Here is a 115343-nt window from a genome sequence, read left to right as displayed (position 1 = left end):
GGGCGACGGCTCCGCCCTGGGTCCGGGGCTTGTTGCTCTCGGTGAGCGGCGGGAGGCCCTTGGCGAGGATGTCCTCTTCGGCGGCCTCGACGATGCGGGCCATCGTCCTGACCGTCTCGACGGGGTAGTTGCCGACGCTGGTCTCGCCGGAGAGCATGACGGCGTCGGTACCGTCGATCACCGCGTTCGCGACGTCGGAGGCCTCCGCCCTGGTGGGGCGGGAGTTCTCGATCATCGAGTCGAGCATCTGGGTGGCGACGATGACCGGCTTGGCGTTGCGCTTGGCGAGCTTGATCGCGCGCTTCTGGACGATCGGGACCTGCTCGAGGGGCATTTCCACGCCGAGGTCGCCGCGGGCGACCATGATGCCGTCGAAGGCGGCGACGATCTCGTCGATGTTCTCGACGGCCTGCGGTTTCTCGACCTTGGCGATCACGGGAAGGCGGCGGCCTTCCTCGTCCATGATGCGGTGGACGTCCCTGATGTCCCTGCCGCTGCGGACGAAGGAGAGTGCGATGACGTCGCAGCCGGTGCGCAGCGCCCAGCGCAGGTCGTCCTCGTCCTTCTTGGAGAGTGCGGGGACGGAGACGGCGACGCCGGGGAGATTGAGGCCCTTGTGGTCGGAGACCATGCCGCCTTCGACGACGACGGTGTGGACCCGGGGGCCGTCGACGGCCGTGACCTCGAGGCACACCTTGCCGTCGTCGACGAGGATGCGCTCACCGGTGGTGACGTCGCCGGCCAGTCCGGCGTAGGTGGTTCCGCAGGTCTGGCGGTCACCCTCGACGCCGTCCTCGACGGTGATCGTGAAGACGTCGCCGCGTTCAAGGAGTACGGGACCTTCGACGAATCGTCCGAGTCTGATCTTCGGGCCCTGAAGGTCGGCGAGGATTCCGACGCTGCGACCGGTCTCGTCGGCGGCCTTTCGCACGCGCTGGTAGCGCTCCTCGTGTTCGGCGTAGGTGCCGTGGCTGAGGTTGAAGCGGGCGACGTCCATTCCGGCGTCGACCAGGGCCTTGATCTGGTCGTACGAGTCGGTGGCGGGGCCCAATGTACAGACGATCTTTGCTCGGCGCATGGTTCGAGCCTAGGCCTTACCCGCCGGTAGAGAATTGGTCCGGCGTGACTACTCAACAACCTTTAAGTGAAGCGCTATTGACAAGTGTTGAATTGTGCGGTGCTGCGCTCCGATGAGCATCCCGGAGAGAAATGCAGGGGCCGAATTCGGGCAGGCCGGGAATTCTCGTCACTTCTCGTCACTGCGGGTGACGAGGATTGTCCACCGTCGCGGTGGCGCCATCGTGAACCGGGCGTCGATACGGGCGTGGATGCGCCGGCGCCCGGATTCGAGCGCGAGGGGGTCGGGGCCGCCCGCGGCTTCCGTGCCGTCAGGAGCCGGGCGGCTCGTGGACCGGGCGGCGGGTGCGGCCGTGTTGCGGCGGGTGGGGTCGTCGAGGGCGGTGGGCCGGCCGGTGCCGCGGGCCGTGACGACCTCAGCCGCCCGCCGTCCCCTACGACACCCCCGATGCCGGGCTTCTCCGCGGACGGCGATGCGCGGGGTTCCACTCCGTCACCGCACGGTTTCCACGGGAGGCATGTACCGGTCATCAGATCGCAACCTGCGGGGTCTGTTGCGACGCGTCATGCCCAAGTCAGAATCTACGCGCGTCGTTGACCGATTCCGAAGGAGAGCGAGACATGCCGTTGAACCGCCGGAAGTTCCTGAAGAGATCCGCCGTGACGGGGGCGGGCGTGGCTCTGTCCGGGGCCGCGGCGGCTCCGGCGGCTCAGGCCGCGCCGGCGGCGAAGGGCCCCAAGCGGTACTCGCTGACGGTGATGGGCACCACCGATCTGCACGGGCATGTCTTCAACTGGGACTACTTCAAGGACGCGGAGTACTCCGACAAGGCGGGCAACTCGCAGGGCCTGGCCCGGATCTCGACCCTGGTCGACCAGGTCCGCGAGGAGAAGGGCCGCTGCAACACGCTGCTGCTCGACGCCGGTGACACGATCCAGGGCACCCCGCTGACGTACTACTACGCGAAGGTCGACCCGATCACGGCCAAGCACGGTCCGGTGCACCCGATGGCGCAGGCCATGAACGCGATCGGGTACGACGCGGTGGCGCTCGGGAACCACGAGTTCAACTACGGCATCGAGACGCTGCGGAAGTTCGAGTCGCAGTGCCGCTTCCCGCTGCTCGGCGCCAACGCGCTGGACGCCAGGACGCAGAAGCCGGCCTTCCCTCCGTACTTCATGAAGAAGTTCCATGTGCCGGGCGCGCCGCCGGTGAAGGTCGCGGTCCTCGGTCTGACCAACCCCGGCATCGCGATCTGGGACAAGGCCTATGTGCAGGGCAAGCTGACCTTCCCGGGCCTGGAGGAGCAGGCGGCCAAGTGGGTGCCGAAGCTGAGGTCGATGGGCGCGGACGTGGTCGTCGTGTCGGCGCACTCCGGCACCTCGGGCACGTCGTCGTACGGTGACCAGCTGCCCTATGTGGAGGACGCGGCCGCCAATGTGGCCCGGCAGGTGCCGGGTATCGACGCGATCCTCGTGGGGCACGCGCACCAGGAGATCCCGGAGCTGAAGGTCACCAACGAACGGACGGGCAGGACGGTCGTGCTGTCGGAGCCGCTGTGCTTCGCCGAGCGGCTGACGCTGTTCGACATCGCGCTGGTCTTCGAGAAGGGGAAGTGGCAGGTCGAGTCGGTTTCCGCGTCGCTGCGGAACTCCAGCACGGTCGCCGACGACCCGAAGATCACGAGGCTGCTCGCCGACGAGCACACGAAGGTCGTCGCGTACGTCAACCAGGTCGTCGGCAAGGCGACCGAGACGTTGACGACGGTGGAGGCCCGTTACAAGGACGCCCCGATCATCGACCTGATCAACAAGGTCCAGGAGGACGTGGTCAAGGCGGCGCTCGCGGGCACGGAGTACGCCGCCCTGCCGGTGATCTCGCAGGCGTCGCCGTTCTCGCGCACCTCGCAGATCCCGGCCGGCAATGTGACGATCCGGGACCTGTCGGGCCTGTACGTGTACGACAACACGCTGGTCGCCAAGTTGATGACGGGTGCCCAGGTCAGGGCGTACCTGGAGTACTCGGCGGAGTACTTCGTTCAGACGGCCGCCGGCGCGCCGGTGGACGTGGAGAAGCTGACCAACGCGAACGGCCGTCCGGACTACAACTACGACTATGTGTCGGGGCTGCAGTACGAGATCGACATCGCCCAGGCCGCGGGTTCACGCATCAAGAACGTGACGTACGGCGGTGCCGCGCTGGACGACGCACAGCAGTTCGTGTTCGCCGTGAACAACTACCGTGCCAACGGCGGGGGTGCCTTCCCGCACGTGGCCTCGGCCAAGGAGCTGTGGTCGGAGTCGACGGAGATCCGGACCCGGATCGCGGAGTGGGCGACCACGAAGGGTGTTCTGGACCCGAAGGACTTCGCTTCGGCGGACTGGCGGCTCACCCGTGACGGAGTGCCGCTCTTCTGACACTTCGGCAGTGGCGGCGCGACGGCGCCGGGGCGGTCCGTGCCCCGGCGCCGTCGGCGTGCGTGCGGGCCCTCGCCGGCCGCCCTAGCGTCCGTCGCCCAGCGGGGTGAGGTCCATGGGGCGCCGGGTCGGCGGGATCAGGCCCGGCTGCCGGAGTCCGAAGGTGGTGAAGGCGGTGCGCCGGGGCAGGGGGTAGGGCTCCTTGCCGGTCAGGGAGTTGAGGATGGTGGCGCTGCGCCACGCGGCGAGGCCGAGGTCGGGGGTGCCGACTCCGTGGGTGTGGAGTTCGGCGTTCTGTACGTACACGGAGCCGGTGACGGCGCGGTCGAGGACCAGGCGGAACCGGTCGTCGATGCGAGGGCGTCCGCTGCCGTCGCGGCTGAGGCGGTGTTCCAGTCCGGCGAGGATGCGGCCGAGGGGCCGTTCGCGGTAGCCGGTGGCGAGGACCACGGCGTCGGTGGCGAGCCGCGAGCGGGTGTTCTGCTGGACGTGCTCGAGATGAAGTTCGATCCCGCTGGTGGCGGCGCGCCCGGCGGTGCGGACGTGGACGCCGGGTGTGAGGACGGCGTCGGGCCAGCCGCCCTGGAGGGTGCGGCGGTAGAGCTCGTCGTGGATGGCGGCGATGGTGTCGGCGTCGATGCCCTTGTGCAGCTGCCATTGGGCGGAGACGAGACCGTCGCGCACGGGTTCGGCGAGCGCGTGGAAGTAGCGCGTGTAGTCGGGGGTGAAGTGCTCCAGGCCGAGTTTGGAGTACTCCATGGGGGCGAAGGCCTCGGTCCGGGCGAGCCAGTGGATCCGCTCCCGGCCGACGGGGCGGTGGCGCAGGAGGTCGAGGAAGACCTCGGCGCCGGACTGGCCCGCTCCGACGACGGTGATGTGGCCGGCGGCCAGGAAGGCGGTGCGGTGCCGCAGGTACTCCGCGGCGTGGATGACGGGTGTCCCGGGGGCTTCGACGAGGGGTCGCAGGGGTTCGGGCACATACGGTTCGGTGCCGACGCCGAGGACGATGTTGCGCGTGCGGGTACGGCCGAGGGCTTCGCCCGCGCCGTCCTTGCCGAGCCGGGTGTAGTCGACCTCGAAGACCTGGTCGGCGGCGTTCCAGCGGACGGCGTCGACCTGGTGGCCGAAGTGCAGTTCGGGGAGGTTGCCGGAGACCCAGCGGCAGTAGGCGTCGTACTCGGCGCGCTGGATGTGGAAGCGTTCGGCGAAGTAGAAGGGGAAGAGCCGGTCGCAGCTCTTGAGGTAGTTGAGGAAGGACCAGGGGCTGGCGGGGTCGGCGAGGGTCACCAGGTCGGCCAGGAAGGGCACCTGGAGGGTGGCACCGTCGATGAGGAGACCCGGGTGCCAGTCGAAGCCGGGGCGCTGCTCGTAGAACGCGGTGTCGAGTTCGGCGAGCGGGTGGGCGAGGGCGGCGAGGGAGAGGTTGAACGGGCCGATGCCGATGCCGACCAGGTCGCGGGGCGCTGGGGGCTCGTGGTGTGGGGGGGTGGTCATCGGGGCGTGCTTCCTTCCACCAGGTTCAGGAGTGCGGCGAGATCGCCGGGCCGGGTGTGGGGGTTGAGGAGGGTGGCCTTGAGCCAGAGTCGGCCGCCCAGCCGGGCGCGGCCGAGGACGGCACGGCCGTCGTGAAGGAGGGTGCGGCGCACGGCGGCGACGGTGTCGTCGGGGGCCGCCGCGGGCCTGAACAGGACGGTGCTGATGGTGGGCGGGGCGTAGAGCTCGAAGGCGGGGTGCGCCCGGACGAGGCCGGCGAATTCCTGTGCGTGGGCGCAGACGTGGTCGACGAGGGTGCCCAGTCCGCTGCGACCGAGGCTCTTGAGGGTGACGGCGATCTTGAGGATGTCCGGGCGCCGGGTGGTGCGCAGGGAGCGGCCGAGCAGGTCGGGCAGTCCGGCGTCGGTGTCGTCGTCGGCGTTGAGGTAGTCGGCGCGATGCCGCAGGGTGTGCAGGTCGCCGGGGTCGCGGACGGCGAGGAGCCCGGCGGCGACGGGCTGCCAGCCGAGTTTGTGCAGGTCGAGGGTGAGGGTGTCGGCCCGCTCGAGGCCGGCGAGGCGGGTGCGGTGGAGGTCGCTGAAGAGCAGTCCGCCTCCGTAGGCGGCGTCGATGTGCAGGCGGGCGCCGTGCGCGGCGCACACGTCGGCGATCTCCGGCAGCGGGTCGATGAGCCCGGCGTCGGTGGTGCCCGCGGTGGCGGCGACGAGCAGGGGCCCGGAGAGGCCGGTGAGGGCGGCGTCGAGGGCCTTCGCGTGCAGGATGCCGTCGGGGGCGGGGACGACGACGGGTTCGGGCAGCCCGAGGAGCCAGGTGGCCCGCCTCAGGGAGTGGTGGGCGCCGGCGCCGCAGACGAGCCGGACTCTGCCGAGGATCTCCCGGGCGAGGAGCAGGGCCAGTTGGTTGGACTCGGTGCCGCCGGTGGTGACCAGGGAGTCGGCGGCGCCCGCCTCCTGGGCGAGGGCCCGCGTCACCAGTGCTTCCAGGGCGGAGGCGGCGGGTGCCTGGTCCCAGGAGTCGAGCGAGGGGTTGAGCGCGCTGGCGGCCAGGTCGGCGGCGGCGGCGACCGCCAGGGGCGGGCAGTGCAGGTGGGCGGCGCACAGGGGGTCGGCGGGGTCGGCGGCGCCTTCGGCGAGGGCGCGTACGACTGTTCGGACGGCGTCCGGGGCCCCCTTGGCCGGCAGTACGTCCCCGACGGCGTCGCGCAGTCGGGCGGCGACCGCTTCGGGACCACCCGCGGGCAGGGGTCCGCCCCGGGCCCGGGCGCCGTCCTCGAGGGCGTCGAGGACGGTACCGAGCAGTGGCCGCAGGGCGTGCGGACCATCTGGTCCTGAGGCGAGGGGCGGCAGGCTCATGGGAAGTCCTCCAGGCGCGGGGGTTGCCCAAGCCTGCACGCGCAAAGGCTGGTCCGGCCCGAAGAGCACAACGATCCGACCCGAAAGGGGGTACTGCCCTGGCCGGGAAGTGCCCGGCGATGGCATATGCGCCGCGGCCGGCATCCGTCGGTGGGACGGGCGCCGGCCCGCGGCGCGGCCCGGTCACACCTCGCGGATGCGCAACGCCCTGGCCAGGTCGTCCAGTTCATCGGCGATCTTGCGGTGCAGGGCCGGGACGAGATCTGCCTCGCGCAGGCACTGCTCGCCCCGGCGGAGGGTGTCCGCGTCGACCGCGAAGCGGGGGAAGGCCCAGCGGCCCGCCGCGGTGGCGATGGCCGGTCCCCGGCGGGCGGCGACGGCGGGTGCGTCGGTCCAGTAGCGGTCGACGTACTCCTCGACGAGGTCGGCCTGCTCGGGCTGCCAGAAGCCCTGTGCGGTGGCGGTGAACAGGTAGTTGGACAGCTCGTCGGTGGCGAACATCGCCTCCCAGGCCCGCCGCTTGGTGTCGGCGTCGGGCAGGGCGGCGCGGCAGCGGGCCGCGCCCTCCCGTCCGGTGGCGCTGGGGTCGTGGGCGAGCTCGGCGGCGATCGCCGTCTCGTCCACGGCGCCGAGGACGGCGAGGCGGGCGAGGATGCGCCAGCGCAGTTCGGGGTCGAGTTCGGGTCCGCCGGGTACGGTGCCCTCGGCCAGCCAGGCGGCGATGGTGTCGGGGTGGGCGGCGGAGTCGATGAAGTGCCGTACGGCGATCAGGCGCAGCCCGGAGTGGGAGCCGTCCTCGGTGCGGCGGATGAGGTCGCGGCACAGCGCGCTGAGGGTGGCGAGGGCGGCGGCCCGGTCCAGAACGGTGCCCGCCTGCTCGCCCGGGGCCGGTGTGGAGGCGGGCAGGTAGCGGTCGGTGACGTGGCCGGCGGCGAAGGCGAGGACGCCTTCGACGAGGGCCAGGTCGGTTTCGTGGGGCAGGTGGGCGCGGGCGGTCTCCAGGTAGGCACCGGCGGGCAGGTCCCCGTCGCGCACGGCGTCGCGCAGGGCGTTCCACACGACCGCGCGGGTGAGCGGGTCGGGCAGCCCGGACAGGGCGTCCCGGACGGTCTCGAAGGACTCGGAATCGAAGCGGACCTTGGCGTAGGTGAGGTCGCCGTCGTTGACCAGGATCAGGGCGGGGCGCTTGCCGAGGGGCTGCGGCGCCGTCTGCGGGATGTCCAGGGCGAGCCGCTCGCGCAGGGCGAGGCCGTCGCCGTCACCGTCGCGGACGGTCTGGTCGTACAGGCCGACCGCGATGTGGTGCGGCCGGCTGCCGTCGTGGTCGACGGTGAGGGAGCAGGTGCCGTCGTCGCTCCGGGTGAGGTGCGGGGTCAGGGTGTCGACGCCGGTGGTGCGCAGCCAGGCGTCGGCCCAGGCGTGCACGTCGCGGTCGGTCGCGTCGGCGAGGGAGTCGATGAAGTCGGCGAGGGTGGCGTTGCCGAAGCGGTGGCGGGCGAAGTGGTTGTTGATGCCCGCGAGGAAGTCCTTCTCGCCGAGCCAGGCCACCAGCTGGCGCAGGGCGGAGGCGCCCTTGGCGTAGGAGATGCCGTCGAAGTTGAGGAGCGCGGAGGCGGTGTCGTCGACCGCTTCGGGGGCCACCGGGTGGGTGGAGGGGCGCTGGTCGGCGTCGTAGCCCCAGGCCTTGCGGGTGACGCCGAAGTCGGTCCAGGTGTCGGTGAAGCGGGTGGCTTCGGTGAGGGTCTGGTAGCCCATGTACTCGGCGAAGGACTCGTTCAGCCAGATGTCGTCCCACCAGCGCAGGGTGACGAGGTCGCCGAACCACATGTGGGCCATCTCGTGGGCGACGACCATGGCGCGGGTCTGGCGCTGGGTGTCGGTGACGGCGGAGCGGTAGACGAACTCGTCGCGGAAGGTGACGAGTCCGGGGTTCTCCATGGCGCCGGCGTTGAATTCGGGGACGAACGCCTGGTCGTAGGAGTCGAAGGGGTACGGCTCGTCGAACTTCTCGTGGTAGCGGTCGAAGCACTGGCGGGTGATCTCGAAGAGCTCGTCCGCGTCGGTGTCGAGATGGGGGGCGAGGGAGCGGCGGCAGTGGATGCCGAAGGGCAGTCCGCGGTGCTCGGTGTGCACGGAGTGCCAGGGTCCGGCGGCGACCGCGACCAGGTAGGTGGAGATCAGCGGCGTCGCGGCGGCGCGCCAGGTGCCGTCGTCCTGCCGGGTGGTGACCCCGTTGGCGAGGACGCTCCAGCCCTCGGGTGCCCTGACGGTGAGGTGGAAGACGGCCTTGAGGTCGGGCTGGTCGAAGGCGGCGAACACCCGCTGGACGTCGTCCATGAACAGCTGGGTGTAGACGTAGGTCTCGCCGTCGGTGGGGTCGGTGAAGCGGTGCATGCCCTCGCCGGTGCGCGAGTAGCGCATGGAGGCGTCGATGCGCAGTTCGTGCTCGCCCGCGGTGAGGCCGTTCAGGGGCAGCCGGTTCTCGGCGAGCGTCTCGGGGTCGAGGGGGTGTCCGTCCAGCGTCGCGGAGCGCAGTTCGGCGGGCTTGAGCTCGACGAAGGTGTCCGCGGCCTTCTGGTCCCCGCCCACCGAGAAGCGGATGACGGTACGGGAGTCGAAGGTCTCGTCGCCGCGGGTCAGATCGAGTGCGATCTCGTAGCGGTGGACGTCGAGGAGCCGGGCACGGGTCTGCGCTTCGTCGCGCGTCAGTACGGACATGGGGGACATGCTGCCCGATGCCGCCGACGGGGCACAGGGGCGGTCCGGCACCGTCGTCATGTCCGCCGCTCGTACCGCTCCTCCGGGGTGCCGGGGTCCGGTTCGCCCGCGGGGTCCTCCCGCTGGCCCGGGAGGCGTGAGCCCGGGTGGGACAGGGCGGTAGCCCGGGGCGCGACACACTCCTCGAGCCGGGCCCGCAGGACGCGCACCTCCTGTTCCAGGCTCTGGAAGCGCTGGTGGCTGTCGTAGAGGTAGCGGACCTTGGTCCGCAGGGTCCAGGGGTCGACGGGTTTCATCATCAAGTCGGCGACGCCGAGCCCGAAGGCGGCGGAGGCGAGTTCGGTGTCGGGGCCGAAGCCGGTCAGCAGGATGATCGGGATGTGCTGGGTCTGTGCCACGCGCCGCATGTAGCGCACGACGTCCAGGCCGCTGACCTTGGGCATGTGCACATCGAGAAGGAGCAGTCCGACCCTGCCGCGCAGGACCTCCTTGAGGGCGTCGTCGCCGCTGGTGGCGCGGGCCAGCCGGTAGCCCAGCGGGGCGAGGGTGCTCTCCAGCGCGTAGAGCGTGTCCTCATGGTCGTCGACAATGAGAATCCTGGCATCAGACGGCATGGCCCGACGTCCCCTCGCTTGGACAACCAGCATATGCCCGAACCGTCTTACCCCGCGTACCTTTGACCTGACAAAGAGTCACCCGACCGACCGGCCACGATACGCCCGGTTGGCCCACAAGGGGGGCCATTCGGCACCAAGTGCCCGGTGGGACGCCTGACGTCACTCGCCCGAGGAGCCGGTGGGGTCGGTGGTGACGCCGGCGTCGTCCGCGATGCGCTCATGGTGCCTGATCACTTCAGCGATGATGAAGTTGAGGAGCTTCTCGGCGAACGCGGGGTCGAGCTTGGCGTTCTCCGCGAGCCTGCGCAGCCGGGCGATCTGGGCGGCCTCGCGGGCCGGGTCGGCGGGCGGCAGCTGGTGGGCGGCCTTGAGATGGCCGACCTGCTGGGTGCACTTGAAGCGCTCGGCGAGCATGTACACGACGGCGGCGTCGATGTTGTCGATGCTGTCGCGCAGCCGGACGAGCTCGGCGCGGACGGCCGGGGCGACGTCGGCGGCGGTGTGGCGGGTGTTCATGGCCGACCACCCTACGTGGCGGGCGCCCGCCGGACCGTTCCCGTCCGCAGTGCGGATCGCCGCGGCGGCGCGGTCTCCGCGTCCGGACATGTCCGCAGGTGGGGCGCCCGCGGCCGGGACCGGCCGCGGGCGCCTTCGTGTCCGCCGGGGGCGGTCACGGGGTTCGGTTCACAGGCCGGACGCGGCCCGCGCTATGTCCGCGGCGAACGTCGAGACCTCGGTGTAGACGCCGGGGTAGCCGGCCCGTGCGCAGCCTTCGCCCCAGCTGACGATCCCGACCTGGAGGTACGCGCCGGTGTCGTCCTTGCGGAACATGGGCCCGCCGGAGTCGCCCTGGCAGGTGTCGACGCCGCCCTGCGGGAATCCGGCGCAGATCTCCTCACCGGGCACGAGATCACTGCCGTAGGCCTGCCGGCAGGTGGCGTCGTCGACGAAGGGGACCGTGGCCTTGAGCAGATAGCGCTGCTGGCCGCCGCCTTCCCGGGCCGCGCCCCAGCCGGCGACGGTGAAGTCACCGCGGTTGTGGGCGGTGGTCGTGGCGATCTTGAGGGTGGGCAGGTCGACGGGCCGGGCGAGTTTGATCAGCGCCCAGTCCCTGCCCTTGCCGTTGTAGCCGGGGGCCTGCAGCACCTTGGTCGATCTCACCTTGACCGCGCTGCCGCTCTGCAGGTCGACGACGCCGGCGGTGGCGGTGATGGAAGTGGTGTTGCCCGAGCCGTCCACGCAGTGCGCGGCGGTCAGGACCACGTTCTTGGCGTACAGGGCGCCGCCGCAGCCCATGGAGAGCCGCACCATGAACGGGAACTCGCCCTGGGCGGCACGGGTGCCGCCGACGACGGGCCGGGGAGCCGCCTGCGCGGCCGACGGCTGGAGCGAGAGGGCGGCCAGCACGACGGTGAGGGCCGCGAGTGCTCTTGTGAGGCCGCCTGTCTTCTTCAGGAACTTCAACGTGTTTCCTTCCGTGGGGGGTTGGCCGCAGGACGGCAGCACGCCAGTTTCTGACATGCTCCCGCCAAAGCCTGACGCCATGGTCGGAGAGCCGGGCAGGCGGGACAAGAACCGGTTTCCGGCCACCGCGCGGCGCGGCACGGGTGTCGTCGGCGCGCACACGGCCACCCCCGGGAGGAGGCACGCCTACAGTGGAGTCAGTGCTGGCGCCTTCAGGGGGTACGGACGTGGCGAACGGCGGCCCGGTCGAGCACGGATTTCCGCATCTGGACACGGTGCGGGCGGCGATCACCGCGTTGTACAAGCGGCTCTCGTACGACTCCGTCCGCAGCTTCGCGGCCAGCGTGCCCCCCGCCGACGTGGCGTTCTCCGACCAGGACGACCTGCACCTGGGCGCTCAGCGCGTGGCACACGAACTGGTGCGGCACTACGGACTGCCGGACGCACGTATGATCATCAGCTTTCGCGAGATGACCCATGCCGCGAACGTGGAACTGGCCGCCGGCCCGGAGTACTTCATCGAGCTGAACGACCGGTTCCGCACCCACCGCAGGGACATCGGCGCCGCCCTCGCGCACGAGGTGATGCACGTCTTTCTGCACCGCCTCGATCTGGCCTTCCACGGCACGCGCGACAACGAGATCCTCACCGACACAGCGGCGGCCTACCTGGGTGCGGGCTGGCTGCTCCTCGACGCCTACCGGGAGGACGCGGCCTCGTCGCAGAAGCTCGGCTATCTGACCCCGGAGGAGTTCGGCTACGTCCTCGCCAAGCGCGCGCTGCTGTTCGGGGAGGACCCGGCGATCTGGTTCACCAGCCCGCAGGCGTACACGGCGTACACCAAGGGCCTGACCCAGGCCCGTCGCGACGAGCAGCAGCCGCCGCTCACGGCGGCCGGCTGGGCGGGCCGCCGCCGCTACGCCAAGGACCGCCGCTACGCCCAGGACCACTGCGACCCCGGGGCGCATCCGGGCGCGCCGTACTCCTTCAGCACGGCCGGCCGGGGCCCGCTGAGCGTCTCCTTCCCCTGCCCGACCTGCCACCAGCGCATCAGAGTGCCCGTGCAGGGGCGGGTGCGGGCGCGGTGCGGGCTGTGCCGGACGGTGCTGGAGTGCGACACCTGAGACGCGGCGAGCGCCCCTCGGCACCCACGAGACGGCTTCGAGGTGGCGCGGAACACCTCAAATGTCTTTGCCCGGGGCGCCGTGGACAGGCGAGGGTCGATACATGGACACGCACGAACCGCCGGAGCTGATCACGGCGGTGCACGAAGGAGACGAGGACACGGTCGTACGGCTGCTGCGCTCGGGCGCGAGCCCGGAGTCGGCGGACGCGGAGGGCCAGACCGCCCTGTACCTGGCGTCGGTGGGCGACGCACCGGGCATCGTACGGCTGCTGCTGGCGGCCGGCGCCGATCCCGACCGCCTCAGCGCGGACGCCGACGCACCGCTGTGCGGCGCGGCCTGCGGGGGCCACACCGAGGTCGTACAGGCACTGCTGGCGGCCGGGGCGACGGCGGATCTGGAGGAGGAGTACGGGTTCCGGGCGCTGACGTGGGCGGTGCAACTGGGGCATGCCGACATCGTCCGGGCGCTGCTCGCCGCGGGCGCGGACCCCGACCTTCCCGGCCCCGGGGGCCGGCCGCCGCTGGTGGCGGCCGCCCGGCGCGGCTCCCCGGGCTGCGTGCAGGCGCTGCTGACCCACGGGGCGCGGGCCCGGCGGGAGGCACTCGCCGAGGCGCGGCGCTGGTTGCGGCTGGACGTCGCGGCGGAGCTCCGTGCGGGCCTCGAGGCGACGCACGGACCCGGCCACGCGTACGACACGCGCCGCTTCGAACAGGAGCCCGGCACGGTGACCGTCGAGGTCACGCTCCTGCGTGACGGGCGGCCCGCTGCGGGGAACGACCAGCAGACCGGACACGCCGTCATAGTGGGCCTCCTGGTCGCAGGCGGGCCCGGCACGACCGAGGGGTGACGGGCAGCGCCTCCGCGCGGAATCGGCCGCGAAACCCCACGGCACACCGGTCCGTCCACCGGGGGTGCCGTCAGGAACGCGCCCCTCGGATGCGCTGTCCCGCCCCGTACACGGCCGTCGGCACCTCGGCGTCCTTCAGCAGTTCCCGCGCCGTCCGCCCCGCCTCCGCCGGGGTCCGGCGCACTCCCCCGTCGGCGCTCGGACCCCGTCGCCACCCCTGCATGACGGTGATCCGCCCGCCCTCGACCTCGAAGACCCGGCCGGTGACCCCGGCACTCGCGGCGCAGCCGAGCCAGACGACCAGGGGCGAGACGTTCTCGGGGGCCATCGCGTCGAAGCCCGTGCCGGGCGTGGCCATCGTCCGGGCGAACGTGCGCTCGGTCATCCGGGTGCGTGCGGCGGGCGCGATGGCGTTGACCTGCACGCCGTACGGCCCGAGTTCCTCCGCCGCGACCAGCGTCAGAGCGAGGACGCCCGCCTTGGCCGCGCTGTAGTTCCCCTGTCCGACCGCACCCAGCAGCCCGGCGCCGCTGCTGGTGTTGACGACACGGGCGATCGGGGTGCGCCCGGCCTTGGCCTCGGCCCGCCAGTGCGCCGCCGCGTGCCTCAACGGCAGGAAGTGGCCCTTGAGATGGACCCGCACGACCGTGTCCCAGTCGTCCTCACCGAGGTTGACCAGCATCCGGTCGCGCAGGAACCCGGCGTTGTTGACGAGGGCGTCGAGTCGCCCGTAGGTCTCCAGCGCCGTCGTCACCAGCGACGCGGCACCCTCGTCGGTCGCGATGTCGCCGTGGTGCGCGACGGCCTCGCCCCCTGCCCGACGGATCTCGTCGACCACCCGCCCGGCCTTGCTGCCGGCACCGGGCGCGCCGTCGAGCCCGACTCCCAGGTCGCTGACGACGACCTTCGCGCCCTCGGCGGCGAACGCGAGGGCGTGGGCACGGCCCAGACCACGGCCCGCACCGGTGACGATCACTGCTCGGCCGTCGGCGATACCCCGCACGTCGTGTCCCCTCGTCCGTGTGTTCCGTTCGTGCCGCTCTTGTTGATGGATCGACTTGTCGTCAAGTCATCGCTGTCCGGTCGGCCCCGAGCCGGTCCTCCACGGCGGCCGGGTCCACTCCCGCGCGCGCCACCAGCGCCTTCAGCACATGCGCGCCCAGGTCGGCCGATGGACCCCGCTCAGCCCGCCCCGGCGCCGCCCGACGGGCGTGCGGACCGCTTCGACGATGTAGGCCTCGGCCATGTCGACTCCCTCGCGATGGACGGTGGTTCACATACGGCTACTCACGGACGGCGATCCCGTCGAGCACCATCGACAGGTACTGCCGGGCGATCTCCTCGGGGCTGTGGTGTCCGCCGGGGCGGTACCAGGACGCGGCGACCCACACCGTGTCGCGCACGAACCGGTAGGTCAGCCGGACGTCGAGGTCGCTGCGGAACGTCCGGGCGGCGACCCCCCGCTCCAGCGTCGACAGCCATGCCTTCTCGAACTTGCGCTGCGACTCCGCGAGGAACGTGAACCGTTCCTGCGCCACGAGTTGCCGGGACTCCTTCTGGTAGATCGCGACGGCCGCGCGATGCCGGTCGATCTCCCGGAAGGACTCGGTCACCAGCGCCTCCAGCGTCTCACGCGGACCGAGTGCGGCGGCGAGGACGCCGTCGTAGCCGTCCCAGAGCTCGTCGAGGAACGTGCGCAGGATCTCCTCCAGCATCGACTCCTTGGAGTCGAAGTGGTAGTAGAGGCTCCCCGCGAGCATCTCGGCATGGTCCGCGATCTTGCGTACGGTGGTGGCGTTGTAGCCCTGCTCGGCGAAGACCTCGGCGGCGGTGTCGAGGAGTTCGCGGCGGCGGGCGGGCGCGGCGGTCACCTGGGGCTTCTTCTTGGTCGGCACGGACCCATTGTGATCCCGGCGGCAGGCGGGCACTGCAGCCCTCCGGGGTCTGTCGTTCGGATCAGGTCGGCTGGGAGGGACCGCGCCTCCCGGCCGATGCCCGCATGGTCCGAACGACGGGTCCTAGGCATGCCGGCTGCTGACGGCGACGATCTCGCCGGTCATGTATGAGGAGTAGCCGGAGGCCAGGAACACGATCACATTGGCGACCTCCCACGGCTCCGCGTACCGTCCGAAGGCCTCCCGCGCGGTCAGTTCCTCGAGCAGTGCGGGCGTGGCCACCTTCGCCAGGTGCGGATGCATGGCGAGGCTCGGCGAGACCGCGTTGACCCGCCGACGACCCCGCTCCCCTCCCTGGAGACCGAGGAGGGGTTCGCCGCCCACCGCGCCTGGGAGGCCGAACTGGCCGCCGACCGCTGGTCGGTGGTCTCATGGCCGACCGCGTACGGCGGACGGGACGCGGGGCTCGTACGCTGGCTGATCTTCGAGGAGGAGTACTACGCGGCGGGCGCGCCGGGCCGGGTCGGCCAGAACGGCATCAACCTGCTGGCGCCGACCCTGTTCGACCACGGCACCGAGGAACAGCGCGCCCGTGTGCTCCCCGCGATGGCCACCGGCGAGGTGATCTGGGCGCAGGCGTGGTCGGAGCCGGAGGCTGGATCGGACCTGGCCTCCCTGACCTCCGGGGCCGTGCGCACGGAGGGGGGCTGGCTGCTGCGCGGCCGGAAGACATGGTCGTCGCGGGCGGCCTTCGCCGACCGTGCTTTCGGGCTGTTCCGCAGCGATCCGCGGCCCGCGACGCCCCATCAGGGTCTCATCCACCTCATGTTCGACCTGCGCGCACCGGGGGTGACGGTACGGCCGATCGGCCGTCTCGACGGCCGACCCGCCTTCGCCGAGCTCTTCCTGGACGACGTTTTCGTGCCCGACCGGGACGTGATCGGTGAGCCGGGCCAGGGCTGGCGGGTCGCCATGGCCACGACGGGAAACGAGCGCGGGCTCACCCTGCGCTCGCCCGGCCGCTTCCTCGCCGCCGCCGACCGGCTGCTGGACCTGTGGCGGGCCAAGGGCAGCCCGGCGTGGGCCCGCGACCGGGTCGCCGACGCCCTGATCGGTGCCCGCGCCTACCAGTTGTTCACCTGTGCGGGGGCCTCCCGGGCGCTGGAGGGCGAGCCGATGGGCCCGGAGTCCAGCCTGAACAAGGTCTTCTGGTCCGAGTACGACATCGCCCTGCACGAGACGGCGCTCGATCTGCTGGGCGCGGAGGGCGAGTCGGCGCACGGCGACTGGGCCGAGGGCTATGTCTTCTCGCTCGCGGGCCCCGTCTACGCCGGCACGAACGAGATCCAGCGCGACATCATCGCCGAGCGCCTGCTCGGCCTCCCGAAGGGCCGCTGATGCGCTTTCTGCCCACCGCCGAGCAGCGTGCCTTCGCCCTTTCCCTGGACGCGCTGCTCACCGCCTCCGGCACCCCGTCGGTCGTACGCTCCTGGAGCGCCGGGGACCACGCACCGGGGCGGGCGCTGTGGTCCCGGATCGCGCAGACGGGGGTCTTCGCGCTGGCCGTTCCGGAGGCGTACGAAGGCGTGGGCCCGCTGCCCGTCGAACTGGCCATGGCCTTCGTGGAGCTGGGGCGCCATGCGGTGCCGGGCCCCGTGGTGGAGACGGTGCTGGCGGCGGCGCTGCTCGCGGATGTGCCCGAGCAGGCACGGCGGTTGCTGCCGGGGCTGTGCTCGGGCAGGACCATGGCCACGGTGGGCGCGCCGTACGCACTGGACGGGGACGTCGCGGACGTCGTGCTCGCACTCCGGGGCCCGCAGGTGTGGCTCGCCTCCGGCTGCCGGACGGGGACCCGGACATCGCTGGACCCCGCCCGCCGGCTCGCCACCCCACTGCCCGGTGGCGAACCGCTGACCGGCGCGGCTCCCGCGCGGGCCCTTGCCTGGGCGCGGCTCGCCACGGCCGCGCAGTCCCTCGGGGTGGGCCTCTCGCTCCTGGCCCGAACGGTCGCGTATGTCGGGCAACGAGTTCAGTTCGGCGTGCCCATAGGCGCGTTCCAGGCGGTCAAGCACCGGCTGGCGGACACGAAAATCGCCCTGGAGTTCGCACGGCCGCTGGTCTTCGGGGCGGCCCTGACGATGGCTCCGGCGGACGTCGCCGCCGCCAAGGTCGCGGCGGGCGAGGCCGCGTACGCGGCCGCCCGGACCGCACTGCAACTACACGGCGCGATCGGCTACACCGCCGAGTACGACCTCTCCCTGTGGCTGACCAAGGCGCGCGCGCTGCGCACGGCGTGGGGCACCCCGGCCGAGTGCCGAGCCGTCGTCCTCAGCGGGGCCCGCCCCCGCCGCTGAGAACCGGCCCGGTCCGTGCGGTCACCTCACGATTCCCTTGGCCCGCGCCTCGGTCAGCCACTTGGGGAACTCGCCCACCAGACGGTCGTACAGCTCCGCGTCGGACACCTTCCGCGGATCCTGACCGGCGTGGAAGAAGCCCGCGTTGTCGACGATGCGCCTGTCCGGCACCGGCAGTTCGTCGAGCCTGCGCAGGAAGTCGAACTGCTTGCCGTCCGCGTCGCCGAACCCGATGAACTGCCAGAACATCGGCAGCCGGGCCGCCTTGCACAGATACCGTTCCGCGGCGGGCCTGCTGGCGGGGCCGCCGTCGGTCTGGAAGACGACGAAGGCGGGGTCCGTGGTGCCGCTGTCGAGGTAGTGGTCGACGACGGCGTCCATCGCCAGGTGGTAAGCCGTCCTGCCCATGTGCCCGAGCCCGGCCACGATCCGGTCGATCCGGCCCTGGTGGTCGTCGAGGGAGACATGGGTGACCGCGTCGATGTCCGTCGAGAAGAACACGACCGGCACCACCCCGTCGTCGTCGAGGTGCGCGGAGAGGCCGAGGACCCGGTCGGCGAGCGCCTGCACGCTGCCGTCCTCGTAGTACGGCTTCATGGATCCCGAGTAGTCGACGACGAGGTAGACGGCGGCCCGCTGCCCGCCGAGACCGTGTCCGGCGAGGGCGACCCCGGCGCTCTTGTACAGGCTGACCAGCGCGGGCGCCGTCTCCTCCATCTTGCGGAGGCTGATGGCGGCCATACGGGCTCCCTGGTGCTGCGGGGACGGGAGCCCGACATTACGGCAAGGATCGCCCTCGCCGATCGCGGTCCGCGCAAGTTCGCTATTTTGTTCGCCGCCGTCCCCACCGGCTCACCATCATCCATTTCTGTTCGAGGAGCCGGCCGTGGCGTCCGAATCGACCGTGACCACCTGCTACCGCCATCCCAAGGTGGAGTCCCACGTCCGCTGCACCCGCTGCGACCGCTACATCTGCCCGGACTGCATGCGCGAGGCGGCCGTCGGCCACCAGTGCGTGGAGTGCGTGAGGGAGGGCGCGCGGTCGATACGCCAGGCGCGCACGGTGTTCGGCGGGCGGGTCACCACGGCTCCCGTGCTGACGTACGTCCTGATCGCACTCAACGTCCTCGTCTATCTGGGCGAGTTGGTGCGCCCGGCGATCGTGGACCGGTTCGCGATGCTGGGGGCCGTACTTCGGGGACCGGACGGCGGGCACTATCTGTGGCAGTACCCGTATCCCCCGGAAATGCACGCCGAGGGCGTCGTCGGCGGGCAGTGGGAGCGGCTGCTGACCGGCGCCTTCCTGCATCTGCCGCCCACCCAGGGGACCTTCGGGATCCTCCACATCGTGATGAACATGGTGTCGCTGTGGAACATCGGCCGGGTGGTGGAGGCCCAGCTGGGCCGCGTCCGCTATCTCGCGCTCTACCTGCTGTCCGCCCTCGGCGGTTCGGTGCTCGTCCTGCTGCTCGCACCCGGCTCCCCGACGGTCGGCGCGTCCGGCGCGATCTTCGGTCTGGGCGCCGCGTACTACGTCATGGCCCGGCGCCTCGGCGCCGACATGAGCACCGTCAACCGCTTCATGGCGGGCCTGCTGCTGTGGCTCCTGATCTCCGCCGGTCTCACCTCTTGGCAGGGGCACCTCGGCGGTCTGCTGGCGGGCGCGGTGGTGACGCTGGTGTACGCGTACGTGCCCCGGGGCCCGCGCCGCGGCGCGGTCCAGGCGGCCGCGTGTGCCGGGCTGCTGATCCTGCTGGTGCTCCTGACCGTCGGAAAGGTCACCGCGCTGACCGGAGGCTGAGCGGGGACTGCGGCCCCGGACGCGCCGCGGCGCCTGCCCTGAGTCCGGTCGGGGACAGGGGGCAGGCGCCGTGCTCAGTTCCGTACGCCTTTGTACGGGACGCTTCATGGGTGACCGTCAGGTCGGACCTGAGGATGCCTCAGACCATCAGCGAGCGATCCGTCGGGCGGATCGGGGCCGGGAGGTCACTGGCGCCCGTCAGGAAGCGGTCGACGCCACGGGCCGCCGAGCGGCCCTCGGCGATCGCCCACACGATCAGGGACTGGCCGCGGCCGGCGTCACCCGCCACGAACACGCCCGGCACGTTCGTCCGGAAGTCGGCGTCACGCGCGATATTACCCCGCTCGTCGAGCTCCAGGCCGAACTGCTCGACCAGGCCGTTCTCGCGGTCGGTGCCCGTGAAGCCCATGGCGAGGGTCACCAGCTGGGCCGGGATCCTGCGCTCCGTGCCCGGCTTGGAGGTCGGCTTGCCGTCCACGAACTCGACCTCGGCGAGGTGCAGCCACTGCACCCGGCCGTCCTCGTCGCCCTCGAAGTGGCTCGTGGAGGCCGCGTAGATGCGCTCGCCGCCCTCCTCGTGCGCCGAGGTGACCTTGTAGAGGATCGGGAACGTCGGCCACGGCTGCTGGACCGGGTGCCGCTCGTCGTTCGGGCGGGGCATGATCTCCAGCTGGGTGACGGAGGCCGCACCCTGGCGGTGGGCGGTGCCGACGCAGTCCGCGCCCGTGTCACCGCCGCCGATCACGACGACATGCTTGCCCTCGGCCGAGATCGGCGCGGTCACATAGTCGCCCTCCTGCACCTTGTTCGACAGGGGCAGGTACTCCATGGCCTGGTGGATGCCCTTGAGCTCGCGGCCCGGGACCGGCAGGTCGCGTGCGGTCGTGGCGCCCGCCGCGATCACCACGGCGTCGTACCGCTTGCGCAGGTCCGTCGCCTTCAGATCGCGGCCGACCTCCACACCGGTACGGAAGCGGGTGCCCTCCGCGCGCATCTGCTCGATACGGCGGTTGATGTGCCGCTTCTCCATCTTGAACTCGGGGATGCCGTAGCGGAGCAGACCGCCGACGCGGTCCGCGCGCTCGTACACCGCGACCGTGTGGCCCGCTCGCGTGAGCTGCTGGGCGGCGGCCAGGCCCGCCGGGCCGGAGCCGATGACCGCGACGGTCTTGCCCGACAGGCGCTCGGGGGCCTGCGGCTTGACGTCACCGCTGTCCCACGCCTTGTCGATGATCGAGACCTCGACGTTCTTGATGGTGACCGGCAGCTGGTTGATGCCGAGCACGCACGCCGACTCGCAGGGCGCGGGGCACAGGCGCCCCGTGAACTCCGGGAAGTTGTTCGTGGCGTGCAGCCGCTCGGAGGCCTCGGTCCAGTCCTCGCGGTAGGCGTAGTCGTTCCACTCGGGGATGAGGTTTCCGAGCGGACAGCCGTTGTGGCAGAACGGGATGCCGCAGTCCATGCACCGGCTGGCCTGCTTGCTGATGATCGGCAGCAGCGAGCCCGGAACGTAGACCTCGTTCCAGTCCTTGACACGCTCGTCCACCGGGCGGGACGTGGCGACCTCGCGGCCGTGCGTCAGGAAGCCCTTCGGATCAGCCATGGGTCGCCGCCTCCATCATCTTCTCGGTGATCTCGGTCTCGGAGAGACCCGCTCGCTCGGCGGCGTCCTTGGCGGCGAGCACTGCCTTGTAGGTGCTGGGGATGATCTTGCTGAAGCGGTCCACGGAGACGGACCACTCGGCGAGGAGCTTCCCGGCGACCGTGGAACCGGTCTCCTCGGCGTGCCGGCGCACCACGTCGTGCAGCCACTGCTTGTCGGCCTCGTCCAGCGGCTCGACGGAGGCCTGGTTGCCGGCGTTGACGTTGTCGCGGTTCAGGTCGACGACGTACGCGATGCCGCCCGACATACCGGCCGCGAAGTTGCGGCCCGTCTCGCCGAGCACGACCGCGTGGCCACCGGTCATGTACTCGCAGCCGTGGTCGCCCACGCCCTCCGACACCACGAGCGCACCGGAGTTGCGGACGCAGAAGCGCTCGCCGGTGCGGCCGCGCAGGAACAGTTCCCCGCCCGTCGCGCCGTAGGCGAGGGTGTTGCCCGCGATGGTCGAGTACTCGGCGAGGTGGTCCGCGGCCCGGTCCGGGCGCACGATGACGCGGCCTCCCGACAGGCCCTTGGCGACGTAGTCGTTGGCGTCGCCCTCCAGGCGCAGCGTGATGCCACGCGGCAGGAAGGCGCCGAAGGACTGACCCGCCGACCCCGTGAAGGTGATGTCGATGGTGTCGTCGGGCAGACCCGCCCCGCCGAACTTCTTCGTCACCTCGTGACCGAGCATGGTGCCGACCGTGCGGTTGATGTTGCGGATGGCGACCTGGGCGCGCACCGGCTGGGCGTCGGCCTGGGAGTTCGCGGCCAGCGCGTCGGCGGCGAGCTTGATCAGCTCGTTGTCGAGCGCCTTCTCCAGGCCGTGGTCCTGGGCGACGATCTGGTGGCGCACCGCCGCCTCGGGCAGTTCGGGCACGTGGAACAGCGGCTCCAGGTCCAGGCCCTGCGCCTTCCAGTGGTCGACGGCCCGCGTGACGTCGAGCGCCTCGGCGTGGCCGACGGCCTCCTCGATGGAGCGGAAGCCCAGCTCCGCGAGGAGTTCGCGGACCTCCTCGGCGATGAACCGGAAGAAGTTCACGACGAACTCGGCCTTGCCGGTGAAGCGCTCGCGCAGCACCGGGTTCTGGGTGGCGATGCCGACCGGACAGGTGTCCAGGTGGCAGACGCGCATCATGACGCAGCCGGAGACGACGAGCGGCGCGGTCGCGAAGCCGAACTCCTCGGCGCCCAGCAGGGCGGCGATGACCACGTCACGGCCCGTCTTGAGCTGACCGTCGGTCTGCACGACGATCCGGTCCCGCAGCCCGTTGAGCAGCAGGGTCTGCTGGGTCTCGGCGAGGCCGAGCTCCCAGGGACCGCCGGCGTGCTTCAGCGACGTGAGCGGGGAGGCGCCGGTGCCGCCGTCGTGACCGGAGATCAGGACGACGTCCGCGTGCGCCTTCGAGACACCCGCGGCGACCGTGCCGACGCCGACCTCCGAGACCAGCTTCACGTGGATCCGCGCCTTCGGATTCGCGTTCTTCAGGTCGTGGATCAGCTGGGCCAGGTCCTCGATGGAGTAGATGTCGTGGTGCGGCGGCGGTGAGATCAGGCCGACACCCGGCGTCGAGTGCCGGGTCCTGGCCACCCACGGGTAGACCTTGTGGCCGGGCAGCTGGCCGCCCTCGCCGGGCTTGGCGCCCTGGGCCATCTTGATCTGGATGTCGTCCGCGTTGACCAGGTACTCGGAGGTCACGCCGAACCGGCCGGACGCGACCTGCTTGATCGCCGAGCGGCGCGCCGGGTCGTACAGGCGGTCCGGGTCCTCGCCGCCCTCGCCGGTGTTGGACTTGGCGCCCAGCTGGTTCATGGCGATGGCGAGCGTCTCGTGCGCCTCCTTGGAGATGGAGCCGTACGACATGGCGCCCGTGGAGAACCGCTTGACGATCTCGGAGACCGGCTCGACCTCGTCGACGGAGATCGGCTGCCGGCCGGACTTGAAGCCGAACAGGCCGCGCAGCGTCATCAGGCGCTCGGACTGCTCGTTCACCCGGGCCGTGTACTTCTTGAAGATGTCGTAGCGGCCGGTGCGGGTGGAGTGCTGGAGGCGGAAGACCGTGTCCGGGTCGAACAGGTGCGGCTCGCCCTCGCGGCGCCACTGGTACTCGCCGCCGATCTCCAGCGCGCGGTGCGCGGGAGCGATGCCGGAGGCCGGGTAGGCCTTGGCGTGGCGGGCGGCGACCTCTTGGGCGACGACGTCGATGCCGACGCCGCCTATCTTCGTGGCGGTGCCGTTGAAGTACTGGTCGACGAAGGCCTCGTCGAGGCCGACGGCCTCGAAGACCTGGGCGCCGCGGTAGGAGGCGACGGTCGAGATGCCCATCTTGGACATGACCTTCAGAACGCCCTTGCCGAGCGCGTAGATCAGGTTGCGGATGGCCTTCTCGGCGTCGATGCCGGGCAGGAAGGTGCCCGCCCTGACCAGGTCCTCGACGGACTCCATCGCCAGGTACGGGTTGACGGCCGCGGCGCCGAAGCCGATGAGCAGGGCGACGTGGTGGACCTCGCGGACGTCGCCGGCCTCCACCAGCAGGCCCACATGACTGCGCTGCTTGGTGCGGATGAGGTGGTGGTGGACGGCCGCGGTGAGCAGCAGCGACGGGATCGGCGCGTGCTCGGCGTCCGAGTGGCGGTCCGACAGGACGATCAGACGGGCGCCGTTCTCGATGGCGGCGTCGGTCTCGGCGCAGACCTCCTCCAGGCGCGCGGCGAGGGCGTCGCCCCCACCGGAGACCCGGAAGAGACCGGAGAGCGTCGCGGCCTTCATGCCGGGCATGTCGCCGTCGGCGTTGATGTGGATGAGCTTCGCCAGCTCGTCGTTGTCGATCACCGGGAAGGGCAGCACGACACTGCGGCAGGACGCCGCGGTCGGCTCCAGCAGGTTGCCCTGCGGACCCAGCGACGAGCGCAGGGAGGTCACCAGTTCCTCGCGGATGGCGTCCAGCGGCGGGTTGGTGACCTGCGCGAACAGCTGGGTGAAGTAGTCGAAGAGCAGGCGCGGGCGCTCACTCAGCGCGGCGATCGGCGAGTCGGTGCCCATCGAGCCGATCGGCTCGGCGCCGGCCTTGGCCATCGGCGCGAGGAGCACGCGCAGCTCCTCCTCGGTGTAGCCGAAGGTCTGCTGGCGGCGGGTGACCGAGGCGTGGGTGTGCACGATGTGCTCACGCTCGGGCAGGTCGCCCAGCTCGATCTCACCGGCCTCAAGCCACTCCTCGTACGGCTGCTTCGCCGCGAGGGTCGCCTTGATCTCGTCGTCCTCGATGATGCGGTGCTCGTCGGTGTCGACGAGGAACATCCGGCCGGGCTGCAGGCGGCCCTTGCGGACGACCCTGGCCGGGTCGATGTCGAGGACGCCGACCTCGGAACCGAGGACGACGAGGCCGTCGTCGGTGACCCAGTAGCGGCCGGGGCGCAGACCGTTGCGGTCGAGCACGGCGCCGACCTGGGTGCCGTCGGTGAAGGTGACGCAGGCGGGGCCGTCCCAGGGCTCCATCATCGTGGAGTGGAACTGGTAGAAGGCGCGCCGGGCCGCGTCCATGGAGTCGTGGTTCTCCCACGCCTCCGGGATCATCATCAGCACGGAGTGCGGCAGGGAGCGGCCGCCGAGGTGCAGCAGCTCGAGCACCTCGTCGAAGGACGCGGAGTCCGAGGCGTCCGGGGTGCAGACCGGGAAGATCCGCTCCAGCTTCTCCTGGGAGCCGAACAGGTCGGAGGCGAGCTGGGACTCGCGGGCGCGCATCCAGTTGCGGTTGCCCTTGACCGTGTTGATCTCGCCGTTGTGCGCGACGAAGCGGTACGGGTGGGCGAGCGGCCAGCTCGGGAAGGTGTTGGTGGAGAAGCGCGAGTGGACCAGCGCGATGGCCGTGGCGAAGCGGCGGTCGGACAGGTCGGGGAAGAAGGGCTCGAGCTGGCCGGTGGTCAGCATGCCCTTGTAGACGATCGTGCGCGCGGACAGCGACGGGAAGTACACGCCGGCCTCGCGCTCGGCACGCTTGCGCAGCAGGAACGCCTTGCGGTCGAGCTCGATGCCGTTGCTCGCACCGTCCGCGACGAACACCTGACGGAAGGCGGGCATCGTCGAGCGGGCGGTGGCGCCCAGCAGCTCGGGGGCGACGGGGACCTCGCGCCAGCCGAGGACGGTCAGACCCTCGTCCGCGGCGATCGTCTCGATCCGTGAGACGGCTTCGGAGGAGTCCGCCTGGGGAAGGAAGGCGATACCGACCGCGTACGCGCCCGCCTCGGGCAGCTCGAATCCGGCCACCTCGCGGAAGAACGCGTCGGGCACCTGGGAGAGGATGCCCGCGCCGTCGCCCGAGTCGGGCTCGGAGCCGGTGGCTCCGCGGTGCTCCAGATTGCGCAGAACGGTGAGCGCCTGCTCGACCAGCGCATGGCTCGCCTCACCGGTGAGGGTGGCCACGAAGCCGACGCCGCATGCGTCGTGCTCGTTGCGGGGGTCATACATACCCTGCGCAGCAGGGCGAGCATCCATGAACGACCAGTTCTGGCCATTCGCGGAATGCTGGGACGGCTGGCGCGGCGTACGCATCGGCTCTCCCGTCGTCGTCATGTGGCATATGCAGGTGCCGAGGGACGACGTTGGCCCTCTGCGTCGGGTGCAAAATTTCGTGCAGGTTACATGATGGAGCGATTCTCGGGAAGCGGGACAGATCATTCCAGCATGCGGACATTGCCGAGACGTGGCGCGGGTCGCACGTGCGGCAACGGAATCAAAAGGGGGCACAAGCGGACAGATCGGTGTCCCTTGACCCAGGGTACTGGGGGCGTCGTCGCCCGCGGTGATGTTGTGCGGCGCAGGCGTCATTGCCCGCGGCGCTTACGGCTCATGCCCGCTGGTTAACCAGTCGAAACCGCCGAGTAACGGCTACTTATACGGTCCCTCGCATAAGTGCCTCGCCATCATCCTACGGCGGTACCGAACAGGCTGCCCAGGGCGTACGTCACACCGGCCGCCGCGCCACCCAGGACGAGCTGCCGAAGACCGCTGTACCACCAGCTGCGCGCCGTCACCCTGGCCACCACCGCACCGCAGCCGAAGAGCCCGGCGAGGGCGAGCAGCACGGCCGGCCACAGCGCATGGGAGCCGAGCAGATACGGCAGGAGGGGCAGCAGGGCGCCGAGCGCGAACGAACCGAAGCTGGAGACGGCCGCCACCCCCGGGGACGGCAGATCACCCGGGTCGATCCCGAGCTCCTCGCGCGCGTGTATCTCCAGCGCCTGCTCGGGGTCGCGGGACAGCTGCCGGGCGACCTCGCGGGCCAGTGCCGGCTCCACGCCGCGCGCCTCGTACAGCGCCGCGAGCTCCTCCTCCTCGCCCTCCGGGTGCTTTCTGAGCTCGCGCCGTTCGACGTCGAGCTCGGCCTCGACCAGTTCCCGCTGGGAGGCGACGGAGGTGTACTCACCGGCCGCCATGGAGAAGGCGCCTGCGGCCAGGCCCGCGAGTCCGGTGATCACGATGGTCTGCTGGCCGACGGCACCGCCGGCGACACCCGTCATCAGAGCCAGGTTGGACACCAGGCCGTCCATCGCGCCGAAGACGGCGGGGCGCAGCCATCCACCGTTCACATCGCGGTGCGTGTGGTTGTCCCGGTGCGCCTCGTGCAGCGTCGCCTCGGTCTCGATGATGGCCATGCCCGAGCCCCCAGATTGCTTGATTGGACTGCTTCCACTTTTCGACAACAGCAAAAGTACGTCGGATATTGCCGCGCCGCCAGCAAGGAGAGGCTGCGCTAACCTGGGGCTTTACCTTTTCTTGCTCATACGTGATGAGCCATGCACAGATGTCGGTCGGGTGATGCTGCGGCCGGTCAGGCTCGGGAGAACCGCTCGCGTGGCACAGATGCGCAAAGGGGTTTCCACACCCCGGTTCAGGGGGGTGCCTGAAAGGAGAGGCACCGTATGGCCATCGCCTGCATTCCCCCGGCCCCGGCCCCCGGAGAGGCCGCCGGTCTCCGCGAACGGGCGCGCGGCGCACTGCTCGGTCTCGCCGTGGGGGACGCGCTGGGCGCGCCCGCCGAGAACATGAGGCCCTCCGAGATCCGCGCCCGCTGGGGACGCATCACCGGTTACGTCGTCGAGGAGCCTTCGGGCACGGACGACACCGAGTACGCGATCTTCTCGGGACTGCTGCTGGCCCGGCACGGCTCGGCACTCACCGTGGCGCACGTGGAGGCGGCCTGGCACGAGTGGATCGCGGACCGGGACGAGGGCCCGTTCCGCGGGGCGGGTTTCAGCGAGCGGGGCACGCTGGAGAACCTCCGCCGCGGGCTCGCGGCGCCCATCACCGCCCAGCATCGGCACGCCTGGAGCGACGGACTCGCCATGCGCGCGGCGCCCTTCGGCGTCTTCGCCGCGGGCCGCCCCGCGGAGGCGGCCCGGCTGGTCGCGATCGACGGCTCGGTGAGCCACGAAGGGGAGGGCATCCACGGCGGCCGGGCGGTCGCGGCCGGGGTCGCGGCGGCGATGGCGGGCGCGTCCACGTCCGCCGTGGTCGCCTCGGCCCTCGCCGTCGTCCCCGAGGACTCCTGGACCGCCCGCTCCCTGCGCCGCGCCGTCGCCCACGCCCACCGCGGGGCCCGCGCGATCCGCTCCGCGGTGGTGATCGGCGGCTATCCCTGGACGGACCTCGCCCCGGAGGCGGTGGCCCTGGCCTTCGGCGCGTACGCGGCGGCGGAGGGCGACTTCACGGAGTCGGTGCTCACCGCGGTCAACATGGGCCGCGACGCCGACACCACGGCGGCCGTCGCGGGCGCCCTCGCGGGCGCGACCTGCGGGATCTCGGCGATCCCCGCCGACTGGGCGGCGGCGATCGGCCCGGCCCGCGGCCGCTGTCTCCCGGCCATGGAGGGCCACCACGTGCTGGATGTGGCGGAGCTGCTGACCCCCGGCGACGACGGCAGGTGGGGGGCGGAGCTCGCCGGACTGTGGGGCAGGGGGACGGCGGCGGGCACCCGGCAGGGCGGCCGCGCCCGGTCCGACGGTCCGGGGCGCCGCGGCAGGCCCGCGCGGCGCGGTGATCGCGGCGGCCCCGCCCGGCGCGGCGACTCCGCGCGGCAGGGCGGTCCCGCGCGGCAGGGCGGTCCCGCGCGGCAGGACGCACGGGACCGGCCCGACCCGGCGGCGTACGCGGAGGCGGCGTTCGTGGAGAGCCCGGACGAGGACGGGGTCGAGCCGTGAACGGCTCCGACGCTCCCCGCCGTGTCGAGGGCCTCCTGCTCGGGCTCGCCGCGGGCGACGCGGCCGGATGGCCCGCGGCCCGGCACCGGGCCGCCCGTATGCCCGAGTGGACCCGGCGGCTGACCCGGGAGCTCGACGCCTTCGCCGAGCAGAACGCGACCACGACCCTGCCCGTGCCGATCGCCCTCAACCAGCCGCCGGAACCGCTCAGACTCGGGCCGTCGGACGACGCCGAGTGGGCGGCGTTCGCCGCCCACGCCGTACTGCGGGCCGCGGACGCCGGTGCGTTCGGCGACCTCGATCGCCGCCGCAGCATGCGAGCGGCCATCGACCTGTCCTGGAACACGATCGCCGGAGAGGTCGCCGCGGCGGCCGAGCGCGCGCCCGAGGTCGAGTCGGCACGGGTGACACTGCGGGCCCGGATCTCCGTCCGCGCGGGGCTCGGCAACCTCGCCACCGGGCTGCGCCCGCCCGCCACCGGCCACGACAACCCGCACTACTTCGACGACGCCGCCTGTGTACGGGCCTGTGTCCTCGCCGTGGCGCATCCCGGAGATCCCGGGCTCGCCGCCGAGCTGGCCGAGTTCGACGCCCGCTACACCCAGGACGGCGACGGGGTGCACGGTGCCCGCTGCATGGCCGCGGCGCTCTCGCTCGCCCTGTCCGGGGAGGCGGTGGACACCTGCGTGGCAGCGGCACTCGCCGAACTCCCCGAGACCACGGAGATCGGCCGCAACACCCGGCACGCGCTGGAGCTGGCGCACAGCGGCGGCGGCGCCTTCTGTGTCGTCCCGCTGCTCGAGCACCAGATCGTCGACCACGTCTACAGCTACGGCATCGCCGCCGCGGAGACGGTGCCGGTCGCCCTCGCCCTGGCGACGGCGGCGGGCGGCCGGATCGCGGAGGCCGTGCCCGCCGCCGCCTGTCTCTCGCGCGTCGCCGACTCCGCGCCCGCCCTGGCCGGCGCGCTCACCGGCGCGCTCGGCGGCGCCGCCGCGATCCCCGCCCCCTGGCGCGAAGCGTGCCGGACCCTCTCGGGCTGCGCCCTTCCCCGCCTGAGCGGAACCGACCTCGTACGCCTCGCCGAACTCCTGGAGACGATGGAACTGGCCGCCGCCGGTGGATGATTCGGACATGACGCCCACTTCTGACGAGACGACACCTCTCGACGAACGCATCACCGGCGCCCTCGTCGGCGCCGCCGTCGGCGACGCCCTCGGCGGACCCGTCGAGGGCTACTCCCCCGAGCAGATCGTCGAACGGCACGGCGGTCGCGTGCACGGGATCGTCGGACCCTGGCACGGCGACGCCTGGCGCACGGCCCGCCCCATCGCCCCGTACCACAAGGGCGACGGCCACGTGACCGACGACACCCTGATGACCCACGCGCTGGTGCGGGTGTACGGAACCGTCCGCGACCACCTCGACGCCTACGCGATCGCCCGGCATCTCGTCCCCGACCTGATGACCGGCCGCTGCTGGATCCCGGAACTGGAGGCGGAGGCGATCCCTCTCCAGCGGATCTTCCTGGCGGAGAAGTGGCTGGTGGCGCGGCTGCACTACGGCCATGTCGACCCGCGCGAGGCCGGCGTCGGCAACATCGTCAACTGCGGTGCCGCGATGTACATGGCGCCGGTCGGACTGGTCAACGCGGCCAATCCGGCGGGCGCCTACGCCGAGGCGCTGGACGTCGCGGGGGCGCACCAGTCGTCGTACGGCAGGGAGGCGGCCGGGGTCTTCGCGGCCGCGGTGGCGGCGGCGTGCGAGCCGGGCGCGACCCCCGACTCGGTCGTGGCCGCGTGCCTGTCGCTGGCGAAGGACGGCACGCGCGCCGCCATCGAGACGGTCTGCGACGCCGCCTCCCGCTACTCGGACTTCGAGTCCGCACTGCGGCCGCTGCGGGAGGCGGTGGCGCCCTACGACACGGTCGGCCCCGACTACCGGGATCCGTCCCTGGGCGCCCGACGTCCCTCCCGGCTGCACACGATCGAGGAACTCCCGGTGGCGCTCGGCATGATGGTCGTGGCACACGGCGACTTCCGCCACGCGGTGCTCGGCGCGGTGAACTACGGCCGGGACTGCGACTCGATCGCGACGATGGCGGGCGCGATCACCGGCGCCCTGGGCTCGGAGGTCCCCGAGTACTGGGCGAAGGCGGTCGCGGAGGCGAGCCGTCTCGACCTGCACGCGCCGGCCCGGACGCTCACCGAGGTGACCCGGGAGGTCTTCGCCCGCGACGTGTCCCGGCGCCGGGCCCACGAGGCCGCGTTCACCGGGATCGGAGGCTGAGGTGCTCCGACTGACCTGGGTCCAGCCGGAGGATCTGCTCGGGCACGAATTGCGCCAGGCGGAGCAGGAGGGCCGGGCGACATCGGCCGTCGCGGCCAGATGGCGCCGCGCCGGCGGCCCCGAGGCACCCCTGCACGCGGGTGCGTCGGCCCTGCCGGTGTCACCGTATCTGCGGCTGCTGGCGGAGGACCTGCTGGACGAACTCGCCGACCTGCCGGGCACGACGGCGGACACCGAACCGACGGATCTGGCGAGGATCAGGGCGCTGTGCCCCGACTGGCCCTCCGGGACGGCGACGGGCGGGTACCGGCCGCCGGACGAGGCGCGTCTGGGGGCCGCCTGGCTCGGCAGGGCCGTCGGCTGCCTCCTCGGCAAACCCGTGGAGAAGCTCCCCCTCGAAGGGATCCGCCGGCTCGCCGGGGCCACCGGCAACTGGCCCCTGGACACCTGGTTCACGGCCCGGGGAGTCCCCCCGGAGCTCCTTGAGGCGTACCCGTGGAACCGTCGCTCCGCCGGCACGTCGCTCGCCGAGAACATCGACGGTATGCCCGAGGACGACGACCTCAACTACCCCCTGCTGAACCTGCTGCTGCTCGGCCGCCACGGCAGGTCCTTCACCACCGCCGACGTGGCCCGGCTCTGGCTCGAGGAACTCCCCGCGGGACGCACCTTCACCGCCGAGCGCATCGCCTACCGCAATCTGCTCTGCGGCATCGAGCCCCCGCGCACGGCCCGCCACCGCAACCCGTTCCGCGAGTGGATCGGCGCACTGATCCGGGCCGATGTGCACGGCTGGACCAACCCGGGCGATCCGGCCGCGGCGGCCGAGCAGGCCCACCGCGACGCCACCCTCACCCACACCGCGAACGGGGTCTACGCGGCGATGTTCACCGCTTCCGCCATCGCCTCGGCGGCCACCGGCGCCCACGACGTCCACCACTGCCTGCGTACCGGACTCGCCGTCGTCCCGCCCGGTTCGCGTCTCGCCCGCGCCGTCCGGCACGCCGTGCGGCTCGCCCGCGACACGGAGGACTTCGACACGGTCGTCGACCGGCTCCATGCCGCCCACCGCACCTGCCACTGGGTGCACGCCGTCCCCAACACGGCTCTGATCGCCGCCGCCCTCACCCACGCGGACGGCGACTTCACCGCCTCCGTGTGCCGCGCCGTGTCCGGAGGCTGGGACACCGACTCCAACGGTGCGACGGCCGGCAGCATCGCGGGCCTGCTGGCCGGACGTCCCGGCGCGCTCCCCGACCGCTGGACGACCCCGCTGAAGAACCGGCTGACCACATCCGTCGGCGACTTCAACGGCATCGGATTCGACACCCTGGCCCAGATCACCCACCGGGAGGCCCACCGCTCATGACCGCACCCCTGACCGGCCTGAAGGTCCTGGATCTCGCGACCCTCTTCGCCGGTCCCCTCGCCGCCACCCTGCTCGGTGACTTCGGTGCCGACGTCGTCAAGATCGAGCACCCCACCCGTCCCGACCCCTCCCGCGGGCACGGCCCGGCGAAGAACGGGGTGGGCCTGTGGTGGAAGCTGCTGGGCCGCAACAAGCGGACGATGACGCTGGACCTGTCGAAGCCCGGCGGCCGCGCGACGCTGCTGAGGCTGGCCGCCGGTGCCGACGTGATCGTCGAGAACTTCCGTCCGGGGACCCTGGAGAGGTGGTCCCTCGGCTGGGACGAACTCTCGGCGGCCAACCCCCGGCTGGTCCTCGCCCGGGTGACCGCCTTCGGACAGTTCGGCCCGTACGCCCGCCGTCCCGGGTTCGGCACCCTCGCGGAGGCGATGAGCGGGTTCGCCGCCATCACCGGGGAGCCGGACGCCCCGCCGACGCTCCCGCCGTTCGGGCTCGCCGACTCCATTGCGGGCCTGGCGACGGCGTACGCGGTGATGACGGCGCTCGCGGCCCGGGACCGCACCGGTACCGGCCAGGTCGTGGACATGGCGATCATCGAACCGATCCTCACGGTCCTGGGACCGCAGCCGATCTGGTACGACCAGCTGGGGCACGTCCAGCAGCGCACCGGCAACCGCTCCCAGAACAACGCCCCGCGCAACACCTACCGCACCGCGGACGGCGACTGGGTCGCCGTATCGACCTCCGCGCAGTCCGTCGCCGAGCGGGTGATGCGCCTGGTCGGCCGCCCCGAGCTGATCGACGAGCCCTGGTTCGCGAGCGGGGCGGACCGGGCCCGGCACGCCGATGTCCTGGACGCCGCGGTCGGCGAGTGGATCGCCGGCCGGACGCGCGCCGAGGTGCTCAAGGCGTTCGAGGGGGCGGAGGCCGCCGTGGCGCCCGTGCAGGACGTACGGGAGGTGATGACCGACCCCCAGTACGCGGCGCTGGGCACGATCACGACGGTTCCCGACGACCCCGACCTCGGGGCGCTGCGCATGCAGAACGTGCTGTTCCGGCTGTCCGCCACGCCCGGGGAGATCCGCTGGGCGGGCCGCCCGCACGGCGCGGACACCGAGGCGATCCTGACCGAGCTTGGCCTCACCGGCCCGGAGATCGCCGCGCTCGCGGCGGAGGGCGCGCTGTGACCGCACGTCCGGGCTTCCCCCCTCTCACCTGGCTGTACGCCCCCGGGGACCGGCCGGAGGTGGTCGGAAAGGCGCTGGCCTCCGGAGCGGACGTGGTGCTGATCGACCTCGAGGACGCGGTCGCGCCCGACCGCAAGGAGTACGCGCGGGCGGCGACGGCGGAGCGGTTGACCGGGCGTCCTCCGGTACCGGTCCACGTCCGGGTGAACGCCCTGGACAGCCCCTGGGCGCAGGCGGACCTCGCCGCGCTGGCGACACTGCCCGGCCTCTCGGGACTGCGCCTGCCCAAGGTGACGTCACCGTCGGACGTGGTCCGCGTGGCCGAGCGGGCGGCACCGGCGGACGGAGGGGCGATCGCCCTGTACGCCCTTCTGGAGACGGCCCTCGGTGTGGAGCAGGCGTTCGCGATCGCCACGGCGCACCCGGCCGTGCGGGGCATCGCGCTCGGCGAGTCGGATCTGCGGGCCGACCTGGGCGTACGGGAGGACGCGGGCCTCGACTGGTCGCGGTCGCGCGTGGTGGTGGCAGCCCGTGCCGCGGCGCTGCCTCCCCCGGCCCAGTCGGTCTACCCGGACACGAGGGATCTGGAGGGCCTGGCGCGCTCCTGTGCCCACGGCCGCACGCTGGGCTTCCTTGGCCGGGCGGCGATCCATCCGCGTCAACTGCCGGTCATCGAGCGCGCCTACGCGCCCAGCACGGAGGAGATCTCCCTGGCCGAGGAGATCCTGAAGGCCGCGGCCAGGGAGCCGGGCGCGCAGGCCCTGCCCGACGGGCGCTTCATCGACACGGCGGTGGTGCGGGAGGCCTACCGGACTCTGTCCCTGGCCCGCCGAAGGCGCTGAGGCCGCCGAACGCTGGGGCCTGCGGAACGGGGCAGGGGCGCCGTATCCGGTGATACGGCGCCCCTGCCCTGTTCGTGTGCGGCTCAGGCCTTCTTCGCGGACTCCGCGTCGTCCGCCCGCTTAGCCTCGGCCGTGGGCCCGGAGGTGTCCACGGGCCCGTTCCCGTCCCCCGGTCCGGTGTCGTCCTTCACGGCGGCCTCCGGCTCGTCCTGCTGAGCCTCCGGCTTCTTCTCCAGGTCCACGGACCCGTCGCCGTCACCCGTGCCCGGCGCGTCGGCACCCGCTTCCACGACGTCCTCGCGCCCCGGCCGCAGCCGGGAGGACACCACGATGTACGCCACGGCCAGCAGGAAGACGACCATCGCGGTCCAGTCGTTCAGCCGCAGGCCCAGGACGTGGTGCGCGTCGTCGACGCGCATGTACTCGATCCACCCGCGGCCCACGCAGTACGCGGCGACGTACAGCGCGAAGGCGCGTCCGTGCCCGAGCTTGAAGCGGCGGTCCGCCCAGATGACCAGGAAGCCGACCCCGATGCACCACAGCGACTCGTACAGGAAGGTCGGGTGGTAGTACCCCGGCACCCGGCCGTCCGTCGCCGAGGTGATGTGCAGCGCCCACGGCAGATCCGTCGGCCGTCCGTAGAGCTCCTGGTTGAACCAGTTGCCCCAGCGGCCGATGGCCTGCGCGAAGGCGATACCCGGGGCGACGGCGTCGGCGTACGAGGGGAGCGTGATGCCCCTGCGGCGGCAGCCGATCCAGGCGCCGACCGCCCCGAGCGCGATCGCGCCCCAGATGCCGAGTCCGCCCTGCCAGACCTTGAACGCGTCCACCCAGTCACGGCCCTCGCTGAAGTACAGCTCGTAGTCCGTGATCACGTGATACAGCCGTCCGCCGACGAGGCCGAACGGCACGGCCCACACCGCGATGTCGGCCACCGTGCCGGATCGGCCGCCCCGGGCGATCCAGCGCTTGTTGCCGAGCCAGACGGCTACGAAGACGCCGATGATGATGCAGAAGGCGTAGCCGCGCAGCGGAATGGGGCCGAGGTGCAGCACTCCGTGCGACGGGCTGGGGATGTAGGCAATTTCCATGGCAGGAACGACGCTACCGTGCCGGACAGGCAGCGCGGCAACCGACCGGGCTACGGGTCCATAACGTAGGACGCCCCCGGCACCATGCGCACCGGGGGCATCACTGGGCGACAGGCGCCTCAGGACTTGTTGGCCGCCTCCACCATCTGCTTCAGCTTGGCCGGGGTCATCGTCTGGTCCCCGTAGACGTTCTTGCCGTCGAGGAGCACGGTCGGTGTACCGGAGAAGCCGCCGGCCTGGAACGCGGTGTTCGACTTCTGCACCCAGCTGTCGTGCGTACCGTCCTTGACGCACTTCTCGAACGTCGGGGTGGTCAGGCCGTCGACCTTGCCCGCCAGCTCGATGAGCTTGTCGTTGTCCCCGAAGGTGTCCTGCGTCTCCTTGGGCTGGTTCTGGTACAGCACGTCGTGGTAGTCCCAGAACTTGCCGGCGTCCTGCGCACAGGCCGCCGCGTTGGCCGCGCGGAGTGAGCCGCTGCCGCGGAGATTTCCGTCGATGAGTGTGACCAGGTGGTATTCGACCTTCAGCTGTCCGGCGTCGGCCAGCTGCCGGACGGTCGGACGGTAGGCGGTCTCGAAGGCCTCGCAGGCCGGGCACCGGAAGTCCTCCCAGACCGTAAGGGTCGATTTGGCGCTGTCCTTTCCGACCGGGATGGCGAGACCGTCCTTGCCCGTCGCGCCGGAGGGCGCGGTCGCGGGACCGGAGGCACTGCTCTTGCCGCTCTTCCCGGCGTTCGCCGCCAGAACGCCCACCACCGTCGCAAGGCCCAGGACGCAGACGATCGAGGCGCCCACGATCAGCGCCCGGCGGCGCTTGTCCGCGGCCCTCCGCTTCTCTCGCTCCACCGCCAGCCGCTCACGGGCGCTGCGCTTTCCTTCACGGTTCTTCTCGCTCACATCCGGCAGAACGAACCGGGGAGGCGCTGCGCGCCTCCCCGGTCCCAGGTCCACCCGTTCGGATGAGTGATATTTCCGTTACGAGTGACTCTCATCCGCACGAGCGACGGCGGCGCGAGTCACACGTTGCCCCGCACACCCTCCGCCAGCTCACCCGCGAGCGCTCGCACCGCGTCCAGCGCGGCCGCCTCGTCCGGGGCGTCCAGCATCCGCTTGACGAACGCGGAGCCGACGATCACCCCGTCGGCGAAGGCGGCCACCTCGGCGGCCTGCCCGGCGTCGGATACGCCGAGGCCGACGCAGACCGGCAGGTCGGTGGTCGCCCGGGTGCGGCGAACCAGGTCCTGGGCCTGGGTCCCGACCGTCTCCCGGGTGCCGGTGACACCCATGAGCGAGGCCGCGTAGACGAAGCCGGAACCCGCCGCGGTGATCTGGGCGAGCCGCTCGTCCCTGCTGCTGGGTGCGACCACGAAGACCGTGGCGAGCCCGTGCTTCTCCGCGTGCTCACGCCACAGGCCCGCCTCCTGGACCGGCAGGTCCGGCAGGATGCAGCCCGCACCGCCGGCCTCGGCCAGTTCGGCGGTGAAGCGTTCCACTCCGTACCGGTCGATCGGGTTCCAGTACGTCATCACGAGCACCGGCTTGCCGGTGGCCGCGTGCGCCTCGCGAACCGTGCGCAGAACGTCGGCGATCTTGACTCCGCCGCGCAGGGCGATGTCGTCGGCCGTCTGGATGACGGGCCCGTCGAGGACCGGGTCGCTGTGCGGCAGTCCCACCTCGACGACGTCGGCGCCGCCGTCGAGGACCGCCTTGACCGCGGCGATGCCGCCGTCGACGGTCGGGAAGCCGGCCGGCAGATAGGCGATGAGCGCGGACCGCCCCTCTGCCCTGGCGGCGGCGAGGGTGTCGGACAGCAGCCGGATGTTCCCGCTCACTTGGCGTCCTCCTCGATCTCCGCGGCCTCGCCTGCGGCGTCCGCGGCGACGGACGCGTCGGTGTCGTACAGGCCGAAGTACCGGGCGGCCGTGTCCATGTCCTTGTCACCGCGCCCGGACAGGTTCACGACGATCAGTCCGTCCCTGCCCAGCTCCTTGCCGACCTCCAGAGCCCCGGCCAGCGCGTGGGCGCTCTCGATGGCCGGGATGATCCCCTCGGTGCGCGAGAGCAGGCGCAGTGCCTGCATGGCCGCGTCGTCGGTGACGGCCCGGTACTCGCCGCGGCCGCTGTCCTTCAGATACGAGTGCTCGGGCCCGATGCCCGGGTAGTCGAGGCCCGCGGAGATCGAGTACGGCTCGGTGATCTGGCCTTCCTCGTCCTGGAGCACGTACGACCGGGAGCCGTGCAGGATGCCGGGCTCGCCGGCGCTGAGGGTCGCCGCGTGCTCGCCGGTCTCGATGCCGTGCCCGGCGGGCTCGCAGCCGATGAGCCGTACGGACGCGTCGGGGATGAACGCGTGGAAGAGACCGATGGCGTTCGAACCGCCGCCCACACAGGCGACGGCCGCGTCGGGCAGGCGGCCGGCCCGCTCGAGCAGCTGCCGCCGTGCCTCCACCCCGATCACCCGGTGGAAGTCCCGCACCATCGCCGGGAAGGGGTGGGGCCCGGCCACGGTGCCGAAGAGGTAGTGGGTGTGGTCGACGTTGGCGACCCAGTCGCGGAACGCCTCGTTGATGGCGTCCTTGAGGGTGCGGGAGCCGGACTGCACGGCGACGACCTCGGCGCCCAGCATGCGCATCCGGGCCACGTTGAGGGCCTGCCGCCGGGTGTCGATCTCGCCCATGTAGATGGTGCAGTCGAGCCCGAAGAGGGCGCAGGCGGTGGCGGTGGCCACGCCGTGCTGACCGGCCCCGGTCTCCGCGATGACCCGCGTCTTGCCCATCCGCTTGGTGAGCAGCGCCTGGCCGAGCACGTTGTTGATCTTGTGGGAGCCGGTGTGGTTGAGGTCCTCGCGCTTGAGGAACACCCGTGCGCCACCGGCGTGTTCGGCGAACCGCGGCACCTCGGTGAGGGCGCTGGGCCGGCCGGTGTAGTGGACGAGCAGTTCGTCGAGTTCACGGGCGAACTCGGGATCGGACTTGGCCTTGTCGTATTCGACGGCCACCTCGTCCACGGCGGCGACGAGCGCCTCCGGGATGAACTTGCCGCCGAACGCGCCGAAATAGCCCTCGGCACTGGGAACCCGGCCCTCGGGGTCGGGAATGAAGAACTCGCTGGGCATGCGGATACCTCGCTGGGGCCGAAGCCCCGGTCGGGTGGAGTCGGTGGTCACGTCGAAGGCGTGCGCGCCGTCCCCCGGGCCGCCGTCCCGGCGCTGCGCCGGCACCGCGAACCCGCCCCTGCGCCGAGCCGGCGGTCGGCCGCTACGGCGTGTACAGGGCGGGATGTCACGGGAACCGGGCGGCGACCGGCGCGGGCGAACCGCTCCGCTCCGTGCCGTCAGGAAGGACGGACGGACCCGGATCCGGTTCGGCGCGGGAGACCTGCGCGCACGCCGAGGCGCCATCGCATGCCGTTGACCTGGCCGGGCTCGTCACCGATGACGTACCGCACCCGTCGCCCGTGCACCCGCCGCGCGGGGGCACGGCAGCCGCGCGGCCTGCACCCACGGGCGAGACGGGCATAGGGATCCCTGGTCGCCACGGTGATCGGAAGCATCATCGGCGCCAACACTACCGGGGTACGGCCGTCCGTGAGGCCACCGCCCGGCGGTGGCAACCGGACCTGGACCGTCCCCGGAGGCATCGTCAGCTCCGGCCGTGCCGCAGCGCCGGGTGGGCACCCGCCGCCACCAGGTCGGCGACCGCCGTCTTCGGGTCGCGTCCGGTCACCAGCGACTCGCCCACGAGCACCGCGTCGGCACCTTCGTTCGCGTACGCGATCAGATCGTGCGGTCCGCGCACTCCGGACTCGGCGATCTTGACGATCCCCTCGGGGATCTCGGGTACGACCCGCTCGAACGTGGAGCGGTCGACCTCCAGAGTCTTCAGGTTGCGCGCGTTGACACCGATGACCTTGGCGCCGGCGTCCACCGCCCGCTCCACCTCGTCCTCGTCGTGCACCTCGACCAGCGGCGTGAGTCCGATGGACTCCGCGCGCTCGATGAGGGACTCGAGGGCGGGCTGGTCGAGGGCGGCGACGATCAGCAGGGCGAGGTCTGCGCCGTAGGCGCGTGCCTCCCACAGCTGGTACGACGTGACGATGAAGTCCTTGCGCAGCACCGGGATGTCCACCCGGGCCCGCACGGCCTCCAGGTCGGCCAGCGAGCCACCGAAGCGGCGCTGCTCGGTCAGCACGGAGATGACGGCCGCGCCGCCCGCTTCGTAGTCCGCCGCGAGCCCTGCCGGGTCGGCGATCGCCGCGAGCGCGCCCTTGGACGGGCTGGAGCGCTTGACCTCGCAGATCACCTTGACGCCCTCGCCGCGCAGGGCGGCGACGCCGTCCCTGGCCGCGGGGGCCTTCGCCGCACGCTCCTTGAGCTCGTCGAGGCTGACGCGTGCCTGCCGCTCCGCGAGGTCGGCACGGACTCCGTCGATGATCTCGTCGAGCACACTCACGCGAGCGGCCCCCTTCCTGACGGTTGATGATTCAAGAAGCCCGATGGGGGTCGGGCTTCGGCCACCGGACCGCCTCGGCGGGCGAAACCGATCGTCACTGCGATGGTATCCGCAGGAGGGCGTAGGCCTCGCATCCGGTTGACGCCGGTCCCACTACCTGGACATTCGTGGATTGATCAAGGGTGTAGCCAGCCACCGAAGGGCAGGTTCCGGACAACCGTGAAGATCAGCAGCAGCGGGACCAGGATCCACAGATGCACCGGCTGGAGTTCGATCCGCACCGGCCGTCCCCGCGCTGCGCGGAGCATCCAGACGACCCACAGCACGGCGAAGAGCGGATAGCCGACGACGGCCAGGGCGTTGTCGTGAAACGCCGTCAGAAAGTCACCGTGGACGAAGGCGTGGGCGCTGCGCAGTCCTCCGCAGCCGGGGCAGTACAGACCCGTGTAGTGCAGCAGCGGGCAGACCGGATAGTGCCCGGGGGCGTTGGGGTCCACCGTCCCGACGTACGCGAAGGCCGCCACGACACCCGCCATCACCCCGGCCGGGACGGCTGTCCGCCGGAACACGGCTGCGGCTCCGGTGTGCGGGCGGGTCGGGGTCGGGATCGGCGATGCGGGATTCACGCCGGACATTCTGCCCGCCCCGGGTCCACCGTGCGCAACAAGGCGCGAGGCGGCCCGGGCGCTCCTGCGCCCGGGCCGCCTCGCGTCGACGGCAGGTGGAGGGCTCAGCTCTCCGTCGCGCCCGCGGGCTGGTGCGCCGAGTGGGACGCGGTCTTCGGCTGGCCGAGGCCCATCACACGCATGATGCCGCCGACGACACCTCCGAGGGCGATGATGACCATGCCGGCCCAGAAGCCGATGGGCTGGGCCATCACGGTGAAGGCGCCCGAGACGCAGAAACCGATGAAGGCGATGATGACACCGGTCCAGGCGGCCGGGGTGTGACCGTGGCTGCTGCCCGCCATGACTTGCTCCTCGTTAGCTGAATGTGCATGTGTGAGCCGGACGCTCGGCGCCATTGTCCCGTACCCGCGCCCACGGGGTGGTCTCGGGGTCACTCCTCGGGTGCGAGGAGCAGCCCCCCGGGCCGGCGGGGCCGGGCGGTCACGCCCCCGTCGGGTCCTCGCCCCGGTCGAGCGCCTTCCACAGATCCTCGGGGCGGTCCGGGTCGGCGGGCCGGGGGGCGCGCGGTCGGGGGGCGCCGTCGCGCTCGTAGCGGCCCGACATCGCGGGCCACAGCCTGCCGTACCAGAGGGCGAGCAGTCCGGCGACGAGGATGAGCGCACCGCCGAACGCCGCGACGTACGGCCAGGCGGTGTGCGTGAGTGCGGTGGCGGTGGCGGAGCTGTCGCCGGCCGCCTGCGCCGCCTGCTCGTCGAGCGCCGAGCCGTCGCCGGCGCCGAGCAGCGCCGCGGCGACGGTGCCCGCACCGGACAGCGCCAGCAGCCCGGCGACGAGCAGTCGTCCGGCCCTGCGGACCGCGAAGACGGCGACGAGCGCGGCGAGGCCCACTATGGCGAGGGCCGCGGGCACGCCCGTGACGTCGCTGCCCTTGGCGGTCAGCGGAAAGTGGGTGCCGACCACCTCCACGGTCCCCGCCGACCAGGACTGGCGGGAGGAGAGCAGCGCCACGGCCGCGCCGAGCGCGCCGCACAACAGGGCGAGGGCAAGGCTGCGGCGGCCGGACCCGGCGGGTGCGGCGGCCTCGGAGCGAGGATGAGGTACGGCAGTCACGTACCCACTATCACCCGAACCCCCCGCGGCGCGTCACCCGGGTCCGGTCAAACCCCGTGATCACGCAACCGTTCCTCCGTGACGCTCCCGGGAACAGCGCATGGAACTCCCGGGAACGCCGGAGCGGTCACGGCCACGGCCTGCGGGGGCACGGCGGCCTGCACCGGCCGGATGTCAGGGTGCGGTGAGCCGGTTCGCCGTGTGCACCGCGCGGAGGACGGCCGCCGCCTTGTTGCGGCACTCGTCGTCCTCCGAGACCGGGTCGGAGTCGGCGACGACACCGGCTCCGGCCTGCACATACGCCGTGCCGTCCCGCAGCAGTGCCGTCCGGATGGCGATGGCGGTGTCGGAGTCGCCCGCGAAGTCCAGGTAGCCGACACAGCCGCCGTAGAGCCCCCGCCGGGACGGCTCGAGCTCGTCGATGATCTGCATCGCGCGCGGCTTGGGGGCACCGGAGAGCGTGCCGGCCGGGAAGCAGGCCGTCAGGACGTCGAAGGCGGTACGGCCCTCGGCCACCCGGCCCGTCACGGTCGAGACGATGTGCATCACGTGCGAGTACCGCTCGACGGACATGAAGTCGACGACCTCGACGGAGCCGGGCTCGCAGACCCGTCCGAGATCGTTGCGGCCGAGGTCGACGAGCATGAGGTGCTCGGCGCGCTCCTTGGGGTCGGCGAGCAGTTCCTCGGCGAGCCCCTGGTCCTCCTGGGGGGTCGCGCCGCGGCGCCGGGTGCCTGCGATGGGGTGCACCATCGCCCGGCCCTCCTCGACCTTCACCAGCGCTTCCGGACTGGACCCGACGACGTCGAAGCCGTCGAACCGGAACAGGTACATGTACGGCGACGGGTTGGTGGTCCGAAGCACCCGGTACACGTCCAGCGCGCTCGCCGTGCACGGTGTCTCGAAGCGCTGCGAGGGGACGACCTGGAAGGCCTCGCCCGCCCGGATGCGCTCCTTGATGTCCTCCACGGCCTCCTGGAAGTCCTTTCCGCCCCACCGCGCCGAGTACTCGGGCAGCTCGGACGGCGGAAGGACGGCGGGCGGCTGGGCGACCGGGCGGGACAGGTCCGCCTCCATCGCGTCCAGCCGGGCCACGGCATCGGCGTAGGCATCGTCCACGCCGGTGTCCAGGTCGTTGTGGTTGATCGCGTTGGCGATCAGCAGGACCGATCCCTCCCAGTGGTCCATGACCGCGAGGTCACTGGTGAGGAGCATGGTCAGCTCGGGGAGGCGCAGCTCGTCGCGCTCGCCGGGGCCGATCCTCTCCAAGCGGCGCACGATGTCGTAGCCCAGATAGCCGACCATGCCTCCGGTGAAGGGCGGCAGGCCCTCCTGGCGGGGCGTGTGCAGGGCCTCGACGGTGGCCCGCAGGGCGGCCAGTGGATCGCCGTCGACGGGTACGCCCACGGGCGGGGTGCCCAGCCAGTGGGTCCGCCCGTCCCGCTCCGTCAGGGTGGCGGCGCTGCGGACGCCCACGAAGGAGTAGCGGGACCACGAGCGGCCGTTCTCCGCCGACTCCAGCAGGAAGGTGCCCGAGCGCTCCGCGGCCAGCTTGCGGTAGAGCGCGACCGGGGTGTCGCCGTCGGCGAGGAGTTTGCGCGTGACCGGGATGACGCGGCGGTCGGTGGCCAGTTTGCGGAACGTCTCGAGGTCCATGGCGGCAGACCTTACTGATCCGCGGACGGCACGCCGGGACCGGCGTCCTTCAGGAGCACGTCGGCGTCGAAGCAGGTGCGGTCGCCGGTGTGGCAGGCGGCGCCCACCTGGTCGACCTTGACCAGCAGGGTGTCGGCGTCGCAGTCCAGGGCGACCGCCTTCACGTGCTGCACATGACCGGAGGTGTCGCCCTTGACCCAGTACTCCTGACGGCTGCGCGACCAGTACGTGCAGCGGCCGGTGGTCAGGGTGCGGTGCAGTGCCTCGTCGTCCATCCAGCCGAGCATCAGCACCTCACCGGTGTCGTACTGCTGGGCGATGGCGGGAATCAGCCCGTCGGCGCTGCGCCTGAGCCGCGCCGCGATCATCGGGTCGAGGCTGCTGGGCCTGCTGGGGTCGGGCGTGCTGGTCATGCGGACCATTGTGCCGCGCCACGCCGGGCGCCCCGGCCACCGTCCGGTGGGCGGACCGTCCCCCCGGTCGTACGCTGACTCCATGTCGACCCATGCAAAGCGTGAACGACTCCTCCTCGCCGATCTGTTGGAGGCCGAGGGCCCGGACGCCCCCACACTGTGCGAGGGCTGGAACACCCGTGACCTGGCCGCGCACGTGGTGGTGCGCGAGCGCCGTCCGGACGCCGCCGGGGGCATCCTGATCAAGCAGCTCGTGCCCCGCCTGGAGAAGGTGATGGAGGAGTTCACCGCGAAGCCGTACGAGGAACTGATCCAGCTCATCCGTACGGGCCCGCCGCGCTTCTCGCCCTTCTCGCTGAAGCAGATCGACGAAATGTCGAACACCGTCGAGTTCTACGTCCACACCGAGGACGTCCGCCGGGCGCAGCCCGATTGGACCGCGCGTGAGCTGGACGCCGTCTTCCAGGACGCGCTGTGGTCGCGGCTGGAGCGGACCGCCCGGATGACCGGTCGCGGCGCGCCGACGGGGCTGGTTCTTCGCCGCCCGGACGGGCAGACCGCGGTCGCCCACCGGGGCACTCCCGTCGTGACGGCCACCGGCGAGCCCTCGGAACTGCTGATGTTCGCCATGGGCCGGCGGCGGGTGGCGGATGTGCAGCTGGAGGGCGACGAGGACGCGATCGCGAAGATGCGGAACGCCGACGAACTGGGGAAGTGAGCCCCTGGGCGCCGGCGGCGGGTTCAGCGGGGAAGTTCGGCGCGCCGCAGGTCGCGGACGCACAGGGCGACGACCCCGCCGAGCCCGCAGACGGCGGCGCTGACGACGAAGACCGGGCCGGTGCCCCATGCCCCGACGGCGGCGGCGGACAGCGGCATGCTGAGCGGTGCGATGCCGAGGCTGACGATGCCGCCGACCGCGCTCACCCGGCCCAGGTAGGCGGGGTCCGCCTTCGTCTGCAGCAGGGCGCCGCACAGGGCCCCGCTGAGCCCGGCGAGCAGGCCGATGAGCAGGGCGGTGCCGACGGCGGCGAGCAGGCTCGGCACATAGGCCAGGGCGCCGATCGCGACCGCCCCCAGCAGGATGGCGACGGCGGCGACCCGGCCGGCGTGCGGCAGCCGGCCCCGCACGGTCAGCGTGAGCGCGGCGGCCCCGGCGCCCAGGCCGAACCCGGCGAGCACCCATCCCATCCCTGAGGCGCCCCAGTCGCGCTCGTCGGCGAGCAGGGTGAGCCCGATGTTGAGCGGGCCGACGAAACCGAGGTCGCCGAGCGCGATGGCCACGATCAGCGGCGCGAGGACCCGGTGCCCCCGGATGTAGCGCAGCCCGTCGCGGAGGTCGCGCCAGGGCGTCGTTCCGCCGGGCCCGGCGGGCTCCACCGGGGCCGGCTCCCGGACGCGTACGGAGATCAGCAGCGGCACGGAGACGGCGATCAGCAGCCCCGCCAGCGCGAACGCCCCTGCCGCCCCGCCGAGCGCCACACCGAGGCCGCCGAGCGGCGCTCCGACGACGTTGGCGAACCGTACGGCGAGCCCGCGCATGCCCTGGACACGGGCGAGCTGACCGGCTCCGGTGATACGCGCAGGAAGGGCGCCCACGGCGGGCATGAACACGGCGTCGACGGTGCCGAAGACGACGGCGAGCGCCGCCAGCAGCCACAGTTCGGGGCGGGTGAGCCAGAGCATCGCCGCCACCGCGAGCACGGCCGCGCAGCGCACGGTGTCGCTGCCGATGACCACCCGGCGCGGGCCGAACCTGTCGGCGACCACGCCGCCGCCCAGCATGAGCAGCGTCCGCGGCACCGCGCTGACCGCCGTGACCACTCCGGCCTGGGCGGGCGTGCCGGACCGGACGGCCGCCCAGGACAGGGCGAGGAAGAAGACGCTGTCGCCCACCATCGAGGCGGTGTAGGCGCTGATCCACCTCAGGACGTTGCCGTCGCGGTGGGCGGGCAGCTCCGGGGCGTGCGGCTCGGCAAAGGGCGCGATCACGGTGGTCAAGGCGTTGGCCCTCTCAGACGCGGAACGGGAATCCGTACATGTGCAGGGCGACGTGCTCGCGCCCCTCGGTCTCGCCGGCCGCCTCGGCGGCACGGCCCTTCGCGTCGTACTTCCTGGCGAGCGCCTCGAGTTCCTGCCGCAGCTCGCCGAGTTCGTCGGCGGTCAGGTGCAGCCACGACTCGTTGTCCACGGCCGCGGTGTTCCACTCGGGGGTCCAGGTGGGGCGTTCGTCGAGGTAGCGCCGGTAGAGGTCGGACCGCTGGTCGTGGAAGAGCCGTGAGGCCGCCAGGTGGGCCGCGGCCCTGCCCGGTTCGCCGCGGAAGTCCGCGTCGTGGATGCTCACCCCGTCCGAGGCCGCCCGCCACCAGCGTTCCCGGCCGTCCCCGCTCTGCGGCTCGGCCTCCTCGATCAGCCCGTGTTCGGCGAGTTTGCGCAGGTGATAGCTGATCAGCGAGACGGCCTCGCCGACGCTGTCCGCGAGTTGGGAGGCGGTGACGGCACGCTGCGCGCAGACCAGCCGGTACAGGTTCGCCCGCAGCGGATGTGCGAGCGCCTTCAGCGTGCCCACATCCGTGATCCGGCGGTTCTCCTTGCTTGGCATGTCACCACCGTAGATACGAAAGAAAAATTGCACAACAAATTTTGCGCAACTTTCCTTTCGCTTCTGTCGCACAAGAAGCCCCGGCCACCCGGGGAGCGGCCGGGGCTCACATCGGACCAGGTGTCACCTCACCGGGTGACCTGCCGCCCGCAGGGTCTCCTTCACCTCGCCGATCCGCAGGTCGCCGAAGTGGAACACGGACGCCGCCAGGACGGCGTCGGCACCCGCGGCGATGGCGGGTGGGAAGTCGGCGGCCGCGCCGGCGCCGCCGGAGGCGATGACGGGGACGGTCACGTGCTTGCGCACGGCCGCGATCATCTCCAGGTCGTAGCCGTCCTTCGTGCCGTCCGCGTCCATCGAGTTGAGCAGGATCTCGCCCGCGCCCAGCTCGGCCGCCCGGTGCGCCCACTCGACCGCGTCGATGCCGGTGCCGCGCCGTCCGCCGTGGGTGGTCACCTCGAACGAACCGGACGCCGTGCGGCGCGCGTCCACCGACAGCACCAGGACCTGCCGCCCGAACCGCTCCGCGATCTCGCGGATCAGGTCGGGGCGGGCGATCGCGGCCGTGTTGACGCCCACCTTGTCGGCGCCCGCCCGCAGCAGCCGGTCGACGTCCTCGGCCGTGCGGACGCCACCGCCGACCGTCAGCGGGATGAACACCTGCTCGGCGGTGCGGCGCACCACGTCGTAGGTCGTCTCACGGTTGCCCGAGGACGCGGTGATGTCCAGGAAGGTGAGTTCGTCGGCGCCCTCGGCGTCGTACACCTTGGCCATCTCGACGGGGTCGCCCGCGTCCCGCAGGTTCTGGAAGTTGACGCCCTTGACGACCCGGCCGTTGTCCACGTCCAGGCAGGGGATGACTCGGACCGCCAGGGTCATGAATCCACGGCTCCTCTTGCTGCTTCTAGCCTCTGAAGGCTTCCAGTTCCACTTCGACCAGGATGCGGGGGTCGACGAAGCCCTCCACGACCAGCAGGGTCGCTGCCGGGCGCACGGAGTCGAAGAGCTCCTTGTGGGCCCGGCCCACCTCGTCGACGTCCCGCAGATGGGTCAGATACATCCGGGTCCGGATCACCGACCCGGGACCCAGCCCGAACTCGGCGATCGCCTCGAGTGCGCCGGTGAACGCCACCTTGGCCTGCTCGTACGGGTCGCCCTCCCCGTACAGCACCGAGCCCTTGAAGGCCGACGTACCGGCCACGAGCACACGGTCGCCCGCCGCGACGGCACGTGCGAACCCGAAGGACTCCTCCCAGGGACTTCCGCTCTGCACGCGCCGTACGGCATCGGACGTCATGACGACACTGCCTCCAGGGCCTCTTCCAGGGTGAACGCCTTCGCGTACAGGGCCTTCCCGACGATGGCACCCTCGACACCGAGCGGGACGAGATCGGCGAGCGCCCGCAGGTCGTCCAGGGAGGAGACACCGCCCGAGGCCACGACCGGGCGGCCGGTGGCGGCGCAGACGTCCTTCAGCAGCCGCAGGTTCGGGCCCTGGAGCGTGCCGTCCTTGGCGATGTCGGTGACGACGTAGCGCGCGCAGCCCTCCTTGTCGAGGCGCTCCAGCGTCTCGTAGAGGTCGCCGCCGTCACGGGTCCAGCCCCGGCCCCGCAGGGTGGTGCCCCGCACGTCGAGGCCGACAGCGATCCGGTCACCGTGCTCGGCGATCACCTCGGCGACCCACTCGGGCGTCTCCAGGGCCGCCGTGCCGAGGTTCACCCGGGTGCATCCGGTCGCCAGGGCGGCGGCCAGGGTCTCGTCGTCCCTGATGCCGCCGGACAGCTCGACCTTGATGTCCATCGCCCCGGTGACCTCGGCGACGAGCGCACGGTTGTCACCGGTGCCGAACGCGGCGTCCAGGTCGACCAGGTGCAGCCACTCGGCGCCCGCCGACTGCCAGGCGAGGGCGGCCTCCAGCGGGGAGCCGTAGGAGGTCTCGGTCCCGGACTCGCCGTGCACGAGGCGGACGGCCTGGCCGTCGCGGACGTCGACGGCGGGGAGGAGTTCGAGCTTGGCCATGGTCTACAGGGTTCCGATCCAGTTGGAGAGCAGCTGTGCTCCGGCGTCGCCGGACTTCTCGGGGTGGAACTGCGTGCCCCGCAGGGCGCCGTTCTCGACGGCGGCCACGAACGGCGCGCCGTGCGTCGTCCAGGTCACCTTGGGGGCGAGCAGCAGCCGGCTGCTCGTCTCGAACCGCCAGTCGTGGACGGCGTAGGAGTGCACGAAGTAGAAGCGCGCGTCCGCGTCCAGGCCGGCGAACAGCTCGGAGTCGAACGGTGCCTCGACGGTGTTCCAGCCCATGTGGGGCACGATCTCGGCCTGGAGCGGCTCGACGGAGCCGGGCCACTCGTCGAGGCCCTCGGTCTCCACACCGTGCTCGATGCCGCGCGCGAACAGGATCTGCATGCCGACGCAGATCCCCATGACCGGACGGCCCCCGGACAGGCGGCGGTCGATGATCCAGTCACCGCGCGCCCGCTTCAGACCCTCCATGCAGGCGGCGAACGCGCCGACGCCCGGCACCAGGAGGCCGTCCGCGTTCATGGCGGCGTCGTAGTCACGGGTGATCTCGACATCGGCTCCCGCACGGGCCAGCGCACGCTCGGCGGAGCGGACGTTGCCGAAGCCGTAGTCGAAGACCACGACGCTCTTCGCAGCGCTCAATTCCACACCTCCAGCCGGAGGACGCCGGCGACGAGGCACAGACCCGCGCTGATCGAGAGCAGCACGATCAGGCTCCTCGGCATCTGCTGCTTGGCGAAGGAGATGATTCCGCCGACGAGGAAGAGGCCGACGACGATGAGGACGGTGGACAGTCCGTTCATGGCTTTACAGCGCGCCCTTCGTGGAGGGGAGGATGCCGGCCGCGCGGGGGTCGCGCTCGCTCGCGTACCGCAGCGCCCGTGCCAGCGCCTTGAACTGGCACTCCACGATGTGGTGCGCGTTGCGCCCGTAGGGCACGTGCACGTGCAGCGCGATCTGGGCCTGGGCGACGAAGGACTCCAGGATGTGCCGGGTCATCGTGGTGTCGTACTCGCCGATCATCGGCGCCATGTTCTCGGGCTCGGTGTGCACGAGGTACGGGCGGCCGGACAGGTCGACGGTGACCTCGGCGAGCGACTCGTCCAGCGGGACCGTGCAGTTGCCGAAGCGGTAGATCCCCACCTTGTCGCCGAGCGCCTGCTTGAAGGCGGCGCCGAGCGCGAGGGCGGTGTCCTCGATGGTGTGGTGCGAGTCGATGTGCAGATCGCCGTCGGTCTTCACCGTCAGGTCGAACAGACCGTGCCTGCCCAGCTGGTCGAGCATGTGGTCGTAGAAGCCGACACCGGTGGCGATGTCGGTCCTCCCGGTGCCGTCGAGGTCGATCTCGACGAGGACCGAGGTCTCCTTGGTGGTGCGCTCGATTCTTCCGAGGCGTCCCTCGCGAGTCATGCGCTGTACTCCTTCTTCAGTTCACGTACCGCGTCGAGGAACGCGTCGTTCTCCTGTGGCGTTCCGGTGGACACCCGCAGCCATCCGGGCACGCCGTTGTCCCGGACCAGGACACCCCGGTCGAGGATTCCCCGCCAGGCCTCGTGGGCGTCGGCGAACCGTCCGAACTGCACGAAGTTCGCGTCGGAATCCGTCACGTCGTACCCGAGCGCGCGCAGTTCCGCGACGAGCCGGTCCCGCTCGGACTTCAGCTGCTCGACGTACTTCAGCAGCGTGTCGGTGTGCTCAAGGGCGGCCAGGGCGGTCGCCTGCGTGATCGCCGACAGGTGGTACGGCAGCCGTACGAGCTGGACCGCGTCCACGACCGCCGGGTGGGCGGCGAGGTAGCCGAGGCGCAGGCCCGCCGCCCCGAAGGCCTTCGACATCGTCCGCGACAGGACGAGGTTCGGCCGGCCCTCGATGAGCGGCAGCAGCGAGTTGCCGTGGCTGAACTCGATGTACGCCTCGTCCACGACGACCATGGAGGGCTTCGCCGCCTGCGCGGCCTCGTACAGGGCGAGGACCGTCCCGGCGGGGACCGCGTTGCCGGTGGGGTTGTTGGGGGTCGTGACGAAGACGACGTCCGGCCGGTTCTCAGCGATCGCCCTCTCGGCCGCGGCGACGTCGATCGTGAAGTCCTCCTCCCGCGGGCCCGGGATCCAGCCGGTGCCGGTGCCGCGCGCGATGAGCGCGTGCATCGAGTACGACGGCTCGAAACCCATCGCCGTGCGGCCGGGCCCGCCGAAGGTCTGCAGCAGCTGCTGGATGACCTCGTTGGAGCCGTTGGCCGCCCAGACGTTCTCCAGGGCGACCTCGTACCCGCCGGTCTTCGTCAGGTACTCGGCGAGCCTCGTGCGCAGCTCGACGGCGTCCCGGTCCGGGTAGCGGTTGAGGTCACGGGCGGCGTGGCGCACCCGCTCGGCGATCCGCTCGACCAGCGGCTCGGGCAGCGGGTACGGGTTCTCGTTGGTGTTCAGCCGCACGGGGACGTCCAACTGGGGTGCGCCGTAAGGCGACTTCCCCCGCAGTTCGTCCCGTACGGGAAGATCGTCGATTCCGAAGCTCACTTGCTCTCAGGCACCTTCCAGCCGAACCGGGCCTTGATCGCGGCGCCGTGCGCCGGCAGGTCCTCCGCCTCCGCGAGCGTCACCACATGGTGGGCGACCTCGGCCAGCGCGTCCTTCGAGTAGTCGACGACATGGATGCCGCGCAGGAAGGACTGGACGGACAGACCCGAGGAGTGGCAGGCGCATCCGCCGGTCGGCAGCACATGGTTGGAACCGGCCGCGTAGTCGCCGAGGGAGACCGGCGCCCAGGGGCCGACGAAGATCGCGCCTGCGTTCCGCACCCGGTCGGCCACCGCGGCGGCGTCCGCCGTCTGGATCTCCAGGTGTTCGGCACCGTAGGCGTCGACCACCTTGAGGCCCTCCTCGACGCCGTCGACGAGCACGATCGCGGACTGCCTGCCCGCGAGCGCCGGGCGGATCCGGTCCTCGATGTGCTTGGTGGCCTCGACCTGCGGCTGAAGTTCCTTCTCCACCGCGTCGGCGAGGTCCACCGAGTCGGTGACCAGGACGGCGGCCGCCAGCGGGTCGTGCTCGGCCTGGCTGATCAGGTCCGCGGCGACGTGCACCGGATCGGCGGTCCCGTCCGCGAGGACCGCGATCTCGGTGGGACCGGCCTCCGCGTCGATGCCGATCCTGCCGGTGAAGTAGCGCTTGGCCGCGGCGACCCAGATGTTGCCGGGGCCGGTGACCATGGTGGCCGGCGGGCAGGATTCGGTGCCGTAGGCGAACATGGCGACCGCGGTCGCACCGCCGGCCGCGTACACCTCGTCGACACCCAGCAGGGCGCAGGCGGCCAGGATCGTCGGGTGCGGCAGTCCGCCGAACTCGGCCTGGGCCGGGGAGGCGAGGGCGACGGACTCGACACCCGCCTCCTGCGCGGGCACGACGTTCATGATCACGGAGGAGGGGTAGACGGAGCGGCCGCCCGGCGCGTACAGCCCGACGCGGTCCACCGGAACCCACTTCTCGGTGACGGTGCCGCCGGGTACGACCCGGGTGGTGTGCGCGGTGCGGCGCTGCTCGCGGTGGACCAGACGAGCACGGCGGATGGACTCCTCCAGGGCCGCGCGCACGGCCGGGTCGAGCCCGTCGAGCGCCGCACCGAGGGCCTCGGCCGGGACCCGTACGGACTCCAGGCGCACACCGTCGAACTTCTCGGCGAAGTCGATCAGCGCCGCGTCGCCGCGATGATGCACGGCCTCGCAGATCGGGCGCACCTTCTCCAGGGCGGCCGAAACGTCGAAGTCGGCTCGGGGCAGCAGGTCACGCAGGGCAGGCCCTTCGGGGAGGGCGTCGCCGCGCAGATCGATTCGGGAGATCACAGGGCTAATTCTCTCAGACGGCGATGGCCCGCTGGACAGCCGTATCAATGGCTGATACGGAGCGTGGCCGGCCGGGCGGATTGCGTGGCCATCGGGGGCGGGTGGCGGGGCGCCCCGCCCGCGCGGCGCCCGACCAGCGCCCGCGCGTGTCGGAGCGTGGGCGACACGCCCGGCGCTGGTCGGCAAGGGGAGCGCCCGGCGGCCCGCTCACGACCCCGGCGAACCGGGCTCGAGGCGTCCGCCCGCCGGCGGACCCGCCGCATGCCGGACTGTGGTCCGGTGCGCCCCGAACGGCCACCCGGTCCACACCGGCGCCGGGATCCGGCCGAACTGCCCGGCGACTCCCGCGACCGCCGGGGCGCACCCACCGCTCCGGCTCGGCCCCTGCACGCCCCGTCGTCCGCGATCCGGAATCCGCGTTCCGGCACCTGGGATCCGATCGGCCCGGGTCCGCCGCTCCCGGCTCCCGGCCCTCGTGCGCGGTGGCGCCGGGACGGTCCGCCGACCGGCCCCGGGCCCCCTCGACCTCCGGCGATGCGGTTCCGCGATCCGCCACGGCGGTGTGACGGGCCTCCGGGATGGCCGGATCGGGTGACCGGCACCCCAGCCGGAAGATCGTCTTCACCGATAGCGTTCGGCCGGTCACACAGCGGGCATGAACGGTCGTACGTGACCCGTGAGTAGCCGGGGAGAAGGGAAGGTGCCGTGACCGAGGGTGCCGGCGTCCACGACGGGGACCTGCCGGAGGACCTGGCCGCGACAGAGGCCGGGATGTGGCAGGCCTTCCGCAACGGCAGCGAGTACGACCTGCGCAGCGGGGACGCCGCCGCGGACGATCCGCACGGCGGCGTCCCCTGGGGAGCCGACCGCTCCGTGCGGGCGCGGATCGTGGCCTGGCTGCTCCTCGACGGGCCGCACGCGCTGGCGGGGCGGGTCTCCTCGCTCAAGCTGACCGGTGTGCGGATCACCGACACGCTGGACCTGGCGGGCGGCACGATCGTGCCCTACGTGGAGCTGATGGGCTGCAGGTTCGAGAAGGAGGTCCTGCTGCCGGAGGCCCGCTTCACGACCGTACGGCTGGTGGACTGCTCGGTGCCGCGCCTGGAGGCGGCACGGCTGCAGACCGAGGGTGATCTGCATCTGCCCCGCTGCCGCTTCCACAACGGCGTGCGGCTCACCGACGCGCACATCGGCACCGATCTGCTGCTCAACCAGGCCGTCGTGTACCGGGACCGGCGCGGCCGTTCGATCACCGCGGACGGGCTGACCGTCGGACAGGACCTCCAGGCCGAGATGCTGGAGTCGCACGGCGAGCTGAGCCTGCGCAGCGCGACCGTCGGCGTCTCCCTGAGTCTGCGCGGCGCCCGGCTGACCAACCCGTACGGCCGGCTGGCGCTGAACGCCCCGCAGCTGACGGTGGAGCGCTCGCTCTACCTCACCCCGGCGGGCGTCGGCAATCCGCTGCTGACCAGTGGGACGACGCCCGCGCGCGGGACGCGGGTACAGCGGTTCGAGTGCCGGGGCGGGATCCGGCTGGACGACGGGCGGTTCGGGGACGCCGTCGACCTCGAGCAGGCCCTCTTCGCCCTCGAGGACGACCAGGAGCTGTCCCTGCGCCGGATCCAGACCCCGGAGCTGCGCTTCCTGGGCGAGGGACCCGAGCGGGGCAAGGTGGTCCTCTCGGGCGGCCGGATCGTCACCCTCGTCGACCGATGGACGAGCTGGCCGGTCACCGGCAACCTGCACATGGGCGGTTTCACCTACGAGAACCTCGTCCCGCAGGACGCCTTCCCGCTCGCCCGGCGTCTGGAGTGGGTGTCGGCGGCGACCGCCGAGTACAACCCCGAACCCTATGAGCGACTCGCGACCGTGCTGCGCAATTCCGGGGAGGACGAGGACGCCCGCGAGGTGCTGCTCGCCAAGCAGCGGCGCCGACGCGAGACGCTGCCGCTCGGGGCCAAGCTGTGGGGGTACGCGCAGGACTGGACCGTCGCGTACGGCTACCGGCCGGGCCGCGCGGCGGTGTGGATGGCGGTGTTGTGGGCGGCGACCTCCATCGCGTTCTCGCACGCGAGCCACCCCCCGGTGAACAAGGACGGCCATCCGGCGTGGAACCCCTCCCTGCTCGCCCTGGACCTGCTGCTGCCCGTCATCGACCTCGGCCAGGTCGGGCAGTGGCAGCTGAGCGGCGGCTGGCAGTGGCTGTCCGCGGTGGTCATCCTGCTGGGCTGGATCCTGGCGACGACCATCGCGGCGGGGGCGACGCGGCTGCTGCGGCGGGGCTGACCGGGCAGCGGCCGGACGGCAGGCACATAGGGGCCCAACAGCACCGAAACAGTCTTCTTTTACCTACTCTTGACTATTGAGAGTACAACTAACTACGGATTAGGTTTTCACCCTGGCGCGTTCCCGACCTGCGGCTTTTCAATGGTCGACACCATGTCACTGCTGCGCGCGTTCATCCGTACGACACGGATGACCCGTTCCTCCTCCCACCTCGCTCCCGGACTGCCGGCGGACGCCGAGGTGCTGCTCGACGCCCCCGACGAGCACCTCGCACCGGCGCTGGTCGCGGCGGCCCAGGGCGACCACGGCCCGGCGGCCAAACTGCTCGCGACCACACGGGAGAACGCCGAGTGGGAGGACCGCGACCGGTATGTGACGCGGCTCGCCGATTTCGCCCGCTTTCGCGGCGAATGGTTCGAGGAGTGGTGCGCCGTCTCCCCGGACGACCCGGACGCGCTGCTGGTGAAGGCGGAACTGACCCTGACGCGCGCGTGGGAGTCACCCGACCGTGCCGAACTGCTGCGGCTGACGGGCCCGTTGATCGCGACCGCCTGCGAGGGCGATCCGCGCGACCCCGTGCCGTGGCGGATCGCGCTCGACCACGCACGGGGCACCGAAGCGGGCCACCGGGAGTTCGAGCGCCTGTGGGGCGAGGCGGTTCACCGCTGCGCGCACCACTACGGCTGCCATGTGGCGGCCCTGCGCTATCTCGCCTCCTCCTGGCACGGATCGCACAGCGAGTGCCTCGACTTCGCCGAGACCGCGGCGCAGGACGCGCTGCCCGGCTCGCTCGTGCAGGCGCTCCCCGTGCGTGCGGCCTTCGCCTATCTCGCCTACGGCGGCGGCACGGCGGTGGGCCGCGAACGGCTGGACGCGGCGGCGGACCGGGCGATCGCGCTGTCGGCTCGGTACGCGGCCGCCGACCCGTGGCCCGCGGAGGTGCGCAACCTCCTGACGTTCGTCCTGGTCGGGCTGGAGCGCTGGGAGGACGCGATGACCCAGCTGCGCATGATCGGCCCGTACGCCACCTCGTTCCCCTGGGACCGGGTCGACGACGATCCCCTGGGCCTGTTCCTGCGGCTGCGGGAGGGCGTCGGCCGCGAGGTGTCGGCCGGCCGCTCCGGACGTCCGGCCCGGCCGCTGCTTCCACGAAGTGGGCATGCCGGGCCCACGTCGTCGCGCGACCATTAGGCTTTCCCGTCGTGACCACCGTCCGGCTCCCGCTCTTCCCCCTGAACTCGGTGCTGTTCCCGGGACTCGTGCTCCCGCTGAACGTCTTCGAGGAGCGCTATCGCGCCATGATGCGCGAACTCCTGAAGACCCCCGAGGACGAACCGCGCCGCTTCGCCGTCGTCGCGATCCGCGACGGCCACGAGGTGGCTCCCAGCACTCCGGGCATGCCCGACCCGACGACCGTGCCCGACCGGGGACCCGCCGCGGGTTTCGGCGCCGATCCGGCCAAGGCCTTCCACAGGGTGGGCTGTATCGCGGACGCGGCGACGGTCCGGGAGCGGGCCGACGGCACGTTCGAGGTGCTGGCGACGGGCACGACCCGCGTCCGTCTGCTCTCGGTGGACGCCTCGGGGCCGTATCTGACGGCCGAGTTGGAGGAGCTGGCGGAGGAGCAGGGCGACGAGGCGGGCGCGCTCGCCGAGGGTGTGCTGCGGGCGTTCCGGCAGTACCAGAAGCGGCTCGCGGGCGCGCGGGAGAGGTCGCTGTCGACGGGTGCGGATCTGCCGGACGAGCCGTCGGTGGTGTCCTACCTGGTGGCGGCCGCGGTGATGCTGGACACGCCGACGAAGCAGCGGCTGCTCCAGGCACCGGACACCGCCTCCCGCCTACGCGACGAGCTGAAACTGCTTCGCTCGGAGACGTCGATCATCCGTAGTCTGCCGTCGTTGCCGGCGTCCGAGCTGACACGGACTCCGACCAGCCTGAACTGAAGCACGACATGTGGGGAACGGCCGGGATGGCGAAGAAGACCAAGAAGCAGCAGCCCGGGGGCACCCCGGCGACGGTGGCGCTGACCTCGGCCGGAGTGGGGTTCACGGTCCACTCCTACGAACACGACCCGTCCCACCCCTCCTACGGCGAGGAGGCGGCGGAGGCGATGGGCGTGTCCCCCGACCGGGTCTTCAAGACGCTGGTGGCGGACGTGGACGGCGCACTGGTGGTCGGGGTGGTCCCGGTGGCGGGATCACTGGACCTGAAGGCGCTGGCGACCGCGGTGGGCGGCAAGCGGGCGGCGATGGCCGACCCGACCCTGGCGGAGCGCACGACCGGGTACGTGCGGGGCGGCATCTCTCCGGTGGGCCAGCGCAAGAAGCTGCGCACGGTGGTCGACGACTCGGCGTCGTCGCACGCCACGATCTGCGTCTCGGCGGGCCGCCGCGGCCTGGAGGTGGAATTGGCCCCCGCCGACCTCGCGAGGGTCACAGAGGCGATCCTGGCGCCGATCGCGCGTGCGTGAGCACTCGACGGACGGCCGTTCCTCGGCTAGTACGGAAACATGTCGAAGAGGACACGCAAGCGCAAATGGCGCATGAAGAAGGGTCACGCCAATCACGGCCACCGGCCGTCGTGACCACGTCCCGCAACAAGATCAGCGCCGGGCGGCTCGGCTGAGCCGGCCCGGCGCCACGGCGTCCCCGGGGGGTCACGCCGCGGGCGGCCCCCCGTAGGAGGTCGCGTACGGTTCCGGATCACGCGGACCGAACAGACCCGTCAGACCGAGGTGCACCACCAGCGCGGCCAGCGGCCACGCCAGCACCGCCCCCTTCGCGCCCAGCTTCAGGGGCGCGGAGAACGTCACTCCCTTGCCCACGGCCTTGGCGTGGGCGATCACGTTCTGCGTGGGTCCCAGCCAGACCCCGACACGCCAGGCGAGCACGGAGCCGAGCAGTCCGCCCAGAGCGAGCGCCACGACCAGCGGGACCCCGCCGCGCCGGCGCACCAGGAAGACGACCAGGGCGCTGACGGCGCCGAAGGCGAGCGCCAGCAGGGTGAACGTCCCGTCCACACCGATGGCCTGCTCGCCCTCGGTGTCCTTCAGATAGACGACCCAGTTCTTGTCGACCAGGTCTCCCACCAGCGGAACACGCGGCGCGAGCCACGCCCACAACAACCCGAGCACCACCCCGGCGAGGGCGACGCACACCGTGATGACGGCCGCCTCCAGCACCTCGGTCTTCATTCCGGGCCCGTCCGTCTTGAACGCGGGCGTGGCTCCGTGCGGGGCGGGTCCGGCTCCCGGAGGGGCGGACACGGCTTGCCACCCGTGATGCGCAGAGTGCGGTGACTGTTCATGCGGCGGCGGAGGAGGAGTCAACGGAGCGGTCACCTTCACATCCTGCCAGTCGTGTCGGTCAAAGGCGTCACCGGACGGCCGCTCGGCGGTACGCCCAGGTCGCCAGGGCGAGCGAGGCCACCCCTACGGCGGCGCACACCCCCAGGTCACCGAGGACGAGCGCCCAGTCCGGATCTCCGCCGAAGGTCCGCGCGAACGCCTCGACACCATAGGTCGACGGCAGGGCGTCCCGCACGAGCTGTACGACCTCCGGCATCCGGTGGGCCGGCAGCACGCCCAGCAGCAGCGCCGCCGACATGCCCAGCTGGCCGAGCAGCGTCGCCAGTTCGGGGCGCGGCGCGAGCAGCCCGAGCGCGGCGCCGAGCCCGGCCAGCGCGGCCCCGGCCAGCGGGATCACCGCGAGCAGTACCCACAGATGGGCGAGCGGCAACCCGAAGAGCACACACCCGAAGACGGCGGTCACCACCGTTCCGGGCACGGTGAAGGACGCGTACGCCCCGGCCGCCCCCAGGACCACCGCGGAGGCGGGCACCGGCAGCGTGGCGTAGTGGTCGAGTCCGCCGTTCGCGCGCAGCTGGCCGAAGTACTGCGCCAGCAGGTTCAGCCCGACGTAGGCGACCACGAGCACGGACGAGCCGGCCACCACCGACCGCGCGTCGTCCCCGCCGGACACGACCCCGCGCAACATGATCATGATGCCGATCGACTGGAACGTCGCCACGAACAGCAGCGGGATCCGTGCGACCCGGGCCCGGGAGAGCTGCGCGCGGTACACGGCGGCCAGGGACGGCCACAGCCGCGGCCGCGGCCCGAGGACCGCGGCTTCCTCCGCGTCGTCGTCGGCCACCCTGACGCCGGGCAGAACCTCGGCGGGTACGACACTCACGTCGCGCTGCTCCTCTTCGTTGCTGCCGCCCCGCCCGGCACGGACGCGGCACCCCTTCCGCTCCATACGGACCCGGCGACCCGCGCGCTCATGCCTTCACCAGCCCCTGGGTGCTGCCGCCGAGCGCCAGGTAGACGTCCTCCAGGCTGGGGGTGGCCAGTGTGAAGTCGTCGAGGGCGGCGAAGGCGGCACCGCCCGTCACGGTGGCGACGGCCGCGCGCGCCTCCTCGGGGGCCATCCGCAGCGACCAGCGCCGGCCGGACTCCACGGCGCGGGCGCGCAGTGCCGCGACCTCGGGCACCTCGAGCGGCGCCTGCTCACGCCACACGAGTTCGACCCGCACCTCGCCCGCCACGCGGTCCTTGAGGCCTGCCGGCGTGTCGCAGGCGATGACACGTCCCCGGTCGAGGACGGCGACCCGGTCGAGAACGGTCTCCGCCTCGATGACGTTGTGGGTCACGAGCACGACGGTGCTCCCACGCTCGGCGCGCCGCCGGTTCACGGCGGCCCACACGGCCCGCCGGGCGACGGGGTCCATCGCGGTGGTCGGCTCGTCGAGCACGAGCAGCGGACGGTCTCCCACGAGCGCGGCGGCGAAGCACGCGAGCCGGCGCTGGCCGCCGGAGAGCTTGTTGAGCGGTCGGGAGGCGATCGATGTGAGACCGAGTTCCGCGAGGACGTCGTCCCGCTCCTCGCGCGCCCGACGCACCTCGAGCCCGCGCAGCCGCCCCGTCGTCTCGGCGGCGAGCGACACGGTCAGCTCGTCGAGCGCGGTGGACTCCTGCCCGAGGTAGGCGAGGATCCGCGCCGCCCGCTCGGGGTGGCGCACGATGTCGTGTCCGAGGATCTCGATACTGCCGCGGTCGGGACGCATCAGACCGGTCAGCTGGCGTACGAGGGTGGACTTTCCGGCGCCGTTCGGCCCGAGCAGCCCGAAGATCTCACCGCGGCGGATGTCCAGCCGTACGTCGTCGGTGGCGCGCACCTCGGGGGACCCGGGCGCGCCGCGTCGGCCGCGTACCGCCGGATAGGTCTTGGTCAACCCCCGCACGGCGCACACGACGGCGCCACCCTGCCGTTGTGCCTGTGCGGTGCGCGTACTCACAAGGGACGAGGGTACGGGGTACCGCCGGTCGCCCGGTTCCCGGGGCCCGTCGGCCCCGCGTGCTTCAGGGCCCGGCAGGTGAGTGCTCCGTCGCGGTGCGCTGGTCGATCTCCCTCCAGAACCCGGCCCGGATCGCGTACCGGTCACGCTCGTCGATCTGGTCGTCCTTGTGCGCGAGCAGCCCGAACCGCGCCGCGTAGCGCAGCAGTTCCCCGTCGATGCGGTGCGGCACGCGCGGATACATGCCCGAGAGCTTCTGCAGCTGCGTCTGGTCGGCGAGTCGCCCGATCCACCGCCGCGCGAACACCTGCCCCACCTCGTAGGGGTCTCCGCCCACCGTGGTGATGTCCTCCTCCCGATCGGCCCAGCGCTGCTCCGCCGTCGTCAGCTGCGCCAGTGTCGGCAGCGAGGCGGCGTCCGGCGGCTCGGCGGCGACGGGCCGGTCCACCCAGCCCTTGTCGGAGGACCACCGCAGGGTGGCCCCGGCGGGCTGCTGCACGGGGGGCGCGCCGTGCGCCCTCAGGGTCGCCAGGTCCTTCGGGGTGGGGACGCCCTTCGGGGCCGAAACCCGCTCCTGGGTGCCGTTCGGCGAGGCGGACGCCGTGATGTGCTCGGGCCGGGCGGCGGGCCGCTCCGCTGTGGTGGCGAGCGCCGACTCGGGCAGCGGGGCCGACAGGATCGCGGCGATCTCCGGGCGCGGCGCCGGCGGGGGCGCGCACACCCCGCCCAGTTCCTTGGCCCGCACGGCCTTGGTGATCCAGGTCCGGTCGAGCACACGCCGTTCGTCGGCCTCGGCGACCAGGTCCTCGGACTGGTTGTAGTCGCCGTCGGCCGCCTGGACGGCCCACAGGTGCACGGCCACCCCGTGCTCCTTCGCGGCCATCATGCCCGGCAGCAGATCCCCGTCGCCGGTGACGAGCACGATGTCCGAGCAGGCGCGGTTGCGGGCCAGCTCGGTCAGTTCCGCGTGCATCGCGGCGTCGACGCCCTTCTGCGCCCACCGTCCGTCGCTGCGGGTCAGCGCGCCCAGGCGCACGGTCACCCGGGGCATCACCCGCAGCCGGCGGTGCTCCGGCTGCGGCACCCGGTCGGGGGCGCCGTCGAACCAGTAGATGCGCAGCAACGGCCGTTCGGTGTCCGACTCGGCGCGTTCGCGCAAGCCCAGGATGAGAGCCGCGTGGTCGACGGTGATCCGGGACCTCGAGGGCTCCCCGGCGAGCAGGCTGGCGGCAGCCCCGAGCAGATACCCGGCGTCCACCAGGACGATGCAGCGGTCCACGCGTTCCACCCTCTTTCCGGGAGGTTTGCTTCGGGCTTCCTTCGAGTCTGCCCGACCGCCGGGAGGTTAACGGCCCGAACTCGATCTTCGGCGTGGCGGAATGCGGTCACGGCCCCTCCACTGCCTTTGTCACGGACGGTAATTGCACGAAATGCGTTCTTTATCAGCCTATGTGAATCTGGTCCCGGCCCTGGCCCCTAGATCCCCCACAGGAGGCATCACCATGGCCAAGAACAAGAACCGCAAGCAGGCCGGCACGCAGAGCCGCTCCTCGCAGCCCGAGCAGGCACAGGACCAGTCGCACAGGCCCGCTTCGGAGTCGCACGATTCCCCGATGCCGCAGGCCCAGGGCAGCCCCGCGGATGTCGCCCGTAAGAAGCAGAAGAGCTTCGGCCACAACTGAAGCCTGCGCCAGGGCCGTTGAAGCCCCGGAACACAAAGAGGGGCGCACCCGTCCTCGGGTGCGCCCCTTGGGCGCAGCGGCTCGGCTCACCGGGCCGCGGCCGCCTCGCGGCCGACGGTCAGCCGGCCAGGCAGGAAGGGCCGAGCAGAACCTTCAGATCCCCGTAGAGCGCGGGATCCGGCTTGACCCGGTGCCGGTCCAGGCGCAGGACGGTCGTCTTGCGCGGGCCCTGGAGCTTGATGCGGACCTCGCTGTCGCCCTTGTGCTGGCTGAGGATCTCACCGAGCCGGCTCACCATGGGAGGCGTCACCCGGGTCGCCGGGATGGTGAGCACCACGGGCGCGTTGGTGCCCGCGTTCGACAGGTCGGGAACCATCAGCTCCATCGCGACCAGCCGGGGCACGTCCTCGCGCTTGTCGAGGCGGCCCTTCACGAACACGACGGCGTCCTCGACGAGTTGGGTCGACACGAGTTGGTAGGTCGCCGGGAAGAACATGCACTCGATGGAGCCCGCGAGGTCCTCGACCGTCGCGATCGCCCAGGCGTTGCCCTGCTTGGTCATCTTGCGCTGCAGGCCGGAGATGATGCCGCCGATGGTCACGACCGCACCGTCCGCGTGCTCACCTCCGGTGAGCTGGGCGATGCCCGCGTCGGCCTTGTCGGAGAGCACGTGCTCCAGGCCGAAGAGCGGGTGGTCGGAGACGTACAGACCGAGCATCTCCCGCTCCTGGGCGAGGAGATAGGTCTTGTCCCACTCCTCGTCCGTGAACGCGACGTCGAGACCGAAGCCGGGCTCGTCGCTCTGCTCCTCGCCGAGACCGCCGAAGAGGTCGAACTGCCCCTCGGCCTCCTTGCGTTTGACCGCGACCACGTTGTCGATCATCGGCTCGTACTGCGCGGTGAGCCCCTTGCGGGTGTGCCCCATCGTGTCGAAGGCGCCCGCCTTGATCAGCGATTCCGTGGTGCGCTTGTTGCACACCACCGCCTCGACCTTGTCCAGGTAGTCCGGGAAGGTGGCGTACTTCCCCTTGGCCTTGCGGCACTTGATGATCGACTCGACGACGTTCGTACCGACGTTGCGCACGGCGGAGAGGCCGAAGAGGATCACGTCGTCGCCCTGGGCGGCGAAGTTCGACTCCGACTCGTTCACGTTGGGCGGGAGCACCTTGATGCCCATGCGACGGCACTCGTTCAGATAGACGGCCGACTTGTCCTTGTCGTCCTTGACCGAGGTGAGGAGCCCAGCCATGTACTCGGCGGGGTAGTTCGCCTTCAGATAGGCGGTCCAGTACGACACGAGGCCGTACGCGGCCGAGTGGGCCTTGTTGAAGGCGTAGCCGGCGAAGGGGACCAGTACGTCCCACAGGGCCTGGATGGCCTCGTCGCTGTAGCCGTTCTTGCGCGCGCCGGTCTGGAAGATGGTGAAGTTCTTCGCCAGTTCCTCGGGCTTCTTCTTGCCCATGACGCGGCGGAGGATGTCGGCCTCGCCGAGCGAGTAGCCCGCGATGATCTGGGCGGCCTTCTGCACCTGCTCCTGGTAGACGATCAGGCCGTAGGTGACGTCCAGAACCTCCTTGAGCGGCTCCTCGAGCTCCGGGTGGATCGGCGTGATCTCCTGCTGGCCGTTCTTGCGCAGGGCGTAGTTGGTGTGCGAGTTCATGCCCATCGGGCCCGGGCGGTACAGGGCCGAGACGGCGGAGATGTCCTCGAAGTTGTCCGGCTTCATCAGTCGCAGCAGGGAGCGCATGGGCCCGCCGTCGAACTGGAAGACACCGAGGGTGTCACCGCGCTGAAGCAGATCGAAGGTCTTGGGATCGTCCAGCGGGAGGCTCAGCAGGTCGATGTCCGCGCCCTTGTTGGACTTCACCATCTTGACGGCGTCGTCCATGATCGTCAGGTTGCGCAGACCGAGGAAGTCCATCTTCAGCAGGCCGAGCGACTCGCAGCTCGGGTAGTCCCACTGGGTGATGGTCACGCCGTCGGTGTGCCGCACCCAGACGGGCACATGCTCGGTGATGGTCTCGCTGGACATGATCACACCGGCCGCGTGCACGCCCATCTGCCGCACCAGGCCCTCGACGCCCTTGGCGGTGTCGATGACCTTCTTCACGTCCGGCTCGTTCTCGTACATCCCGCGGACCTCGCCCGCCTCCGAGTACCGGGGGTGGCTGGAGTCGGTGATGCCGGACAGCGGGATGCCCTTGCCGAGGACGTCGGCCGGCATGGCCTTGGTGATGCGGTCGCCCATCGCGTACGGGTAGCCCAGCACCCGCGCGGAGTCCTTGATCGCGTTCTTGGCCTTGATGGTGCCGTACGTGCCGATCATGGCGACCTTGTCGGCGCCGTACTTCTCCGTCACGTACCTGATCACCTCGACGCGCCTGCGCTCGTCGAAGTCGATGTCGACGTCGGGCATCGAGATCCGCTCGGGGTTGAGGAACCGCTCGAAGATCAGCCCGTGCGGGATCGGGTCCAGGTCGGTGATGCCCATGGCGTAGGCGACGATCGAACCGGCCGCGGAACCACGGCCGGGGCCCACCGCGATGCCGTTGTTCTTGGCCCACATGATGAAGTCGGCGACGACGAGGAAGTAGCCCGGGAAGCCCATCGAGATGATGACGTCCATCTCGTAGTCGGCCTGCTTCTGGCGGTCCTCGGGGATGCCGCCGGGGAAGCGGCGCTCCATGCCGCGGCGGACCTCCTCCTTGAACCAGGTGACCTCGGTGTAGCCCTCGGGGATGTCGAACTTGGGCATGAGGTCGCGCTTCTCGAACATGCCCGCCGTGTCGACCATCTCGGCGACGAGGAGGGTGTTGGCGCAGCCCTCCTGCCAGGCGTCCGAGGAGTCGACGGCGTACATCTCGTCCGTGGACTTCAGGTAGTAGCCGGTGCCGTCGAACTTGAAGCGGTCCGGGTCGGAGAGGTTCTTGCCCGTCTGGATGCACAGCAGGGCGTCGTGCGCTCCCGCCTCGTGGGCGTACGTGTAGTGCGAGTCGTTGGTGACCAGCGGCGGGATGCCGAGCTTCCTGCCGATCTCCAGCAGGCCGTCGCGGACCCGGCGCTCGATCTCGATGCCGTGGTCCATGAGCTCCAGGAAGTACTTGTCCTTGCCGAAGATGTCCTGGTACTCGGCGGCTGCCTTCAGCGCCTCGTCGAAGTGGCCGAGGCGCAGCCGGGTCTGCACCTCGCCCGAGGGGCAGCCGGTGGAGGCGACGATCCCCTCGGACCACTGGGAGATCGTCTCCTTGTCCATGCGCGGCCACTTCTGCAGCCAGCCCTCGGCGTACGCGTCCGAGGACAGGCGGAAGATGTTGTGCAGGCCGGTCCTGTTCACCGCCCACATCGTCTTGTGGGTGTAACCGCCGGAACCGGAGACGTCGTCCCTCTTCTGGTGCGGCTGGCCCCACTGGATCTTGCGTTTGTTGCGCCGGGACTCGGGCGCGACGTACGCCTCGATGCCGATGATCGGGGTGATCCCGGCCTTCTTCGCGGAGTGGAAGAAGTCGTACGCCCCGTGGAGGTTGCCGTGATCGGACATGGCGATGTGCGTCATGCCCATCTCGTTGCACGCGTTGAACATGTCCTTCAGCCGCGCGGCACCGTCCAGCAGCGAGTACTGGGTGTGGACGTGCAGGTGCGTGAACGGCGGCTTCGACACGGCTTCGGCCTCCAAGGAGAACGGACGTCAACGGGGGTCCGACAGGCTGCGGACAGTCTGGGGGACAGCGTCGAAGTCTATGCCTCGGCACTGACACCCGACGGCCTTCCACGCGTACCTTCATCCGGGGGACACGGACCGCGCACCCGCGCCTTCACGCGGCGGACACCGGCCGTGCGCCCGTATCTTCATGCGACGGACACGGGCCTGACCGCCCGTGTCCACGTGCGAGGGTCACGGGCACTCCCGCGTACCGTCGTCCGTTGGAAGGGGACGGACGACCCCGTCCCACACGTCACGCACCACCTGCACCTGGAGGCACCCAGCGATGTCGGTCCCGCAGCTCAGCGCCGAGCAACGCGGCGAGGAGATCCTCGCCGTCTTCGACACCGCCTTCGGCGAGCTGCTCGCCGCCGACCCGGCCGCGTTCCGCGTGAAGTTCCGCAAGATGGCGGCTTCCGCATTCGCGTTCTACCGGGGCACGGCGTGCCTCTTCTACCACGACCTCGACTCCGAGAAGCGCGGCGGCCCGTACCTGGACGACCGCACCTCCCGGGTGTGGATCCACGGCGATCTGCACGGCGAGAACTTCGGCACGTACATGGACTCCACGGGCCGCCTGATCTTCAACGTGAACGACTTCGACGAGGCCTACGTCGGCCCCTTCACCTGGGACCTGAAGCGCTTCGCCGCCTCCATGGCGCTGATCGGGTACGCGAAGGCCCTCAGCGACGAGCAGATCACCGAGCTGGTGACGATCTACGCCGCGGCCTACCGCGAGCGCATCCACGCCCTCGCGACCGGCGCCAAGCGGGACGAGGTGCCGCCCTTCACGCTGGACACCGCGCAGGGCCCGCTCCTGGACGCGCTGCGCGACGCCCGCTCGCTGACCCGCTTCGGGCTGCTGGACTCGATGACGGAGATCCGCGAGTTCGAGCGGCGGTTCGCGCCCGGTGGCGGCTCCATCGAGCTGGACGCCGCCACCCGCTACAAGGTGCTCGCCGCCTTCGACGGCTATCTGGAGACGCTGCCGGAGTCGTCCCTGGCGCGCCCGGACTCCTACCGCGTCAAGGACGTGGTCGGCCGCCGCGGCATCGGCATCGGCTCCGCGGGCCTGCCGTCCTACAACATCCTTCTCGAGGGCAACAGCGACGCCCTGGAGAACGACGTGGTGATCTACATCAAGCAGGCCCAGACCCCGGCCGTCTCCCGTCACATCAGCGACCCGGCGATCCGCGACTACTTCCAGCACGAGGGCCACCGCACGGTGATCTCCCAGCGGGCCCTGCAGGCGCACGCCGACCCGTGGCTGGGCTGGACCGAGCTGGACGGCTCGGGCCAGCTGGTCGCCGAGGTGTCGCCGTACGCCGTGGACCTCGACTGGGGCGACATCGACGACCCGGAGGAGATCGCTGCGGTCGCCGCCGACCTGGGCCGCGCCACGGCAGCCATGCACGCGGCGGCGGACGACCAGTCCGGCGAGTCCCTGGTGCCCTTCTCCACGGAGCGGGCCATCGACGCCGCGATCGCCGCCGACGAGGCGGGCTTCCCGGAGCTGCTGGCCGACTTCGCCCACGAGTACGGGGCACGCGCGCGTACCGACCACCAGATCTTCGTGGACCTGTTCCGCAACGGCCGGATCCCCGGCCTGCGGGCCTCCTAGCAGAAAGGGCGCACAACGCTCCCGTAACACCTGGCCCCCCTTTAAGGGCCCCTTACGGGAGCGCATGCGACACTCTCACCGCTATGGACATATCCGGGACCCAGCTCAGAGCCGTGCGCGCGGCGCTGTTCACGGCCGTGGTCGTGACGCTCAGCACCGCGTCGCACGTGCTGCTGTCCGAGGTCCCGCTGCCGATGGGGACGGTCGCCGCTATCGCCGGCGCCGTCTTCGTCGTGGCCTACGCGCTGGCGGGCCGCGAGCGCGGCTTCGGGAAGATCGCGGCCCTGCTGGTGCCCCTGGAGCTCACCGCGGACACGGTGTTCACCGCGGGTCAGCACGCCTGCTACGGCAGGGCGGGCGGCCCGGTCACCGGTCCGCTTCGCTCGGTCGGCCTGGACGTACTGTGCAGCGGCGGCACCGTGGGCACACCGCTGACCCGGGTCACCGGCACCGGCACCGACCGGGTCGCGGCGCTGCTCGCGCACGCGGATCCGGCCACCGCCTGGCTGCTGCTCGCCGCGCATGTCGGTGTGGGGCTCCTCGCGGCCGCCTGGCTGCGCAGGGGCGAGCGGGCGCTGGCCGACCTGCTGCGCGCCGCGGCCGCCACCACCTTCCGGCCGCTACTGGTCGCCGTCGCCGCGGTCTCGGTGCGGCTCTCCCCCGCACGCCGGGCCCCGCGCCCCGCCCACCGCGCCGTCACCGCGCGTTCCCGCCTGTTCGTGCACTCCCTGGGACGGCGGGGTCCCCCGCGCTCGGTCGCCTTCGCCTGAACCACCCGAGCACCGGAAGACCCCCACCTGATCCCGCGCACCGCACGTGCGCACATCCCCATGGAGAGCACCCGATGAGCAAGCGCAACGCCCAGGAGGCGAAGACGGCGGCCCGAGAGCGGCTGCGTCAGGAGCGCGAGCGCCAGGCCAAACGCGACAAGGCGAAGCGACAGGTCATCGTCGCCGTCTCGGTCGTGGCGGTCCTGGCCGCCGCCGGCGGCATAGGTTACGCCGTCGTCCAGAACAACAAGCCCGGCTACTGGGAGGCGGCCAAGGACGACAAGCTCGTCAAGCCGGCCAACACCAGCGGCACCAACGGCACGACCGTCGTCATCGGCAAGAGCACCGCCCCGAAGACCCTCGAGATGTACGAGGACCCGCGCTGCCCGATCTGCGCCCAGTTCGAGCAGACCGTCGGCGCGACCGTGAAGAAGGACGTCGACGACGGCAAGTTCAAGATCCAGTACGTCGGCGCCTCGTTCATCGACAACAACTCCCAGGGCGAGGGTTCCAAGAACGCCCTGAGCGCCATGGGCGCCGCGCTGAACGTGAGCCCCGAGGCCTTCCTCGAGTACAAGACGGCGCTCTACTCCAAGCAGTGGCACCCCGACGAGACCGACGACAAGTTCAAGGACGACAGCTACCTGATCAAGGTCGCCGACACCGTGTCCGCCCTCAAGGGCAACGCCGCCTTCCAGAAGGCCGTGAAGGACGGCACCTACGACAAGTGGGCGCTGGACATGTCCGACGTCTTCAACAAGAGCGGTGTGCAGGGCACTCCGACCCTGAAGATGGACGGCAAGACGATCACCGGCTCCGACGGCCAGAACGCGCCCATGACCGTGGCGGAGTTCACCACGGCGATCGACAAGGCGACCCAGGGCTGACCCCAGGCCCCGGCGGTCCGACCCCGGGGTCCGGCAGACAAAGAGCGGGCGAACTTTCCACGTTCGCCCGCTCTTTATGCGTACCGGTCAGTAATCTGATCGGCCGTGACCAGTCGATACAGATCGTCCGAGAGTGGCAATTCCCTCTCCCCGCGCCGCCGTACGGTCGTCAAGGCCGCTGCCGCCACCGCCGTCCTGGGTGTTCCGATCGCCGCCGCCCTCCCGGCCCGTGCCGCCACCGACACGCCCGCCTTCCTGCACGGCGTGGCCTCGGGCGACCCGCTGCCGGACGGCGTTCTGCTGTGGACCCGGGTGACGCCCACCGCCGAGGCACTGCCCGGATCCGGGACCGGCCCGGACACCGAGGTCGGCTGGGTCATCGCCAGGGACAAGGCGCTGACCGACATCGTCGCCAAGGGGTCCGTCACCGCCGCCGCCGCCTCCGACCACACGGTCAAGGCCGACGTTCGCGGTCTCGCGCCCGCCACGGACTACTGGTTCCGCTTCTCCGCCGGCGGCACCGACTCCCCCGTCGCCCGCACCCGCACCGCCCCGGCCGCGGGTGCCACGGTGCCCGGACTGCGTTTCGGCGTGGTCTCCTGCGCCAACTGGGAGGCCGGCTACTTCTCGGCGTACCGCCACCTGGCCGCCCGCGGCGACCTGGACGCATGGCTGCACCTGGGCGACTACATCTACGAGTACAAGAGCGGTGAGTACGGGACCCGCGGCACGGTCGTCCGCCCGCACTCCCCGGCCAACGAGATCATCACGCTCGCCGACTACCGTGTCCGGCACGCCCGTTACAAGACCGACCCCGACCTCCAGGCCCTGCACCACAAGGCGCCGGTCATCGCGATCTGGGACGACCACGAGTTCGCCGACAACGCCTGGTCGGGCGGCGCGGTCAACCACACCGAGGGTGCCGAGGGCACCTGGACAGCCCGCAAGGCTGCAGCCAAGCAGGCGTACTTCGAGTGGATGCCGGTCCGTCCGGCGGTCGAGGGCACCACCTACCGCCGGCTGCGCTTCGGCAGGCTCGCCGACCTCTCGCTGCTCGACCTGCGCTCCTTCCGCTCGCAGCAGGCGTCCACGGCGAGCGGTTCGGTCGACGACCCGAACCGCACCATCACGGGACGCGCGCAGCTCGACTGGCTGAAGGCGGGTCTGAAGTCCTCGGACACCACCTGGCGGCTGGTCGGCAACTCGGTGATGATCTCGCCCTTCGCCGTCGGCTCGCTCACCGCCGACCTGCTCAAGCCGCTGGCGAAGCTGCTGGGCCTGCCGCAGGGGGGCATCGCGCTCAACACCGACCAGTGGGACGGCTACACGGACGACCGCCGGGAACTCCTCGCCCACCTGCGGGACAACGCCATCCGCAACACGGTCTTCCTGACCGGCGACATCCACATGGCGTGGGCCAACGACATACCCGTCGACGCCGGTACATATCCGCTGTCCCCCTCGGCCGGCACCGAGTTCGTGGTCACATCGGTCACCTCCGACAACCTCGACGACATCGTCAAGGTCCCCGAGGGCACCGTCTCCGCGCTGGCCTCACCGGTCATCCGCGCGGCCAACCGGCACGTCCAGTGGGTGGACACCGACCGCCACGGCTACGGCGTCCTGGACATCACCGCCGAGCGGGCGCAGATGGACTACTACGTCCTGTCCGACCGCACCAACCCGAACGCCACCTCCTCGTGGGCGCGTTCGTACCGCACCCGCAGCGGCACGCAGAAGGTGGAGCGCACCTACGACCCGGCGTGATCCTCGCCCCGCGCGATGTGATCCGCGCAGGCAAGTCCGCTCAAAGGCTGTCGAGGAAGCCGAGCGCCACCCGCCAGGTGGCCTCGGCCGCCTCCTCGTCCCAGTCCGGCAGACCGGGGTCGGTGTAGAGGTGGCCGGCGCCCGCGTAACGGTAGATCTCCACATCGGCTCCCGCTCTGCCCATCTGCAGGTACCAGGCGCTCAGCCAGTCGTCCGTCTCGAACGGGTCGGGCTCGGCGACGTGCAGCTGGACCGGCAGGTCGTCCACGGAGGCGGTCGGCGCGATGTCCGAGGTGCCGTGCAGCAGCAGAAGCCCACGGGCCTTGCTGTCGCCGAGAGCCAGGGTCTGCGCGGTGGCGGCGCCCAGTGAGAACCCCGCGTACACGAGCTCTCGCTCCGAGTACGGCGCGGCTGCCAGGACGGCTCGCTTGAGCAGCTCCTCCTTGCCGATCCCGTCCTTGAACGCCATGCCCTCCTCGACCATCTCGAAGGTGCGGCCGTCGAACAGGTCGGGGGTCCACACCTCGTGCCCGGCGGCGCGGAGCCGGTCGGCGGCGGCCCGGACGGCCGGCCGCAGTCCGTACGTCGAGTGGAAGAGCATGATGTTCATGAGTCCATCGTGCCAGCCGATACGGACCGTGCCGTGACCGGCTGTTCCGGGGTGGATCCAGGTCACATGTTCATCATGGCTTCCTGCGGTTACGTTCGAAGGCATGGAGAACGTACTGCGCCCGGTGATCGTCGTCGGCGGCACGGTCGTGCTCACACTGCTCATCGGGTGGGGCACGGACATCCTGCTGCGCAAGGCGAACGGCCGGCACCCCGAGACGCCCCTGTGGGGCCTGCTCCGTCGCGGCCGCATCCCCTACCAGCTCGTCCTGTGCGCCGCCATGCTGAGAGGTTCCTACGACGAGGCGAAACTCCTCGAGGAGCATCGGGTCGGGGTCGGCCGGACCCTGACGCTGGTGCTGATCGGTGCGGCCGCGTGGCTGGTGATCCGGATCGCCGCCGCGATCGTCGAGACCTCGTACACCCGCTACGCCCGCGCCCACCACGATGCTGCCCGGGTCCGCCGTGTGCGCACCCAGGTGTCGCTGATCATGCGCGTGGTGGCGGCCGTGGTCGGCGTGATGGCGGTCTCCGCCATGCTGCTGACGTTCCCCGCGATGCGCGCGGCCGGCGCCTCGCTGCTGGCCTCGGCCGGCATCCTCGGCATCGTCGCCGGTGTCGCCGCGCAGTCCACGCTCGCCAACCTCTTCGCCGGTCTGCAGATCGCGTTCGGCGACATGGTGCGGCTCGGCGACACGGTCGTGGTGGACGGCGAGTGGGGCACGGTCGACGAGATCACGCTCACCTTCCTCACGGTGCGGACGTGGGACGAGCGCCGGATCACCATGCCGGTGTCGTACTTCACCTCGAAACCGTTCGAGAACTGGTCCCGCGGCAGCCCGCAGATGACGGGCATCGTCTACTTCCACGTCGACCACGCCGCGCCCGTGGAGGCGATGCGCGAAAGGCTCCGCGACATCCTGCGCGAGTGCCCGGCCTGGGACGGCCGCGCCCTCGGTCTCCAGGTCACCGACACGACGCCCAACACCATGCAGGTACGGGCGCTGGTGACGGCGAAGGACCCGGACGACATCTGGACGGTCCGGGTCACGGTCCGCGAGCAGATGATCCGCTGGCTGACGGAGGAGCACCCCTACGCACTGCCGCGGGTCAACACGGCGGACGCGGTGCCCCCGCCCGGCGCGAACGGGCACAGGTCGCCCGAAGCGGCCCGCAGGGCGTACGAGTCGCGGACGGGCCGGGGCTGAGGCGCCGGTCCGTCAGTGCCCCCGTTCGGCACCGCCGTTGACCTGGATCACCTGTGCGGTGATGTGTCCCGCTCCGTGGGACGCCAGCCAGTGCAGGGTCTCGGCGATGTCGCCGGGCGTCCCGGCGCGGCCGGTCGACGTCTCCGCGATGAGTCGTTCGCGCCGCGCCGGGTTCATCGCGTCGCCGAAGAACCCGGTGTCCTCGACATAGCCGGGCGCGACCACGTTCACCGTGATCCCGCGCGGTCCCAGTTCGCGGGCCAGATCGAAGGCGTACGGGTGCAGCGCCGCCTTGGACCCGGCGTACGCCCCGCTGCCGGACCCCCGGTAGGCGGCGATGGAGCTGAGGAACAGCACGCGCCCGCCGGGCGAGGCGAGCCGCTCGCGCAGCGCCTCCGTGAGCAGGGTCGCGGTCAGCACGTTCAGCCGGAAGTTGACGGTCCAGGTGTGCGCCACCGCGTCGAGCACGTCCTCGGTGCCGGCCGCGGGCTCCAGATTGCCCGCTCCGCCCGCGCTGTTGACGAGGACGTCCACGGTGCCGAGCTCGTCGGCCACGAGGCGGGCGACCCCGCGCACCGCGCCGGGGTCGCTCAGGTCGGCCGCGTAGGTGAGCGCGCCGGGCACCTCGGCCTTCTCCAGCACCTCCGCACGCCGGCCGAGGAGCAGCACCCGATCCCCGTCCGACGCGAACGCCCGCGCCGCCGCCAGCCCGATCCCCGTGCCGCCACCACTGATCACCACATTGCGCGCCATGATCCGATCGTACAAAGCCGGGCATCCGCGGGCCGGTTGTTTCCCCCGGGCGCCCGGGACGCGTCGCCGGCCCGGCGCGGCGGTCAGCGCAGGCTGCGCACGTCCAGGTGGCGCAGCACCCGGTCGACGACCTCCGGGTCCGACCCCGGTTCGCTGCGGGCCGCCAGCACCTCGTGCCGGGCCGCGCTGAGCATCTCACCCTGGATCCTGCGCAGCCGTTTCAGCCGCTTGGCACGCTGCTGGTGCGCCTCGCGCCGCTCCTCGTCCGCGAGTTCGGGGCTGATGCGCACCCCGATGTCGGAGGCCCGCCGCAGCAGTTGCTCGGACAGCTCCTCCGGGAGCTCCTCGACGTCCTCGATCTCCTTGAGCCTCCGCTTCGCCGCCTTGGCCGCGCGGATCGCGAGCACCCTCTCGAACTCCTTCTCCTTCACGGTGTCGGCACGCACCCCCAGCCTCCGCACCAGCCACGGCAGCGTCAGCCCCTGGAGCACCAGCGTCGCCATGATCACTCCGAAGGCGATGAACACGATCTCGTCCCGGTCGGGGAAGCGCGATCCGTCGTCCATCGTCAGGGGAATGGCGAGGGCCAGCGCCACCGAGGCCACGCCGCGCATCCCCGCCCACCACATCACGACGGTCTCCCGCCAGGACATGGGGATGTCCTCGTCGTAGTCCCGTAGCGCGTGCATCCGCTTGGTGAGCCAGGTCGCGGGCAGCAGATACACGAGGCGTACGACCACCACGACGCCGACGATCGCCGCGGCCCAGACGAGCATCCGGTCCCACCGCCCGGACGCCGTCCGGATCGCCTGGTGCAGCTCCAGCCCGATCAGCCCGAACGCGATCCCGGTGACCAGGGTGTCGACCACCTCCCAGAACGTATGCCCGGCCAGGCGCATCAGCACGTCGTCGGGATCCCGGGCCTCGGCGAGGAACAGCGCGGTCACGAGCACGGCCAGGACGCCGGAGCCATGCAGTTCCTCGGCCAGGACGTAGGCCGCATACGGCACCAGAAGCGTCAGGCCGACCTGGAGGGTGGCGTCGTCGAGCAGGTCAAGCAGCTTGCTGGCGGCCCAGCCGAGCACAAGGCCGACGACCAGGGCGACGATCGCGGAGAGCACCAGTTCCAGCGCGGCGTCCGGGAACGAGAACGTTCCGCTGACGGCGGCGGCGATAGCGACGTGGTAGAGCACGATCGCCGTCACGTCGTTGAAGAGGCCCTCCCCCTCCAGGATCGAGACCAGCCTGCGGGGCAGTCCGAGCTGCCCCGCCACGGCCGTGGCCGCGACCGGGTCGGGCGGCGCCACCAGCGCACCGAGGGCGACCGCGGCGGCGATCGGCAGCCCCGGCACGATGGCGTGGGCGACCACTGCGACGCACACCGTGGTGACGAACACCAGGGCCACGGCCAGCAGGAAGATCGGCCGCTTGTTGACCGCGAACTGGCGCCAGGAGGTCCGGCGCGCCGCGGCGTACAGCAGCGGCGGCAGCAGTGCGGGCAGGATGAGCTCGGGCGGGATGTTGACGTTCGGCACGAAGTCCAGCAGTGCCAGCACGATCCCGAGCAGCGTCATCAGCACCGGAGCGGGTACTCCCAGCCGGTCCCCGACCGGGACGCTCACCACGGCCCCGAGCAGCAGCAGGAGCATCAGGGCCAGTTGATCCACGGTGAGCGCTCCGGCGGTTCGACGTTCACACGGCAGACCCCAAGCCTGCCATGTCGGCCTCCCGCGGGGCTCTTCGGCGCTCCCCGTCTACAGCGGGCGCCGCATCGACCGGTGCGGTATCCCGGCGTCCGGGAACTCGGGCCCGTACGCCTCGTAACCGAGCCGCTCGTAGAACCCCAGCGCATGCGTCTGCGCGTGCAGGTCCACCGCCGTCAGGCCATGCGCGCGTGCCGCGTCCTCGATCGCCCGGACCAGCGCCGCGCCGACGCCGAGGCCGCGCGCCTCCCGGGTCACGGCGAGCCGGCCGAGGGACCCCACGGACGGGTCACCGCCGTTCTTCGCCGCGGCCGCCTCCCCGAACAGCAGGCGCCCGGTGCCGAGCGGCATGCCGTCGTCGCGCACGGCGAGCACATGGACCGCGTCGGCGTCGTGGACGTCGTACTCGATGTCCTCGGGAACGCCCTGCTCCCTCACGAAGACCTCCTTGCGGACCGTGAAGCACGCCTCACGGTCGGCGGGGTCCTCGGCTGTCCGCACCACGTACGCCGCGGTCATGCCCAGCTCTCCTCACGTACCTTGTCCAGCGCCTTCTGGAGGTCGGCGGGGTAGGCGCTCTCGAACTCCACCCACGCCCCGTCCCCCGGATGCTCGAAGCCCAGGCGCACTGCGTGCAGCCACTGACGGGTCAGTCCGAGCCGCTTGGCGATCGTCGGGTCCGCGCCGTAGGTCAGGTCGCCCACGCACGGGTGCCGGTGGGCGGCCATGTGGACGCGGATCTGGTGGGTGCGCCCGGTCTCCAGCTTGACGTCGAGCAGGGAGGCCGAGCGGAAGGCCTCGATCAGGTCGTAGTGCGTCACGGACGGCTTGCCCTCGGCCGTGACCGCCCACTTGTAGTCGTGCGTGGGGTGGCGTCCGATGGGCGCGTCGATGGTTCCGCTGGTGGGGTCGGGATGGCCCTGGACGAGCGTGTGGTAGCGCTTGTCGACCGTGCGCTCCTTGAACTGGCGCTTGAGCGACGTGTACGCGTGCTCCGACTTGGCCACGACCATCAGGCCCGAGGTGCCCACGTCGAGCCGGTGCACGATGCCCTGGCGCTCGGCGGCACCCGAGGTCGAGATGCGGTACCCGGCGGCGGCAAGACCGCCGATCACGGTCGGGCCCGACCAGCCGGGAGACGGATGCGCGGCCACGCCGATCGGCTTCACGATCACGACCACGTCCTCGTCGTCGTGCACGATGTCCATGCCCTCGACGGGCTCCGCCACCACCTGCACCGGCGCGGGCGCCTGGGGCATCTCCACCTCGAGCCAGGACCCGCCGCTCACCCGCTCGGACTTGCCGACCACGGCGCCGTCGACCTGCACCTTGCCGGCGGCGGCCAGCTCCGCCGCCTTCGTGCGCGAGAAGCCGAACATGCGGGAGATGGCGGCGTCGACGCGCTCGCCCTCCAGGCCGTCGGGTACGGGCAGGGTGCGGATCTCGGGAAGCGTGCTCACCCGTCGAGTATGCCGGACGGGTCGGACAGCCCCGTACGAGAGCCCCGGACGCTCAGTCCTTGTGGACCGTTCCGTCCGGATCGAGGCCGCGGAAGGAGAGCAGCACGATCAGGATGCCGCCGCACACGATCGACGAGTCGGCAAGATTGAAGACGGCGAAGTGCTTGGGCGCGATGAAGTCGACGACCGCGCCCTCGAAGACGCCCGGCGAGCGGAAGATCCGGTCGGTGAGGTTGCCCAGGGCGCCGCCGAGCAGCAGGCCGAGCGCGACCGCCCACGGCAGGCTGTAGAGCTTGCGTGCGAGGCGGGCGATCACCACGATCACGGCGGCCGCGATCACGGTGAAGATGATCGTGAAGGCCTCGCCGAATCCGAAGGCGGCGCCCGGATTGCGGATGGCCTCGAGCTTCAGCCAGTCGCCGATGACCTCGATCGGTGCGTGGTGCTCCAGCTTCGCGACCACGACCAGCTTGCTGACCAGGTCGAGGGCGTAGGCGAAGGCGGCGACCCCGAAGAGGACCGCGATACGGCGCTTGCCCTTGGGGCGGTCGGCGACGCCGGACCCCGCCTCGTTCGCGCCGGAGCCGTCCGCCGGGGCCCGTTCCTCGGACTGCTCCGGCTCGGCCCCCGACGCGTCTGGGATGTCCGGCGTACCGATGATGCGCTCCGCCTCTGCCACGTCAGTCCCTCAACCTAGGTGCCCTCACTGAGGACGAGAGTACGGCACCACCCGGCCCCACCAGGCGTTGAGGAGAGGATCACTACCGGCGTTCCTGCTTCTGCTTGCACTCCACGCACAGCGTGGCCCGCGGAAAGGCCTGCATACGCGCTTTGCCGATGGGGTTCCCGCAGCTCTCGCACAGTCCGTAGGTGCCGGCGTCGAGACGGTCCAGGGCCCTTTCGGTCTGCTCGAGCATCTCGCGCGCGTTGGCGGCGAGCGCCAGCTCGTGCTCGCGTGTGATGTTCTTCGTGCCGGTGTCCGCCTGGTCGTCGCCGGCGCCGTCCCCGGAGTCGCGCATCAGCCCCACCACCGCCTGCTCGGACGCGTCGATCTCACCGCGCAGCCGCACCGCCTCGGACTGGAGCTCCGCACGCGCCTCCGCCACCTCCTCGGGAGTCCACGGGGCCTCACCGGCGCGCACCGCCAGTTCGCCGGGCTCCGCCGCGGCGAACCTCGCCTTGGGGACCGCGGTGGGGTTCGTCGCCGCTGTGGCCGTGCCAGGGGTCTTCTTCGCAACCACCGTCGTGGCTCCCGTCTGCTTGGCGACCTTTCCCGCGGCCGCCTTCTTGGCCGTGCTCTTCTTGGCCGCGCTCTTGGTGGGGGTGCTCTTCGTGGTGCCGCCCTTACCGGCGGCGCTCTTCGAGGCCGTGGCCTTGGCCGTCTTCCCGGCGACGGCCTTCTTGGCGACGGCCTTCTTGGCCGGCGCCTTCTTGCCCGGTGCCTTCTTGGCGACGGGCTTCTTCGACGAAGCCCCTTCGGCGACGGCGCTCGCCGCCGCCCTCTCGGCGACGGGCTTCTTCGCCGCTGTCGCCTTCTTCACCACGGTGCTGGTCACCGCTGCCTCCTTGGCGCCGGACTTCTTCGCTGCCGACCTCTTCGCGGTGGTGGCGGTCACCGCTCTCTTCCCGTCGGCCGCCGACTTCTTCCCCTCAGGTCCCTCGGGACCGCCTTCCTCCTCTCCTCGGCCCTTCCTCACGGCCGCCTTCTTCGGTGCCTCCGGCTTCCCGGCGGCACCGGCACCGACCTGCTTCCCGGAGGCCGGCTCCTTGCCCGCGGGCCTCCTCCCGGCGGCCGGTTTCGTGCCTGCCGTTCCGGAAGCAGACTTCCCACCGGCCGTCCCCGCAGTCGACGGCTTCGCGGTCGCCTTCTTCGCGGCCGCCCCGCGGGGGGCGACCGCGTCGGCGGCGGCCTTTCCCGAAGCCGTCCTCCGGGCGGCCGGCCTGCCGGCGGCCGTCCGGGTTCCTGAGGTGCCAGCGTTCTCAGCGCTCCGGACATTCCCGACATTCCCGACAGATGACTTCCTGGTCCCGGACTTCACCGACACCTTCCCCGCCCCACCTGTCGACGCGGAGGCGGCCGCCTGTACGGCACGTGCCCGTCCGGCCCCGGATTTCCGGCCCGCCGGCGCCTGACCGGCGGTGTCCTTCGCACGGCCTCCCCGCGGGCCCACCGCTGCTTCGGGATTCGCGACCGCCCGCTGCCGGGCGGCCCTCTCCGCAGCACCCGCGGGCTCCCTGCCGACCCCGGCGACACCGCCCACGGCTGCTCCCAGCCTGCGGACCAGTCCGGCCGTCCGGCTCAGCGCCGCGTGGGCGGCGCTCCTCCCGCGCACATCCGGGGCCGCCGACACGCCGGAGCCCGCCGCACCGGCGGTTCTGCCGGTCGACGACTGCTGTACGGCGGTCTTCTTCGCCACCATGGCCGCGGCCCCTTCACATATTGTGATCTTGCGCGCGAATCGTGCTGGGACGATAAATCGACTTCTGGCCCGCGGCAACGGGGCACGCCACCGAAATCGCCCGCCGCACGCGAGCCGCACGGCGAGCCTGCATCCGTTGTGCCCAGCTCTCCGCCCCGTAATCCGCCGCGCCCGGCGTCCCGGGATCCGGACAGCGAGGGCCGCGCCATTCGGGTCACTCGCGGGCCCCTCCCGCGCCCTGCCTCCGGGGGAGCAAAACCGGTCGGCCGACGTCGGTGCGGCGCCGTACACTGGGCGGAGCGAAAAGCGTGGATGGGGACGAGTAGCGCCGTACGCAGCCAGGAGCGACCCGGGGACGGTGGAAGCCCGGGGGCGAGCGCGACGTGAAGATCACCCCGGAGCCGCCGGAAGAAAGCCTCGGACAGGGGTCCCGCCCCAGTTCGAAGGCCGCTAGAACCGGCATCGCGACCCCAATGAGGGGGTCCACCGGTGCACGCACGCACCGGAGGGCCAAGGAGGGTGGTACCGCGGGAGCGCGCCGCACACGGCGTTCGGGAAAGGCAGACGATTCCCGGCTCTCGTCCCTCCGACGGAAGGCAGCACGTCCGCCGGAGGAAGATCGATGACGCAGTACCGCCAGGTGCCCGCCCAGGTCGACCTGCCCGCGCTCGAGCACGCGGTGCTCGACTTCTGGCGCGAGCAGAAGATCTTTGCCAAGAGCCTGGAGCAGTCCGAGGGCCGCCCTGAGTGGGTGTTCTACGAAGGCCCGCCCACCGCCAACGGCATGCCGGGCGCCCACCACATCGAGGCCCGCGTCTTCAAGGACGTCTTCCCTCGCTTCCGCACCATGCGCGGCTACCATGTGGCCCGCAAGGCCGGCTGGGACTGCCACGGCCTCCCGGTGGAGCTGGCGGTGGAGAAGGAGCTCGGCTTCAGCGGCAAGAAGGACATCGAGGCGTACGGCATCGCCGAGTTCAATGCCAAGTGCCGCGCGTCCGTCCTCCGGCACACCGACGCCTTCTCCGAGCTGACCACCCGCATGGGCTACTGGGTCGACCTCGACGAGGCCTACGTCACGATGGACCCCGAGTACATCGAGTCCGTCTGGTGGTCGCTGAAGGAGATCTTCAACAAGGGCCTGCTGGTCCAGGACCACCGCGTCGCCCCCTGGTGCCCCCGCTGCGGCACGGGCCTGTCGGACCACGAGCTGGCGCAGGGCTACGAGACGGTCGTGGACCCGTCGGTCTACGTCCGCTTCCCGCTCACGTCCGGTCCGCTGGCCGGCGAGGCCTCGCTCGTGGTGTGGACGACGACGCCGTGGACGCTCGTCTCCAACACCGCGGTCGCCGCCCACCCCGACGTCACCTACGTCGTCGCGACCGACGGCGAGGAGAAGCTCGTCGTCGCCGAACCGCTCCTCGGCAAGGCGCTCGGCGAGGGCTGGGAGTCAACGGGCCGTTCCTTCACCGGCGCCGAGATGGAGCGCTGGACGTACCAACGGCCCTTCGAGCTGGTGGAGTTCCCCCAGACCCCGGGCGGCACCCACTACGTGGTGAACGCCACCTACGTCACCACCGAGGACGGCACGGGTCTGGTCCATCAGTCCCCCGCCTTCGGTGAGGACGACCTCAAGGTCTGCCGCGAGTACGGCCTGCCCGTGGTCAACCCGGTGCGCCCCGACGGCACCTTCGAAGAGGACGTCCCGCTGGTCGGCGGCGTCTTCTTCAAGAAGGCGGACGAGCGGCTCACCGAGGACCTCCAGCAGCGCGGCCTGCTCTTCAAGCACATCCCGTACGAGCACAGCTACCCGCACTGCTGGCGCTGCCACACCGCGCTGCTCTACTACGCGCAGCCGTCCTGGTACATCCGCACCACGGCCGTCAAGGACCGCCTTCTCGAGGAGAACGAGAAGACCAACTGGTTCCCGGAGACGGTCAAGCACGGCCGGTACGGCGACTGGCTGACCAACAACATCGACTGGGCGCTGTCCCGCAATCGCTACTGGGGCACGCCGCTGCCCATCTGGCGATGCGAGGAAGACCATCTCACCGTCGTCGGCTCCCGTGCCGAACTCGGCGAGCTGACCGGCACCGACCAGTCGGAACTCGACCCCCACCGCCCGTTCATCGACGCGGTGACCTTCGGCTGCCCCCAGTGCGGCGGGACGGCCACGCGTGTGCCCGAGGTGATCGACGCCTGGTACGACTCCGGCTCGATGCCGTTCGCGCAGTGGGGCTACCCGTACAAGAACAAGGAACTGTTCGAGTCCCGCTACCCGGCGCAGTTCATCTCCGAGGCCATCGACCAGACCCGCGGCTGGTTCTACACGCTGATGGCGATCGGCACGCTGGTCTTCGACAAGTCGTCGTACGAGAACGTCGTGTGCCTGGGCCACATCCTCGCCGAGGACGGCCGCAAGATGTCCAAGCACCTCGGCAACATCCTCCAGCCGATCCCGCTGATGGACCAGCACGGCGCGGACGCGGTGCGCTGGTTCATGGCCGCGGGCGGCTCCCCCTGGGCGGCCCGTCGCGTCGGCCACGGCACGATCCAGGAGGTCGTCCGCAAGACGCTGCTGACCTACTGGAACACCGTCGCGTTCCAGGCCCTGTACGCCCGCACCTCGGGCTGGGCCCCGAGCGAGGCCGACCCGGCCCCGGCCGACCGCCCGGTGCTGGACCGCTGGCTGCTGTCCGAGCTGCACGCGCTCACCGACCAGGTGACCGGGGCACTGGAGTCCTACGACACCCAGCGCGCGGGCAAGCTCCTGTCGGCCTTCGTCGACGACCTGTCGAACTGGTACGTCCGCCGCTCGCGCCGGCGCTTCTGGCAGGGCGACAAGGCGGCACTGCGCACGCTGCACGAGGTCCTCGAGACCGTCACCAAGCTGATGGCGCCGATCACCCCGTTCATCACCGAGCGGGTCTGGCAGGACCTGATCGTGCCGGTGTCCCCCGGCGCCCCCGAGTCCGTGCACCTGGCCTCGTGGCCGCAGGCGGACCTGGCCGCGATCGACCCGGAGCTGTCCCGGCAGATGGTGCTGGTGCGCCGCCTCGTGGAGCTCGGCCGCGCGACGCGCGCGGAGTCGGGCGTCAAGACGCGCCAGCCGCTGTCCCGTGCGCTGATCGCGGCGGCCGGCTTCGAGACCCTGGACCCGGAGCTGCACTCGCAGATCACGGAGGAGCTGAACGTCGAGGCGCTCGCCTCTCTCGCCGAGGTCGGCGGCTCGCTCGTCGACACGACGGCGAAGGCGAACTTCCGCGCCCTCGGCAAGCGCTTCGGCAAGCGCGTGCAGGAGGTGGCGAAGGCCGTCGCGAACGCGGACGCTGCGGCGCTGTCCCTGGCCCTGCGGGAAGGCACGGCATCGGTGGAGGTCGACGGGGAGACGGTCACGCTCGCCCCCGACGAGGTGATCATCACGGAGACCCCGCGCGAGGGCTGGTCGGTGGCGTCCGACTCCGGCGCCACGGTCGCCCTGGATCTGGAGATCACCGAGGAGCTGCGCCAGGCGGGCCTCGCCCGTGACGCGATCCGGCTGATCCAGGAGGCCCGCAAGAACAGCGGCCTGGACGTCGCCGACCGCATCGCGCTGCGGTGGACCGCGACCGAGCCGGCGGTCATCGCGGCCCTGAGCCGGCACTCGGACCTGATCGCCGAGGAGGTGCTCGCCACGGACTTCGCCCAGGGCGAGGCGGACGACACCTACGGTGCGATGTTCGCGGACGAGGGCCTCGCCCTGACGTTCCGCCTGCGCAAGGCGTAGGACACGTACGAAGGCCCGGGCCCGCCGGAAAAATCATGGCGGGCCCGGGCCTTCGGCGTGGTGTGCGTACGCACAACCGCTCCCACGCCCGAACAGAGGCCGCAGTGCCGCCCGAACGCGCGTAGCACAAGGGCGGGGCTCCGGATTCATCCGGAGCCCCGCCCTTGGTGTTGCCGACGCCTATGGCGTTCTTGCCGTCAGTTGTCGTCCTCGTCGATGAGGAACCCGCGCATCGGCGAGGGAGCCTGGCCCATCGGCGACGGGCCCTGCGGCCGGACCGGCGCCATCGGCTGGGTCATCGCCGGGGACATCTGCTGCTGACCGCCGTAGGACGGAGGGGCAGGTGCCGGGCCGCCCATCGTCTGGTTGCCGCCGTACGACGGGGCGCTCGCACCCGCCGGAGCCATCGACGGCGCCGCCGGCGAGGGCAGGGAGGCCGTGGCCGGGGTCCGCGGCGGGGCCAGCGAGTCGTCGGCCTGGGTCTCCAGCTGACGCAGCTGCGACTCCAGGTACGACTTCAGCCGCGTGCGGTACTCGCGCTCGAAGCCGCGCAGGTCCTCGACCTTGCGCTCCAGCGTGGCGCGGGCGGACTCCAGGGAGCCCATCGCGACGCGGTGCTTCTCCTGCGCGTCCCGCTCCAGGGCGTCGGCCTTGGCACGGGCGTCGCGCTCAAGACCCTCGGCGCGGCTGCGGGCCTCACCGACGATCTTGTTGGCCTCGGAGCGGGCCTCGGCGATCGCCTGGTCGGCGGTCTGCTGGGCCAGCGAGAGGACACGCGCGGCACTGTCGCCGCCGGGGCCCTGACCGGGCATGCCGGGACCACCCATGGGACCGCCCATCGGGCCGCCCATCTGCTGCGGCATCGGGGGCTGACCCATCGGAGGCTGACCCATGGGGGGCTGGCCCATCGGAGGCTGACCCATGGGGCCCTGACCCATGGGGCCCTGACCCATCGGACCCTGACCCATCGGGCCCTGACCCATCTGCCCCTGACCCATCTGCCCCTGACCCATCGGACCCTGACCCATCGGGCCGGGACCCTGCGGACCGCCCTGTCCACCGGGGCCGGCGGGCAGCTGCGGTGCACCGCTGGGCAGCTGGGGCGGTCCACCCATGGGGCCACCCATCTGCTGCTGCGGCGGGCCCGATATGCCGGCGGGCACGGGACCGCCGGGACCGCGCATGCCCTGCGGCTGGTCCGGCGCCTCCGGAGGCTTGCGCATGTTCTGCTGGTTCTGCGCGGCGGCACGGGTGGCGGCGGCCAGCTTGGCCCGCAGATCCTCGTTCTCCCGGAGCAGGCGGGTCAGTTCGGCTTCGACCTCGTCGAGGAAGGCATCGACCTCGTCCTCGTCATAGCCTTCTCGGAGGCGGACGGTCGTGAACTGCTTGTTCCGCACGTCCTCGGGGGTCAACGGCATCTCTTCACCTCAACGTAGTCATCGGCAGTCGGCAAGACCGTATCGTCCACATTCACCTCGCGAGATTCCCCACGATGGAGATCAGGATGTAGACGATGATCATCAGAACGAAGAAGGACAGGTCGAGCGCCACGCCCCCGAGACGCAGCGGCGGGATGAACCGCCGCAGAAGCTTCAACGGTGGATCGGTGACAGTGTAGGTGGCCTCCAGAACGACCACCATCGCCTTGCCGGGTTGCCATGAGCGGGCGAACTGGAAGACATAGTCCATGACCAGCCGGAAAATCAGCACGACGAGGAAGCACATCAGCACGATGTAGACAACCTCCAGGAACACGCCCATGATCCGTGCTTCCCTCTCCCCTGTTTCCCGCACTCTTTCCGGTGTTGCGTCTCAGCTCTGGTTGAAGAACCCGCCCTCTGCGATGCGGGCCTTGTCCTCCGCTGTGACATCGACGTTAGCAGGCGACAACAGGAACACCTTCTGCGTCACCCGTTCGATGCTGCCATGAAGACCAAACACCAAACCGGCCGCAAAGTCGACAAGTCGCTTCGCATCTGTGTCATCCATCTCAGTCAGATTCATGATCACCGGCGTGCCCTCACGGAAGTGTTCCCCGATGGTACGGGCCTCGTTGTACGTCCGGGGGTGGAGCGTGGTGATCCGGTACGGCTCTCGTTCGGACACGACCTTGGGCATGATCACCGGCGCGTTCTTCTCCATACTCTGGCGTTCTTGTGTGATGGATGCCACGGGGGCGATGCGAGCCGGACGCCCCGATTCCGCGGGAAGCGAAGCGGGTTGCGACGCCGGTTCACGCTGCGCCGGCGGCTGCACCATTCGCACCGATTCGTCCCGTTGGGGCTGATGCGCCTGGTGTGACTGGTGTGACGGCTCGTGCCGCCTGCGGTCCCTCTCCGGCTCCGGGTCGAGTTCGGGCTCGAAGTCGTCGTCGGGGTCGAATCCCCTGCCGTCGTACCCATCGTCCTCCACGAGGCCGAGGTAGACCGCCATCTTGCGCATCGCGCCGGCCATGCTCTGAGTCCTCCGCTCTGTGGTGGATCGGCTGACTACCGCCAAGTGCCCGCGATCCACGAGGTCGTTACGCCCGCTAGCAGCGTTAATGACCATATTTTCTGCTGTGGTCCGACTTCTTGGCGACGTTACCCGAGCCTGGGGCGGACTCCGAGTACCGCGGTACCGACGCGCACATGTGTCGCCCCGGCCGCCACGGCCTGATCGAGGTCCGCACTCATTCCTGCCGAGACCATGGTTGCAGCCGGATGGGCTCGGCGCAGGTCGGTCGACAAATCCATCAACCGCTCGAACGCCGCCTGTTGACGTCCCGCGTACTCGCCGGTGAGCGGCGCGACGGTCATCAGCCCGTCCAACCGCAGCCCTTCGGCATCCGCGACGAGGTCGCCCAACTCTTCGATTCCCGCGGGTGCCACACCGCCACGCGCGCCCCGCCCGCTCGCGTCCGCGTCGAGCGCGACCTGGATGAGGCAGCCGATCTCGCGCCCGGCCCGCACGGCCTCCCGCGACATCGACGTCACCAGCCTGGATCGGTCGACGGACTGCACGAGATCCGCGTAACCGACCACGGATCGCACCTTGTTGGTCTGCAACTGACCGACGAAATGCCACGTAAGCGGCAGATCCGAGCAAGCCGCCGCCTTGGGCGCGGCGTCCTGGTCGCGGTTCTCGGCGACATGGCGGACCCCGAGTTCCGAGAGAATCCGCACATCACTCGCGGGATAGGTCTTGGTGACCACGATGAGGGTCACCTCTTCCCGCTTGCGTGCCGCCGCTGCACACGCGGCCGCGATGCGGTCCTCGACTGTCGCGAGGTTCGCCGCGATCTGGTCCCTACGGTCCGTCATGCCCATCAGTCCAGCCAGACATATCCCGCGAGTCGCCCGGTGGTGCGGTCGCGGCGGTACGAGAAGTGATCAACCGACTCCAGCGTGCACACCGGCGACTGCACCCGGTCGTGCACCCCGAGCCGTTCGAGCTGCGCATGCACTCCGGCGCTCACGTCGACCGCCGGAGTGCCCCAGCTGGTCTCGGCGTGCGCCGTCGGTTCGACGGCCGACACCTCGGCGCGCATCGACTCGGGCACCTCGTAGCACCGGCCGCAGACCGCGGGCCCCGTGCGGGCGACGATCCGGGACGGCTCGGCGCCCAGTTCCGTCATCGCCCGCACCGCGGCCGGGACGACCCCGGCGACCATGCCGGGCCGGCCCGCGTGCGCGGCGGCCGCGACCCCGGCGACGGGGTCGGCGAGCAGAACGGGGGTGCAGTCGGCGGTGAGCACGGCGAGTGCGAGACCACGCCGGACCGTGACGATGGCGTCAACCTCGGGCACCGGCTTTTCACCCCAGGGTTCGTCCACCACCGCGACGTCCGCGCCGTGCACCTGGTTCATCCAGACAACCCGGACGGGGTCGAGCCCCAGCGACTTCGCGGCCAGCTCGCGGTTGGTGCGAACGGTGCCGGGGTCGTCGCCGACCGCGCCGCCGAGATTGAGCTCCTCGTACGGAGCGGCGCTCACCCCGCCCCACCTGTCGGTGAAGGCGAAGTGCGCGCCGCTCACGGTGTCGCGCTGTCCTATCACTTCAGGAAGTCCGGTACGTCCAGTTCCTCGGCCGCGCTGTCCGAGTAGCTGCGCGACTGCGGGATCGGCGGCGGGGTGACCGGGAGCTCGCTCACCGGCTCCGGAGCGGGCTCCGGCGCCTCCTTGGGCGTGACGCTGCCGAGCGAGCCGAAGGACGGGCGGCCCTCGGCCGGACGGGCCGGCGTGGGCTCCTCGCGCCTCGCGGCCGACGAGCCGAGGACGTTGTCCCGCTTGGCGGGGGGCTGGCCGCCGTCGAAGCCCGCGGCGATGACCGTGACCCGCACCTCGTCGCCGAGGGCGTCGTCGATGACGGCACCGAAGATGATGTTCGCCTCGGGGTGTGCGGCCTCGCTCACCAGCTGGGCGGCCTCGTTGATCTCGAACAGACCGAGGTCGGAGCCACCGGAGATGGACAGCAGCACACCGCGCGCACCGTCGATGGAGGCCTCGAGCAGCGGCGAGGAGATCGCCATCTCGGCCGCGGCCACCGCGCGGTCGTCACCACGGGCCGAGCCGATCCCCATGAGGGCCGAACCGGCCTCGGACATGACGGACTTCACGTCGGCGAAGTCGAGGTTGATCAGGCCGGGGGTCGTGATGAGGTCCGTGATGCCCTGGACACCGGAGAGCAGGACCTGGTCCGCCGACTTGAAGGCGTCGAGGACGGAGACCTGGCGGTCCGAGATGGACAGCAGCCGGTCGTTAGGGATGACGATGAGGGTGTCGACCTCTTCGCGGAGTTCGGCGATGCCGTCCTCGGCCTGGTTGGCGCGGCGCCGTCCTTCGAAGGTGAACGGCCGGGTGACCACGCCGATGGTGAGGGCGCCGAGGGAGCGCGCGATGTTGGCCACGACGGGCGCGCCGCCGGTGCCGGTGCCGCCGCCTTCGCCGGCCGTCACGAAGACCATGTCGGCCCCCTTGAGGACCTCCTCGATCTCCTCGCGGTGGTCCTCGGCGGCCTTGCGGCCGACGGCCGGGTTGGCTCCTGCGCCGAGTCCGCGGGTGAGTTCGCGGCCGACGTCGAGCTTGACGTCGGCGTCGCTCATCAACAGGGCTTGCGCGTCGGTGTTGATGGCGATGAACTCGACGCCCTTGAGGCCGACCTCGATCATCCGGTTGATGGCATTGACACCACCGCCGCCGACACCGATGACCTTGATGACTGCGAGGTAGTTCTGCGGTGCTGCCACGTCGAAGGCCTCTCGCCTCGAATTACGTTGCCGTCGTCCCGCGGCTGCCCCGCGGCTCGCCGGCAGATGCCGAATGGGACGGTCCGAACGCCGACCCGAACCCTAACCCTGAAGTTTAGGGTTACCAGTGTGCCTGTTCCTTGGACTCTTCCGAACAGGACACTAAGTCGACAAGTGGCGCACGTTCAACGAACACGCCGAACCTCCCGTTTTTCTTTTCACCCTATGTGATCAGCCGTAGCGCTGCCCAACCAGGGTGCTGGCCTGCGCTGACGGCCGTCAACTCCCCGATGACGCAGGGGCGCTGGGAACACTTACGTCGAAGTGCCGGGCGCCGGAGGCGGCTTTCACCAGCGCGCTCAGTGCGACCGCCTTGGCTCGGCCCTTCTCGCTGCTGCCCCACTCGACGGTCCGTCCGCCGCTCAACTCCAGCGAGATGGAGTCATAGGAACGGACCGTGACGGTCCGCATGTCCCGGGCGACGGCGGCGGGAACGTCCTGGACGACTCGGGCCGCGGCACCGATCAGCCGCCCGGTACCGAAACGCGTTGTGGCGGCCGAACGCTCCACGGTCAATTCCAGGGCGGGAACGTTCTTCGGAGGCGCGGAAACGGTCGCGAACCGTACGCCTTCCCGGTCCACTTCGGTGAACTTTCCGCCGTCTCCCAGGATCAGAACCGGGGTGCGTTCGGTCACTTTCAGCCCGATTCCACGGGGCCAGGAACGGGAGACGTCAACCGAGTCGATCCTGGGCAATTTCCGGCGCAGGCGGGCCTCGATCGCATCGGTGTCGAGGGAAATCAGCGGCGTACCGAGCCGGACACCGGCGGCCTCGCGCACCTGCGCCCGGGTCAGCACGTCCGTCCCCGTGACGGAGACGCGCTCCACACGCAACCACGGGGAGCCGTACAGCAGCCAGATGGAGCCGCCGCCCGTCAACACCACGGCAAGGAAAAGGATGATGAGCATACGGCGCCGGTGAACACGGGGCGACCGGGGCGGGCCGGACTCCAGCTGCTGCCGTTCGCCGCGCTCGGCGGTCATCTGTCCGGCCACGCGCCCTCCTTCTCCCTGGGTCGGTTCTCCCGCGGCCGAAAGCCGCGAGTACCCCCACCGCGACGGCTCACTCGCCGTCCTGTGCGCCCCTTGTCAGCGGGCGGCCCGTGCCGAGGCGATCGCCTCGTACACCATGCCGACGAGCAGTTCGTCGGCGTCCCGGCGGCCGAACTCGGAGGCTGCGCGGGACATCTGGTACAGCCGATGCGGGTCCGCGAGCACGGGCACCACGTTCTGCTGGACCCACTCGGGGGTCAGCTCCGCGTCGTCGACCAGCAGTCCGCCGCCCGCCTTCACCACCGGCTGGGCGTTCAGCCGCTGTTCGCCGTTGCCGATGGGCAGCGGGACGTATGCGGCCGGAAGCCCGACGGCGGAGAGTTCGGCGACGGTCATCGCCCCCGCACGGCAGAGCATCATGTCGGCCGCTGCGTACGCGAGGTCCATCCGGTCCACGTACGGTACCGGGACGTAGGGGGGCATCCCAGGCATCTGGTGGACGCGCGGCAGTTCGTTCTTCGGGCCCACCGCGTGCAGGATCTGGATCCCGCACTGCTGCAGATACGGAGCGACCTGCTGGACCACCTCGTTGAGCCTGCGGGCGCCCTGCGAGCCGCCGGAGACCAGCAGCGTCGGCAGGTTCGGGTCGAGCCCGAAGGCGGCACGGGCCTCCGGACGCACCGCGGCGCGGTCCAGGACGGCGATGGAACGGCGCAGCGGGATACCGATGTAGCGGGCGCCGCGCAGCTTGCTGTCGGGGGTGGAGACGGCGACCTGGGCCGCGTACCGCGAGCCGATCTTGTTGGCCAGACCGGGGCGCGCGTTGGCCTCATGGATGACGATCGGCACACCGAGCCGCTTGGCCGCCAGGTAACCGGGCAGGGCGACATAACCGCCGAACCCGACGACGGCGTCCGCCTTGGTCCGCTCCAGGATCTGCTCGGCCGCCTTGATCGTGCCGCGCAGCCGCCCGGGGACCGTGATCAGCTCGGGGGTCGGCTTGCGTGGCAGAGGCACGGCCGGGATCAGCGCGAGTTCGTAGCCCCGCTCGGGAACGAGCCGCGTCTCCAGACCGCGCTCCGTGCCCAGTGCCGTGATTCCCACGGTCGGATCCTGCCTGCGCAGGGCGTCCGCGAGGGCGAGCGCGGGCTCGATGTGGCCGGCGGTCCCCCCACCGGCGAGTACGACATGCACCGAAATTCACCGCTCTCCGGACGAGCGCGCCGCCGAGGCACGCCGTCGCATCGTGTTCCATCTCCGAGGCCCCGAAGGGCCTCCCGCCCGCTTTCTACCAAAGCGAGGTTGCCGCATCGCAAGCGCCGCCCGCGCAGCGGGGTCGTCGCGCGCGAAGGCGATCAGCAACCCGATGGCGAACATGGTCGGCAGCAGGGCGGATCCCCCGTAGGAGAACAGCGGGAGGGGGACGCCGGCGATCGGCAGCAGGCCGAGCACCGCACCGATGTTGATCACCGCCTGAGCGGTGATCCAGGTCGTCACGCCTCCCGCGGCATACCTCACGAAGGGGTCCTCCGTGCGTCCGGCCACGCGGATACCCGCATAGCCTAGAGCCGCGAAGAGGGCGAGCACCGACAGCGTCCCCGCGAGGCCCAGTTCCTCACCGGTGACGGCGAAGATGAAGTCGGTGTGCGCTTCGGGTAGTTGGCCCCATTTCTCCACACTCGCACCAAGGCCGGAACCGAAGATTCCGCCGGACGCCAGGGCGTAGATGCCGTGCACGGCCTGCCAGCAGTCGACCGGACCCGACTGGGGCTCGGTCGCCCCGATGCAGGACAGCCGGGCCATGCGGTTCGGGCTGGTCTTGATCAGGATCGCGCCGATCGTGGCCGCGATGGACAGCACCGCGACGAACAGCCGGGTGGGGGCCCCGGCCAGCCACAGCAGCCCGAAGAGGATCGCGGTCAGGATGATGGCCGTGCCCATGTCACCGCCGAGCATGATCAGCCCGAGCAGCAGGAACGCCACCGGGACGAGCGGCACGAGCATGTGCTTCCACTGTCCGAGCAGCCGCTTGTCCTGCTTGCGGGCGATCAGGTCGGCGCCCCACAGCACGAGGGCGAGCTTGCCGAACTCACTGGGCTGGATCTGGAAGGAGCCGCCGAGCGAGATCCAGTTCTGGTTGCCGTTGACCGACATCCCTATCCCGGGCACCTGCACCAGTGCCATCAGGAAGACGGCCCCCGCCAGTATCGGGTACGCCAGCGCCCGGTGGAGTTTCACGGGCATCCGCGACGCGACGAGCAGCAGCACGGCGCCGATGGAGGCGGCGAGGAACTGCTTCCGGAAGAAGTACGACCCCGGCAGCGACATCTGCAGCGCGGTGATCTGCGAGGCCGAGTAGACCATCACCAGGCCCAGCACGGTGATCAGCAGGCTTCCGCCGAGGATCAGGTAGTAGGCCGTGAGCGGGCGGTCCCAGGCCCGCCGGGCCCGGGTGACGAGACGGACCGCGGGGTTGTCGCGCGAGAAGCGGGGACCGGTTGGCCGCCCGGCCGGCCGCTGCACCGCACGGCTACTGGATGCCACCGGTCACCTCGCTGCACGGAGCGGTGGCGCCGGCGGGCAGCCGCCCGCGAAAGACCGACCACGATGGCGTCGTCACGCGTCCCTCCCAGGGATCCCGGGCGCGCCCGGAGCGACCGGGGCCCGCCGTCAGGCGCCCGCGGTCCCGAGTTCGCGTACGGCCTCCGCGAACGCGTCCCCGCGCTTGTTGTAGTTCGCGAACATGTCCATGGAGGCGCAAGCGGGAGCCAACAGCACCGTGTCCCCGGAGTTCGCGAGCCGTCGCGCCTCCTGCACGGCCGCACGCATCGCCCCAGTGTCGGTCCGGTCGAGGTCGACGACGGGTACTTCCGGGGCGTGTCGCGCGAGGGCTTCACCGATCAGCGCGCGATCCGCACCGATGAGCACCACACCGCGAAGCCGCTTCGCCGACCTGGCGACCAGTTCGTCGAAGGTGGCCCCCTTGGCGAGCCCGCCGGCGATCCACACGATCGACTCGTACGCCGCCAACGAGGCTTCCGCCGCATGGGTGTTGGTGGCCTTGGAGTCGTCGACATAGGCGACCCCGTCCACGTCCGCCACATGTGCGATGCGGTGGGCGTCCGGGGTGAAGGACCGCAACCCGTCCCGTACGGCCCCGGCGGGCACCCCGAAGGCGCGCGCGAGGGCCGCCGCGGCAAGGGCGTTGGCGACGTTGTGCGGGGCCGGCGGGTTCACGTCGGAGACCTCGGCCAGCTCCTGTGCGTTCTTCTGCCGGCCCTCGACGAAGGCGCGGTCGACCAGGATGCCGTCGACGACGCCGAGTTGGGACGGGGCGGGCGTGCCGAGAGTGAAGCCGATCGCCCGGCAGCCCTCCTCCACGTCCGCTTCGCGCACCAGGTCCTCGGTCGCCTTGTCGGCGACGTTGTACACGCAGGCGACCCGATTGCCCTCGTAGATACGGCCCTTGTCGGCGGCGTACGCCTCCATCGAGCCGTGCCAGTCGAGGTGGTCGGGCGCCAGGTTGAGCACCACGGCGGAGTGGGCGCGCAGCGACGGGGCCCAGTGCAGCTGATAGCTGGACAGCTCCACCGCGAGGACGTCGTACTGCTCCTCGCCGAGGACGGCGTCCAGCAGGGAGACCCCGATGTTGCCGACGGCGGCCGTGCGCAGGCCCGCAGCCCGCAGGATCGAGGCGAGCATCTGCACGGTGGTGGTCTTGCCGTTGGTCCCCGTGACAGCGAGCCAGGGGGCCGCGTCGGGGCCCCTCAGCCGCCAGGCCAGCTCGACATCGCCCCAGACCGGTACACCGGCCTCGGCCGCCGCCGCGAACAGCGGCTTGTCGGGCCTCCAGCCGGGCGCGGTGACGATGAGGTCGGTGCCTTCGGGCAGGGTGGCGCCGTCGCCGAGCCGGACCGTGATGCCGAGCGCCTCCAGCTCGGCGGCCTGTGCCCGGGCCCGCTCGTCGTCGCCGTCGTTCACGACCGTGACGCGAGCGCCGAGCCCGTTGAGCACCTTGGCCGCCGGGACGCCGGAGACGCCGAGGCCGGCGACGGTGACGTGCTTCCCCTGCCAGTCGGTCACTTTTCCGCTGCCCATCCCGCGTAGAAGATGCCAAGTCCCACGATCACGCAGATTCCCTGAATGATCCAGAAGCGGACCACGACCAGGACTTCGGACCAGCCTTTGAGCTCGAAGTGGTGCTGGAGTGGCGCCATGCGGAAGACGCGGCGGCCGGTGAGGCGGAACGAGCCGACCTGGATGACGACCGACATGGTGATCAGGACGAAGAGGCCGCCCAGCAGCGCGAGCAGCAGCTCGGTGCGGGAGCAGATCGCGAGGCCGGCCAGCGCGCCGCCGAGGGCCAGCGATCCGGTGTCACCCATGAAGATCTTGGCGGGCGAGGTGTTCCACCACAGGAAGCCGAGGCAGGCGCCCATCAGCGCGGAGGAGACGACGGCCAGGTCGAGTGGATCTCTTACCTCGTAACAGGCGGCCGGGTTGGTCAGGGTCGCCGCGTTGGCGCAGGACTCCTGGAACTGCCAGACGCCGATGAACGTGTACGCGCCGAAGACGAGCACGGAGGCGCCGGTGGCGAGGCCGTCCAGACCGTCGGTCAGGTTCACGCCGTTCGACATCGCGAGGATCATGAACAGCGCCCAGATCACGAACAGCACCGGGCCGATCGTCCAGCCGAAGTCCTGGACGAAGGAGAGCTTGGTGGACGCCGGGGTGTTGCCGCGGGCGTCGGCGAACTGCAGTGCCAGTACGGCGAAGGCGATACCGACGATCAGCTGGCCGGCCATCTTCGCCTTGGCCCGCAGACCGAGCGAGCGCCGCTTGACGATCTTGATGTAGTCGTCGAGGAAGCCGACCAGGCCCATGCCGGCCATCAGGCCCAGCACCAGCACACCGGAGAAGGTCGGTGTGGCCGCCTTGTCGGTGGTCCAGCTCGTGATCACCTTGGACAGGAAGTAGGCGGCGATCGTCGCCAGGATGAACGCGATGCCACCCATGGTCGGCGTGCCGCGCTTGCTGGCGTGCTCGCGCGGGCCGTCGTCGCGGATGTACTGCCCGTAGCCCTTGCGGGCCAGCAGCTTGATCAGCAGTGGAGTGCCGATCAGGGTGAGGAAGAGGCCAATGACTCCTGCGAACAGGATCTGCTTCATCATCGGGCGGCAACCTCACCCTCGGCACCGGTCTCGAGCAGCGCCTGGGCCACACTCTCGAGCCCGACCGACCGGGACGCCTTCACGAGTACGACGTCTCCTGGGCGCAGCTCGCTGCGCAACAGGTCGATCGCCGCCTGTGCGTCGGACACGTGCACCGACTCCTCACCCCACGAACCCTCGTTATATGCGCCCAGTTGCAGCCAGGACGCTTCCCTGCCCCCGACCGCGACGAGCTTGCTGACGTTGAGCCGGACGGCGAGCCGCCCGACCGCGTCGTGCTCGGCGAGCGCCTCGTCCCCGAGCTCGGCCATCTTGCCGAGCACCGCCCACGTACGACGTCCCTTGCCCATCGCCACGAGCGCGCGCAGTGCGGCTCGCATGGACTCGGGGTTCGCGTTGTAGGCGTCGTTGACGACCGTCACGCCGTCCGGGCGCTCGGTGACCTCCATCCGCCAACGGGAGAGGGTGCCCGCCTCGGAGAGCGCGGTTGCGATCTCCTCCGCGGACATGCCCAGCTCATGGGCGACGGCGGCCGCGGCGAGCGCGTTCGACACGTGGTGCTCACCGTACAGGCGCATGGTCACATCGCTGCACCCGGAGGGTGTGTGAAGGCTGAAGGCCGGCTGTCCACTGTCCGTGAGTCTCACGTTCTCGGCGCGAACGTCCGCTTCGTCGGACTCTCCGAAAAGGACCACCTTCGCCGCCGTACGGGACGCCATGGCCCGCACGAGCGGATCGTCCGCGTTGAGCACCGCGATGCCGCCCTCGTCCTTGGAGGGCAGGCTTTCGACGAGTTCGCCCTTTGCCAGCGCGATCTGCTCACGGCCGCCGAACTCGCCGATGTGGGCGGTGCCGACGTTCAGCACCAGCCCGATCCGCGGCGGGGTCAGGCCGGTGAGGTACCGGATGTGGCCGATCCCCCGGGCTCCCATCTCCAGCACGAGGAACCTCGTCTCCTCGGTGGCGCTGAGGGCCGTGAGCGGCAGCCCGATCTCGTTGTTGAGCGAGCCGGGCGTCCACACCGTCGGCGCCTTGTGCTGGAGCACCTGGGCGATGAGGTCCTTGGTGCTGGTCTTGCCGGCGGAACCGGTGAGGGCGACCACGGTCGCCCCCAGCCGCCGCACCACGTGGCGCGCGAGGGCGCCGAGGGCGGCCTGCACGTCGTCCACGACGATCGCGGGCACGCCGACGGGGCGGGACCCCAGCACGGCCGCGGCGCCCGCCTCGACCACCGCCGGGGCGAAGTCGTGCCCGTCGGCGCGCTCGCCGACGAAGGCGACGAAGAGGCCGCCGGGCTCCACCTCCCGGGAGTCCCGGACGACCGGCGCGGTCACCTGGACGGACGGGTCCGGTATGTCATGCATCTGCCCGCCGGCGACTGTGGCGATCTCGGCGAGGGAGAGGGCGATCACAAGTTCATCCCTGGGTCTTCTGGATAGCTTCGCGAAGCACCTGGCGGTCGTCGAAGGGACGGACCACTCCGGCGATGTCCTGGCCCTGTTCGTGGCCCTTGCCCGCGACCAGCACGGTGTCCCCGGGCCGCGCGCGGGCCACGGCGGCGGCGATGGCGGCGGCCCGGTCCTCGAAGACCTGCACCTCGCCCCGTTCGTGTGCGGGTACGGAGGCCGCACCCTCCAGCATGGTCGCGAGGATCGCGAGAGGATCCTCGGAGCGCGGGTTGTCGGAGGTGAGCACGGCCGTGTCGGCGAGCCGGGCCGCGGCGGCGCCCATCGGGGCGCGTTTGGTGGTGTCCCGGTCGCCGCCGCAGCCGAGCACGATGTGCAACTTGCCCTCGGTGACCTTTCGCAGGGCGCGCAGCACCGATTCGACGGCGTCGGTCTTGTGGGCGTAGTCGACCACAGCGAGGTAGGGCTGCCCGGCGTCCACGCGCTCCAGGCGGCCCGGGACGCCCGGCACGGCGGCGATGCCGTCGGCGGCGGTCTGCGGGTCGACGCCGGCCGTGGCGAGGGCGACGATCGCGGCGAGGGTGTTGGCCACGTTGAAGGGGCCCGGGAGCGGCGACTTGGCGGAGATGCGCAGTCCCTCGGGGCCGAGCACGGTGAAGGCCGAGTCGAGCCGGCCGATCCGGACGTCCTCGGCGCGCCAGTCGGCGTCCGGATGGCCCTCGGCCGAGTACGTGACGACCGGGACCCCGGCCTCCTTGACGAGTCTGCGGCCGTACTCGTCGTCGAAGTTGACGACGCCGATCCGGCTGCGCTTCTCCGTGAACAGCTGCGCCTTGGCCCGGAAGTAGTCCTCCATGTCGGAGTGGAACTCCATGTGTTCCGGGCTGAGGTTGGTGAAGACCGCGACGTCGAAGACGCAGCCGTCGACCCGGCCGAGCACCAGCGCATGGCTGGAGACCTCCATGGCGACCGCCTCGACCCCGCGCTCGCGCATGACCGCGAACAGGGCCTGCAGGTCCGTGGCCTCGGGCGTGGTGCGCTCGGACTTGATGCGCTCGTCGCCGATGCGCATCTCGACCGTGCCGATGAGACCGGTGCTGTGGGTCGTGCGCAGCCCGCCCTCGACGAGATAGGCGGTCGTGGTCTTGCCGGAGGTACCCGTGATGCCGATCTGGAGCAGGTCCCGTCCCGGGTGGCCGTAGATCGTCGCCGCCAGTTCGCCCATCCGTCCGCGCGGATCGTCGGCGACCAGGACCGGCAGCCCGGTGGCGGCGGCGCGCTCGGCACCCGTCGGGTCGGTCAGCACCGCGACCGCGCCGAGACCGGCGGCCTGGGTGACGAAGTCGGCACCGTGCAGCCGGGCGCCCGGGAGCGCGGCGTACAGGTCGCCCGGGCGGACCGCGCGCGAGTCATGGGTGATGCCCGTGACCTCGGCGGGGCTCTCCGGTGCGGCGGCACCCAGCTGGCCGGCGAGCTCCGCGAGGGATGTGGCGGAGACCTGAACCGGTCGCGGCGGCCCCGGATACGTCACGGAAGCGCCTTTCTGGGAAGTGGGGGACTGATCAGCGTGTGGCACGGCGGTGAGCGTACCGGGCGTGCCCCCACCGGAGCGAAAAGGGAGCCCGCGCGCAGCGCGCTCCGGCGCCGGCGGTGGTGGGAGGCAGGTGGGCGAGGGCGGGGCGTGGTTCCCGGGATCGGGGGTGATCGATGTCACGAGCTGGTTCCTGGTGGTCTTCCCGTAGTGCTGATCATGGCGAGAACGTGACGGGCAGCTTCGCGGCCGCGGCCCCGGTGGGTGGGACCTGGAGGGTCTTCAGGGCGAACTCCATGACCTGCTTGAAGACGGGTCCGCAGATCTGACCGCCGTAGTAGCTGCCCTTGGTGGCGTTCTGGATGGCGCAGTAGACGGTCACCCGGGGGTTGTCCGCGGGGGCGAACCCGGCGAAGGAGGAGGTGTAACCGCGGTACTTGCCGGTGGCCGGATCCACGCGGTTCGCCGTACCCGTCTTACCCGCGACCCGGTAGCCGGGGATGCGGGCCGCGACGCCGGTGCCCTCCCGGTCGTCCACGACGGACTCCAGCATCTGGGCGAGGGTCTTCGCCGTTCTTTCGCTGACGACCCTGGACTCCTGCGGTTTCGCGGCCGGTGTGAAGCGGCCGTCCGCGCCCTTCATGCCGCGCACCAGGCTCGGCTCGACGCGGACGCCGCCGTTGGCGATGGTCGAGTAGACGGAGGCGGCCTGGACCGCGTTGATCGACACGCCCTGGCCGAAAGGAATCGTGTACTGCTGCGACGTCGACCACTTCTCCGGCGGCGCGAGGATGCCTCTCGTCTCACCGGGGAAGCCCAGGCCGGTGGAACTGCCGATGCCGAATTTGCGCAGGTACGAATAGAGGACCCGGTTGGCCTCCGGCTGCGTCTTGCCGAGCTGGCCGGTCGCCAGGATCGTGCCGATGTTGCTGGACTTGGCGAGGACCCCGTTGAGCGTCAGGTTCCAGGTCTCGTGGTCGACGTCGTCCTGGAAGAGGCGGTCGCCGCGGTGCAGCCGATTGGGCACGACGACATGGGTCATCGGGGTGGCGACGTTCTCCTGCAGCACGGCGGCCATCGACATCACCTTGGCGGTGGAGCCGGGCTCGTAGGCGTCCTGGACGGCCGCGTTGCCGAGGGCCGCGGCATTGGCCTTGGACAGGTCGTTGGGATCGAAGCCCGGCGAGTTCGCCATGGCGAGGATCTGGCCGGTCCGGGTGTCCTGCACGACCACATAGCCGCGGTCCGCATGGGACGTCTTCACCTGCTGGGTGATGGCGTTCTGGGCCGCCCACTGGATGTCGCGGTCGATGGTCAGCTCCACGTCGGATCCGGCCACGGCGGGCGTCTCGGCGGAACCGGCGGTGGGCACGAGCCGGCCGCCGGACTGCGCGTAGCGGATCTTGCCGTCCTTACCCGCCAGATCCTCGTCCAGCTGCTGCTCGATGCCGCCGCCGCCCTTGCCGTCGGCGTTGACCCAGCCCAGTATCCCGGCGGCGAGCTCGCCGTTCGGGTAGACGCGCTTGTTGGTGGGCTCGGCGAGGACGCCTGCCAGAACGTTGACCGTCCCCTTGTCGCTCCTGGCCTTGTCGGCGAGCGTGTTCTTGAGGTCCTTGATCTGGTTCCACACCTGCGGGGTGCGCCGGCGGGCCAGCAGGACGTAGCGGGTGTGCGGGGTCCTGAGCTTCTTCGCGACCAGGGCGGCGTCCTGGTCGATGATCGGGGCGAGCAGCGCGGCGGCCTGCTCGGGGGCGTCCGGTGTCCCGGTGGCCTTCGCCGTGAACAGCGTCGGGTCGGCCGTGATGTCGTACGCGTCCACGCTGGTCGCGAGCTCCACCCCGTTGCGGTCCGTGATCTCGCCGCGTACGGCGGCCAGCGTGCGGCCCACATAGCGGTTCTGATCGGCCTTGGCGGCATATGCGCTCGCGTCCACGGCCTGCACCTGGAGCAGCCGTACGACGAAGACGAGCAGGACCAGGGTGAAGGCGAGGCCGACCAGGCGCAGCCGGGGGCGCGGGCTGCCCAGCCTGATGCGCGGGGCGGGCCCGCGGCCCGGGGCGGGGCGGCGTACGGGTCGGGCGCCGGAGCCCGGGTGACGCCGTGCGTCCTGGCGCACGGGACGAGCGGGCCGCGCGGGGCCGGGCACGCGGCGGCGCGGCGGTTCCCTGTCGGACACTTCCGTCACCTGCCGGGGGTCTTGGAGGGGTGTGCGGGCGCAGTGGAGGACGCGGGCGGAGCGGAGGGGGCGGCCGGGGCCGTGGTGGGCGGGGGCGCGGAGGCCGTCGCCGCACGCTGGGTCGACGACGGCGACGGCGCCTTGCTCGATCCGGAGCCGATCACCATGGGCGGGCGCACGGCCGCGGGGCTCGCCGCGGACTGCTCGGCCGCGGCCGAGGGGACGCCCTTGACGGCGCCGTCGGGGTTCAGGAAGGCGGGGTCGCCGCCGGGGACCATGCCGAGCTCGTGGGCGCGGCGCTGGAGCGCGTCGGGTGCCGAGTAGGTGTCCACGTCCCGCTGGAGGGCCTGCTCCTCGTCGGTGAGGTTCTTGGTCTGCCGCTGGAGATCGTCGAGCTTGAACGCGCCTTCGCTCAGCGCGGAGTTCAGCACGAGCAGCACGATGAGCCCGCCGCCGAGCAGCACGACGACGAGCAGCACGAAGGGGGTCCGTGCGGCACTGGCGGCACCGCCGGTGGGAATCAGCCGCGCGAGCCGGGCGGCCCGCCCTCTGAGTCGGGGTTTCGCGCTCACACGCCCTCCCGCCGCGCCGCCATGCCCGTAAGCCTCCTCTTCGGCCGCCGCGGCTCCCGGGGCGGTCCGGTGGAGCCGGCGAGCGGCTCCGTCCGGGCCGGGGCCCCGGGCCGGGGCGGGATCTCCTCGGCGGCCCGGCCGCCCGCAGGCACGCCGCTCCTGGTCACTCCCCCACCCCTTTCGTCCGGCTCACTCGACATCCTCGCGGATGCGCTCGGCGCCGCGCAGACGCGCCGGGGCCGCCCGGCGGTTCTCGGCGACCTCCTCCTCGGTGGGAAGTTCGGCACCGCGGGTGAGCAGCTTGAGCCGGGGCTGGTAGCGCTCGGGGACGACCGGCAGACCGGGCGGCGCGGTGGTCGCGGCGCCGGCCGCGAAGACCTGCTTGACCAGCCGGTCCTCGAGCGAGTGGTAGGACAGGACGGCGATCCGGCCTCCGACCGCGAGCGCCTTCACGGCCGCCGGTACGGCCCGCTCCAGGACGGCGAGTTCGCCGTTGACCTCGATGCGCAACGCCTGGAACGTGCGTTTGGCGGGGTTCCCGCCGGTCCGCTTGGCCGCCTGCGGCAGTGCGTTGCGGATCAGCTCCACGAGCCGGGCACTGGTGGTGAACGGCTCCTTCTCGCGCTCGCGCACGATGGCGGACACGATCCGCTTGGCCTGCTTCTCCTCGCCGTAGGCCCGCAGGATCCGCACGAGTTCGCCCGCCGGATAGGTGTTGAGGACCTCGGCGGCGCTCAGGCCGGTCGTCTGGTCCATCCGCATGTCCAGCGGGGCGTCCTGCGCGTACGCGAAGCCGCGTTCGGCCTCGTCGAGTTGCATGGACGAGACGCCGAGGTCGAAGAGGATGCCCTGGACGCGCGGGACACCCAGCCGGTCGAGCACGCCGGGAAGTTCGTCGTAGACCGCGTGTACGAGGGTGGCGCGCTCCCCGAACGGTGCAAGCCGCTCCCCCGACAGGCGCAACGCCTCCTTGTCGCGGTCGAGCCCCACCAGCCGGGCCTTGGGGAAGCGGGTCAGCAGTGCCTCGCTGTGGCCGCCGAGCCCGAGGGTGCAGTCGACGACGACGGCGTCCGGCTCGGCGAGGGCCGGCGCCAGTATGTCCAGACACCGCCCGAGCATGACGGGCACGTGTCGACTCTCGCTCAAGGGGGCCTCTCAGATCCGGCACGGCCGGGTCCGCACCACCGGGTCCCCGCCCGCTCTCGAGGGGGAGGGCCTGCCGGCGCCGAAAGCGTCAGCCGACCGGGAGCGGGAGGAGGCCGAGCCGTACGTACGCGCCGCGCACGTGGGGAGCAACGGCGCGCAGCCGGTGTCTCCGGGGGGAACAGTCCGCAGGAAGTGCATCTCGCCTCCCGCTTCGCGTCACTTTAGTCCACCCTGTCTTGCGGTCAACCAACTGCCCTGCGCGTCGCGCGGCAGGGCGTCATGGCGGGGCGGTTCGAGGGGAATCACCCGTCCGGCAGCGGTTCCGTCGGAGGTCCACCGACTGTGTGGGTTACCTCACAACAAGCCCACGTGGCGTTCTTTGTCCGCTCTCACAGCAGGCCCCGATCGTCCGTGACCAGTAACGTCATGGGTATGACGACTTCCGCATCCGTTCCCGCCGGTCCCGAAGGCGCCATAGTGGGCACCGTCACCGATCGCCTCGTCGACGCCAACGAGCAGTACGCCGCCGCGTTCACGGATCCCGGGATGGACGCCCGCCCCGTGCTCCGCGTCGCGGTCGTGGCGTGCATGGACGCCCGGCTGGACCTGCACGCCGCACTGGGACTCGAACTGGGCGACTGCCACACCATCCGCAACGCGGGCGGCGTCGTCACCGACGACGTGATCCGCTCCCTCACCATCAGCCAGCGGGCGCTGGGCACCCGCAGCGTCGTCCTCATCCACCACACCGGCTGCGGCCTCGAGTCCCTGACCGAGGAGTTCCGGCACGATCTGGAGATGGAGGTGGGCCAGCGTCCCGCCTGGGCGGTGGAGGCCTTCCGCGACGTCGACCAGGACGTACGGCAGTCGATGCAGCGCGTGCGCACCTCCCCGTTCCTGCTGCACACGGACGACGTGCGCGGCTTCGTCTTCGATGTGAAGACGGGCCTGCTGCGGGAGATCGATCCCGCGTAAGGGGGCGCCGGCACCCGTCGCGCCACCACGCCTGTCCCCCTCGCGAACGTCCATTCGGTCGAAAAACCACGGCTTCGGTGGGCCAAAAAGGCCGTAAGGCCGACATATCGCGGCCAGTTATCCACAGGCGAGTGACACGAACCGGTAACGGCAACAAGAATGCGGGGGTGGCATCACGCGGAACCTTTCGCGCGTGGTGTCCGTGTTTCGGGGTGGGCCGGTCCGCATCGCAGAGCGTCGGCCCGGAGCAATAACGGGCCGAGGAGGGCCGGGTGACGACCTATGACGATCGAGCGAGCCTTACTGATCTGACCGCCACTGTGGAGCGTGTCCGCAGTTCGGTGGAAGGAGTGATCGAGGGCAAGCCAGAGGTCGTACGCCTTTCGCTGACTGTGCTGCTCGCCGAGGGGCATCTGCTGATCGAAGATGTCCCGGGCGTCGGCAAGACCATGCTCGCGAAGGCGCTGGCGCGCTCCATCGACTGCTCGGTGCGCCGTATCCAGTTCACGCCGGACCTGCTGCCCTCGGACATCACGGGCGTGTCCATCTGGGACCAGCAGCGCCGGGACTTCGAGTTCAAGCCGGGCGCGATCTTCGCCCAGATCGTGATCGGGGACGAGATCAACCGCGCCTCGCCCAAGACGCAGTCCGCGCTCCTGGAGTCGATGGAGGAACGCCAGGTCACCATCGACGGCAAGACCTACGAACTGCCCAGCCCCTTCATGGTGGTCGCCACCCAGAACCCGGTGGAGATGGAGGGCACCTATCCGCTGCCCGAGGCCCAGCGCGACCGCTTCATGGCCCGTGTCTCGATCGGTTACCCGAGCGCGGAGGCCGAGCTGCAGATGCTCGACATCCACGGCGGGGTGAATCCGCTGGACGACCTCCAGCCGGTGGCGCACGCCCACGACATCGTGAAACTGGTGGAGGCCGTCCGGGGCGTCCATGTCGCCGAGGCGGTCCGCCGCTACGCCGTGGACCTCGTCGCCGCCACCCGCACGCATCCCGATCTCAGACTCGGCGCCTCGCCGCGCGCCACCCTGCACCTGCTGCGCGCGGCGAAGGCGTCCGCAGCCCTCAGCGGCCGGGAGTACGCGCTGCCCGACGACGTGCAGGCGCTCGCCGTGGCGGTCCTGGCCCACCGTCTGCTGCCCACGGCACAGGCCCAGCTCAACCGCCGGACCGCGGAACAGGTCGTGGAGGAGATCCTCCAGCGCACCACGGTGCCCGCGGCACCCCAGCAGTCCGGTCTCACCATGGGCCGCGGCTACGGCCAGCAGCCGCCCCGGAGGCTTTGATGGCACACGGGGGGACGGCGCGCACCGAGGACGAGGACAAGGGCGGGCTGCGCACCACGCTCGCGGGACTGACCACGCGCGGCCGCTCCTTCCTCGCCGCCGGGATCGCCGCCGCGATCTGCGCGTATGTGCTCGGGCAGAGCGATCTGCTCCGGGTCGGTCTTCTGCTGGCGGTGCTGCCCCTGGTGTGCGTGTCGGTGCTGTACCGCACGCGCTACCGGGTCGCGGGCAGCCGCCGGCTCTCCCCCTCGCGTGTGCCCGCGGGCTCCGAGGCCCGGGTCCATCTGCGGATGGAGAACGTCTCGCGGCTGCCCACCGGGCTGCTGATGCTCCAGGACCGGGTGCCGTACGTGCTCGGGCCGCGCCCTCGTTTCGTGCTGGACCGGGTGGAGGCGGGCGGACGGCGCGAGGTGTCCTACCGCGTGCGCTCGGACCTGCGCGGGCGTTATCCGCTGGGACCGCTCCAGCTGCGCCTGAGCGACCCCTTCGGCATGTGCGAGCTGACCCGTTCCTTCTCCACCTACGACACCCTGACGGTGATCCCGCGCGTGGAGCCGCTGCCGCCCGTGCGGCTCTCGGGTGAGGCGAGGGGCTACGGCGACGGGCGGCAGCGCTCGCTGGCGCTGGCGGGCGAGGACGACGTGATCCCGCGGGGTTACCGGCACGGCGACGACCTGCGCCGGGTGCACTGGCGCTCCACCGCGCGCTACGGCGAGTTGATGGTGCGCCGCGAGGAGCAGCCGCAGCGAGCCCGGTGCACCGTCCTGCTGGACACCCGGGCCGTCGCCTTCCGGGGCTCGGGCCCCGACTCGGCCTTCGAGTGGGCGGTCGCGGGCGCGGCGTCCGCGCTGGTGCACATGCTCGAACGGGGTTTCTCGGTACGGCTGTTGACCGACACCGGCAGTTCGGTGCCCGGTGAGGGCGCGGACGGGTTCGCGGGGGCGAGCCAGCAGTCCGCCGACGCGGCCGGTCTGATGATGGACACGCTCGCCGTGATCGACCATTCGGACGGCGCGGGCCTGTCACGCGCGTACGACCTGCTGCGCGGCGGGAACGAGGGGCTGCTGGTGGCCTTCTTCGGCGACCTCGACGAGGAGCAGGCCGCGGTGGCGGCCAAGATGAGCAGGCGCAGCGGCGGGGCGCTCGCCTTCCTGCTGGACAGCGCCTCCTGGGGGCGCGAACCGGACGATGTGCCGAGCGCGTCGGACCGGAGCGAGGATCGGCTGCGGCTGCTGCGCGAGGCGGGCTGGACCGCGCTCGCGGTGCCCAGAGGTGTCCCGCTCGCGGACCTGTGGCGTGAGGCGGACCGGCAGCGCACGGGCGTGGGCGCCGTGAACGGCGCGGAGGGACGGTCATGAGCGGACGGGCCAGGCTGGCGCTGTGTGCCGCGACGGCGACACTGATGGCGTCGTGCGCCCTGCTGCCGCTCGTGTCCCCGGCGACCTGGATCCTCCAGGTCGTCTTCCTGGTCGCGGTGCAGACCGGTGTGGGCGCGCTGACCCGGCGCGTCCCGCTGGCACGCCCGCTGACCATCGCCTGCCAGGCGGTGGTCACCCTCCTGCTGCTCACACTGGTCTTCGCCAGGGACCACGCCATCGCCGGGTTCATCCCCGGGCCCGAGGCCTTCCGCCACTTCGGGGAACTCCTGCAGTCGGGCGCGGACGACATCGGACGGTACGCGATCCCGGCGCCCCTGACCCCGGGGATCCGGCTGATGATCGTCGGCGGGGTCCTGGTGATCGGGCTGCTGGTCGACGCGCTGGCGGTGACGTTCCGCGCGGCGGCCCCGGCCGGACTGCCCCTGCTCGCGCTGTATTCGGTGGCCGCGGGACTCTCCGACGGCGGGACCGACTGGCTGTGGTTCCTCGCGGCCGCCGCCGGCTATCTGACGCTGCTCCTGGCCGAGGGCCGCGAGCGGCTCTCCCAGTGGGGGCGGGTCTTCAGCACCGCTGCCCGATCCTCGGACCGGGACCCCGGACACGCCGTCGCGCCCGCCCGCACCGGCCGCCGGATCGGCGTGGTCGCGCTGGGTGCCGCCCTGGTGGTGCCGCTCGCCCTGCCCTCGCTCTCCGGCGGACTGCTGGACGGCACCGGTACGGGCGTCGGCACGGGCATCGGCAACGGCAACACGATCTCCGCGGTCAACCCCCTGGTGTCGCTTCGGGACAGCCTGAACGTGGACCAGGACCGACAGGTCATGGCCTACCGCACCAACACGGACGACACCCAGGACATGTATCTGCGGATCGTGGCCCTGGACGAGTTCGACGGCACCACCTGGAAGCCCGCCCAGCGCCACATCACGGGAGTGCCGGACACGTTCCCCACACCCGCCGGCCTCGCGGGCGGCGTCCGCCGGACGGAGATCGAGACGCAGATCTCGGCGGCGGACTGGTACGCCCAGGACTGGCTGCCGATGCCCTACCCGGCGACCGATGTGAAGATCAAGGGCAGCTGGCGGTACGAGCCGGTGGGCCGGACGCTCGTCGGCGACCACGGGCAGAACACCCGCGGCCTGCAGTACGACGTCAAGAGCCTGATCGTGCAGCCGACCGCCGAGCAGCTGGCCTCGGCGCCGGAGCCCCCCGCGACACTGGAACGCGAGTTCACCAAGGTGCCGTCGTCGGTGCCGGGGGTGGTGGCCCGGACGGCCCGCGAGGTGACTGCGGGATCGTCCGACCACTACGAGCAAGCGGTCAAGCTCCAGGACTACTTCTCGCTCAACGGCGGCTTCACCTACGACACGGATGTGCAGGTCGGCAACGGGCCGAACGCGATCGCGCGGTTCCTGCGGGACAAGCGCGGCTTCTGCGTGCACTTCTCCTTCGCGATGGCCACGATGGCCCGCACCCTCGGCATACCGGCACGCGTCGCGGTGGGCTTCACGCCGGGCTCACCACTGCCGGACGGCTCGATGTCGGTCGGTCTGCGGGACGCGCACGCATGGCCGGAGCTGTACTTCGAGGGTGTGGGCTGGACCCGTTTCGAGCCCACCCCGAACCGCGGGTCCGCACCCTCGTACACGCAGTCGGACGCACCCACCGGGCAGGTGCCGGCGGTCCCCCGCCCGTCCCTGTCCTCGTCCACGGCGCCGTCCACCGCGCCGTCGGCGAGCCAGAGCTGCTCGGCACAGGACCGCAGGATGGCGGAGTGCCCGAGCCAGTCGGCGGGCGCGGCGGTCTCCTCCGGGGACGACGGACCGCCGTGGTACCGGATCCTGGAATGGACGCTGCTGGGCCTGGTCGTGCTCGCCGTGCCACTGGCGCCGATGCTGTGGCGTCTGCGCAGTCGTGCCGTACGGCTGGCCTCGGCCCGGCATGCGTCGTCCGCGGGGCCGCCCCCCGTACCCGGCGAGCGCCACAGCGATGAGCTCGGGATGACGGTGCTGCCCGGCGAGGGACTCGTGAGCCGGAGGACCCAGGTGGTCGTGGGACACACCTTGGCCGTGTGGCGCGAGCTCACGGACACGGCGTGGGACTACGGCATCCTGCCGGACGACGCGCTGACCCCGCGCAGGGCCGCCGAGCGCATCGTGCGCCTCGGCCGGCTGGACCCGCCGGCGGCCGAGGCGGTGCACCGGGTGGCCGGAGCCGTGGAGCAGGTGCTCTTCGCCCCGGAGCCGCAGGCCCAGGCCGGGCTGGTCGACGATGCGCGCACGCTGCGCAAGGCCCTGCGGTCCACGGTCAGCGGGTCGACTCGGATGCGCGCGGTCGTGGCACCGCGCTCGGCCAGGCGTGCGGTATGGGCCGCGGCCGACCGCTGGATGGATCTCCGGGCCCGTTGGGCGGCCCGCTGGGCGGCCCTGACGCGACGCCCGTCGGGCCAGCAGAGCGGCTGACGAGACGCGCCCGTCCGCCCCGCTTCGGGGTGGACGGGCCCCGCTCGCCCGCGAGGGCCCAGGGCGGGTTGGAAGGGTCTGTACGCCCCAGCAGGACCGGGCGCGCTCGTACGTGGACTCTCGGCCGGAGGCGTCAGTCCTCCGCAGGGCCGCACCCGTGGGATTCCCGAATGGCCGGAAGAGAAGTGCCCACGGCCGGACGGACGCCCCTGCCGCGCCCGCCGGGCGTTCCCGCTGCCGGGCTCACCGCTCGCCGGGCGCCGCACCAGCGGACTCGGGGCTGGACAGGCGCGCATTCCCGGGCTCACGGCTCGGCAGGCGTCCCGCCACCGAACCCACCGGGCGCCGCACTGCCGGGCCCATGGCTCTCCGGGCGCCGCACTCCCGGGCTCGACGCTCGCCGGGCGCCGCACCGACCCGCGGCTCGACAGGCGCCGCACACCGGCCTCCGCGGCCCCCGGCCAGGCGTCGGCGTCCCCGGTCATCGCAACCGGCCGTGTGCCCACCGTGGTGTCCTGTCCCCGACCTGCCGTCTGGGGCGTCGGGACATGCTTCAAGGGGGCGCCACCTCACCGGTGGCCGCCCCCTTGTGCAAAAGTCCTCTGACCCGAGGGCTAGTGGCCCTGCTCGTCCCGGCGCCGCTGCCAACGCTGCTCGATACGGTCCATCATGGAGCGTCGCTGCCTGACCTGCCTGCGGGCGCCCGGCGCCCCCTGCTCGCCCGGCTTGGGAGCCTTGCGCCAACCGGTCACGACGAGCACCGCACAGCCCAGCATGACGAGAAAGCCCACCACGCTGATCCAGATCTGCTTCGCGACCATTCCGGCCATGAGGAGCGCGATACCCACCAGGAAGCCCGCGGCCGCCTGGTAGACCCGTCGCCGGGTGTACGTACGCAGCCCGCTTCCCTCAAGCGCTGTCGCGAACTTGGGATCTTCGGCGTACAGCGCTCGCTCCATCTGCTCGAGCATTCGCTGCTCGTGCTCCGAGAGCGGCACGGAGTCCTCCTCATCGTGCAGTCGCCGGGGCGACCGGGGGTCCCCTTCAGGATAGGCAGGGAATCGCCCCCTTGAAACCCGCCCCTCTACGCCAATTGGCCAACCGGAACCCGCCATGGCCGTCCCGGCTCACTGAAGATTCCATTCCCCAGCGGCCGACCCGTCATGCCGGGCGGTCTCCCTCGATCATACGGCGCGGACCGCTCGATCGGGGGGCCTGTGGCGTACTCCATCTGCCGCCGAGCCCCTGATCAACGGGGCGCCGTCATTTTTGAAGTGCGTTCGCCCCAGGGGCGCTCGGGCCGTTGCCGAGAGCCCGTCCGTACTCAGGCCCCGGCCGTCCCTCGGGTCTCACCGAGGACATGGAGCTGCGTCGCGACGGAGTGGAAGGCGGGGGTCTCGGCGACCGCGGCCTCCAGCTTGAGCAGCGCCTCCAGCGCCCCCGGTTCGGTGTCCACCAGCACCCCGGGCACGAGATCGGCGAACACCCTGACCCCGTGGACGGCTCCCACGCGCAGGCCAGCCTCCTCGACGAGCGCGGTCAGCTGCTCGGCGGTGAAGCGGTGCGGCACCGGGTCGCTCTCGCCCCAGCGGCCGTTCGGGTCCTGAAGCGCCTGCTTGGCCTCCTTGAAGTGCCCGGCGAGGGCCCGCGCGAGAACGGCGCCACCGAGCCCGGCGGCGAGGAGGCTGAGGACGCCCTCGCCGCGCAGGGCGGCGACCACGTTGCGGACGCCTTCGGCGGGGTCGTCCACGTACTCCAGGACGCCGTGGCACAGCACCACGTCGTAGCCGCCGCGCTCGACCACGTCGAAGAGACCGTGGGCGTCGCCCTGGACGCCTTGCACCCGGTCGGCGACACCGGCCTCGGCGGCTCTGCGCTCCAGCGCGAACAGCGCGTTCGGGCTGGGATCGACCACCGTGACACGGTGACCGAGGCGCGCGACGGGTACCGCGAAGTTGCCGCTGCCGCCGCCGGTGTCGAGGACGTCCAGCGCGTCCCGCCCCGTGACCTTGACGCGGCGGTCGAGGGCGTCCTGGAGGACCTCCCAGACGACGGCGGTACGCAGAGAGGCGCGCGGGCGCAGCGGGTCCGACACGGCAGTTGACTCCTCGGCGTGGCACCGCCTGGTGCAAGGCGGAGCGATCGGACGGCCCTCCCACCCCGGTACCAGGTCGAAAGGCTGCAGGCGCTTCCACCCTATTGCCTCGGGAGCCGTGACCGGCGGCCTGTCCACCGGCCGAACAACGTGCCGTCCCCCACCGGGCGCCCCTCCGCCCCGCACCGGCCGTCCGTCGCCACTGGGGCCGCCCCTGCGGACGGCTCAGCCCGCGTCCGGCATCTCCCGGTCCTCCTCCCGCCGCGGCTGCGGCAACACCGGCTGGAGCACGAGCATGCGCTCGACCAGCCGCAGGAACATGGCCACGTCGCGGATCAGGTCGTCCGCGTCGCGGGTACCGGCGGCGCCCTGTATGCCCGCCTCGGCGCGGGCACGGCGGGAGGCGCCGGAGGCGAACAGCGCGCTCCACTCGGTCAGTTCGGGCGCGATCTCGGGGAGTACCTCCCAGGCACTCCTGATCCTGGCGCGGCGTCGCGCCGTGGGCTCCGGGCGCCCGCGCGCGGCGAGCACCGCGGCCGCCGTGCGCAGAGCGGCAAGGTGGGCCGTGGCGTAGCGCTCGTTGGGCGTGTCGAGGAGGGCCGCCTCGTCGAGTGCGGCGTGGGCCTGGGCGAGCAGGTCGAGGGCGGCGGGCGGGGCCGTGGCCCGGCGCAGCACGGGGTGCACATCGCTCGCCGGGCCGGTCAGTGAGGGGGCAGGGCCGGTGGCGCGACGCCGGCGTGCGGCGGCTGCGGGGTGACTGGCCATGACGAACCTCCTGTCGTCTGTGTGACGGCACTGTCGCCGTATGTGCCCATCGTGAGGTATGGCACTGACAATCCCTTCTGACCTGGACTTTTGCTTCGCTCAGCAGTTCGGGGTACGTTTTTGCACTGACCAGTCAGTGCAAAGCGAGTCGCCGTGACCGGCGGCCGCCGGGGGAAGGGGGCAGGGAGATGCAGGGGCAGAAGACGGCTCCCGGCGTCGCCGTCACAGCCGCGGACCTCGGGCTGAAGGGCCCGCGCGGCTGGGTGTTCCGGGGCGTCGGTTTCGACGCGCCGCCCGGATCGCTCATCGCCGTGGCGGGCCCCTCCGGCTCCGGCCGGACCTCGCTGCTGCTCGCCCTCACCGGGCGCATGAGGCCGGGCGAGGGCCGGGCGACGGTGGGCGGGCACCGGCTGCCCAAGGAGATGTCCGCGGTCCGCCGGATCAGCGCGCTCGCGCATGTGCCCGGCGTCGCCGATCTCGATCCGGCCCTGACCGTGGGCGAGCACCTGCGTGAACGGGCCCTGCTGGAGGCCCGTTTCGGCGACTCCCTGCGTGCCCTGCTGCGCCCGCGCGCCGAACGGGCGGACCGGGCGGCACGGCGGATCGACGCCGCCCTCGCCGCCGCCGGTCTCGACCCGGCGTCGCTGCCGAAGGGCTCCCGCACGGCCGTACGCGACCTGGAACGCCTGGAGGCCCTGCGGCTGTCCGTGGCCCTGGCCCTGATCGGCCGTCCGCGCCTGCTGGCCCTGGACGACACCGACCTCAAGCTCTCGGCCTGCGAACGGGCCGCCGTCTGGTCCCTGTTGCGGTCGCTCGCCGAAGCGGGGACGACGGTGGTCGCCGTCTGCGCCGAGGCCCCTCGGGGAGCGGTCGCGGTGTCGGCCTCCCCAGAGCACGGAGGACGGCGCGGTGCGGATGACGGCGGCGGAGAAGCCGTGCCCGAGGGAAGGGACGGGCGCGAGGCGGCCGGCCCCACCCGGCCGGAGGCGGCCGGTGAGCCGGACGCGCCCGGCGGGACCGCCCGGGACGGGCGCGGCATGCACCGGGAGTCCGACGGCGACACGCGGGACCCGCGGCACGAACCCACCTCCGACGGGCCGTCCGGGGACGGCGATGACGACGACAAGGAGACGGCGGATGCGCTCGCCGAAACTGGCCGCGCTTGAGCTCAGGCGGTTCGGCAGGGGACGGCTGCCCCGCGTGGCACTCGTCGCGCTCCTGCTGCTGCCGCTGCTGTACGGCGCCCTGTACCTGTGGTCGTTCTGGGACCCCTATGGGCGCCTCGACCGCATCCCCGTGGCACTCGTGAACGGCGACGACGGGGCGACCGTGGGCGGCCGACGGGTGGCCGTGGGGGACGACCTCGTCAAGGGGCTGCGGCGCAGCAACACCTTCGAGTGGCACGAGGTGAGCGCCGCCGAGGCCCGGCAGGGCGTCGAGGACGGCACGTACTACCTGTCGTTGACCATGCCGGCCGACCTCAGCGCGCGTGTCGCCTCCAGCTCGGGCGACTCCCCCGAGACGGGGGCGCTCCAGGTGCGTACGAACGATGCGAACAACTACATCGTGGGGCAGATCTCCAGGACGGTGTTCAACGAGGTGCGGACTGCCGCGTCCACCAAGGCGTCCCGGTCGTTCCTCGACAGGATCTTCATCTCGTTCTCGGACATCCACGGGGCGACGGTGAAGGCCGCCGAGGGGGCCGACCGGCTCACGAACGGGATCGGCAAGGCGGAGAAGGGCTCCAAGGACCTCGCCGAGGGGCTCGAGGAGGCCAAGCGGGGCAGCGGCCACCTGACCAGCGGCCTGAAGAAGCTCCACAAGGGTGCGGGAGACCTCCAGGACGGTGCGCTGCAGGTCGCGGAAGGGACCCGCAAGCTCGCCGACCGGGTCGACGGCGCGGCCGACCGGGTGCGGCCCTTCCTGAAGAAGAACGGCCCTCAGATCGCCGACACCGCGACCCTGGTTGCCGATTCGGCGGGCGTGATCAGCGATCACCTCCAGGCGTTCGTCACGACGGCGCCCGTCGCGGAGAGCGGCACCCGCACGGCCTCGCAGACACTGGACGCGGTCTACGCCAGGCGCTGCGTGGGGCAGCTTCTGGACGACCCAGCGTGCGGCGACCTCAAGAAGGCGAAGGACGCGGCGGCACAGGCGGCGCGACTGGCAGCGGACGTCAACACCGTGGTGCAGGACTACCACGGCGACATGACGGCCCTGCAGAAGGACCTCACGACCCTTCAGAAGCAGGCCCGGGCGCTCGCCGAGGCGGCTCCGCACCTGTCCGACGACCTCGACCGCGCGGTCGCCGAGATCAATGCGCTCGACAAGGGCGCCGCCGCGGTCGCCAAGGGGGCGGGCACCCTGCACACCGGCCTCGGGACGGCCGCCACCGGGGTGGCGGACCTGGACGCGGGCGTCGGCGAACTGAAGACCGGCGCGATCGACCTCAACGGGGGCATGTACAAGCTCGGCGACGGCTCCGGCGAGCTCGCCGGCGGACTGCACAAGGGTGCGGGACGGATCCCCGACTACGGCGAGCAGGACCGCGACCGGCGCACCCGGGTCATGTCCGACCCGGTGCGGCTCGTCTCCGAGGATCTGCACAAGGCCCCCAACTACGGCACCGGCTTCGCCCCGTACTTCATCCCGCTGTCCCTGTGGGTGGGCGCGATGGTGGCGTACATGCTGATCCCGCCGCTGAACCGGCGCGCGCTGGCGGCGGGGGCCCCGGCCTGGCGGATCGCGTCGGCGGGCTGGCTGCCGGTGGCCGCCGTAGGTGTGCTGCAGACGACCGCGCTGATGGCGGTGCTGCACTGGGCGATCGGTCTGCAAATGGTCCACACTGCGGGGACGATCGGGTTCCTGTTCCTGGTGGCGGCCTGCTTCGCGGCGCTCGTGCAGTGGCTGAACGCGCGCTTCGGAGCGGCGGGCCGGATTCTGGTGCTCGCCCTGCTGATGCTCCAGCTCACGTCCGCGGGCGGCACCTACCCCGTGCAGACCAGTCCCGGCTTCTTCAACGCGATCCACCCCTTCCTGCCCATGAGTTACGTCGTCGAGGCGCTGCGCAGGCTCATCACGGGCGGGGGCCTCGGGCCCGTGTGGCAGGCCTGCGCCGTCCTCGTGGCGTTCACCGCGGGCGCCCTGGCGCTCACCGCCCTCTCGGCCCGCCGCCGGCAGGTGTGGACCCTCGACCGTCTGCATCCGGAGCTGAGTCTGTGACGAGCGCAACCGGGCCTGTGTCCTCGGACATGGCGGGTGCTGTGAGAATCAACGGCATGGAACGCAGCACCACCGCAACGGGCGGCGGCTCGAGCCGCCGCGAGGCGACTCGCCAGAAGCTCTACGAGGCGGCCGTCACCCTCATCGCGGAGCAGGGGTTCTCCGCCACCACCGTGGACGAGATCGCCGAGCGTGCCGGCGTCGCGAAGGGCACGGTCTATTACAACTTCGCGAGCAAGTCCGTCCTCTTCGAGGAGCTGTTGCGGCACGGCGTGGGACTGCTCACCGAGTCCCTGCGCGATGCGGCCGAGCAGACGGACCTGGCAGGCGGCACCAAGGTGGACGCCCTGGACGCGATGATCCGCGCGGGGCTCGGCTTCATCGCCCGCTACCCGGCCTTCACACAGCTGTACGTGGCCGAGTTGTGGCGCACCAACCGCGCCTGGCAGTCCACGCTCATGGTGGTGCGGCAGCAGGTGGTCGCGGTCATCGAGGACGTGCTGCGCGCGGGTGTGGCGAACGGCGAGTTCAGCGAGGAGATCGACATCCCGCTGACGGCGGCCGCGCTGGTCGGCATGGTCCTGGTGGCCGCCCTGGACTGGCAGTCGTTCCAGCCGGAGCGTTCCCTGGACGACGTCCACGCGGCGCTCTCGCGGCTGCTCCAGGGACGGGTGAGCGGCAGCCGCTAGCACATCCGGCATACCGAAGCACCGGTCCGGGCGGCCGCGCCCCCCGCCTGCCGCCACGAACCGGTGCTCCGTCGTACTCCCCCGTCGGACCCTCGTTCGCTCAGTCCCCGGGTCCCCCGTGTCTCGCTTCCGCCGAACCGGGTCGGCGGAAGGAGCGGCAAGGGCGGGCTCCGTTCCGCCGCCCCGTGTCGGCGGTGCCGAAGCCGCGTCCCTCTCCGTGCCTCCACTGTCTCGTTCGCGCAGGTCGGGTCCCATCCGCGCGGGTACTCAACTCATCGGCTAGGTACGGATACTCAGCCCTGGGCACTCACCCCCAGGTGGCCGCGGCCCCCGCTGGTGCCGGCCGGCTCCGCGCCACTGCTCCCCGCGCCTGGGCGAAGCCGCTCGACGGCCCGGGGAACGCGCTGGTCACAGGCCTGTGGCCGGGCTGTCGGCGGCGGCCGATAAAGTCACCGACATGGCACGGATTGCGGTGATCGGCGCCGGCACGGGCGCGATGGCGGCCGCTGCCCGGCTGGCCGTCGCGGGCCACCGGGTGGTGGTGTACGAGCGCACGCAGACGTACGGCGGCGCGGTGCGCCGTCTCTCGCGTGACGGTTTCTCCTTCGACACCGGCCCGGGCCTGCTGCCGCTGCCCGCGGTCTACCGTGATCTGTTCGTCAAGACCGGCCGGGAGCCGCTCGAGGACTGCGTCGAGCTGGTCCAGGTGGATCCCGCCTCCCGGCACCTCTTCGCGGACGGCACGGAGGTCTCGCTGCCGAACGCGTCGCGCGCGGGAGTCGTGTCGGCGCTGGACGCGGCGCTCGGCGCGGGTGCGGGCGGCCGCTGGGGCGACTTCCTGGTGCGGGCCCGCGAGGCATGGGACCGCACCCGCCGGCCGCTCCTGGAGGAGCCGCTGTGGCCCGACTGGACGGCGCTCGCCGAGCGTGAGCCCTATCCGGCGGTGCCGCACAAGAAGCTGCTGCGCACCCGCCGGGCCGGCACGCTCGCGGAGATCGGCGCCTGGGAGCTGCGCGACGCACGGCTGGCGGCCCTGCTGGACAGCCATGCCCTCGCCCACGGTCTGGATCCCCGGACCGCTCCGGCGAGCGCGGCCGTGCTGCCGTACATGGAGCACGCATTCGGCACCTGGTATGTCCGCGGAGGCATACGGGAGCTGGCACGCGCGGTGTACGAGCGCTGCCTGGCCCGGAAGGTGGAGTTCGTCTTCGGTGCCGAGGTCACCGGGATCGTCGAGAAGGACGGCCGGGCGGCCGGGCTCGAGCTGGCCGAGGGTTCCGTGGTGGAGTCGGACCATGTGGTGGCCGGAGTGGCGCCCGCGGTCCTCGACCGGCTCCTGCCCGGCACGACGGCGGTGCGGGGAGCGGACGAGGTCGCACCGCAGCGGGGGATGCCCAGCCGGCTGACGGTACTGCTGGCACTGCGCGGCGGCCGTCCCGAGGAGGCCGCCCACCGGACGGTGGTCCACACCCACGACCGCGAGGGCGAGCTGGACCGGATCTTCGGCGACCCCGTGGGGCCTGCCGCGACCCCCACGGTGACGATGCTGCGCCCGGACGACCCCGCGTCGGCGCCCCACGGGCACGAGGCCGTCACGCTGACGGTGACGGTGCCCTCCGGCCCGGCCGTGTCCCAGCCCGATGTGGACCGGATCCTCGAAGCCGCCGGGCGCGCGCTGCCGGATCTTCGAGACCGGCTCCTGTGGCGCGAGGTGCGCACCGCCGCCGACATCGCCGAGGACACCGGTGTGCCCGGCGGGGCGGTCCCGGCACCGGCCCTGGCCGCGGCCGGCGGTCGGCTGCTGCAGCCGTCCAACACCACTCGTGTGCCGGGCCTTCTCACGGTCGGCGGCTGGTCCCACCCGGGCGGCGGCCTGCCTCATGCCGGCATGTCGGGCGCGCTGGTCGCCGGACTGATCGTGGAGGGACCCGGCTTCCGGGGTTCGCAGTGAGGACGCCGGCGGGCGCGACCGCTCAGAAGCGGTACTGCTCGTCGTAGCCGTGCGGCTGCGTGGTGCCGTTGCCCTGCTGCTGGTACGGGTACTGCTGCTCCGGCGGAAGCTCGCCGCCGTAGGCGTCCTCAGTGGTGCGCTGCTGGGGGACCCAGACGCCGCCGGGCGGGGTCTCGCCGTAGGTGCCCGTGGCGTACTGGTCCTGGCCGTACGCCTGCTGGCCGTACTGCTCCTGGCCGCCGTAGGACGGATCGTACGAGCCGTCGTAGGTCTGCGTGCCCTGGTACGGGTCGGAGTAGCCGGCGTACTGCTGCTGGCCGTTGTCGTATCCGTACTGCTGCTGGCCGTACCCGGCGTAGCCGTCGTACGCATAGGCCTGCTGGTCCTGGGCCTGTCCGGCACCGGCACCGGCACCGGCATAGGACGGATCGCCCGCGGCGGCGTACGCCTCGTGGTTGTAGACGCCGTAGGAACCGGTGTCCTCGGGCAGCGGCTGCGGCTCGTACACCGCGGTCCCCTGGGCCGGGGTCTCCGCGGGCTGCTGCTGGGCGAAGACGTTGTCGTGGGCCTCGTCGTACCCGTCGTCCTGACGGTAGGTTCCGCCGGCGGTCGACTCGACTTCGGACTCCTCCGCCGCCACCTGCTCCTCGTGGACCGGTGGTTCGCCCCGGCGGCGCTTGCTGCCGCCCTCGGCGCCCTCGCGCGGGCGGTTGCCGACCGCCCAGCCGGCCGCGAAGCCGCGGCGGAAGGAGAGCGTGACATAGGTCTGCCCGACCGCGAACGCGGCCGCGCCGAGACCGATGA

At 71.5% G+C, this 115343-nt stretch carries 97 protein-coding genes and 2 pseudogenes (2 of these 99 cut by a window edge); 32 read left to right on the top strand and 67 right to left on the bottom strand.

Annotated features, from left to right (window positions below; genetic code table 11):
* Positions 1 to 1078, bottom strand: partial view of a pyruvate kinase gene (pyk, locus tag RCR19_RS27600; protein ID WP_331267580.1) — the 5' portion only. Its footprint begins 359 nt before the window's first position; only the first 1078 of its 1437 coding nucleotides appear in the window; the start codon lies at positions 1076 to 1078; the stop codon falls past the left edge of the window.
* Positions 1079 to 1698: 620 nt separating this feature from the next.
* Here pyk and RCR19_RS27595 point away from each other — a divergent pair.
* Positions 1699 to 3495 (top strand): 5'-nucleotidase C-terminal domain-containing protein, encoded by a 1797-nt coding sequence (locus RCR19_RS27595; RefSeq protein WP_331267579.1) that lies wholly within the window; start codon positions 1699 to 1701, stop codon positions 3493 to 3495.
* A gap of 84 nt (positions 3496 to 3579) precedes the next feature.
* Here the strand turns inward: RCR19_RS27595 and RCR19_RS27590 are convergent, their stop codons facing one another.
* The 6 genes from RCR19_RS27590 to RCR19_RS27565 form a co-directional block, all read right to left on the bottom strand.
* On the bottom strand, positions 3580 to 4989 hold the full coding sequence (locus tag RCR19_RS27590) for a SidA/IucD/PvdA family monooxygenase (RefSeq protein ID WP_331267578.1): 1410 nt from the start codon (positions 4987 to 4989) through the stop codon (positions 3580 to 3582).
* A complete protein-coding gene (locus tag RCR19_RS27585) occupies positions 4986 to 6341 on the bottom strand; it encodes a pyridoxal-dependent decarboxylase (RefSeq protein ID WP_331267577.1) in 1356 nt (451 codons plus the stop codon). Before RCR19_RS27585 ends, RCR19_RS27590 begins: the two co-directional genes overlap by 4 nt.
* A gap of 183 nt (positions 6342 to 6524) precedes the next feature.
* Positions 6525 to 9068, bottom strand: coding sequence for an aminopeptidase N (gene pepN, locus RCR19_RS27580; RefSeq protein ID WP_331267576.1), 2544 nt, complete (start codon positions 9066 to 9068; stop codon positions 6525 to 6527).
* A gap of 47 nt (positions 9069 to 9115) precedes the next feature.
* On the bottom strand, positions 9116 to 9673 hold the full coding sequence (locus RCR19_RS27575) for a response regulator (RefSeq protein WP_331267575.1): 558 nt from the start codon (positions 9671 to 9673) through the stop codon (positions 9116 to 9118).
* A gap of 162 nt (positions 9674 to 9835) precedes the next feature.
* On the bottom strand, positions 9836 to 10192 hold the full coding sequence (locus RCR19_RS27570; RefSeq protein ID WP_331267574.1) for a chorismate mutase: 357 nt from the start codon (positions 10190 to 10192) through the stop codon (positions 9836 to 9838).
* A gap of 168 nt (positions 10193 to 10360) precedes the next feature.
* Complete coding sequence (locus tag RCR19_RS27565) at positions 10361 to 11140, bottom strand: serine protease (protein WP_331267573.1); 780 nt, start codon at positions 11138 to 11140, stop codon at positions 10361 to 10363.
* A 227-nt stretch (positions 11141 to 11367) separates the two neighbouring features.
* Here RCR19_RS27565 and RCR19_RS27560 point away from each other — a divergent pair, with 227 nt between their 5' ends.
* Positions 11368 to 12264: a hypothetical protein gene (locus RCR19_RS27560; RefSeq protein ID WP_331269573.1), complete on the top strand. Its 897-nt coding sequence runs from the start codon at positions 11368 to 11370 to the stop codon at positions 12262 to 12264.
* Positions 12265 to 12367: 103 nt separating this feature from the next.
* Positions 12368 to 13114 carry an ankyrin repeat domain-containing protein gene (locus tag RCR19_RS27555; RefSeq protein ID WP_331267572.1) on the top strand — a complete coding sequence of 249 codons (747 nt, stop codon included), beginning with the start codon at positions 12368 to 12370 and terminating at the stop codon, positions 13112 to 13114.
* 70 nt (positions 13115 to 13184) lie between these two features.
* On the opposite strand, the gene RCR19_RS27550 is transcribed toward RCR19_RS27555, so the two are convergent.
* From RCR19_RS27550 to RCR19_RS27535, 4 genes and pseudogenes are all read right to left on the bottom strand, one after another.
* Positions 13185 to 14117 carry an SDR family oxidoreductase gene (locus tag RCR19_RS27550; protein WP_331267571.1) on the bottom strand — a complete coding sequence of 311 codons (933 nt, stop codon included), beginning with the start codon at positions 14115 to 14117 and terminating at the stop codon, positions 13185 to 13187.
* A gap of 94 nt (positions 14118 to 14211) precedes the next feature.
* Positions 14212 to 14360, bottom strand: a pseudogene (locus RCR19_RS27545) (acetyl-CoA C-acetyltransferase); the annotation flags it as partial.
* A 37-nt stretch (positions 14361 to 14397) separates the two neighbouring features.
* Positions 14398 to 15009 (bottom strand): TetR/AcrR family transcriptional regulator, encoded by a 612-nt coding sequence (locus RCR19_RS27540; RefSeq protein WP_331267570.1) that lies wholly within the window; start codon positions 15007 to 15009, stop codon positions 14398 to 14400.
* A 123-nt stretch (positions 15010 to 15132) separates the two neighbouring features.
* A pseudogene (locus RCR19_RS27535) lies at positions 15133 to 15342 on the bottom strand (SDR family oxidoreductase); the annotation flags it as partial.
* Between RCR19_RS27535 and RCR19_RS27530 the strand changes: the two are divergent.
* Together RCR19_RS27530 and RCR19_RS27525 are read left to right on the top strand one after the other, a co-directional pair.
* Positions 15307 to 16407 (top strand): acyl-CoA dehydrogenase family protein, encoded by a 1101-nt coding sequence (locus RCR19_RS27530; RefSeq protein ID WP_331267569.1) that lies wholly within the window; start codon positions 15307 to 15309, stop codon positions 16405 to 16407. The pseudogene RCR19_RS27535 and the gene RCR19_RS27530 sit on opposite strands and share 36 nt — an antisense overlap.
* Positions 16407 to 17363 (top strand): acyl-CoA dehydrogenase family protein, encoded by a 957-nt coding sequence (locus tag RCR19_RS27525; protein WP_331267568.1) that lies wholly within the window; start codon positions 16407 to 16409, stop codon positions 17361 to 17363. Before RCR19_RS27530 ends, RCR19_RS27525 begins: the two co-directional genes overlap by 1 nt.
* 21 nt (positions 17364 to 17384) lie before the next feature.
* On the opposite strand, the gene RCR19_RS27520 is transcribed toward RCR19_RS27525, so the two are convergent.
* Complete coding sequence (locus RCR19_RS27520) at positions 17385 to 18104, bottom strand: VWA domain-containing protein (protein WP_331267567.1); 720 nt, start codon at positions 18102 to 18104, stop codon at positions 17385 to 17387.
* A 145-nt stretch (positions 18105 to 18249) separates the two neighbouring features.
* On the opposite strand from RCR19_RS27520, the gene RCR19_RS27515 reads away from it, so the two are divergent.
* Positions 18250 to 19164 (top strand): rhomboid family intramembrane serine protease, encoded by a 915-nt coding sequence (locus RCR19_RS27515; RefSeq protein ID WP_331267566.1) that lies wholly within the window; start codon positions 18250 to 18252, stop codon positions 19162 to 19164.
* Positions 19165 to 19303: 139 nt separating this feature from the next.
* Here RCR19_RS27515 and RCR19_RS27510 read toward each other — a convergent pair whose 3' ends face one another.
* The 3 genes from RCR19_RS27510 to RCR19_RS27500 form a co-directional block, all read right to left on the bottom strand.
* Positions 19304 to 20767 carry a glutamate synthase subunit beta gene (locus RCR19_RS27510; protein WP_331267565.1) on the bottom strand — a complete coding sequence of 488 codons (1464 nt, stop codon included), beginning with the start codon at positions 20765 to 20767 and terminating at the stop codon, positions 19304 to 19306.
* Positions 20760 to 25355 (bottom strand): glutamate synthase large subunit, encoded by a 4596-nt coding sequence (gene gltB / locus RCR19_RS27505; RefSeq protein WP_331269572.1) that lies wholly within the window; start codon positions 25353 to 25355, stop codon positions 20760 to 20762. The genes RCR19_RS27510 and gltB overlap by 8 nt, the downstream gene beginning before the upstream one ends.
* 371 nt (positions 25356 to 25726) lie before the next feature.
* On the bottom strand, positions 25727 to 26458 hold the full coding sequence (locus RCR19_RS27500; RefSeq protein ID WP_331267564.1) for a VIT1/CCC1 transporter family protein: 732 nt from the start codon (positions 26456 to 26458) through the stop codon (positions 25727 to 25729).
* A 267-nt stretch (positions 26459 to 26725) separates the two neighbouring features.
* On the opposite strand from RCR19_RS27500, the gene RCR19_RS27495 reads away from it, so the two are divergent.
* Genes RCR19_RS27495 through RCR19_RS27470 form a run of 6 tightly spaced genes read left to right on the top strand, consistent with a single transcriptional unit; the run spans position 26726 to position 33690 of the window.
* A complete protein-coding gene (locus RCR19_RS27495) occupies positions 26726 to 28003 on the top strand; it encodes an ADP-ribosylglycohydrolase family protein (protein WP_331267563.1) in 1278 nt (425 codons plus the stop codon).
* A complete protein-coding gene (locus RCR19_RS27490) occupies positions 28000 to 29130 on the top strand; it encodes an ADP-ribosylglycohydrolase family protein (protein WP_331267562.1) in 1131 nt (376 codons plus the stop codon). The genes RCR19_RS27495 and RCR19_RS27490 overlap by 4 nt, the downstream gene beginning before the upstream one ends.
* 7 nt (positions 29131 to 29137) lie before the next feature.
* The gene (locus tag RCR19_RS27485) at positions 29138 to 30292 is read left to right on the top strand and encodes an ADP-ribosylglycohydrolase family protein (RefSeq protein ID WP_331267561.1); all 1155 of its coding nucleotides are present in this window, start codon (positions 29138 to 29140) and stop codon (positions 30290 to 30292) included.
* Between the two features lies 1 nt (position 30293).
* Positions 30294 to 31661 carry an ADP-ribosylglycohydrolase family protein gene (locus RCR19_RS27480; RefSeq protein ID WP_331267560.1) on the top strand — a complete coding sequence of 456 codons (1368 nt, stop codon included), beginning with the start codon at positions 30294 to 30296 and terminating at the stop codon, positions 31659 to 31661.
* Positions 31658 to 32848, top strand: a complete 1191-nt coding sequence (locus tag RCR19_RS27475; RefSeq protein WP_220294439.1) for a CoA transferase — start codon at positions 31658 to 31660, stop codon at positions 32846 to 32848. The genes RCR19_RS27480 and RCR19_RS27475 overlap by 4 nt, the downstream gene beginning before the upstream one ends.
* Positions 32845 to 33690: a CoA ester lyase gene (locus RCR19_RS27470; RefSeq protein WP_331267559.1), complete on the top strand. Its 846-nt coding sequence runs from the start codon at positions 32845 to 32847 to the stop codon at positions 33688 to 33690. Before RCR19_RS27475 ends, RCR19_RS27470 begins: the two co-directional genes overlap by 4 nt.
* 83 nt (positions 33691 to 33773) lie before the next feature.
* On the opposite strand, the gene lgt is transcribed toward RCR19_RS27470, so the two are convergent.
* From lgt to hisI, 10 genes are all read right to left on the bottom strand, one after another.
* Positions 33774 to 34781 carry a prolipoprotein diacylglyceryl transferase gene (gene lgt / locus RCR19_RS27465; protein ID WP_331267558.1) on the bottom strand — a complete coding sequence of 336 codons (1008 nt, stop codon included), beginning with the start codon at positions 34779 to 34781 and terminating at the stop codon, positions 33774 to 33776.
* A 119-nt stretch (positions 34782 to 34900) separates the two neighbouring features.
* Entirely contained in the window at positions 34901 to 35677 is a 777-nt protein-coding gene (locus RCR19_RS27460; RefSeq protein ID WP_331267557.1) for a thioredoxin domain-containing protein, read from the bottom strand.
* 119 nt (positions 35678 to 35796) lie between these two features.
* Positions 35797 to 36612, bottom strand: coding sequence for a tryptophan synthase subunit alpha (trpA, locus tag RCR19_RS27455; RefSeq protein ID WP_331267556.1), 816 nt, complete (start codon positions 36610 to 36612; stop codon positions 35797 to 35799).
* Positions 36609 to 37895: a tryptophan synthase subunit beta gene (gene trpB, locus RCR19_RS27450; RefSeq protein WP_331267555.1), complete on the bottom strand. Its 1287-nt coding sequence runs from the start codon at positions 37893 to 37895 to the stop codon at positions 36609 to 36611. Before trpB ends, trpA begins: the two co-directional genes overlap by 4 nt.
* A 526-nt stretch (positions 37896 to 38421) precedes the next feature.
* Positions 38422 to 39231 (bottom strand): indole-3-glycerol phosphate synthase TrpC, encoded by an 810-nt coding sequence (gene trpC, locus RCR19_RS27445; RefSeq protein ID WP_331267554.1) that lies wholly within the window; start codon positions 39229 to 39231, stop codon positions 38422 to 38424.
* A 176-nt stretch (positions 39232 to 39407) separates the two neighbouring features.
* The gene (locus RCR19_RS27440) at positions 39408 to 39866 is read right to left on the bottom strand and encodes a DUF2752 domain-containing protein (RefSeq protein ID WP_331267553.1); all 459 of its coding nucleotides are present in this window, start codon (positions 39864 to 39866) and stop codon (positions 39408 to 39410) included.
* 95 nt (positions 39867 to 39961) lie between these two features.
* Positions 39962 to 40201, bottom strand: coding sequence for an HGxxPAAW family protein (locus RCR19_RS27435; protein ID WP_331267552.1), 240 nt, complete (start codon positions 40199 to 40201; stop codon positions 39962 to 39964).
* A 139-nt stretch (positions 40202 to 40340) separates the two neighbouring features.
* On the bottom strand, positions 40341 to 40970 hold the full coding sequence (locus tag RCR19_RS27430) for a TIGR02234 family membrane protein (protein WP_059133190.1): 630 nt from the start codon (positions 40968 to 40970) through the stop codon (positions 40341 to 40343).
* Positions 40971 to 41144: 174 nt separating this feature from the next.
* Positions 41145 to 42626: an anthranilate synthase component I gene (locus tag RCR19_RS27425; protein ID WP_331267551.1), complete on the bottom strand. Its 1482-nt coding sequence runs from the start codon at positions 42624 to 42626 to the stop codon at positions 41145 to 41147.
* 11 nt (positions 42627 to 42637) lie between these two features.
* Positions 42638 to 43039, bottom strand: a complete 402-nt coding sequence (gene hisI, locus RCR19_RS27420; protein ID WP_331267550.1) for a phosphoribosyl-AMP cyclohydrolase — start codon at positions 43037 to 43039, stop codon at positions 42638 to 42640.
* Between the two features lie 82 nt (positions 43040 to 43121).
* Here hisI and RCR19_RS27415 point away from each other — a divergent pair, with 82 nt between their 5' ends.
* Positions 43122 to 43757, top strand: a complete 636-nt coding sequence (locus RCR19_RS27415) for a TIGR03085 family metal-binding protein (protein WP_331267549.1) — start codon at positions 43122 to 43124, stop codon at positions 43755 to 43757.
* A 23-nt stretch (positions 43758 to 43780) separates the two neighbouring features.
* Here RCR19_RS27415 and RCR19_RS27410 read toward each other — a convergent pair whose 3' ends face one another.
* The 10 genes from RCR19_RS27410 to hisD all read right to left on the bottom strand — a co-directional run bounded on the left by RCR19_RS27410 (position 43781) and on the right by hisD (position 51498).
* On the bottom strand, positions 43781 to 44935 hold the full coding sequence (locus RCR19_RS27410; protein WP_331269571.1) for an MFS transporter: 1155 nt from the start codon (positions 44933 to 44935) through the stop codon (positions 43781 to 43783).
* A gap of 115 nt (positions 44936 to 45050) precedes the next feature.
* Positions 45051 to 45638 carry a helix-turn-helix domain-containing protein gene (locus RCR19_RS27405; RefSeq protein WP_331267548.1) on the bottom strand — a complete coding sequence of 196 codons (588 nt, stop codon included), beginning with the start codon at positions 45636 to 45638 and terminating at the stop codon, positions 45051 to 45053.
* Between the two features lie 123 nt (positions 45639 to 45761).
* Positions 45762 to 46517 carry an imidazole glycerol phosphate synthase subunit HisF gene (hisF, locus tag RCR19_RS27400; RefSeq protein WP_331267547.1) on the bottom strand — a complete coding sequence of 252 codons (756 nt, stop codon included), beginning with the start codon at positions 46515 to 46517 and terminating at the stop codon, positions 45762 to 45764.
* Positions 46518 to 46542: 25 nt separating this feature from the next.
* Positions 46543 to 46935, bottom strand: a complete 393-nt coding sequence (locus RCR19_RS27395; RefSeq protein ID WP_331267546.1) for a RidA family protein — start codon at positions 46933 to 46935, stop codon at positions 46543 to 46545.
* Positions 46932 to 47657, bottom strand: a complete 726-nt coding sequence (gene priA / locus RCR19_RS27390) for a bifunctional 1-(5-phosphoribosyl)-5-((5-phosphoribosylamino)methylideneamino)imidazole-4-carboxamide isomerase/phosphoribosylanthranilate isomerase PriA (RefSeq protein ID WP_331267545.1) — start codon at positions 47655 to 47657, stop codon at positions 46932 to 46934. The genes RCR19_RS27395 and priA overlap by 4 nt, the downstream gene beginning before the upstream one ends.
* A 3-nt stretch (positions 47658 to 47660) precedes the next feature.
* The gene (gene hisH / locus RCR19_RS27385) at positions 47661 to 48302 is read right to left on the bottom strand and encodes an imidazole glycerol phosphate synthase subunit HisH (RefSeq protein WP_331267544.1); all 642 of its coding nucleotides are present in this window, start codon (positions 48300 to 48302) and stop codon (positions 47661 to 47663) included.
* Complete coding sequence (locus RCR19_RS27380; protein ID WP_059133199.1) at positions 48299 to 48463, bottom strand: hypothetical protein; 165 nt, start codon at positions 48461 to 48463, stop codon at positions 48299 to 48301. The genes hisH and RCR19_RS27380 overlap by 4 nt, the downstream gene beginning before the upstream one ends.
* A 4-nt stretch (positions 48464 to 48467) precedes the next feature.
* Positions 48468 to 49070 (bottom strand): imidazoleglycerol-phosphate dehydratase HisB, encoded by a 603-nt coding sequence (hisB, locus tag RCR19_RS27375; protein WP_331267543.1) that lies wholly within the window; start codon positions 49068 to 49070, stop codon positions 48468 to 48470.
* The gene (locus RCR19_RS27370) at positions 49067 to 50176 is read right to left on the bottom strand and encodes a histidinol-phosphate transaminase (RefSeq protein ID WP_331267542.1); all 1110 of its coding nucleotides are present in this window, start codon (positions 50174 to 50176) and stop codon (positions 49067 to 49069) included. The genes hisB and RCR19_RS27370 overlap by 4 nt, the downstream gene beginning before the upstream one ends.
* Entirely contained in the window at positions 50173 to 51498 is a 1326-nt protein-coding gene (gene hisD / locus RCR19_RS27365; protein ID WP_331267541.1) for a histidinol dehydrogenase, read from the bottom strand. The genes RCR19_RS27370 and hisD overlap by 4 nt, the downstream gene beginning before the upstream one ends.
* 705 nt (positions 51499 to 52203) lie before the next feature.
* Here hisD and RCR19_RS27360 point away from each other — a divergent pair.
* The 4 genes from RCR19_RS27360 to ybaK all read left to right on the top strand — a co-directional run bounded on the left by RCR19_RS27360 (position 52204) and on the right by ybaK (position 56254).
* Entirely contained in the window at positions 52204 to 53784 is a 1581-nt protein-coding gene (locus tag RCR19_RS27360; protein ID WP_331267540.1) for an oxidoreductase, read from the top strand.
* A gap of 153 nt (positions 53785 to 53937) precedes the next feature.
* On the top strand, positions 53938 to 54975 hold the full coding sequence (locus RCR19_RS27355; RefSeq protein ID WP_331267539.1) for a hypothetical protein: 1038 nt from the start codon (positions 53938 to 53940) through the stop codon (positions 54973 to 54975).
* An 11-nt stretch (positions 54976 to 54986) separates the two neighbouring features.
* Positions 54987 to 55727, top strand: coding sequence for an LON peptidase substrate-binding domain-containing protein (locus tag RCR19_RS27350; RefSeq protein ID WP_331267538.1), 741 nt, complete (start codon positions 54987 to 54989; stop codon positions 55725 to 55727).
* Between the two features lie 26 nt (positions 55728 to 55753).
* The gene (gene ybaK / locus RCR19_RS27345; protein WP_331267537.1) at positions 55754 to 56254 is read left to right on the top strand and encodes a Cys-tRNA(Pro) deacylase; all 501 of its coding nucleotides are present in this window, start codon (positions 55754 to 55756) and stop codon (positions 56252 to 56254) included.
* Positions 56255 to 56440: 186 nt separating this feature from the next.
* Here the strand turns inward: ybaK and RCR19_RS27340 are convergent, their stop codons facing one another.
* The 4 genes from RCR19_RS27340 to RCR19_RS27325 all read right to left on the bottom strand — a co-directional run bounded on the left by RCR19_RS27340 (position 56441) and on the right by RCR19_RS27325 (position 60361).
* Positions 56441 to 57124, bottom strand: coding sequence for an AAA family ATPase (locus RCR19_RS27340; RefSeq protein WP_331267536.1), 684 nt, complete (start codon positions 57122 to 57124; stop codon positions 56441 to 56443).
* Positions 57125 to 57158: 34 nt separating this feature from the next.
* The gene (locus RCR19_RS27335) at positions 57159 to 57977 is read right to left on the bottom strand and encodes an ABC transporter permease (RefSeq protein WP_331267535.1); all 819 of its coding nucleotides are present in this window, start codon (positions 57975 to 57977) and stop codon (positions 57159 to 57161) included.
* A gap of 88 nt (positions 57978 to 58065) precedes the next feature.
* Positions 58066 to 59037: an ABC transporter ATP-binding protein gene (locus RCR19_RS27330; RefSeq protein ID WP_331269570.1), complete on the bottom strand. Its 972-nt coding sequence runs from the start codon at positions 59035 to 59037 to the stop codon at positions 58066 to 58068.
* 109 nt (positions 59038 to 59146) lie between these two features.
* Positions 59147 to 60361, bottom strand: a complete 1215-nt coding sequence (locus RCR19_RS27325) for an NYN domain-containing protein (protein WP_331267534.1) — start codon at positions 60359 to 60361, stop codon at positions 59147 to 59149.
* 223 nt (positions 60362 to 60584) lie between these two features.
* Here RCR19_RS27325 and RCR19_RS27320 point away from each other — a divergent pair, with 223 nt between their 5' ends.
* A complete protein-coding gene (locus tag RCR19_RS27320; RefSeq protein WP_331267533.1) occupies positions 60585 to 60764 on the top strand; it encodes a hypothetical protein in 180 nt (59 codons plus the stop codon).
* Between the two features lie 118 nt (positions 60765 to 60882).
* Here the strand turns inward: RCR19_RS27320 and dnaE are convergent, their stop codons facing one another.
* Positions 60883 to 64422, bottom strand: a complete 3540-nt coding sequence (dnaE, locus tag RCR19_RS27315; protein ID WP_331267532.1) for a DNA polymerase III subunit alpha — start codon at positions 64420 to 64422, stop codon at positions 60883 to 60885.
* A gap of 328 nt (positions 64423 to 64750) precedes the next feature.
* Between dnaE and RCR19_RS27310 the strand changes: the two genes are divergently transcribed.
* From RCR19_RS27310 to RCR19_RS27295, 4 genes are all read left to right on the top strand, one after another.
* Complete coding sequence (locus tag RCR19_RS27310) at positions 64751 to 66085, top strand: DUF2252 domain-containing protein (protein WP_331267531.1); 1335 nt, start codon at positions 64751 to 64753, stop codon at positions 66083 to 66085.
* 83 nt (positions 66086 to 66168) lie between these two features.
* The gene (locus RCR19_RS27305) at positions 66169 to 66855 is read left to right on the top strand and encodes a hypothetical protein (RefSeq protein WP_331267530.1); all 687 of its coding nucleotides are present in this window, start codon (positions 66169 to 66171) and stop codon (positions 66853 to 66855) included.
* A 74-nt stretch (positions 66856 to 66929) separates the two neighbouring features.
* On the top strand, positions 66930 to 67742 hold the full coding sequence (locus tag RCR19_RS27300) for a DsbA family protein (protein ID WP_331267529.1): 813 nt from the start codon (positions 66930 to 66932) through the stop codon (positions 67740 to 67742).
* Between the two features lie 105 nt (positions 67743 to 67847).
* Positions 67848 to 69509 (top strand): alkaline phosphatase D family protein, encoded by a 1662-nt coding sequence (locus RCR19_RS27295; protein ID WP_331267528.1) that lies wholly within the window; start codon positions 67848 to 67850, stop codon positions 69507 to 69509.
* A gap of 40 nt (positions 69510 to 69549) precedes the next feature.
* Here the strand turns inward: RCR19_RS27295 and RCR19_RS27290 are convergent, their stop codons facing one another.
* Positions 69550 to 70119, bottom strand: a complete 570-nt coding sequence (locus tag RCR19_RS27290; protein WP_331269569.1) for a dienelactone hydrolase family protein — start codon at positions 70117 to 70119, stop codon at positions 69550 to 69552.
* Positions 70120 to 70222: 103 nt separating this feature from the next.
* On the opposite strand from RCR19_RS27290, the gene RCR19_RS27285 reads away from it, so the two are divergent.
* On the top strand, positions 70223 to 71326 hold the full coding sequence (locus RCR19_RS27285; protein WP_331267527.1) for a mechanosensitive ion channel domain-containing protein: 1104 nt from the start codon (positions 70223 to 70225) through the stop codon (positions 71324 to 71326).
* A gap of 12 nt (positions 71327 to 71338) precedes the next feature.
* On the opposite strand, the gene RCR19_RS27280 is transcribed toward RCR19_RS27285, so the two are convergent.
* From RCR19_RS27280 to RCR19_RS27255, 6 genes are all read right to left on the bottom strand, one after another.
* The gene (locus RCR19_RS27280; RefSeq protein ID WP_331267526.1) at positions 71339 to 72079 is read right to left on the bottom strand and encodes an SDR family oxidoreductase; all 741 of its coding nucleotides are present in this window, start codon (positions 72077 to 72079) and stop codon (positions 71339 to 71341) included.
* Positions 72080 to 72162: 83 nt separating this feature from the next.
* Positions 72163 to 73746, bottom strand: coding sequence for a Na+/H+ antiporter (locus RCR19_RS27275; RefSeq protein WP_331267525.1), 1584 nt, complete (start codon positions 73744 to 73746; stop codon positions 72163 to 72165).
* Between the two features lie 87 nt (positions 73747 to 73833).
* Positions 73834 to 74301 carry a GNAT family N-acetyltransferase gene (locus RCR19_RS27270; RefSeq protein ID WP_331267524.1) on the bottom strand — a complete coding sequence of 156 codons (468 nt, stop codon included), beginning with the start codon at positions 74299 to 74301 and terminating at the stop codon, positions 73834 to 73836.
* Positions 74298 to 75242: an RluA family pseudouridine synthase gene (locus RCR19_RS27265; protein ID WP_331267523.1), complete on the bottom strand. Its 945-nt coding sequence runs from the start codon at positions 75240 to 75242 to the stop codon at positions 74298 to 74300. The genes RCR19_RS27270 and RCR19_RS27265 overlap by 4 nt, the downstream gene beginning before the upstream one ends.
* A 52-nt stretch (positions 75243 to 75294) precedes the next feature.
* On the bottom strand, positions 75295 to 75921 hold the full coding sequence (gene lspA, locus RCR19_RS27260) for a signal peptidase II (protein ID WP_331267522.1): 627 nt from the start codon (positions 75919 to 75921) through the stop codon (positions 75295 to 75297).
* An 82-nt stretch (positions 75922 to 76003) separates the two neighbouring features.
* A complete protein-coding gene (locus tag RCR19_RS27255; protein ID WP_331267521.1) occupies positions 76004 to 76939 on the bottom strand; it encodes a TraR/DksA family transcriptional regulator in 936 nt (311 codons plus the stop codon).
* Between the two features lie 1345 nt (positions 76940 to 78284).
* On the opposite strand from RCR19_RS27255, the gene ileS reads away from it, so the two are divergent.
* Positions 78285 to 81425 (top strand): isoleucine--tRNA ligase, encoded by a 3141-nt coding sequence (ileS, locus tag RCR19_RS27250; RefSeq protein ID WP_331267520.1) that lies wholly within the window; start codon positions 78285 to 78287, stop codon positions 81423 to 81425.
* Positions 81426 to 81622: 197 nt separating this feature from the next.
* On the opposite strand, the gene RCR19_RS27245 is transcribed toward ileS, so the two are convergent.
* The 16 genes from RCR19_RS27245 to rsmH all read right to left on the bottom strand — a co-directional run bounded on the left by RCR19_RS27245 (position 81623) and on the right by rsmH (position 99706).
* Positions 81623 to 82843, bottom strand: coding sequence for a DivIVA domain-containing protein (locus tag RCR19_RS27245; protein ID WP_331267519.1), 1221 nt, complete (start codon positions 82841 to 82843; stop codon positions 81623 to 81625).
* 52 nt (positions 82844 to 82895) lie between these two features.
* Positions 82896 to 83186, bottom strand: a complete 291-nt coding sequence (locus RCR19_RS27240) for a YggT family protein (protein ID WP_059133220.1) — start codon at positions 83184 to 83186, stop codon at positions 82896 to 82898.
* 51 nt (positions 83187 to 83237) lie between these two features.
* Positions 83238 to 83879, bottom strand: a complete 642-nt coding sequence (gene sepF / locus RCR19_RS27235) for a cell division protein SepF (protein ID WP_331267518.1) — start codon at positions 83877 to 83879, stop codon at positions 83238 to 83240.
* A 128-nt stretch (positions 83880 to 84007) separates the two neighbouring features.
* The gene (locus RCR19_RS27230) at positions 84008 to 84727 is read right to left on the bottom strand and encodes a YggS family pyridoxal phosphate-dependent enzyme (RefSeq protein ID WP_331267517.1); all 720 of its coding nucleotides are present in this window, start codon (positions 84725 to 84727) and stop codon (positions 84008 to 84010) included.
* Positions 84728 to 84732: 5 nt separating this feature from the next.
* Entirely contained in the window at positions 84733 to 85461 is a 729-nt protein-coding gene (pgeF, locus tag RCR19_RS27225; protein ID WP_331267516.1) for a peptidoglycan editing factor PgeF, read from the bottom strand.
* Complete coding sequence (gene ftsZ / locus RCR19_RS27220) at positions 85458 to 86651, bottom strand: cell division protein FtsZ (RefSeq protein WP_059133223.1); 1194 nt, start codon at positions 86649 to 86651, stop codon at positions 85458 to 85460. The genes pgeF and ftsZ overlap by 4 nt, the downstream gene beginning before the upstream one ends.
* 279 nt (positions 86652 to 86930) lie before the next feature.
* The gene (locus tag RCR19_RS27215) at positions 86931 to 87707 is read right to left on the bottom strand and encodes an FtsQ-type POTRA domain-containing protein (RefSeq protein ID WP_331267515.1); all 777 of its coding nucleotides are present in this window, start codon (positions 87705 to 87707) and stop codon (positions 86931 to 86933) included.
* A gap of 93 nt (positions 87708 to 87800) precedes the next feature.
* A complete protein-coding gene (gene murG / locus RCR19_RS27210) occupies positions 87801 to 88898 on the bottom strand; it encodes an undecaprenyldiphospho-muramoylpentapeptide beta-N-acetylglucosaminyltransferase (RefSeq protein WP_059133225.1) in 1098 nt (365 codons plus the stop codon).
* Positions 88899 to 88904: 6 nt separating this feature from the next.
* A complete protein-coding gene (gene ftsW, locus RCR19_RS27205) occupies positions 88905 to 90227 on the bottom strand; it encodes a putative lipid II flippase FtsW (protein ID WP_331269568.1) in 1323 nt (440 codons plus the stop codon).
* A gap of 147 nt (positions 90228 to 90374) precedes the next feature.
* On the bottom strand, positions 90375 to 91802 hold the full coding sequence (murD, locus tag RCR19_RS27200; RefSeq protein ID WP_331267514.1) for a UDP-N-acetylmuramoyl-L-alanine--D-glutamate ligase: 1428 nt from the start codon (positions 91800 to 91802) through the stop codon (positions 90375 to 90377).
* The gene (gene mraY / locus RCR19_RS27195) at positions 91784 to 92872 is read right to left on the bottom strand and encodes a phospho-N-acetylmuramoyl-pentapeptide-transferase (RefSeq protein WP_107116849.1); all 1089 of its coding nucleotides are present in this window, start codon (positions 92870 to 92872) and stop codon (positions 91784 to 91786) included. The genes murD and mraY overlap by 19 nt, the downstream gene beginning before the upstream one ends.
* On the bottom strand, positions 92872 to 94287 hold the full coding sequence (murF, locus tag RCR19_RS27190; RefSeq protein WP_331267513.1) for a UDP-N-acetylmuramoyl-tripeptide--D-alanyl-D-alanine ligase: 1416 nt from the start codon (positions 94285 to 94287) through the stop codon (positions 92872 to 92874). The genes mraY and murF overlap by 1 nt, the downstream gene beginning before the upstream one ends.
* A 4-nt stretch (positions 94288 to 94291) precedes the next feature.
* Entirely contained in the window at positions 94292 to 95812 is a 1521-nt protein-coding gene (locus tag RCR19_RS27185; protein WP_331267512.1) for a UDP-N-acetylmuramoyl-L-alanyl-D-glutamate--2,6-diaminopimelate ligase, read from the bottom strand.
* A 217-nt stretch (positions 95813 to 96029) separates the two neighbouring features.
* A complete protein-coding gene (locus RCR19_RS27180; protein ID WP_331267511.1) occupies positions 96030 to 97997 on the bottom strand; it encodes a penicillin-binding transpeptidase domain-containing protein in 1968 nt (655 codons plus the stop codon).
* On the bottom strand, positions 97994 to 98560 hold the full coding sequence (locus tag RCR19_RS27175; RefSeq protein ID WP_331267510.1) for a septum formation initiator family protein: 567 nt from the start codon (positions 98558 to 98560) through the stop codon (positions 97994 to 97996). Before RCR19_RS27175 ends, RCR19_RS27180 begins: the two co-directional genes overlap by 4 nt.
* Before the next feature lie 189 nt (positions 98561 to 98749).
* Positions 98750 to 99706 (bottom strand): 16S rRNA (cytosine(1402)-N(4))-methyltransferase RsmH, encoded by a 957-nt coding sequence (gene rsmH / locus RCR19_RS27170; RefSeq protein WP_115975149.1) that lies wholly within the window; start codon positions 99704 to 99706, stop codon positions 98750 to 98752.
* Positions 99707 to 100138: 432 nt separating this feature from the next.
* On the opposite strand from rsmH, the gene RCR19_RS27165 reads away from it, so the two are divergent.
* From RCR19_RS27165 to RCR19_RS27150, 4 genes are all read left to right on the top strand, one after another.
* On the top strand, positions 100139 to 100681 hold the full coding sequence (locus RCR19_RS27165; protein ID WP_059133233.1) for a carbonic anhydrase: 543 nt from the start codon (positions 100139 to 100141) through the stop codon (positions 100679 to 100681).
* 272 nt (positions 100682 to 100953) lie between these two features.
* Positions 100954 to 101979, top strand: a complete 1026-nt coding sequence (locus RCR19_RS27160) for a MoxR family ATPase (RefSeq protein WP_331267509.1) — start codon at positions 100954 to 100956, stop codon at positions 101977 to 101979.
* On the top strand, positions 101979 to 103337 hold the full coding sequence (locus tag RCR19_RS27155; protein ID WP_331267508.1) for a DUF58 domain-containing protein: 1359 nt from the start codon (positions 101979 to 101981) through the stop codon (positions 103335 to 103337). The genes RCR19_RS27160 and RCR19_RS27155 overlap by 1 nt, the downstream gene beginning before the upstream one ends.
* Positions 103334 to 105817 (top strand): DUF3488 and transglutaminase-like domain-containing protein, encoded by a 2484-nt coding sequence (locus tag RCR19_RS27150; protein WP_331267507.1) that lies wholly within the window; start codon positions 103334 to 103336, stop codon positions 105815 to 105817. Before RCR19_RS27155 ends, RCR19_RS27150 begins: the two co-directional genes overlap by 4 nt.
* Before the next feature lie 614 nt (positions 105818 to 106431).
* Here the strand turns inward: RCR19_RS27150 and RCR19_RS27145 are convergent.
* The 3 genes from RCR19_RS27145 to RCR19_RS27135 all read right to left on the bottom strand — a co-directional run bounded on the left by RCR19_RS27145 (position 106432) and on the right by RCR19_RS27135 (position 108677).
* Complete coding sequence (locus tag RCR19_RS27145; protein ID WP_059133237.1) at positions 106432 to 106815, bottom strand: DUF3040 domain-containing protein; 384 nt, start codon at positions 106813 to 106815, stop codon at positions 106432 to 106434.
* A gap of 326 nt (positions 106816 to 107141) precedes the next feature.
* Complete coding sequence (locus tag RCR19_RS27140; RefSeq protein ID WP_331267506.1) at positions 107142 to 107912, bottom strand: methyltransferase; 771 nt, start codon at positions 107910 to 107912, stop codon at positions 107142 to 107144.
* A 225-nt stretch (positions 107913 to 108137) separates the two neighbouring features.
* On the bottom strand, positions 108138 to 108677 hold the full coding sequence (locus RCR19_RS27135) for an SAV_6107 family HEPN domain-containing protein (RefSeq protein ID WP_331267505.1): 540 nt from the start codon (positions 108675 to 108677) through the stop codon (positions 108138 to 108140).
* A 188-nt stretch (positions 108678 to 108865) separates the two neighbouring features.
* On the opposite strand from RCR19_RS27135, the gene RCR19_RS27130 reads away from it, so the two are divergent.
* The 4 genes from RCR19_RS27130 (at position 108866) to RCR19_RS27115 (ending at position 114539) form a co-directional block, all read left to right on the top strand.
* Positions 108866 to 109843 carry an ATP-binding cassette domain-containing protein gene (locus RCR19_RS27130; RefSeq protein WP_331267504.1) on the top strand — a complete coding sequence of 326 codons (978 nt, stop codon included), beginning with the start codon at positions 108866 to 108868 and terminating at the stop codon, positions 109841 to 109843.
* Positions 109815 to 111899 (top strand): YhgE/Pip domain-containing protein, encoded by a 2085-nt coding sequence (locus RCR19_RS27125; RefSeq protein WP_331267503.1) that lies wholly within the window; start codon positions 109815 to 109817, stop codon positions 111897 to 111899. The genes RCR19_RS27130 and RCR19_RS27125 overlap by 29 nt, the downstream gene beginning before the upstream one ends.
* Before the next feature lie 56 nt (positions 111900 to 111955).
* Entirely contained in the window at positions 111956 to 112588 is a 633-nt protein-coding gene (locus RCR19_RS27120; RefSeq protein WP_331267502.1) for a TetR/AcrR family transcriptional regulator, read from the top strand.
* A 457-nt stretch (positions 112589 to 113045) separates the two neighbouring features.
* Positions 113046 to 114539, top strand: coding sequence for an NAD(P)/FAD-dependent oxidoreductase (locus RCR19_RS27115; RefSeq protein WP_331267501.1), 1494 nt, complete (start codon positions 113046 to 113048; stop codon positions 114537 to 114539).
* Between the two features lie 22 nt (positions 114540 to 114561).
* Here RCR19_RS27115 and RCR19_RS27110 read toward each other — a convergent pair whose 3' ends face one another.
* Positions 114562 to 115343, bottom strand: partial view of a hypothetical protein gene (locus RCR19_RS27110; protein ID WP_331267500.1) — the 3' portion only. It continues 157 nt past the right edge of the window; 782 of the gene's 939 nt are visible here — the last part of the coding sequence; its start codon lies beyond the right edge, outside the window — the gene reads right to left on this strand; it ends in the stop codon at positions 114562 to 114564.

Origin of the sequence: Streptomyces sp. WAC07094, from assembly GCF_036320405.1 — a bacterium.
GTDB lineage: Bacteria > Actinomycetota > Actinomycetes > Streptomycetales > Streptomycetaceae > Streptomyces > Streptomyces lannensis.
This window is presented reverse-complemented; position numbering and strand designations above follow the sequence as displayed.

Coding starts and splice junctions, on each gene's coding strand:
- priA (WP_331267545.1), bottom strand. CDS start 47,657: ATGGCCAAGCTCGAACTCCTCCCCGCCGTCGACGTCCGCGACGGCCAG.
- RCR19_RS27300 (WP_331267529.1), top strand. CDS start 66,930: ATGAGCAAGCGCAACGCCCAGGAGGCGAAGACGGCGGCCCGAGAGCGG.
- gltB (WP_331269572.1), bottom strand. CDS start 25,355: ATGCGTACGCCGCGCCAGCCGTCCCAGCATTCCGCGAATGGCCAGAAC.
- RCR19_RS27240 (WP_059133220.1), bottom strand. CDS start 83,186: ATGGGCGTGTTCCTGGAGGTTGTCTACATCGTGCTGATGTGCTTCCTC.
- RCR19_RS27310 (WP_331267531.1), top strand. CDS start 64,751: ATGTCGGTCCCGCAGCTCAGCGCCGAGCAACGCGGCGAGGAGATCCTC.
- hisB (WP_331267543.1), bottom strand. CDS start 49,070: ATGACTCGCGAGGGACGCCTCGGAAGAATCGAGCGCACCACCAAGGAG.
- sepF (WP_331267518.1), bottom strand. CDS start 83,879: ATGGCCGGCGCGATGCGCAAGATGGCGGTCTACCTCGGCCTCGTGGAG.
- RCR19_RS27230 (WP_331267517.1), bottom strand. CDS start 84,727: ATGACGGACCGTAGGGACCAGATCGCGGCGAACCTCGCGACAGTCGAG.
- lgt (WP_331267558.1), bottom strand. CDS start 34,781: ATGGAAATTGCCTACATCCCCAGCCCGTCGCACGGAGTGCTGCACCTC.
- RCR19_RS27150 (WP_331267507.1), top strand. CDS start 103,334: ATGAGCGGACGGGCCAGGCTGGCGCTGTGTGCCGCGACGGCGACACTG.
- RCR19_RS27595 (WP_331267579.1), top strand. CDS start 1,699: ATGCCGTTGAACCGCCGGAAGTTCCTGAAGAGATCCGCCGTGACGGGG.
- RCR19_RS27130 (WP_331267504.1), top strand. CDS start 108,866: ATGCAGGGGCAGAAGACGGCTCCCGGCGTCGCCGTCACAGCCGCGGAC.
- RCR19_RS27570 (WP_331267574.1), bottom strand. CDS start 10,192: ATGAACACCCGCCACACCGCCGCCGACGTCGCCCCGGCCGTCCGCGCC.
- RCR19_RS27125 (WP_331267503.1), top strand. CDS start 109,815: ATGCGCTCGCCGAAACTGGCCGCGCTTGAGCTCAGGCGGTTCGGCAGG.
- RCR19_RS27525 (WP_331267568.1), top strand. CDS start 16,407: ATGCGCTTTCTGCCCACCGCCGAGCAGCGTGCCTTCGCCCTTTCCCTG.
- ybaK (WP_331267537.1), top strand. CDS start 55,754: ATGGCGAAGAAGACCAAGAAGCAGCAGCCCGGGGGCACCCCGGCGACG.
- RCR19_RS27590 (WP_331267578.1), bottom strand. CDS start 4,989: ATGACCACCCCCCCACACCACGAGCCCCCAGCGCCCCGCGACCTGGTC.
- RCR19_RS27530 (WP_331267569.1), top strand. CDS start 15,307: ATGCATGGCGAGGCTCGGCGAGACCGCGTTGACCCGCCGACGACCCCG.
- RCR19_RS27475 (WP_220294439.1), top strand. CDS start 31,658: ATGACCGCACCCCTGACCGGCCTGAAGGTCCTGGATCTCGCGACCCTC.
- RCR19_RS27435 (WP_331267552.1), bottom strand. CDS start 40,201: ATGGCGGGCAGCAGCCACGGTCACACCCCGGCCGCCTGGACCGGTGTC.
- RCR19_RS27290 (WP_331269569.1), bottom strand. CDS start 70,119: ATGAACATCATGCTCTTCCACTCGACGTACGGACTGCGGCCGGCCGTC.
- RCR19_RS27355 (WP_331267539.1), top strand. CDS start 53,938: ATGTCACTGCTGCGCGCGTTCATCCGTACGACACGGATGACCCGTTCC.
- RCR19_RS27155 (WP_331267508.1), top strand. CDS start 101,979: ATGGCACACGGGGGGACGGCGCGCACCGAGGACGAGGACAAGGGCGGG.
- RCR19_RS27440 (WP_331267553.1), bottom strand. CDS start 39,866: ATGTCCGGCGTGAATCCCGCATCGCCGATCCCGACCCCGACCCGCCCG.
- RCR19_RS27285 (WP_331267527.1), top strand. CDS start 70,223: ATGGAGAACGTACTGCGCCCGGTGATCGTCGTCGGCGGCACGGTCGTG.
- RCR19_RS27425 (WP_331267551.1), bottom strand. CDS start 42,626: ATGGACCTCGAGACGTTCCGCAAACTGGCCACCGACCGCCGCGTCATC.
- ileS (WP_331267520.1), top strand. CDS start 78,285: ATGACGCAGTACCGCCAGGTGCCCGCCCAGGTCGACCTGCCCGCGCTC.
- RCR19_RS27405 (WP_331267548.1), bottom strand. CDS start 45,638: ATGCCAAGCAAGGAGAACCGCCGGATCACGGATGTGGGCACGCTGAAG.
- RCR19_RS27305 (WP_331267530.1), top strand. CDS start 66,169: ATGGACATATCCGGGACCCAGCTCAGAGCCGTGCGCGCGGCGCTGTTC.
- RCR19_RS27135 (WP_331267505.1), bottom strand. CDS start 108,677: ATGGCCAGTCACCCCGCAGCCGCCGCACGCCGGCGTCGCGCCACCGGC.
- mraY (WP_107116849.1), bottom strand. CDS start 92,872: ATGAAGCAGATCCTGTTCGCAGGAGTCATTGGCCTCTTCCTCACCCTG.
- RCR19_RS27410 (WP_331269571.1), bottom strand. CDS start 44,935: ATGGTGGGCGACAGCGTCTTCTTCCTCGCCCTGTCCTGGGCGGCCGTC.
- pepN (WP_331267576.1), bottom strand. CDS start 9,068: ATGTCCCCCATGTCCGTACTGACGCGCGACGAAGCGCAGACCCGTGCC.
- RCR19_RS27500 (WP_331267564.1), bottom strand. CDS start 26,458: ATGGCCATCATCGAGACCGAGGCGACGCTGCACGAGGCGCACCGGGAC.
- trpB (WP_331267555.1), bottom strand. CDS start 37,895: ATGCCCAGCGAGTTCTTCATTCCCGACCCCGAGGGCCGGGTTCCCAGT.
- RCR19_RS27395 (WP_331267546.1), bottom strand. CDS start 46,935: ATGACGTCCGATGCCGTACGGCGCGTGCAGAGCGGAAGTCCCTGGGAG.
- RCR19_RS27270 (WP_331267524.1), bottom strand. CDS start 74,301: ATGACCGCGGCGTACGTGGTGCGGACAGCCGAGGACCCCGCCGACCGT.
- RCR19_RS27585 (WP_331267577.1), bottom strand. CDS start 6,341: ATGAGCCTGCCGCCCCTCGCCTCAGGACCAGATGGTCCGCACGCCCTG.
- RCR19_RS27280 (WP_331267526.1), bottom strand. CDS start 72,079: ATGGCGCGCAATGTGGTGATCAGTGGTGGCGGCACGGGGATCGGGCTG.
- RCR19_RS27520 (WP_331267567.1), bottom strand. CDS start 18,104: ATGGCCGCCATCAGCCTCCGCAAGATGGAGGAGACGGCGCCCGCGCTG.
- RCR19_RS27495 (WP_331267563.1), top strand. CDS start 26,726: ATGGCCATCGCCTGCATTCCCCCGGCCCCGGCCCCCGGAGAGGCCGCC.
- RCR19_RS27165 (WP_059133233.1), top strand. CDS start 100,139: ATGACGACTTCCGCATCCGTTCCCGCCGGTCCCGAAGGCGCCATAGTG.
- hisF (WP_331267547.1), bottom strand. CDS start 46,517: ATGACCCTGGCGGTCCGAGTCATCCCCTGCCTGGACGTGGACAACGGC.
- RCR19_RS27555 (WP_331267572.1), top strand. CDS start 12,368: ATGGACACGCACGAACCGCCGGAGCTGATCACGGCGGTGCACGAAGGA.
- RCR19_RS27380 (WP_059133199.1), bottom strand. CDS start 48,463: ATGAACGGACTGTCCACCGTCCTCATCGTCGTCGGCCTCTTCCTCGTC.
- RCR19_RS27485 (WP_331267561.1), top strand. CDS start 29,138: ATGACGCCCACTTCTGACGAGACGACACCTCTCGACGAACGCATCACC.
- hisI (WP_331267550.1), bottom strand. CDS start 43,039: ATGACCAGCACGCCCGACCCCAGCAGGCCCAGCAGCCTCGACCCGATG.
- RCR19_RS27415 (WP_331267549.1), top strand. CDS start 43,122: ATGTCGACCCATGCAAAGCGTGAACGACTCCTCCTCGCCGATCTGTTG.
- RCR19_RS27120 (WP_331267502.1), top strand. CDS start 111,956: ATGGAACGCAGCACCACCGCAACGGGCGGCGGCTCGAGCCGCCGCGAG.
- murD (WP_331267514.1), bottom strand. CDS start 91,802: ATGGGCAGCGGAAAAGTGACCGACTGGCAGGGGAAGCACGTCACCGTC.
- RCR19_RS27245 (WP_331267519.1), bottom strand. CDS start 82,843: ATGCCGTTGACCCCCGAGGACGTGCGGAACAAGCAGTTCACGACCGTC.
- RCR19_RS27115 (WP_331267501.1), top strand. CDS start 113,046: ATGGCACGGATTGCGGTGATCGGCGCCGGCACGGGCGCGATGGCGGCC.
- RCR19_RS27510 (WP_331267565.1), bottom strand. CDS start 20,767: ATGGCTGATCCGAAGGGCTTCCTGACGCACGGCCGCGAGGTCGCCACG.
- RCR19_RS27575 (WP_331267575.1), bottom strand. CDS start 9,673: ATGCCGTCTGATGCCAGGATTCTCATTGTCGACGACCATGAGGACACG.
- RCR19_RS27320 (WP_331267533.1), top strand. CDS start 60,585: ATGGCCAAGAACAAGAACCGCAAGCAGGCCGGCACGCAGAGCCGCTCC.